The following is a 113,003-nucleotide window of genomic DNA, read 5'->3' as shown; positions in this document are numbered from 1 at the left end:
CTGGTTGGCGTGCAGGTCGACCTTCATCTGCTTGGTGATGAAGAAGGAGAAGCTCAGGATCGAGCCGAGCGAGCGTTCGACGTTGTAGAGCGCAGCGCCGACCGAACCGCGCGGCAGTCGCGTCAAATCGGGCACCGCGCCGACCGGCTCCAGCGCGCCGAGCACGTAGGTGCTGGCCTTGGAATAGAAGGCGTTGGCGTAGAGGAAATCGGGGCCGCTGAACAGGTAGAACATGGTGGGCCGGGGTGCGGCCAGATTGACGTCGGCCCAGCTGCGGATCTTCGAGAGCTGCCGCTGCTCGAGCTGAGCGAACGCGCCGTCGAAGAATTTGGCGTGACGCTGCCAGGCCGGTTCCCTGGTGAGCGGCACCAGCGGCGAGTCCGCCGAAGGTTGCATGCCCGCAAGGAAGCGCGCCGTGTCGTCGAAAGAGACGTCTGCGGCACGCGCTGACGAGACGGCCGCGGCCAGGAGGGCGAAGGCAACGGCCGCAATTCTCAGGGGGCGGAACATGTCTATTCGCGATGTGGCGATGCGGCAGCGGCGACGGGCCGCCTGCGGAAAACAGCGTAAATCAAAAGGCCGGAGAGCATGACGAGCATTCCCGACAGCGACTGAACCGGCCGCTCCGTCAGAAGGTAGTACATCATGAACGCGGTCACGAGCAGGAAAACGAGCGGCGTGAACGGGTATCCCCAGGTGCGATAGGGCCGCGGCAGATCGGGATCGGTGATCCGCAGCTTGATGACGCCGGCGACCGTGAAGAACGAGCAGAACAGCAGCGCGAACTGGATGAAGTCGAGCACCGCCTCGAAGCTGCGCGTGAACAGCAGAAGATTGGCAACGGCCAGTTGGAACAGGATGGCATAGGCCGGCGCGCCGCTTTCCGACCGCTTGGAGAAGACGCGCAAGACGGGAATGTCCTCCCCCATCGTCATCATCACCCGCGGGCCGATCCACATCATCGCACTGATCGAAGAGATCAGGCCGAAGCAAATCATGGCGCCGACGATCCGGCCGCCGAGACTACCGAAGATGGCGGTGCCGGCGACACTGGCGACGTCGAGCTGGCCGGCGAGCGCGCTGACCCGCGTCGAATGGAGAAATACCGCGTTCAGCGCGACGTACAGCACGAGCACGATCAGCGTGCCCGCGAGCAGCGCGCGCGGCAGGCTCCGTTGCGGCGTCTTCATCTCGCCGATGATGTAGGTCGCGGCATTCCAGCCCGAGAACGAATACATCACGAAGACGAGCCCGATCGCGAAGGGCGCGCTGACGATGTGGGCGATATCGCCCGGCTGCGGCGCGAAGGTGATCGGCTGCGGCACGGCGATGACGAAGCCGGCGACCAGGAAGGCGACGATCAGCACGACCTTGAGGACGGTCGAGATCAGCTGGAATGTGGATGAGTGCCTGACGCCGGTCAGTTGCACGAGCGAAACCAGCCACACGACGCCGATGGCGAGCGGAATCGCCGGCAGATCGGGCACGACCGATTTGGCATATTCCCCGAACGCCATCGCGGCGAGCGCGACCGGCGCCGCGAAGCCGACCGTGGCCGACACCCAGCCGGCGAGGAAGCCGAAGGCCGGGTGATAGGCGCGGCCGAGGAAATTGTACTCGCCGCTCGAGCGCGGAAACATCGCGCCCAACTCACTGTACGCGAACACACCGCACAGCGCGACGATGCCGCCAACCGTCCAGAGCAGCAGGATCGAGAAACCGGACGGGATATCCTTGACCTGGAAGCCCAGGCTGGTGAAGACGCCGACCCCGATCATGTCGGCCACGACGATGGCGGTGGCGACCGGCACGGAGACCCCGCCCCTCCCGGTCAGCCGGTCCGTCCAGGGCGGGGTACCCGCATCTGATGCCGTCATCGGGGTCCTTAACCTCAGGCGCTTCGCCTCGTGGCCCATCGTGCACTTTGGCCCAGTCAATTCAAGCAGGGTTAACAAGGGTTAAATGAGGCAACGGAAGTAGGTACCAGACCACCGCCCGCACGTCTGTTTGGACGATATCCTGGATTTGCCCGGAATTGCCCGTTCCCCTTCCCCACAATCAGGACACGATTGCATGGTCCTTTTGAGCGTTCCGGATGTGGGGAAGTTTCTCCGGACGCTTAACGTCGCCTAAACGCCCGTCGGCTCAATTATCTCAAGATTGTCGATGGACGTGTGACTTGGGACGCAAGACTTGGGACCTAAGACTTGGGTCGTGACTTTGGGGTCATGGGTGGATGGCCGGGGCCGCTCCTAAACTGAGAGCTGATGATCATGCCGATCGGATGCCGTCCGGTCGGCATGATCGTGCGCGCCGGGCCGGTTTGATCTCAGTCTTGGTGCCGTTGTCGCTGACGCTGGTTCAATGCGGCAAAGCGCCGGATCCGGCGGCGCTGGCGGCGAACTCCCAGGCGAATGTGCAGTTGGTCGCCAAGACCAATTCGCAGACGTCGAACTCGCGCGTGGCAAGCGGCGACACGTTCGAGGATCGCTTTCCGGCCCCGCAGTTTAGGGAGCGCTTTCCCTCGGCGAGTGAAAGCTTCTTGCAACGACAGATGTCGGACTTCTCGCCCAAGAGCGCCGTCCAGCGACAAATACCGGAGCAGGCGCCGCCCTACAAGGTAGCCTCTCTCGAGCCGCAAGTCCCGTACAAGCGCCCCGCCCGCGAGGATCTGACGACACTCGTCAGCATGAAGTCGTCGGCCTTTCCCTATTTCGGCAACAACCCCGCCTCCGACGCGCCCTTCCTCAACATTTCCAAGGGCGACCGCCGCGGCCACCGCAGCTATTCAGGGCGCGTCTACTGGCAGGACGAGACCTACAGCGACAGCCGCGTGCTGGTGCACGTGCCCGAGCATTTCGACCTGCGCAAGCCGGGCGTGATCGTGGTGTTCTTCCACGGCAATGGCGCGACGCTCGAGCGCGACGTCCGCGACCGGCAGATGGTGCCGAAACAGGTCACCGATTCCGGCGCCAATGCGATTCTGCTTGCGCCGCAGATGGCGGTCGACGCCGCCGATTCCAGCGCCGGAAAATTCTGGCAGCCTGGGGGCTTCAAGCGCTTTATGGAAGAATCGGCGACTCATCTGGCCCGGCTCACCGGCGATCCCAACAGCGCGCGCGCCTTCGCCAACATGCCGATCGTGATCGTCGGCTATAGCGGCGGCTTCCTGCCGACGGCCTGGAGCCTCGAGGTCGGCGGCATCAGCGACCGCGTGCGCGGCGTGGTGCTGCTCGATGCCGTCTATGGCGAGATGGACAAGTTCGCGTCCTGGATCGAGAACCACCGTTCCGGCTTCTTCGTCAGCGCCTACACCCGCTACACGGCGCGGCGCGACCGCGAGCTGATGAGCATGATCCGCCAGAAGGGCATCGACGTCGCCGAGGACATGGACGGGCCGCTACGACCCGGCAGCGTGGTGTTCGTGGAGACCGGCGAGGGGATCACCCATCGCGACTATGTCACGCGCGCCTGGACGCGCGATCCGCTCAAGGACGTGTTGGTGAAGATGGCGGCAACGCCGTCGCTCGCGCTCACGCGCGTCGCCGCCACAAATTAGCCGGGCAAGTATCAGGTCTTGGGCAGCTTCGGAATGCTCTCGGCAAAGCCGTTGAAGCAGGCCAGCCGCTCGTCCTCTTCTTTGATGAAGCGGCAGTCGGCGTAGCCCTTGGCCTTGGCCGGCTTCGGCTTCGGCGCCGGCGGGATCACCGCGTCGTAGCAGTTGAGGCGATCCTTGGTGCCGTCGTCGATCTCGAGGCAGGCCTGGAGGCGGACGGCCACCGACTGCGGCTTGCCCTTCGCGGCCGCGGCGGGCTTGGCCGCTGCCTCCGTGGTTCCCGCTTTGGTCCCCGCTTTGGTCCCCTTGGGCTTGACCTGCACCAGCGGCTTGTCCCCCACCATCGGCGGCTTGTCGGTTTGCGCGAAAGCGGCGGCCGTATATAGCACCGCGACAACCGCCAAAATCATCCTCATCTCAGTCAACTCTCATTGGTCCCACCGTAGGAGTTCTAGCGCTCTCTTGCGCGGTTTGCCAAGCCTCCGCTGTCTCCGCAGGCTCGCGAGGCGATCGCCTACCCTCTATTTGCTCGGCACCATCTCCGTCTCGTCGGGGGCGAGACTGCCGGCCTCTATGTCGGCCAACTCAATGCGATCACGACCGAACCGTTTGGCGCGATAGAGCGCCTTGTCCGCAGCGACAATAAGGTCTTCCGGGCTCGCACCGAGGGCCGGAACGAGACAGGCAATCCCGATGCTCAGCCCTACGCCGCTGTCGCGCCTTTCGCCCTCGAGTAGCCAATCCGCGCGCAGCCGCTCGGCAAGATCTGCGGCGTCGGAAAGTGTTGTGTCGGGCAGCAGGAGCGCAAATTCGTCCCCGCCAAGGCGGGCGCCGAGATCGGAAGGCCGCTTGGCCTGTTTGGCGATGGCTACTGCGATCTTCCGGAGCAAGGTATCCCCGGCCGGGTGTCCATGCCTGTCATTGTACTGCTTGAAATTGTCGAGATCGATCATTAGCAACGCAGCGGGAGCGCGCTTGCGCATGACGCGCCGCCACTCGCTGGCGAGCGTCCGGTTGAAATGTCGCCGGTTAGCCAGCCCTGTGAGCCCATCGGTGGCGGCGAGCACTGTCAGCTTCTTCTCCGCCAGGGTTCGCCTGATCAATTCGCGACGCAACAACGCCGTCAGCACGATCGTCAGCGCGCACAGGACCCCGACTAGCGCACCTGTGGCGAGCGCCTGCTTCCACCAGGGGGCGAAGATATCCTCGACCGATTGGCCAATCACGATGACCAGTGGCAAAGCGCCGACCTGGGAATAGACGAACAGCCGCTTGACGCCGTCAGATATCGCCGTTGATTGATAATGGCCGCTTGGCGCGCGTGGAAAGTGGTTGAACAAGGCAGCACGGCTCAGATCGCTGCCGATGAAATCCTCTTTATAGGGCCAGCGCATCAGCACAGTCCCGTCGATGCGGGCAAGGGTCACCGTGCCCTGCGCACCGAGCGCGACGGATTTGAACAGCTCCTTGAAATAATCCTGCAGGAGGGCGCCGACCACGATGCCGCCGAAGGAGCCGTCCTCATGTGTAATCCGCCGGCTCACCGCAATCATCGGCCGGTTGTTGGTGCGGGACACGAATGGGCGGCTAACGAACGATCCCAACAACGGACGATCCCTGTGGACCTGGAAGAAATCGCGGTCAGAAATGTTGAGGTGCGGCGGGTTGATGCGCTTGGAATCCATCATCACGCGGCCGGTCTCGTCGGTCACGAGAATGGATGTCACGCCGCGGGCCGTAAGAGAATTGTCGAACAGCACGCGCCGCTGCATCATCGGCTCGAGGCCTGCAAGCCCCGGAAGCCGCACGCCTTCGACCACAGCTTCGAGCGACAGGTTTAGGAGCTCAATATTGCGTTCGATGTCACTGCTGAGCGAATTGACAACGCTGGTTGCAACTTCGACGGCGCGGGCCTCGGTTGCGCGGCGCGCCTGCCACAAGACCCAGCCGCACAACGCGGAAAAACCCAGCGCCAGCAACAGCACCGGGACGGTGAGCCGATGATGCGAGCCTGCCGCGGTCGCGGAAACCCGTGCGCGCGCCTGGCCGGGCCCACGCCTCCAGAACAGCTCCCGCAGCCGGATCGTCACCGTCGCAGCCATGCGATCACACCTCCGACCTGATTATTTAGGGTCGTTGGATTCAACGAGATTAAGCAACGACACGATTGTCTTGGTGCTGGTTCAAAATCGGTGAGCGGATCGAATCAAATTTGATGCATGCCGGCTTGTTCGGACTGAAACTATGCTGTAGCCGCCGATTGCGGCCGGGTCAGGACCACGAGAACAAGCGCCGCGACGACGAAGCCCACCGCGACGAAGCCGAGCGCGTGCAGGAGCTCGCGGGCGAACAGCAGCCCGCCGACCGCGGAGCCGACCGCTTGGCCGATATAGAGAACGGACGTGTTGAGCGCGACGGTGGCCGATGCCAGCGGCGGCGCAGCCGCGACCAGCCGCACCTGCTGCATCGAATTGGTCGAGGCAAAGCCGAGGCCCCAGATCGCGACCGCGCCCGCCATCACGACGAGCGAGCCTGCACCGAGGGCCCAGCCGCTCATCCCGGCAAGCAGCAGGCAGATGAACAGCAACGAGGTGCGATAGGGTCCCGAGGTGTCGACGATGCGGGTCGCGACGACGACGCCGAGGAAGCCGCAGATCCCGTACAGCGCGAAGACCGAGCCGATCGCATCGGGACCGGCGCCGGTGAGCTTGTTGAGCAGCGGCCCCATATAGGTGAAAACGACGAACTGCCCCGACATTTGCAGCATCGTGATCGCAAGCAGCAGCAGGATCGTCCTGCTTCGGCCGACGGCAGCCCATGTCTTCAAATCGACCGGTGCGCCCTGCAGGCCCGCCGGCAGACGCAGCAGCAACAGCAGCAAGCTGACGCAGCCGAGCGCGCCGACCCCGCCGTAGGCCGCGCGCCAGCCGTAGCGGCTGGCGATGAAGGTGATCAGCGGCAGGCCGAGGGCGGCTGCGAGCGACCAGCCGAGGAAGATGTACGCAATAGTGCTGCCGCGCCGTTCCGCCGGCACGATCAGCGCAGCGGTACCGGCGGCCTGCGGCGTGTAGAGCGCGCCGACTGCGAGCATCGCGAGGCGAATGATCAGCAGGCTGGTGTAATCGGGCGCAAACGCGGAGGCGAGATTGCCGAGTGCGAGCACCGCCAGCGTGGTGGCGAGCAGGGTCCGCCGTTCGATGCGGCTGGTCAGCCACGCCGTCAGCGGCGAGCCCACGCACAGCGTCACCGCGCCGAAGGTGATCAGGAGCCCGGCCGCGTGGATGCTGATCCCAAGCCCCGCCGACAATTCCGGCAGCATGCCCGCCGGCGCCAAGACCGAGCAGCCGGTCACGAGATTGCCGAGCATCAGGGCAGTTGGCGCGAAACGGCCGGCGGCTGGGGCGCTTTTCATGCAAACGCATGTAGCGGCGGTTTGCGACGGGTTAAAGGGTACAACGTCAAATAGTTGCGGGCTCCGCCACGGGTTTTGCGCGCCGCTTTCTTTGAAATGCCGGATTGCGCAGGCCGAATCGCCTGATATATCGCTCGTTCCCGCTTACCTGCGCTCGTTCGCAGGAGTGAGCCCCAGGAGAAAAGCAATGTCCGACCAGCCCAAATCCGAGTCCGGCTTCCAGTACAGCCTCTCCAATTTGAAGCCTGTGACCCCCGCTGCCAAAGTCACCCTCACCTTCCCCGACGGCGCCAAGCGCCAGTTCGACAAGGGCATCACTGGCTTCGATATCGCCAAGGGCATCTCGCCGTCGCTGGCCAAGCGCACGGTCGCAATGGCGCTCGACGGTGTGCTCACCGATCTCAACGATCCCATCGAGGCCGATGCGAAGCTCAGGCTGATCTCGCGCGACGAGCCGGAGGCGCTCGAGCTGATCCGCCACGACTGCGCGCACGTGCTGGCGGAAGCCGTACAGACGCTGTGGCCGGGAACTCAGGTCACGATCGGCCCCGTGATCGAGAACGGCTTCTATTACGACTTCTTCCGCAACGAGCCGTTCACGCCGGAGGACTTTGCCGCGATCGAGAAGAAGATGCGCGAGATCATCGCGCGCGACAAGCCCTTCACCAAGGAAGTCTGGGACCGCGAAAAGACCAAGCAGGTGTTCCGCGACAAGGGCGAGGCCTTCAAGGTCGAGCTGGTCGACGCCATTCCCGGCAACGAGCCGATCAAGATCTACTACCAGGGCGACTGGTTCGACCTGTGCCGCGGCCCCCATATGACCTCGACCGGCAAGGTAGGCAACGCCTTCAAGCTGATGAAGGTGGCCGGCGCCTATTGGCGCGGCGATTCCAACAACCCGATGCTGACCCGCATCTACGGCACCGCGTTCGCCAAGCAGGAGGACCTCGACGCCTACCTCAAGCAGATCGAGGAAGCCGAGAAGCGCGACCATCGCAAGCTCGGGCGCGAGCTCGACCTCTTCCACTTCCAGGAGGAAGGTCCGGGCGTCGTGTTCTGGCACCCGAAGGGCTGGACCATCTTCCAGCAGCTGATCGCCTATATGCGCCGGCGCCTCTCCGGCGACTACAACGAGGTCAACGCGCCGCAGATCCTGGACAAGGTCTTGTGGGAGACCTCGGGCCATTGGGGCTGGTACCGCGAGAACATGTTCGCGGCGCAATCGGCCGGCGACGAGGCCGAGGACAAGCGCTGGTTTGCGCTGAAGCCGATGAACTGCCCGGGCCACGTGCAGATCTTCAAGCACGGCCTGAAGAGCTACCGCGACCTGCCGCTCCGCCTCGCCGAGTTCGGCGTGGTGCATCGCTACGAGCCCTCAGGCGCCATGCACGGGCTGATGCGCGTGCGCGGCTTCACCCAGGACGACGCGCACATCTTCTGCACCGAGGACCAACTCGCCGAGGAGTGCCTGAAGATCAACGATCTCATCCTGTCGACCTATGCCGATTTCGGCTTCACCGGCGACCTCACGGTGAAGCTCTCGACCCGGCCGGAGAAACGCGTCGGCACCGATGCGATGTGGGATCACGCCGAACGCGTGATGGCGACGGTGCTGCGCGAGATCCAGTCGCAGAACAATCACATCAAGACCGAGATCAATCCGGGCGAAGGCGCCTTCTACGGACCGAAGTTCGAGTACGTTCTGCGCGATGCCATCGGTCGCGACTGGCAGTGCGGCACCACGCAGGTCGACTTCAACCTGCCGGAGCGGTTCGGCGCATTCTACATCGACCATGACGGCGGCAAGAAACCGCCGGTGATGGTGCACCGCGCGATCTGCGGCTCGATGGAGCGCTATATCGGCATCCTGATCGAGCACTACGCGGGCAACTTCCCGCTCTGGCTTTCGCCGGTGCAGGCGGTGGTCACCACCATTACCTCGGAAGGCGACGACTACGCCAAGGTGGTGCTGGAGCAGGCGCGGCGCGCCGGGCTGCGGGCGGAGATCGACCTGCGCAACGAAAAGATCAACTACAAGGTCCGCGAGCACTCGCTGGCCAAGATCCCCGCCCTGCTCGTGGTCGGCAAGAAAGAGGCCGAGACGCATTCGGTCTCGGTCCGCCGGCTCGGCAGCGACGGCCAAAAGGTGATGACGACCACTGATGCGATCGCCGCCCTGGTCGACGAGGCCACCCCGCCGGATATCCGGCGGATGCGCGGGTTGGTCTGATCCCTGAAATCGATCTAAATTCGCTTCCGGTTGCGGGCGTGCATGCTTATCTCGGCATGGCACGCCCGCTGACCATTTGAAGAGGACATCGCAGTGCCCGACGCCATCGAACTCCTGAAGACCCGCCGCTCGGTCAAGCCGCGCGAGATGACGGGGCCCGGCCCGTCGGCGGCCGAGCTCGAGACGATCCTCACCATCGGGGCGCGGGTGCCCGATCACGGCAAGCTCGCGCCGTGGCGCTTCATCATCTTCGAGGGCGAGGCCCGGGCACGGGCCGGCGAAGTGATCGCGCGGGTCTTCGCCAGGAAGAATCCGGGCGCGCCGGCGGCCGATGTCGAGGCCGAGCGCAGGCGCCTGATGGATGCGCCGCTGGTGATCGGCATCGTCAGCTTCACCAAGCCGCATCCGAAGGTGCCGGCGTTCGAGCAGGAATTGTCGGCGGGCGCCAGTGCCATGAACATCGTCACGGCCGCGACCGCGCTCGGCTACGGCGCCTGCTGGCTGACCGGCTGGTTCGCGTTCGACCGCGACGTGCTCGACGGCCTCGGTCTCAAGCCGGATGAGAAGCTCGCCGGCTTCATTCACGTGGGCAAGCCGACCAAGCCGAGCGAGGACCGTCCGCGACCGTCGCTTTCAGACATCGTGACGCGATTTTAAATCGATGTTGTGTTGACGCCTCGCGCGTCTTGCGGCTTTGATCCCACCGCGGAAGGAAGGTGCGGATGAGACGCCGTGAATTTCTGGTCGGGGCCGCGATGCTCGCCGGCACGATGGCGCGAAGCCGGGCCGCGGACGTCCCCGCCCCCTCGCCCGAGGGGCTCGACCGCATCACGGCGTTCTTCGACAACGAGGTGGCAAGCGGCCGCCTGCCGGGCGCGGTGATCCTCGTTCAGCAGCACGGCAATCCGGTCTATCTGCAGTGCTTCGGCGTGCGCGACACCAGGACGGGCCTTGCGATGACGCCCGACACGATCTTCGCCATCCACTCCATGACCAAGCCGATCACGTGCCTTGGCGCGATGATGCTGATCGACGAGGGCAAGCTTGCGCTGACCGACCCCGTGTCGAAATACGTCCCGCTGTTCGCCGGGACCAAGGTGGGCCGCGGTGTGACCCTGCCCAACGGCACGGTCGAGCTCGACCTCGACCCACCGGACCGCCCCGTCAACATCGAGGATCTGCTGCGGCATACTTCGGGCATCAGCTACGATTACATCGGCAGCGAATGGGTCGAGCACGCCTACAGGGCCGCCAACATATTCAAGGGCCACTTCAACAACAGGCAATTCGCCGATCGAATCGCCGAACTGCCGCTGGCGCGTCAGCCTGGAACGCTGTGGCGCTACGGCCATTCCACCGACGTGCTCGGCAGCGTCATCGAGATCGTATCTAGCCAGACGCTGTACGACTTCCTGAAAGCACGCATCTTCGATCCGCTCGGCATGAACAGCACCAAATTCGTGCTCGCGACCGAGGACGAGCTGGCGCGGATGGCGCGGCCGCTGCCGAACGACTTCATCCTGCTCGCCGGCGAGCGCGACCGCCTGGACCACCCGGAATGGCAGTCCGGCGGCGGCGGCCTGCTCTCGACCATCACCGACTATCAGCGCTTCGCGCAGATGCTGCTCAACGGCGGCGAGTTCGAGGGCAGACGCTATCTCAGCCCCGCCGCGTTCAAGGCCATGACGACCGATCACATCGGGCCGGGCTCCGGCGTCGGACGCGACTATTTCTATTTCCCGGGCGACGGCTTCGGCTATGGCTACGGCCTTGCGGTGCGCACCGACCCCGGCAATGCGAAACCGCCGCCGCCGGGCTCGCTCGGCGAGTTGAAATGGGACTCAGGGAGCGGCACCTATTTCGGCGTCGATCCCAAGCTCGACATGGTCTACCTCATGATGCAGCAGACCCAGAACGAGCGCGGCCGCATCACGCCCGCGTTCAAGGCGCTGGTCTACGATTGCTATCCGCCCGAACTACGCCGCCCGTGAGGTGCGCTGGCCGAAATCGGCGAGGAGCTTTCCGATCTCGGCCGCGGGCCGCGCGGCGCTGAACAGAAATCCCTGCACCTCGTTGCAGCCTTCGGCGCGCAGCCAGTCGAGCTGATCCTCGGTCTCCACGCCCTCGGCGGTCGTGGTGATGTTGAGGCTGCGCCCCAAACCCGAGATCGCGCGCACGATCGCACCGCAGTCGGGCCGCTGCGCCAGATCCTTGACGAAGGAGCGGTCGATCTTGATCTTGTCGAAAGGAAAGCTGCGGAGATAGCTCAGGCTCGAATAGCCGGTGCCGAAATCGTCCATGGAAATGCCGACGCCGAGCTCGCGCAATTGGTGCAGGGTGGCGACATTGGCATCGGTCTCGGCCAGGAAGATCGACTCGGTGATCTCGAGCTCGAGCCGCTTCGGCGACAGGCCGGACTGCGCCAGGGCCGAGATCACGACCTGGACCAGGTTGCGGCTGCGGAATTGCGCCGGCGACAGGTTGACGGCGACCTTGACGTCGAGGGGCCATTTCACCGCCTCGGTGCAGGCTTCGCGCAGCACCCATTCGCCGAGCTGGGTGATCAGGCCGATGTCTTCGGCGACGGGTATGAACTCCGCGGGCGAGATCATGCCCTTGTCCGGATGACGCCAGCGCAGCAGCGACTCGAAGCCGGAGATGCGGTCGGAGGCGATCGACACCAGCGGCTGATAATGCAGCTCGAACTCGCCGTTGGCGAACGCCCGGCGCAGATCCAGCTCCATGTCGCGGCGCCTCTGCGCCTGGAGGTCCATCTCGCGTTCGAAGAAGTGGTGCACGCCGCCGCCGTCGGCCTTGGCCCGGTACAGCGCCATGTCGACATTGCGCATCAACTCTTCCGGCGTCGTGCCGTCGCCCGGCGACAGCGCGATGCCGATGCTGGCGCCGATCACCATCTCCTGTCCGTCGACGTCGTATGGCGCCTTCAGCATGTCGATCAGCAGGGACGCGCAGGCGCTGGCCTCGTTCGGCGAGACGTCGGCAGCCAGGATGACGGCGAACTCGTCGCCGCCGAGCCGCGCGGCGAGATTGCTGCCGCGGACCGCTTTGGTCAGGCGCTCGGCGACCTGCTTCAACAGGCGATCGCCCACCGGATGACCGAAGGAATCGTTGATGTTCTTGAACAGGTCGAGATCGATGTAGAGCACGCCGACCCTTTTTCCCGCGGCCTGGTCCAGCGCCTGCTTCAGCCGCTCCTGGAAGTATTCGCGGTTCGGCAGGTCGGTGAGCCCGTCATGATGCGCCATATAGGCGATGCGCGCTTCGGCCTTGCGCCGTTCTGTGATGTCGACCACCGCCACCAGATAGCCGTCGCGCTCGTCGAAGGGGACGCGACGGCCGAAGGTGAGCACCTCGATCTCGCTGCCGTCGGCGCGCAAGTGTCGCCAGTTGCGCGAGGAATGGTAGGCATCGCCGAGGCGCTCCAGCGACGCGGCGTGGCTGTCCCACTCGTCCTCCGGCCAGATCTCGTGCAGCTTCATGCGCAGGAAGGTCGCACGGCTGTAGCCGTAGTGCTGGACCGCGGCGTCGTTGACGCTGAGGAACGCCTTGGTCTCCGCGTCGAACACCCACATCGGCATTGGGTTGTTGTCGAACAGGAGGCGGAACGAAGCATCGCGCCGCTTCAAGACAGTGACGTCGGAGATGGTCATCGAGACCACGTCGGCGAAGGCGGTGGCGCTGAGCCTGAGGTAGCGCCCCGCGCTCTCGATCTCGAGCTGCTCGCCGCGGCCGCCCGACACGGCCTTGAGCAGGAATTCCATCACCTCGGGCAAGGCCAGCAGGGTGCTGCCCTCGCTGATCCGCCGCCACAACAGGCTTCCGCCCGCAACCTTCAGCAGCTCGCCCGCGCTCTTGTTGTGGTGTACGATCTGAAGGTCGAACGGCTTGCCGGCGGCATCGCGCAGCGTCGCCAAGGAGACCACCGCGTCGTCGGTTGCGGAAAAGATGGCGTCGAGGAGATTGTATTGCGCGCCGCGCTCGTTGACATAGGCGCCGATCAGCGTCGCGCCCCAGCGCGAGGAGGTCGGCAGCGCCAGCACGTCGTAGGTTCTGACCATGCCGTCGCGCACGCAATGCGCGCTCGCCTGGTGCGGCCGTCCGGTGGCAAGCGCGCTCGCCGCCGCTTCCGACAGCGCTGTGGCGCAGTCCGGCGAGAGTTCGGCGACCGGAATGTCCCAGCGCTCCTCGCCGAGCCATTTCTGCACGTAACGTCCGCTGCGCGACAGCTCGAGCACGCCGTCGTTCTTGAGCAGCGCGATGTGGTCGGCGAGCCGCCCGAGGCTGCCGAGCATCACGTCCTCGTAGCGCGGCAGCCGCTCGCCCGGCTTCAACGCCGCACGCCATTTGCGCTGAAGCACCGGGATGTCGTCGAACATTTCGGCGGCCGATTTTCCCGGCATCTTCTTCGCGGCAGTCATTGTAGTCCCCAACGCACTTTCCCGCCGCATCCAATGCAGGCGCGCTTAACGACGTGTAAAAAGCGCGCAGGCGCGGGTTCCATTCAGTGATTATGACAGTTTTAAGTCAGGTGTTGGTTAGTGGGCGTTAGAGACTGTGACAGTTGCGCGAAGGTGCTCTCGTGTCCCGGACGCGATGCAACGCGGAAGCGTTGCGGCGCAGAGCCGGGACCCAGGAGGCGACGTGCTCGCTGCTGCATGGGCCCCGGCTCTGCAGCGCACCGCCAAACCGGACGATGCTTCGCATCGCCGGGGAGGCGAAACCCATCATGCTTCCCCGCAGACGAAAGGTGATGGGTTTCGCTGCACTCTATCCATCCTACAATCCTGCAGACACGCTTTCGCATCCTCGCGGCGCATCTCGCCCGAGCTCTGCCTTTTGGCTTCGCCCTCTGGGAAAAGGGCGCAGGGAAGACCGGGTGCCGGCCGGGCACCCACGGTCCACTGTGCGAAAGGTGGCGACGAAGAATTTGCACAGCGGCATACAGGTGAAGCCAAACATCCGGCCTTCCCTGCGCAGTGGCTTTACGGCTTATGTCGTGCTCTCCCCGGGGAGCGATGCACTATTGCCCCCGTCGCCTTGCGGATGGCTGACGCGTACCGCCCGGTTGGGCCGCCACATCACCGCAAGACTTGGCGCACAGACCCCGGGCGCCAGGACCACACGATTTTGCCGTACGCCGATGGCACCGGTCGTATGCGCGAGGTCTTTGCTCACGGTTGCCCGCCCTGCAAACCCTTTCGCGCCAACGCCATCAGCGTCCACCGCCGCCCGGCCCGCGTTCGTGACGATCGCGATACGCCCCTCTTCCTTGGGCCGGGTTGCCGCAACACATACGATATTTCCGAATTTCGGTAAAGTGGAATATTTTCGCGGCATGTCTTGACCGACCGCCTGGGTGTTTTGCCTGTCAGGCAACGCAAGGTCTTGTGGCCGTGCGCCCCACTAATCCTCGCTGGAGGCCGCCGAGCGGTTGCGCAAATAGGCCTGGGACAGCAGGAAGAACAACGCGCGCTCGCCTTGATATTTGGCGGACGGACGCGTGCGCTCGAAACCGTCGGCAAATATCTTGCCGGACTGGTCGCATACCTGCCACCGCCAGCCGAACCGCTTGCGCCTGGTGAGGATCACTTCGAACATGCGACGAGCCTGGTCCCCTGCTCCCTGCCGGTCCTTGCAAGGCATGCGCCTGCTCCGGCCTTCCCCGTTAGACGGGCGCCAGACATATAGCGCAGCAGGATGGAAAGAGAATAAAATTGATTATCAAAAATACATATCGTCCACGGTCGTGAGCGAGACGCGCCGCTGCTGGAATGAGCCGATGCCGCCGGTGTTTCCTAGCCCCTGCATGCGGTTGATGAAGCTACCAGTATCCAAGATTGGAACACAGAGAAGCGGCGGAAGGTTACTTGGCAGAAACCCGCTGAAGGTAACGGTAATAGAAGACGCACATCCGTGCGCGCGATGAGAATCGTCGTGCCGGAGCCTCTCGCCGAGGGCCTTAGCGCGCGATGACTTCGACTTCGCCGTCGACGCCGTTGACGACGTTGAATCCACGCTCGTAGACCTTGCCCTCGTTCTTGGCGATGGCGCGGTACTCGCCTTCGGACAGCACGACGCGCGGGAACGCGCCGATCGATTCCTTGATGACGTCGCCGCCCGGGGTCAGCACCGACCATGCGGTGTTGGCGAGCGCCTCGCCGCCCCTGTCGCTGACCAGCTTGAGCGTGATGACGGCGGCGCGGTGGGTGATGGTGACATCGGTGAGCTTGCCGGCCTGGACGCGGATGTCCGAGCGCACCACCGAATTGGCATCGCCGTAGTTGGAGACGATGTAATAGGTGCCCTCCGGGATCAGCACGACGTCGCCGGCGGCGACGTTCGGCACCAGGGATGCGCGCTCGCCCGCCTCGAACTGGCTGCCCTTGTAGATCGCGAACGAGATCTGGTTCTGCGGAATGCGGCTGGTGCCGACGCGGCCCTCGATGCGCAGGCCGCCGGCCGGAAGCACGAAGGATTCGCGATTGGTCTCGGACTTCAGGCTGACGGTGCGCACCGCGCTGACGAGGCCGAAGGCGACGTGGACGACATAATTGCCGGGCGGCAGCACGATGTTCGGCGTCCCGCTGCGATCCTCGCGGATCAGCTTGAAGGTGCCGTTCTCGTCGGGCCGGTCGGCAAACACGCGCCAGACCAGGCCGCTGGTGATCGGCGCCGAGTCCTTGCCGTATTTCGCCGTCAGCGACAGCACGCCCTGTCCGGGCACGGCCGCATTCAGCGGGGCGGCCGGTGGCACGGTCGAGACCGCGGGCGGCGGCGTGCTCGGGGTCGCCGGCTGCATCAGCGTCGGCGGCAGGCTTGGGGGTCCCGCGCCCGGCCCGGAGGGCGGCGCCAGGCTGACGGCGCTACCTGGGTCGGGCACCGAGGCCGGCGGCACCGGCGGCGGGCGATCCGAGAAAAGCTGCGCCTGGGCGGCGTTTCGGCCGGAAACCAGGAGACAGGCGCCAAGGATCAGCGCCGGCAGCAGCCTGCCGCTGCGCCGCCATCCGCTGATGCCGTCACCCCCGCGTGTCATGCTGTTTGCTTTTCACCGAAAACGCGGCAAATTCAAGCCTCTGAAACCCCACGAAATACGGCCCTGAGACTTCGGTGGAACCGGCTTGACGCCCCGTGATTAGTACGGAAGCAACCGCTCCTCGCTATATTCCTGCCCTGTGCCCTTTCCAAAGCGGCATAAACCAATGCTTCGCGCCCGATATGGCGGAGGGCAAGAGTGGTGCCTAGTCTGACGATGCGGGCTGGCCCGGCGTAGGAGAGTTTCGGTGCTGGACAGATTGAAAGGCCGGGGCGCGAACGGCTCGAACGGCGAGAAGGTCGGCCTTGGAAGCATCCGCCGGCCGGTGATCGGCCTTGCCCTCGGCGGCGGCGCGGCGCGCGGCTTTGCCCATATCGGGATCCTGAGGACCCTGATTGCCAATGGCATCGTGCCGGACGTCGTGGTCGGCACCTCGATCGGCGCCGTGGTCGGCGGCGTTTATGCGGCCGGCCGGCTCGACACGCTGGAAGACTGGGGGCGCAGCCTGCAGGGCATGCGCAATATCCTCGGCTATCTCGACATCCGCCTCAACGGCTCCGGCCTGATCGGCGGCGAGAAGCTCGCAACCCGGCTCGAGAAGGCGATCGGCCAGACCCTGATCGAAGATCTGCCCGTCAAGTTCGCCGCGGTTGCGACCGAGGTCCGCACCGGCCACGAGATCTGGCTGACGCGCGGCCGCATGGTCGACGCGATGCGGGCGTCCTACGCCCTGCCCGGCATCTTCTCACCGGTCCTGATCGGTGACCGCTGGCTGGTCGACGGCACGCTGGTCAATCCTGTGCCGGTCTCGGCCGCCCGCGCGCTCGGCGCCGAAATCGTCATCGCCGCAAATCTTTCCAGCGACATCTTCACCCATTCCACGACGATCCATGCGCACGGCGCAGTGCCAGCCCCAGTCGTGCCGGGGGCCGAGGAGCCGGCGGCCAAACGGCGCTTCCCGCGCCTGTTCTCGCCCGAGAAGACGATGAAGCGCGAGTTCTTCGGCGGCAACGGCCGGCCCGGCATCTCCTCGGTGATGGTGGATGCCTTCAACATCATGCAGGACCGCATCACCCGCGCCCGTCTCGCCGGCGATCCGCCCGACATGCTGATCACGCCGCGGGTCGGCCAGTTCGGCTGGTTCGACTTCCACCGCTCCGAAGACCTGATCGCACATGGCACGCGTGCCGCCGAGCGCGCACTGGAGTCCATCCAGGAGGCGATCCACGTGCTGGCGCCGGCGCCAGCGGGCACCGCCCCGAAAGCGGACGAGCAGGCCTGATCAGGCGGTCTTGATGTAGTCGCGCAGGGCTTCCTGCTCGGTCTCATATTCGCGGACACGCCATTTGACGATGTCGCCGATCGAGATCAGGCCGACCACCTTGCCGTTCTCGATCACGGGCAGGTGGCGGAACTTGCCCGTGGTCATCACCTCCATCAACTCGGCGACGGTGTCGGTCTCCTTGCAGGTCACGACCTTGCGGGTCATCACCTCCGAGACCGGCGCCTCCAGCACGCCGGCGCCGCACTCGCCGAGCACGCGCACAATGTCGCGCTCCGACAGGATGCCCTCGACCCGGCTCTGGTCCATCACCAGCACCGCGCCGATCTTCTTCTCAGCCAGCAGCTTGATCGCGTCCGCCAGCTTGGCGTCGGGCTCGACGCTCACGATCTGGTGGCCCTTGGTGTTCAGAATGGAACGTACCGTCATTGTCGCCTCCCTGAATCGGAGCCGTCCGCCTTTGGCGGTCCGGACTTGTTCGCGAGTCTTCAACTAACAGTTACAGCGCCGGTTCACGCTCGTGCGCTTTGCGAAGCATCGTCGCTAAAGACGTGTCGCTTCGGAACATTCTTCGCGGGAATGATGGATGAATTCGGGCCGCGTCGCAAGCGCCGCTTCAAATGCGGTCTGAAACGTCCCGTGATGACGCGCCCGCAGCATCGCTTCGCACGCGCGGCACGGGATCGAACAGCGCGAACAACAACAGGCCGGCGAAGAAGCCGCCGATATGCGCCTGCCAGGCCACGCTCGTGGTTTCCGCATCGACCCCGATCGCGCCCACGCCGAAGATGATGTTGACGCCGAACCACACCGCGAGGAAGCCGACCACCCGCCCGTCGCGCAGCGCGCGCGACAACGGCAGCGCCGGAACTTTCGCGGCGGTATCGGCATCCGATCGGCTGAACGACAGGAAGCTGCCGCGGACGAAGGCGAAGCGGATTGCGGCGGCCATCGCGCCCGACACCGAGGCCGAGGCGCCGATCATCGGCGCCACCGCATGCTCATGGGTGACGAGATGGGCGAGCGCGCCGGCCGCCGCCGTCACCGCCAGGAAGACGAAGAACCTGACCGTGCCGAAACGCCGCGCCAGCGCGCTGCCGAACGGCAGCAGCCACAGCACGTTGAAGCCGAGATGGGTGAGATTGGCGTGCAGCAGCGAATAGGTGACGAAGGTCCAGACCTTCGCCCCCGCCCCGCCCGGGATCTGCAGATTGAGCAGCGAGGAATCGTAGCGCTTCGGGATGAAGCCGAAGACGTCGATCGTCCAGTTCTCGAGCTCCGGCGGCAACAGCACCCGCAGATGGATCACCGCCAGCAGCAGGATATAGGCGGTCAGCGCCGGCGGCAGCGTCAGGATCGGCTCGCGCGGAGCCTCCACGACGGCCGGCACGTCCGGCGACGAATCTTGCGGGGAATCCAAGGTAGCTTCGCTTTCAGGCGACATCGGGGCGACAGGCTTGGAGATAGTCGCCTTTGCCGTCCCTGCGCAAGTGCACAAAAGGAAAAGGCAGGGCCCTGGGAAAGCCCTGCCTGTCCGTGTCGGCCTTCCGGTGGCCGGAGAGATAAGGCGTATCCCCACCCCTTCCCGCGGCCCGTGACCAAACTGTTTGACGCCCTGTACAGGCCCCGCCGAGAACCTGGAGAAAAGCGGCGAGGCTTGCGACCGTGATCACCATAGCAGGCGCGCGGCCGACACGAAGCGCATAGTTAATTTAACGTTAACGACGCAAAGGTAGGTCCAAGAGGCCTGAAAACGCGGCCGCGGCATGGACGCTGCAAATCCCCTCCTGCACAACAACAGAAGGGATCGCGGGTGCACTGAAGCGGGACAGGTCTGTCCCTTCGCGGTTGCACCCCGGGCGAGCGTTCAGTCATGAAACATCCGTCGAGCCGCGCGTTCTTCGCGTATTGGGACAAGAAGCGCGGCACCGCGCGGGCCCCTGACCGGGCCGACATCGACCCGGCCGCGGTCCGCGGCCTGCTCGGCGACATCTTCGTGCTGTCCTGCGAGCCGAACCGCGGCTTCCCGTTCCGCGTCGCCGGCACGCGCGTCTGCGCGCTCGCAGGAACAGACCTCAAGGACCGCAGCTTTGCGGCGCTGTTCACGCCAGCCAGCCGCAGCGAGATCGAGGAGATCACCACGATCGTCGCCGACGAGACCCTGGGCGCGATCGCCGGCATCACCGCCGCGCGCGAGGACGGCAGCAAGGCGCATCTCGAGCTGCTGCTGCTGCCCTTCAACGCCCGGCCGCATACGCCGGTGAGCGTCACCGGCGTGCTCGCGCCGTTCGACGACGAATGCGGCACGCTTTCCGCCTTCACCCTCACCTCCTGGCGCTATCTGCACCAGCCGGAGAAACTCCTGCCGCGCGCCATCCGCAAATTGCAGATCGCTCGCGGCCTGATGGTGTATGAGGGGCTGCGATAGAAGTCGCGTGTCCCTGCTCGGCCGCGCAAGGATACGCACCGACATGGGCAAGCCACATTGGCGTCCCGCACGCACCTCGGACCTCGCTGCGATCAGCGCGATTGCAGCACGCATCCATCCTGATCTTCCCGAATGCCCCGAAGTGTTCATGGAGAAGATGCAGCTCTATCCTGCCGGCTGCCGCGTGCTCGTTGCGGACGATGCGATCGCCGGTTACGGGCTGGCACATCCCTGGAGGCAGCATCGGATCCCACCGCTCGACCGCTTCCTCGAACGGCTGCCGGGCATTGCAGACTGCCTTTACGTGCACGACGTGGCCGTGCTGCCGGACCGGCGCGGAGGCGCTGCACGCGATTATATCGCAGCGGTCGCGGAGCTGGCGCGCGCAACCGGCGTCGCCACGCTTGCTCTGGTGTCGGTCTACACCACGCGGCCGATGTGGGAACGTCTCGGCTTTCGTCCGGTCGCCGCAGATGCGGAGCTGCGCGCGAAGCTGGCATCCTACGGGTCAGGCGCGACCTATATGCTGCGCCACGTCGCCGCGGCATAGGGCCGTCCCGCTGCCGGCTCACGCGGGCGTGAACTGCCGCCTCGAACCGGGTCCGATCAGCCTCCGTCGAAGATGTGTGCGAGCCCCTCCGGTCTCGCCGAACCGAGGCTGGAGAATGTCCATGAAGCTCACAATGTCGAAACTTGCTTTGATTGCGTGCGTTGGCACGGCCGCGTTCACCGCGACCAGCGCCAATGCGACACAGTACCGGCCCCTCTGTGACACCGCCTTCTTCGAAGGCTGCAGCGTCCTGGTCGAGACGCCCGCAAGCAGAGGCCGCCCCAATCGTGATATCTCGCCGACCTACATGAAGCAGATCGATCCCCGCTACACTTCGTCGATGCGCGATGCCGGCGGCGGCGGTGGTGGCGGCGGTGGCGGTGGCGGCGGCCGCTGAGCCCACCTCCCTCGACAGATGACGCCGCCGGTCCCAATCCGGCGGCATCATTGCCGTCCGTCCGAACCGCGGCGCTCAGCCGCGATGTTTTTTCTTTGCCTTCTTTCCCGATGCGCCCTTCCGGCCATGGCGTGACCGACGGCTGCTACAAGGTGATGAGCTGGAGGATCGATCGGATTGTTTCGCTGGACGCCGTCAGGCTGCTTCACGCCGCCGCGGCGCGGAACGACTGCCTGCCCCCGGACTTCCCGTTTCGTGGACCCAGGCCTCCTTGGCAAACCACTCGTGCGTTGCCGCACACATTCCGCAATAGGTGCGAGAGAAGAACACTGCACTGCACCGAAATCTTTCGCGGTCCATCTCGATGCCGGTCGAAATGGCATGGCCCGTTTCCGGGCACTTAATCATCACCATACCCATCTGATTTCCTCCAGCTCGGTCCCTTCACGGAAAGGCGTCGCCACCATCGGCCGGACGGCGTCTCTTCTGGCGAAGACGCTCGTCCAGCCGATTCACGCGGCCGATAGCCTCGATTCAGGCTGCCCTGTGCAGAACTCGGTTGAAGCTCTTCTTGATCGGCTCGGCCGTCTCGGTCGCAACCTTCTGGGCAAGGTCCCAAAGCTCCCGGTTTTGGCCGGAAGCCATTTCAAAGGTCCTACGGCTGTGGGTGGTGGAGAGGTTCACGACATCCGCAAACGACCTCGCATCCGCGAGCTGGGACAGGAATTCCAGGGTGGAGCTGGTATTGATCTTCGATATTTCGATGACCTTGGTGCCGTAGTCGGCGGCATGCGTGGCGTTGGTCGCACAGGCTTCGCGGAGAGCGTTGGTGATCTCCTCGGAAGCCGCCTTCATCTGCTCGAGATTTGCCTTGGCCCGCGCGGCGCCCTGCTCGGCGAGACCGCCGAAGATCCCCGGGATATTGAAAAACGGCACGTCGAACTTGAGCCTTGCACCACCATTTCCACCCGTGGGAGCGGCATTCGTCTCGGCTTTCACATTGGCATCATTCATCGTCATTCCCATCCTTTCACGCGAAACCAGATGTTGGATTGAAGACTTTCAGAAGCTCCCGGGTGCGGGCCGCACCGGGAAACCAGTGCCCCTACTCTCAAAATGGAGGGATGCTGCTGATGAGCTGCTGTCGCCCCCTGCCGATGCCAACTATGGCCAACCAGGATCGGACCTTCAGTTCGCTTTCAGACTCTCGACTTGAATAAATTCGATTCAAGCGACGACTCGCCGCAGGCGCAGCTATTGCATCTTTGAAGTTGCCGAAAAGGTTTCTGCCACCTTGAGAAGGCGCGGGCTCGCAACGCGCCCGGTGACACCATTTACTGATTGATTGCAAGTGGATGCAGCACTCCCTTGCGCACCGCGCGAGCCTTCGGCGGCATCAGTCTAGCGGGGCCGGAAAGCGGCAGATCAGCCCCGACGCTTCTTCTTCGCACTCTTTCCGGGCGCGCCCTTAACCGGCCACGGCGTGACCGACGGCTCGGCGTGGCCGGGCCTGTTCTTGTGCTTCCTCTTTCCGAAGGAAGGAGCATCGCCGAATTTCGGCGCGCGGGAGCGCTCCTTCGGAGCGTCGTGCCGGTGCGGCGCGTCCGCCATCGGCTCGATCCGGATGCTGTCTTCCTTGTCCGGACGGTTGATCCTGGCCGCGAAGGAATCCGCGACCCGTTTCGAGATCTCGAACTCGGTGGTGGTATCCATGATCTTGATGGTGCCGATGTCGCGCTTGTCGATGCCGCCGCGGCGGCAGATCATCGGCAGCAGCCAGCGCGCTTCCGCGTTCTTGCGGCGCCCGATGGCGGCGCGGAACCAGACACTGCCCTCCGCCATGGCGTGCTTCGACGCTTTCCCAGCCTTCGACCGCGGCTTGACGCGGTCCTCGCCGTCTTCGGACCGATCACGCCTGCGTTCGGGCTTGCCGCTTCGCTCGCCGGGATCGATGATGTCCTCGGGCGACGGCAGCCGCGCGCGATAAAGCCGCGCCAGCGCAGCGGCGATGTCCTCGGGCGAGCGCTCGGCCAACAGCGCCTGCGCCAGGGCCAGATCGTCCGGACTGGTCTCCTCCGTGAACAGCACGTCCTTCATACGGGCGTGATCGAGCTTGCGGACCTCATCCGCCTGCGGCGCCGTGCCCCAGGCCGCGTCGATCCCAGAGAGATTGAGCAACAGCTCGGCGCGCCGCCGCCGCGCCGGCGGCACCAACAGGACGCTGGTCCCCTTCCGGCCCGCGCGTCCGGTGCGGCCCGAGCGATGCTGCATGACTTCCGCGTCATTGGGCAAATCGGCATGGATGACGAGGTCGAGGCTCGGCAGGTCGATGCCGCGGGCGGCAACGTCGGTCGCAACGCAGACGCGGGCGCGCCCGTCGCGCAGCGACTGCAGCGCCAGGGTGCGTTCGTTCTGCGTCAATTCGCCCGACAGCGCGACCACAGAGAAGCCGCGCTCCAGCAGCGCGGCCTGCAAATGCCTGACCGCATCGCGCGTGCTGCAAAACACCAGCGCGCTCGGCGCCTCGTAAAAGCGCAGCACGTTGACGACGGCATGCTCGACGTCGGCGGGCGCGATGCGGATCGCGCGGTATTCGATATCGGCGTGGCCGCCCTCGTCGCCGGCGACCTCGATCCGGAAGGCGTCGCGCTGATATTGCCGCGCCAGCGCGACGATGCCGCGCGGAAACGTCGCCGAGAACAACAGCGTGCGGCGCGTCTGCGGCGTGGTTTCGAGGATGAACTCCATGTCCTCGCGAAAGCCGAGATTGAGCATCTCGTCGGCCTCGTCGAGCACGAGAGCGGCGAGCTCGGAAATGTCGAGGCGGCCGCGCCGCAGATGATCACAGAGACGCCCGGGCGTGCCGACGACGATGTGCGCGCCGGCGGCGAGCTCGCGCTGCTCGCGCCGCGGATCCATGCCGCCGACACAGGACACGACACGCCCGCCGGCATGCCCATAGAGCCAGGCGAGCTCGCGCTGAACCTGAAGCGCGAGCTCGCGGGTCGGCGCCACGATCAAGGCGAGCGGCGCGGCCGCAGTTGCGAACTGCTCGGCGTCATCGAGGATGTTCTTGGCGATGGCCAATCCGTAGGCGACGGTCTTGCCGGAACCGGTCTGGGCCGAGACCAGAAGATCGCGGCTGGTGGCTTCATGAGCGAGCACCGCGAGCTGGACGGGTGTCAGTGAATCATAGTTCCGCTCGGCCAAAGCGCGGGCGAGCGGCGGGGTCAGGGCCGGAAAAGACACGGGATGGAGAACCTTGGTTGAATTCAGGCGCGCAAACGGTGAACCGGGGCGCCTAAAGCTGCGTGCGCGGCAAACGGCCCGGCCGCACGCTGTTTTGATCTGGGCGCTCTTTACGCCATGCGCCCGGAAATCACCATAGCTGTGATGCATGGCTTGGTGGCGAGCCGCGCCTGAAGGTTGCGGCGGATTTTTGCGGCCGGCTCGATTAACCTTGGCGCGGCGGGATCGGCCGATAGCCGAGCCACGCTCACGTCTGAGCATATGGGGAATAGCAATGCGATTGGCGGTCATTTCCGATATCCACGGCAATCTACGCCGCGCTGGAGGCGGTGCTGGCGGATATCAAGACGCGGGGCGTCGATCGGACAATCAACCTCGGCGATTGCGTCACCAGCCCGTTGTGGCCGCGGGAAACGTTCGAATTGCTCCAATCGCTGGCGTTGCCGACTATTCGTGGAAATCACGATCGCTGGATCGAGGAGTTTCCGGACGACAAGCTCTCGCCGGCAGGTCTGTTTGCGCGCAACGCCTTGACTGCGGAGCAGCGTCGTGCACTTCACAACCTGCCCGCGCAGCTGCGACTGGACGACGGCATCCTGGCCTGCCATGGCACGCCCGAGAGCGATACGGCGTGCCTGCTGGAGGAAGCGCTCGACGACGGCCGCTTCGTGCCGGCACGCCGCGACGTGCTGGAGGCGCGCCTTGCGAGCGAGCCGGCGGCGCGCGTGGTGCTGTGTGGCCATAGCCACCGCCAGGCCGTCGTTCACGGGCCGCGCGAGTGTCTGGTCCTCAATCCCGGGAGCGTCGGATGCCCGGTCTTCGCGGACATTCCCTTTGCGGCGAAACTGGAACACCGCTCGCCTCACGCTCGCTACGCGATCCTCACAAAGGGAAAAAGGGGCTGGCAGGTCGAACTCCTGGCGCTCGAATACGACTGGGAGGCCGCCTCGGCGCGCGCGCTCGCCAACAACCGTCCGGACTGGGCGCAGGCCATGTTGTCCGGATACGTCAAATAGCCGGCTGCAGCGAGGTCTCCAAAATGGCTCGGAAGGACAAGCTCGCAGATTGGGCAACGCACCTGGCTGCCTGGTCCCTGGCTGCCTAGTCCCTGGAGGCCGCCAGTTTGCTGAAGCTGCCGACCAGCCTGGCTTTTGCGCGCACAACCGTCTCCTTGGCCGCGCGGGCCAGGGCCCGGATGGCGCGCCAGGCTTCGGTCCCCTGCAGCCACGCTTTCGCGGCGGCGTATTTTCCGTACGCCCACGCAAAGGCGGGGATTCGCATCAGCTTGTCGCGCGTGAGATGAAACAGGCGCTCGACCAGCACCAGCTTGAGCAATTCGCCGACGATGAAGGTCACAGCACCGCTCAGGACCTGACCGGTTGCCGCCAGGTAGGCTGCGACCGGCTTGATCGGCTCCAGAATAATGACGGGCACGGAGAACAGGGCGAGAGACGTATACGGCGGCAGCGATTTGATCCAGGCGCGCAATCGCCTGAATTCGAAATGCCGCCCGATCCAGCGCGCAATCGGTGCTGCCACGGACATGAACACTGCATCTACCAGGAAGTAGATCGCAGCCAGGATGTAACTCACCGGTTTCAGGATTCGTTTCACGGCACCTCTCCCGGGAAATGAAAGCCGGAACTTGGGCCTAAGTTTCACCTCGACGTGAATAGTTCTGGGATATTGGATGGAACTCTTTGGGCATCTGGTCCCACTCAGATCTCCGCGTACACCTCCAGCAAATTCCCGTCGGGATCGCGGAAGAACAGCGTGCGATGGCCGAAGGGCTGGTTCGTCGGTGGCGACAGCAGCGCCACGCCCTGCCGCACGAGTTCATCGGCGCATTGATCGACCTCGGCGGCCGAGACCTTGAACGCCAGCTGCAGCGCGGCGCTGCCCGGCGGCGTCGGTGCATCGCCGGCGGTGCGGCTCGGCCTTGCCAGCGCCAGCGTGTTGCCGCCGATGCCGTACTCGATCCAGTTCGGCGACAGCTCGCGCGAGAGCGGAAAGGCGAGGATATCTTCGTAGAAGCGCCGCATCGCGGCCATGTCGCGCACGAAGATGACGGTGTAGTCGATCGCGCGGATGGCGAGGAAGGGCGATTGTCGACGAACCGGCTGCGGTGCCATCAGCTTTCCCTGCCCTCCTCCGCCACGCGGTCGGCAAGGAAGGTGCCGTTTGGCTGGTGGAAGACGATCTGTCCGATGCTCTCGCCCTCCCCGCGAAATTCGACTGCAAATCCCGCCAGCTCGACGATGCGAAACCGGCGGCCCTGCTGCGGCTCGAGGCGATAGGCCGGCTGAAAATCCGGCTTCAGGATCAACCTGCCTTCACTGTCCAACGTCACGCGGTGAGTGATGGCGCCGCTCTGGAAATGCCCGACACAGCGTGCGCGGAATGCAGGATCAAGGCAGTCGCCGGCGGCTTGGCGCTGGAAGACGATGTCCTTCACCGTCGGCTCCAGCGGCACCGACAGATGCACGATGTTGCCCTCGCGGTCCGTCTGGAAGGTGATGGGAAGATTGTCCGGATGAAGCTGGTCGACGATTTCAGGCGTGACGAACGTCTCAAAGTGCCAGTGCGACAATTGCGCGCCCATGCCACGCCATGCCCAGTGCAGCGCGCCATCCCGCTCGCGGATCGAGATTACGCCGTACGCGGGATGGGCGTAGTCGCCGGCATAGGCGCCCAGCTCGTGCGCCGGCTTGGTGCCCTTGTGGCGTGAACTCTCGCGGGCGGTCTTGTTGGCTGGAATTTGAGCGATGAAGTCGTCGCGCATCTTGCGGAAGCGGGCGAGCCAGTCGACCGGCTCCCGGCCGCGCAGCCGGTCGACGATGTAATAGGTCAGGATCGATGTGACCTCGTTTGGACTGCGGTTCGTCAGCACGGCCACACCGAAGCCGGCGTCCGGCGCCAGCGTCATCAGCGAGCCCCAGCCAGTCCAACCGCCGCTGTGCGAGACGATGCGCTCGCCCTGATAGGTGTTAGTCTGAAAGCCAAGGGCGTAGTGCCCATGGCCGAACTCGGAGAATTCCGACTTGGCGACGAGCGCCAGTGGCGCGTGCAGCTGCTCGATCAGCGCTTCCGGCAGCAGCCGCTCGCCAGCGAACACCCCTTTGCCGAGATGCAGCCGCATCCAGTTGGCCAGATCAGCCACCGACGTGTTGATGGCGCCGGCCGCCGTGGTGCGGATCGGCAGCCGTAACGCCGGCAACCGCGTATCGACGTCGATCATGTAAGGCCGCGCCGGCTCAGGCCCGGCTTCGAGCTCGTCCAGCGAAAAACTCACAGTCATGCCGAGCCGATCCGTGAGGTGGCTGCGGAGGAAGGCTTCAAAGCTCTGCCCGCTCAGCCTCTCAATCAGGAGACCGGCAACGTTGTAACAGAGGTTGTTGTATTGCCAGGCGGCTCGAATGTCGCGGCTCAATTCGAGGTGCCGCATCAGCGGCAGCATCTCGGCCGGCGACAGGTCCCCCGGCACATGAACCCAATCATGGCGCGGCAGCCCGGATTGGTGGCTGAGCAGATCGCGGATGGTGACGCGTTCGGTGGCGACCGGATCGGAGAGACGAAACTCCGGCAGATAGTCGCGGACCGGCTTGCTCCAATCGAGCACGCCATCATTGTGCAACAGGGCGATCGTGGTGGCGGTGAACGACTTGGTGATCGAGCAGATGACGAAGTGCGTTTGCGGCGTCACCGGCAGATCGGCCTCGACGTCGCGCTGGCCATAGGCGCGCGTGAGCACGACCTTGCCATCCTGCACGATGGCGAGCGCGACGCCCGGGACCTTCCAGACCGCCATCGCTTCCGCGGCGAGCCGATCAATATCGGGAATGAGGGACGCGAGCGGAGTATCAGGGATCTCGGATGAACTGTTCATGATCAACGCGCGACCTTCAACGTGCGCAAGCTAGCGGCATCAACGTGGAATGGAAAGTCAGTGCGCCGGCTTTCGTAGAGAATTGAAGCTGATGTGGCGAGATCGCCACGGATAGAAGAGATCGCGCTACTCCAGCAGCTCCGGCCACGGCACGATGGTCGACTTCACCGTCTTCATCGCCATCGCATCCTGCACCGCTTGGGCGACGCCCGCTTCCGTGAAGGGGTAGATCGTCTGCATTTTCAGCCACAGATATTTGTCGCGCGTGCGGTAGAGCATGTCGACGCCGAGCGGAAGATCATTCCCGGTGAAGCCCCAAGATCCCAGCACGTTGAGATCCTTGGTGCAGATGCGGTGCCAGGAGGTGTCGATCGAACCGGCGTCGGTGAACTGGCCCATCTCGACATAGGTGCCGCCGTCGCGCAACATCTCGATGCCTTCGGGGCCGGCGGTCGGATGTCCCGAGCAGTCCATCACGAGATCGGCGCCGAAGCCGCCGACGATGTCGCGCACGCGATCGATGCGATCCTGCGGCGATTTGAGCTCCTCGATGTCCACAGTCGCCTCCGCACCGAACTCGCGCGCCAGCTTTAGCCGCGGCTCCTCCGGCGCGCCAACGCAGATCACGCGCCCTGCACCCATCTCCCTGGCGGCCGCGACCGCCAAAATTCCGATCGGGCCCGAGCCCTGGATCACCACGGTGTCGCCCCAGCTGAAGCCGCCGGCGCGCGTCGCGCGGTTGAAGGCCCGGATGCAGGAGGTCAGGGGCTCCGACAGCGCACCCAGGCGCAACGGCATGTCGTCCGGCAGCTTGTAGATTTTGGTGCCCGGCAGCATCTCGAGATCGACATAGACATATTCGGCCCAGCCGCCCCACAAATGCGGCGCCTTGTCGAAACCGAGATAGCGGCCGTAATAGACCGGCGTCAGGCACTTGTTGGCCGTTTGCGGATAGTGGATGCAGTAGTAGCAGCGGCCGCAGGGCATCAGCGGCGGGATCATTACTTTCGAACCGACTTGAAGCGGCTTGCTCATAAAATCCTCGGAAAATTCATCGCCGCATTCGACGATGATTCCGCCGAGTTCGTGTCCCAGCGTGAACGGCCAAGGCAGCGGCTTCGGCCAGTGTCCTTTCAGGATGTGCAGGTCGGTGCCGCAGACCCCACAGGCGCCGACCTTGATCAGTGCGGCCTTCCGGCCGACCTTCGGCCACGGCACGGTGCGGATGACGGGCTCCGAGCCGGGACCAGCGTGGGTGCAGACGCGGATTTGCTCCATGGTGTGTCCTCGCTTGCCCGTCTGTTATGATTGGTGGTGCGGGCTGGTCGAAAGCGTATGTGAGACGCGCGGCCGTGCCAAGGTGCAAGTCTCGTAGCCCGCATGAGCGAAGCGACATGCGAGAGACGCGTCCCGGATCTCGCTTCGCTCATGCGGGCTACAGCGCAGCATTGCATGGCTGCCGTTCAAGCACGTCCAATTGTCTTGAGCGCCGACTGCCGAACGTGTAAGGCGCCAAGAGTCTCACCTCAGGTCCTCCCGTGAATCCCCTCCCCCAAAATCCCATGGCCGCATCCGGATCGTTTGCGGCGATGAGGTCCGTGCCCTACCGCCTCCAGTTCGCCTCTTACGTGCTGGCGATGATGGCCGACAACATCGAGCATGTGATCAGCTATTGGGTGGTGTTCCAGAAATTCCATTCGCCGACGCTGGGCGGGTTTGCCGTGCTGTCGCACTGGCTGCCGTTCCTGCTGTTCTCCGTCGCGGTCGGTGGCCTGGCCGACCGGTTCGATCCGCGCCGCATCATCCAGTGCGGCATGCTGCTGTTCATCGCCGCCTCCGCCGGTTGGGGCTTCTTCTTCCTGACCGATACGATCCAGATGTGGCACGCGATGCTGCTCTTGGTGATCCACGGCTGCGCCGGCGTGCTCTGGCAGACGCCGAACCAGCTCTTGCTCTACGACCTGGTCGGCCCGGCCGACCTGCCGAGCGCGGTGCGACTGAATGCGATGGCGCGCTATCTCGGCATCCTGGTCGGACCTGCGGTGGGCGGGATCATCATGCTGACGCTCGGGCCCTCGCACGGCATCATCTTCAACACGCTGTTCTATCTGCCGATGCTGCTCTGGCTGTTCTGGGCCCCGGTCAGGGACAAGAGCGTGGCGGTACGGCGCTTCGCGGTGCGCGGCCTTGCCGACATCGTGCTCACCATCCGCGCGATCGGCACCCAGCCGGTGCTGTCGGCGATGACGTGGATTGCCGGCCTCACCTCGTTCATGATCGGCAACGCCTATCACGCCCAGATGCCGGGCTTTGCCGGCGATCTCGGCCATGGCGATCCCGGCGTCTCCTACAGCGTGCTGCTCGCGGCGGACGCCGCCGGCGCGGTGCTCGCCGCCATCGCGCTGGAATCCTGGGGACGGCTGAAGGGCACGCCGCGCACCGCGATCCTGCTCGCGATGCTCTGGAGCATAGCGCTGCTCGGCTTCGCGCTCGTGCCGGTCTATCCGGTCGCGATCGCGCTATTGTTCTTCGCAGGCTTCTTCGAACTGTCGTTCAACACCATGGCGCAGGCTCTGGTGCAGCTGAACGCGCCGCACGACATCCGCGGCCGCGTCGTCGGCCTCTACAACATGGCCGGGCTCGGCATGCGGGCCTTCAGCGGCGTCACGGTCGGGGTATCAGGCGCGGCGATCGGCATCCACTGGTCGCTCGGGCTCTCGGCCGCCATGCTGCTGGCGCTGCTCTGCCTGCTTTATGGGCGCGGCGCGCGGAAGCCGAGCCCCGCCTAGAGGTGTGGCTTTTCGAGCGCATCCTATCTGTCCGCAACCGGCGCGCCCGATCCTAACGCGGCATTAACCCTATACACCTTAGGGTCGTGCCGGACTCCGCCCGGGCGGGGGGTCGGGTGTTGGAAATGGCGTTGGCGAACAAAAAATTTCTTCCGGCCGCCGAGGAGCGCAGGCGCTTCCAGCGGGTGAAGGTGCACCTGCTCGGCCGCTACATGCTGCCGGACCGCCGGGAATTCCCCTGCCAGGTGATCAACATGTCGCCGGGCGGCCTCGCCTTGCTCGCCCCCGGGATCGGCAATGTCGGCGACCGCGTGGTCGCCTATCTCGACCATATCGGCCGTGTCGAGGGCAAGATCACCCGGATCATCGACAACGGCTTCGCCATGACCATCGGCGCGACGCCGCGCAAGCGCGACAAGCTCGCCGCACAGCTGACCTGGCTCGCCAACCGCGACATCCTCAATCTGCCGGAGGATCGCCGCCACGACCGTATCGTGCCGCGCAACCCGATCGCGGTGCTGACGCTCGAGGACGGCACCAAGATGACCTGCCGCATCATCGACCTCTCGCTGTCGGGCGCGGCGATCGCTGCCGAGAACCGCCCGCCGCTGAAATCGATTGTTCTGCTCGGCCGGGTCCAGGGCCGCGTGGTCCGAAACCTCGAAGACGGCTTCGCGCTGGAGTTCACGCACGAGCAGCCGGCAGAGACACTCGAAGAGAGCGTTACCGCGCGGTAAAGCGCAACTGCGCCAAAACCACTGATGTCCAGCCCTTAAAGGCGGCCTCCGCAACGCGGACGCCGCCTTTTTCATGCGTCATCGCAGGCGCCGCGCACGTTAATGCGGAGGCTGCGGGCGCGTGGAAATGCCGGTTGCGCCAGCGTTTCCGCGTTAATCAATAAAACTTGAATCAATTGATGTCATCTCCAATTTTACGCAAATTCTATTCAAGTATAGATCGAATTCGCCGCGCGTTTTACTTGCATTCGTCTCGACTTGACTTAGTCGACTTAGCGGCAACTCAAAAGCTCCGTGCGAAATGTGGCCCCAACAAGAAACGGGGGCCGCAATGTTTGATTTCAGGGGACAGGGGAAGGGATTGGCGCTTGCCGCCATGCTCTTCGGGATCAGCGCGGCAGCGCAGGCCGGCGAAGGCCGTCTGCTCTACGCGAGTCTCGGCGACACCACGCGTGCGCCGATCGGCTGGGTCGAGTTCTGCGCGGACAATGCTGCTCAGTGCCAGGGCGCGCCGCTGCAGCCGCGTGACATCGTGATGTCGCAGGCCGCATGGCGCGACCTCATCAAGGTCAATCGCTGGGTCAACGAGACCGTCAAGCCTCTGACCGACCAGGAGCACTGGGGCGTGATCGAGAAGTGGTCGCTGCCGTCAGACGGTTACGGCGACTGTGAAGACTACGTGCTGTTGAAGCGCAAGATGCTGATGGATGCCGGCTGGCCGCGCCAGGCCCTGCTCATCACCGTAGTGCGCGACAAGAAGGGCGAAGGCCACGCGGTGCTGACGGTGAAGACCGACAAGGGCGAGTTCATTCTCGACAATCAGAACGAGAATGTCCTCGCCTGGACGGAGACCGGCTACCGCTTCGTCAAGCGCCAGTCGCAGAGCGATCCCAACGTCTGGGTCTCGCTGGGCGATACCAAGCCGGCGGTCTCCACCGCCAGCGCGAAAGATCAGTAGGAACGAGACAACAGGTTACGCGACCCGGTCACATCCCCACCCCTCCCCGTCCCAGACCGGTTCGCGCGCGGCCAGCCATCCCCCAATGGCTGGCCGCAACTTTTGGGGCGACGCGATCAGCCCTGCTCGCCCTGGCGCGACCAGGGCACGCGCGCGGCGGTGAAATCCCGCCAGCTATCCTGCAACGTCGGCTGCGCGCCGATCGATGCCCGCGCCTGCCAGCCGGCGATCGCGGCCGCCGCAATGGTGCTGTCGCGATCGTCAGCGCCGAGCCCGTCGAGCAACGAGGCCGTCACCGCCATGTCGTTGAAGACGCCGAGCTCCTCCTGCAAGCCAGCGAGCCGGCGCGCGAATTTGCGCGCGGACTTGCGATCCTCGTACAGCGGCAGCAGGAACTCGCTGAGATAGCGCAGCCGCTTGGTGGCGAGCCGGACGCGGTGCAGCTCGTCGACCGTCAGCGACTTGAAGCGGCGGCCGCGCTTGAGCACCTTCGCGTACTGCTCGGCCAGGACGCGCCGGGCGAAATCGACGGCGGGCTCGGCGAGCCGGCCGAGATCTTGGGGCGCGACGCCGTTGCGCCAGCCGCGCGTCTCGATCCAACCGCCGAGGCCGATCAGGAAGCGCGCGGCGGACAGGCTTTGCGCCAGCCATTTGGCTTCCGAGCGCAGCGCATCGAGGTGGCTGAGCGCGCCGACCGATCGCATCAGATCGAGCGCAGATCGCAGCCGGCGCAGTGAGACGCGCAGCTGATGCACGCCTTCCGGGTTGCGGCCGTCCTCGGCCGCCGGCAGCGATTGCAGCAGGTGAAGGAAGCAGGCGCGCAGGATGGTCGCGAAGGCTTCGTCGAGCGTCACGGAAGGATCGAGGCGAAGCTTACGCGGCCGGCGCGCCGACGGCGGCTGGTCCGCGGCAAGGTCGAAGCCGCGTGCGGACTTGCTGCGGATGGACGGCTTCACCGTTCCGTGCTCCGCAAGGCGCAGCGCGATCTCGTAGATCGCGCTCGGGCTGCCGCTCTTCAGCTCCAGCTCGATCTCGCTGACAGGAACAGATCGGTCGCCGGCGGTCAGCTCGCCCTGGTCGAAGGCGACCTCGACCGTGCCGGACGGCAGGTCGATGATGCGCGTGTGCCGATGCACATCGGCCGTGAACAATGCTTCGAGCGGCTGTGCGTCGAGATGGCCCCGAAGCTTCTCCGGAACGAACGGCATCGCCAAAGCGAGATCGGGCGCAAGCGACGGCACACTTGCTTCCCATTCGCCGCGACGCAACGGATCGTCGGCAACCTCGGTCTTCACGGTCTGCACGAAGCGCGAGCCGCTCTGGCGGACGCGTAAGCTCAGGCCGGCGCGACGCAGCGCGCGCTCGGGCGTGTCGTAGTAGACGGACTTGAGATGTTTGCGCGTGCCCTTGTTGCGCGCGTTCGCCGTGATGACGGGCGCTGCGCTGAAATGCGCCATGCGATCGGCATCGACGAGAAGCTTCAGCTCGATTTCGCCGGCGGGATGAGCGTTGCTGCCCGGCTCAGCAGGTTGCAGATCGGGCTTCGTCTCCGGCGTCCGATCGCTCACGGCGTCCCTGATCCCCGGCTCCGCTTCTGGCCCTGCGGGTTCGATCTGCCTCAGGAAGCCGGCGACGACGTGCGCTCTTTTGTTCTCCTTCGCAGGGTGATTCCCATCCGGCGCGCCCGGAGTCTTGCGGGCCGGCGTTGAATCTGACTTGAGCATGCAGAGTATCGTGACAGTTTGATGACAGAGCACGAGCATATAGCCGATAGAGAGCGCGAGGAATAGTCAGGTTACGTTGCAACGCATCATCGCCCACATCCGACATCCCAAGCGCAAATATCCACGACGACTGTCACAATTGGGCTCGGCGTGACGAATTAAGTTGGCGCCGCGTACGGTTAGTGATCGTATTGAGAGGAAATCTCGCAGTTCTCGAAATCGAGATGAAACGCATCAATGAGCTTGGTTCATGCTAGCCGAGAAGTTCTTTCTGGTTCTGGAGACACTTAGAAGTCACCTGCCCGCTGGCAGGCCCGCGATTGTGACAAGCCCTCCGCCGGATGTGTCGAATCCCTCTGATTCGCGACGCAAAAAACCGGTTCCCGGCGGTCAGGAGTAGAAATATCGTTCGAGCTGCGGCACCAGGGAGCTCAATGCGCTCACGGACACAGCACATGTCTGAGCCACGGCTTAGCCGTGGGCGGGGACCATAAGGGCCGCCCGCAACTCACTCCGCGGCTTCGAGATTCGCGGGCTTATCGACCTCGCCCAACGGCGACACTGCCGGACCGTTGAGCGCGGTGCCGTCGGGCGCGAACTGCGAGCCGTGACACGGACAATCCCAGCACTGCTCCAGCGCATTCCAGTGCACGACACAGCCGAGATGGGTGCAGCTTGCCGAGTGAAGATGCAAATGCCCGTTCCGGTCGCGGCACGCCGCGATCTTCTTCAGGCCGCTGCGGACGAGGCGCCCCTCGCCGGGCCGCAGACGTTCGACGCTCGCGATCTCGCTCGCCGCAAGATATTCCGCGAAATTCTTCAGCGGCGTGATGTTCTCGCTGATGAACTCGCTGATGTTCTTGTAAATCTTCCGTGCCGGGGCGTAGACATCTTCCCACGGGCTCGCACCAATCGTGATCAGATCCGTCACCAACAAGCCGGCGACCAGCCCGTTCGTGATCCCCTGCCCTGAATCGCCGCTGACGATGAAGAGGTGCTCTTCGCCAGGGCTGCGACCGATGAAGCCGACGAAATCGATCGGCTCCATTACCTGCCCGGACCACCGATGAGTGACCTCGCGCAGGTCCGGTAGTCGCTCGCGCGCCCAGCGTTCGAGCGCATCAAGACGTTGTGCCCCGTCGTTCGCTTCGCCCGACTTATGGTCTTCGCCGCCGATGATCACGATGTCCTCATCGGCAGAGAACGGCTGGAGTCGGACATAGTGATAGGGATCGAGCGTATCCCAATAGAGCGCATCCTCCAGCGCGCCGGCCGCAATCTTCGCGGCGAGTGCATAGGTGCGGTAAGGCGCCTGCTTGGTGTGGATCGCGACCTGCACATTGACGGGCGAGTTCGTCGCGACCACCACGTCGGCGGCGTGGACCTCGTAGCCTGAGGCGGTCGTCACGACCATGTCGCCTTGGCGCTGGCGGACGCTCTCGACACACGTGTCGGCGTAGAGCTTCGCTCCCTGGCGCTCCAGTGCGCTCGCCAAACCAGCGAGATATTTGGTCGGGTGCAGGCGTGCCTGGCGTGGAAAACGCAGCGAACGCACCTGGCCTTTGGCATGGAACGGCGTCGGCTCCACACAATTGTCGACGGGAATCCCCAGCTTGCGACAGCATACCAATTCCTCATCCAGCTCGGACGCCGGCGTTTCGGGTGCCAGCACCCAATAGCCGTCCACGCGTTGAAAATCGCAATCGATGTGCTCGATACGCTGGATGGTCTCGGCGCGATCGATCGCTGTCGCGACGCTCTGATAGTAATGCCGCGCGCAGTCGTGGCCGCGTACTCGCACCAATGCGTCGTAACCGTCGTCGAGCGCCGTCGCCAGGTGCGCCGTGGTACGCGCCGTCATCCCGCTGCCGATGCCACCGCGGTCGAGCACCACGACCGAACGTCCGTGGCTGGCAAGTTCATACGCGACCGATAACCCGGCAATTCCAGAACCGACAACGACGACGTCTGTGCCCACGGTCCCGGACAGCGCTGGCGCGTCGGCAACCTGAACATCCATCCAGGGCGACCGGGTGTTCTCATCGCGTACGTTCATGGCAGTTCTCCTCGGAAGTACAAACGATGCGGCAGGATCAGGGTTCCTGTCCGACGGGTGGCGAGCGGAAAGGTATTGAAGCTCACGTCATCGATTAGGAACCTTCATCGTGCTCGCGCTTGAACCGGCATGAAAAGTCCATCACCGGGGATGCGCAGGGCGCTGCGCCAGGCTCGATTGTACGGGCACCTGCTCGTCCGAAATGACAGGCTGTATCACCCGGGAGGCAATCATCCGATTTGCTCCATACAGCTTGCGCGAGAGATGGTCAGGTCAGGATGGATGACCAAGCAGGACGGCGAATACGAGATCACGCCGGAGGGGCAGCTTGCCGCCGAGAGCGAACTCGGTCACTGAGGAGCCAATGCGGCACCGTCCCCGCAAAGAGCTGCCATGCCATTATTCCGTCCCGAGGAAGGTCGCCGGCGCCGCCTCCGCACTGGCCGTTGCGCTCGCCGCCAAGCTTGCTGCGGCAGGCCCGTCTTCGTCGTCAGGAGACAGCTATTTCACACAGTAAAATGTTGTTTCCATTTGCCTCCACTCGTGTGACATCTCTGCCCGGCGACCGCAGGGCGCCCAAGACGCAGAGCGAAACCGGAGGGGCAAGTGAGGACATTCGTCGGAATATTGGGGGCTGCAATTGCATGCCTTGTGGTGGCGACCGCTGAAGGGTCCGCGGCAGAAGCCTGGCCCACCAGAGCCATCAAGATCGTCGTCTCGACGCCCGCCGGCGGCATCACCGATGCATTCGCCCGCGCCTATGGCGATTACATCTCTCAGAAGCTCGGACAGCCTGTCGTTGTCGAAAACAAGACGGGAGCGAGCGGCGCGCTGGCAGCCCAATCGGTCAAGGATTCGCCGGCGGACGGCCATACGCTGATGTACACGATCTCGTCCACATTGCTCGGAAACCGGCTGCTGCTGAAATCGCTCGCCTACGATCCGGACAAGGATTTCACGATCGTCGCAGTGACGCCATCGGGTCATCTGCCGCTGGTCGTCCATTCCGCCACCGGCGCAAAGTCCATCGAAGATTTCGTCGCATATGCGCGCCACAACAAGGTCACGGCAGGCTCGTATGGCATCGGTTCGTTCGCGCACATCGCGATCGCCGAGCTCAACCGCCAATATGGCCTCGACATCTCCATCGTGCACTATCGCGGCGAAGCGCCAATGTGGCAGGACCTGGCGGCCGGCGTCATCCAGGCCGCGACCGGCAGCTATCAGGCCGCGCTTCCAGTCCTCGACACCGGCGTCGGCCGCGCGATCGCCGTCCCGTCACTGGTTCGCATGAAGAAACTGCCGGACACCAAGACGTTCGCCGAGCAGGGGGTCACCGGAAAGGTCTTCCAGCTGACGAGCTTCACGGCCCTGGTGGCGCCCGCTGCGACGCCGCCCGACCGGATCGAACTGCTCGCCAAGCTCATGGTCGAAGGCGGCAAGACCGAGCGTGTCCAGAAGCTGCTCGAGGCCTTCGGCGTCGACTCGCCGGCAATGGATCGCGCATCCTCGGTCGCCCTCTACGAAAACGAAGGGCCGGTCTGGCTGGAGTCGATCAGGAATCTCGGCTTGGAGCCACAATGACATCCGGACTCGCCGATCCCGCTGGCGACGCGGTTCTCACGCCCCCAACACGTCCGCCAGCCGCAGCTCGTCGGCGCCAAGCTCCTTCAGGAACAGCTCCGCCTCGATCTCGTTCAGGTGCGAGAGCATCAAGGCGCTCGCGCGCGCCTTGTCGCGCTTGCCGATCGCGGCGACGATTCCCGCGTGATGATCGGTGCCGCACGCGGGCGTGTCGTGGCGGCGGTAGAGCAGGATGATGAGCGAGGAGCGCGCGATCAGCTCCTTGAGGAAGCCGAGATAGATGCTGTGGCCGCTCATCTCGGCGACGAGGCGATGAAACTCGCCGGAGAGCCGCACCTGGGCGCGCGCATCGCCGCGCAATTCCGCTTCGCGCTCCTCATCGAGATGCCGGCCGAGGCGATCGAGCCAGGCCGGCGAGACCGCATCGATCGCATGGTCGACGATGCTGGGCTCGATCAGGCGGCGCGCCTCGAACACCTCGCGGGCGTCGGCCGGGGTCGGGCGCGCGACGAAGGCGCCGCGATTCTTCTCGATGCTGACGATGCCCTCATGCGCGAGCTGCTGCAGCGCGGTGCGCACCAGCGTCCGGCTCGCGCCGTAGATGTCGCCGATCTCGTCCTCGCCGAGCTTCGTGCCAGGCAGCAGGCGATGCTCGAGGATCGCGGCGGTCACACCCTCCCGGATGCGGCTGACGCGATCGCTCGCATCGGGCGCATCGGGTTTCTGGCGGGGCTTGGCGGCCATGATTGTGAGGGCTCGATCGACGAACGTTCGGCCTGCAATGTTAGTCGACGAGCTGTATCCAATCACAGGCGAAACTTTATACAATTTCCGCCCGTTTTGTGTGCAGCCGGCTGCACAGGCGGCGGGCGGACAAATTCGGCCGGAATCGATCTAACGATCTGACTCCGCTGCACAGTTTTGGAAATTCGCAACGTCGCGGGCTGTTGGCACGGACCTTGCGGAGAGAGGCGGGACGCATCGCCCCTCCTCGGACACGCCATGGCCATTCCTGCCGCTCTCGAACTGGTCGCCGTCACCAAACGCTACGACGCCACGCTGGCCGTCGACAACGTCAACCTGAAGATCCCGGCGGGCACCTATTGCTGCCTGCTCGGCCCCTCCGGCTGCGGCAAGACCTCGACGCTGCGCATGATCGCAGGCCACGAGGCGGTGAGCGAAGGCGACATCCTTCTCGGCGCGCAGAATGTCACCGACCTCGAGCCCGCCAAGCGCGGCACCGCGATGATGTTCCAGTCCTACGCGCTGTTTCCGCATCTCTCCGTGCTCGACAACGTCGCCTTCGCCTTGAAGATGCGCGGCATCGACAAGGCGACGCGGCACAAGCGGGCCGGCGAATTGCTCGAGCTGGTGGCGATGAGCCAATATGCAGGCCGTCTTCCGGCGCAGCTCTCCGGCGGCCAGCAGCAGCGCGTCGCGCTCGCCCGCGCGCTGATTACCGAGCCGCAGATCCTCCTGCTCGACGAGCCGCTTTCGGCGCTCGATCCGTTCCTGCGCGTCAAGATGCGCGGCGAGCTGAAGCGGCTGCAGCGCGAGCTCGGCATCAGCTTCATCCAGGTCACCCACGGCCAGGAAGAGGCGATGGCCCTTGCCGACCACATCGTGGTGATGAATCACGGCAAGATCGAGCAGCAGGGCACGGCGCGCGACATCTTCCATCATCCCCGCACCGAATTCGTGGCCCGATTCATCGGCGGCCACAACGTGCTCAGCGACGCCGGCAATCTCATAGCCGTCCGCGCCGATCAGCTCGGCATCGTGCCGTTCGCCGACGGCGCTTTCGGGGCGCCGGCACTGCTGACCCAGACCGAGTATCAGGGCTCCTACATCGCCGTCTCGCTCACGCTCGATGACGGCACCGCCCTGTTCTCCCACGTTCCCGAGGCCACCTTCGACGTGCATCCGTTCCGTCCGGGCGATCGCGTGCTGGCGACCTGGGATCCCGCCAAGGCGCAACGCCTGCAATAGCACCCTTCACCACGGAAAATGCGCAACACAGAGGAGTGAGCGAAATGACCGAGACGACCAGGAAGACCGGCGTCAGCCGCCGCACGCTATTGAAGGGCACCGCGGGTCTCGCCGGCCTCGCCGCCGGCTCCGGCGCGATCACCGGCTTTCCCTACGTGAAGTCGGCCGACGCGAAGGTGCTGCGCTATCTCGGCACGGCGGTGAACGAGGGCGACGACATCTCCAAGCAGTGCCTGAAGGACACCGGCATCAAGATCGAATACATCACCGCGACCACCGACGACGTCACCAAGCGCGTGATGACCCAGCCGAATTCCTTCGACGTGTTGGATACCGAATATTTCTCGCTGAAGAAGCTGGTCCCGTCGGGCAACATCCTTGCGCTCGATGCCAAGAAGATCAAGGAGTTCGACAACATCACGCCCGTCTTCACCAAGGGCGAGACGCCCGGCGGCAAGAAGATCGGCGGCCAGGGCACCGCGCCCTGGAAGGTGCTCTATCTCGAAGGCAGGGATTCCAAGAAGTTCGCGACGTCGGCGACGGAGTTCGTCACGCTGATCCCGACCGTCTACAACGCCGACACGCTCGGCATCCGCCCCGACCTGATCAAGCGCCCGATCAGCACCTGGGCCGAACTGCTCAACCCCGAGTTCAAGGGCAAGGCCTCGATCCTCAACATCCCCTCGATCGGCATCATGGATGCGGCGATGGTCGTGGAAGCCTCCGGCAAGTACAAATATGCCGACAAGGGCAACATGACCAAGGAAGAGATCGATCTCACCATGAAGGTGATGACCGAGGCCAAGAAGGCCGGTCAGTTCCGCGCCTTCTGGAAGGACTTCAACGAGAGCGTCAACCTGATGGCGTCCGGCGAGACCGTGATCCAGTCGATGTGGTCGCCGGCGGTGACGAAGGTCCGTTCGATGGGCATCCCCTGCACCTTCCAGCCGCTCAAGGAAGGCTACCGCTCTTGGGCTTCGGGCTTCTGCGTGTCCAAGGGCGTCTCGGGTCAAAAGCTCGAATGGGCCTATGAGTTCGTGAACTGGTTCCTGTCGGGCTTTGCCGGCGCCTATCTCAATCGCCAGGGCTATTACTCCGCCGTGCTCTCCACCGCGAAGGCGCACATGGAGCCCTACGAATGGGCGTACTGGATGGAGGGCAAGCCGGCCGAGAAGGACATCAAGGCGCCCGACGGCTCGCTGCTGGAAAAGGCCGGCGCGGTGCGTGACGGCGGCTCCTACGAGGATCGCATGGGCGGCGTCGCGTGCTGGAACGCCGTGATGGACGAGAACGACTACATGGTCCGCAAGTGGAACGAGTTCATCGCGGCGTAGCAGACATGTCAGAAGAAGTCCTGCAACAGGCAACCCCGGGCTTGCTCCCGGGGGCGGGCACAGCGCGCGCCGCAAAGCCGACGCGCCTGTCGCCGTCCTTCATCTCCTGGCTCCAGGCCGGGCCGATGATGCTGGTGTTTCTCGCCTTCTTCCTCATTCCGCTCGTCTTCGTCGTCATCGTCTCGTTCTGGGACTACAATGAATACCAGCTGCTGCCGGCTTTGTCCGGCCGCGGCTACACCGACACGTTCGAGGGCTGCATCGCACAGCTTCCCGACCTCTGCACGATCGGGAAGACCTATGTGATGACGCTGAAGCTCTGCTTCATGGTCTGGGCCATCACCCTCTTCATCGGCTTCTGGGTCGCCTATTTCCTCGCCTTTCACGTCAAGTCCAAGACCTGGCAGATGGGCCTGTCGCTGCTCTGCACGATCCCGTTCTGGACCTCCAACGTAATCCGCATGATTGCCTGGATCCCGCTGCTCGGCCGCAACGGCCTCGTCAATTCCGGTCTGATCAAGACCGGCCTGATCAACCATCCGCTGGAATGGCTGCTGTTCTCCGAATTCTCGGTGGTGCTGGCGCTGGTGCACCTCTTCACCTTCTTCATGGTGGTGCCGATCTTCAATTCGATGGTGCGCATCGACAAGTCGCTGATCGAGGCCGCCTATGATGCTGGCGCCAGCGGCTTCCAGACCCTCGTCAACGTCATCATTCCGCTGGCCAAGCCCGGCATCGTGATCGGCTCGATCTTCGTCATCACCATCGTGATGGGCGACTTCATCACCATCGGCGTGATGGGCGGCCAGCAGATCGCCGCGGCCGGCAAGATCATCGAGACGCGGGTCAACGCGCTGCAGTTCCCCGCCGCCGCGGCCAACGCCGTGATCCTGCTCGCGATCACTTTCCTGATCATCACCATGATGTCGCGCATCGTCGACATCAAGAAGGAGCTCTAGAGCATGAAGGAAGGACGCCCGCGCTCGTTCTACGTGCTCGCGATCTTCTTCGCGGCCTATGTGCTGTTTCTCTACGGGCCGATGATCGCGATCTACGTGCTGTCGTTCCAGGGGCCGCAGGGCGGCCTCACTTTCCCGATGAACGGCGTGTCGACCTTTTGGATCGCAAAGCTGTTCCAAGGCACCGGCATCGTGGATCTCGGCGCGGCCTTCCGCCGCTCGCTGCTGCTCGGAATCATCGTGATGATCGTCACCGTCGTGCTGTCGGTCGCCGCCGGCATGGCGTTCCGAAGAAAATTCAAGGCGCAGAGCATCCTGTTCTACTCGGCGATCGCCAGCCTCATCGTGCCCTCGATCATCACCTCGCTCGGCATCTCGCTCGAGTTCCGCATCATCGACGACCTGATCAAGGCGCATTGGAACGAGAATTTCGAGACCTCGATGGGCCTGCTCACGTCCGGGCTCGGCGCGCACCTGACCTGGACGCTGCCGTTCGGGCTGCTCATCATGTTCGCGATCTTCAACCGCTTCGATCCGCGCCTCGAGGAAGCCGCGCGCGATCTCGGCGCCACGCCATGGCAGACGTTCCGTCACGTCGTGCTGCCGATCATCCTGCCCTCGGTGATCGGCATCGGCCTGTTCGGCTTCACGCTGTCCTGGGACGAGCTCGCACGCTCCAGCCAGGCGATCGGCGCGGTGAACACGTTGCCGCTGGATCTTCAAGGCCTCACCACCACCGTGACCAACCCCGACATCTACGCGCTCGGCACCGTGATCTCGGCGGTCTCGTTTACGGTCATCACGCTTGCACTCGGCACCATCCACGTGCTCAACAAGCGGCAGGCGGCCAAGGGCTCGGACGCCGGCAAGGGACCCGTCTGAAATAAGGACTCGTCTGTTCCGATGCGACTTCACGTCGTCAATCCCAACACAACGGCATCGATGACGGCTAAGATCGCCGCTGCCGCGCGCAGCGTTGCCCTTGCCGACACCGTGATCGATGCGCGTCAGCCGGCAATGGGCCCGGTCTCGATCGAGGGGTTCTACGACGAAGCTTTCGCCGTCCCCGGCATGCTCGGCTGCATCCGCGAGGCCGATCGCGACGGCGCGGACGCGCACATCATCGCCTGTTTCGACGACACCGGCTTGGATGCCGCGCGTGCCGCCGCCAAAGCACCGGTGATCGGTATCGGCGAGGCCGGCTTCCACCTCGCGAGCCTGATCGCCGCGCGCTTTGCCGTGATAACCACGCTCGGCGTCTCCATCGTGCCGATCGAGCACAATCTGCGGAAGTACGGCCTCGCCGAACGCTGCGCCCGCGTCCGTGCCGCCGAGGTCCCGGTGCTGGCGCTGGAAGAGCGCAACATCGATGCGCTCGGCAAGATCTCGGCGGAGATCACCGCCGCGATCCGTGACGACCGCACTGAAGCGATCGTGCTTGGCTGCGCCGGTATGGCCGATCTCGCAGGCGAGCTCGCCGCCGCGCACGGCCTGCCCGTGGTCGACGGCGTCGTGGCCGCGGTGACGCTTGGGGAATCACTGGTGCGGCTGGGACTGACGACCTCCCGTCTCGGGCCCTACGCCGCACCGCGCACGAAGAGCTACTCCGGGCCGTTCTCGCAATTTCAGCCTTGAGCTCGGTTCGACCGGCAAGCCCAGACTCGACCAATGAAGCGCACGTTTTCCTATCGCAATTAGATTGATACTATTTTTGGTAGAGTATATTTTCGTTGACCTAATTGGCAAACATCATTTGCGCCACTAGGGCGTGCGAGAAATCATGATCGCAGATCACGAATTTGGTGGGCAGCATACTGAACTAAAATTGTCGATTGTTGAGGGGTATTTAAAGGCCTTTACCACAGCGCTCCGTCCCCACTTCAAGAACCTTTGGTACATTGATGCGTTTGCCGGAAGCGGGACTCGGACGGTTCGAACTGAACGACAGGGCGCCACACTGATCGAAAAGCCAGTCGAAGAAGTCATCGAGCGAAGGCGCGGATCAGCTCAAATCGCGCTGGACGTAAGGCCCGAGTTTGATTTCGTGGTCTTCATCGAAAAGAATCCCAACTATGTTTCTGCGCTTGAAGATCTGCGTGCAAAAAATCTTCAACGCAAGATCGTTGTCGCAGAGGAAGACGCAAATTCAGCTCTGAAACAGCTTGTTGCCAATAACAGCTGGGACGACAAAAGAGCCGTTGTCTTCCTTGACCCATATGGAATGGAGGTCGGGTGGACCACTCTTCAGGCGCTCGCCGCAACGAAGGCAATCGACGTCTGGTTTTTATTTCCGTTGGCGGGATTGTTCCGACAGGCCACGAGGAAGCTAACCGACATTGACGAGCACAAGCGCGCCGCGCTGACGCGAATGTTTGGCTCAGAATCTTGGGAAGAAGAGCTTTATCCTGAAGTCGGCGACCCCGACATGTTCGGAATGTTGCCGGAGCGGCGAAGAAACCTAAATCCGGCTGGTCTGGAGCGCTACGTGCGAAGTCGGCTTAGCGAAATCTTCGGCGCAGTATTGAAACCCCTCGCGCTACCAATCGATCGCGGGCCGCAGATGTTTTCATTGTTCCTATGCATTTCCAACCCAGCGCCAGAAGCCATCGGTCTCGCCACGCGGATCGGAGATCACCTGTTAAATCCTAAGCGGCATCTCATCGTACGTCCGGCCACGAAGTAGTCTGCCCGATGCTTTCTTATTTCTACCGCCCCATTGCTTGAAGAAGAACGCCGTGCCGTGACGGCGGCAAGCAATCTCGATTTCGTCCACCCACTTGGGGTCCATCGACCGGGCGCGGGGACCGCTCTCACCGCCAACGATTGCCCAATGAATACCGGAGAGATCGGCGGTTGCTACAGATCCGAGCAGCGGTTCGAACGAAATGAACCGAACCACTGCGCGCACTCGGCGTAGATCGTCGATGCGATCAAAGTAATCTGCGTTCTCAACGCTGGTACCAAGCCAAACATTCTTGAGCGTTGGCAAAGCGTGTGTGATCTCGGCCATCCGATCGGGGCGCTTGGTCAAGATCTGATAGGTGTGCTGCGGTGTCGCCTGCATCGTCATCCACACTTCCGAGACAAAACTATCGGGCACATTCGCGTGGAATAGATCGGACATAGAGTTCACAAAAATTTGGCGCGGTTTGCGCCAGACCTTCGGTGCTTCGAGTGCTCGGCGATCAAGGAACAGCTTGCCGGTCCAAACAGACCGTCCTCCGCTCTTTCGCGTTAGGCCGCGGTATTTTTTGGCCCCCATTGCCTCAAGACGCGCGGCCATGCGCATGGCGTAACAGTTGGTGCATCCAGGCGAGAGCACAGTGCAGCCCGCGACCGGATTCCAGGTTGCGTCGGTCCACTCGATCGAGGTTTCGGCCATCGTGCATCCTCCGAGCGCTTAGACCTGACAGAGCGCAGTAAATTATCCCTAAGGGTCTGTGATTGCACTAACTGCCAGCGAGCTCGCCGCCGCGCACGGCCTGCCCGTGGTCGACGGCGTCGTGGCCGCGGTGACGCTGGCGGAATCACTGGTGCGGCTGGGCCTGACGACGTCCCGCCTCGGCCCCCATGCGGCCCCGCGCACGAAGAGCTATTCCGGGCCGTTTTCGCAATTTCAGCCCTGATCCCTGCCGCTGCCGCACCGTTTGGACCCGGCAAGGCTCGCTGATTCCTGGTTTTTTCCGCACTCAGCCTCTTTTTGGTCCCATTCCTTGCCGAAACGTAAGGCTTTCGGGACGCCCCGGTGGCCTCTCTGGGTTGCCGGTCTTCGCCACTCACCAAGTTTCAATTTGGGTTTTGTCAGCGATGATCGATCTCGCCCAGGACACGCCGTCCAACTCCCTTTTTCGCCTTGGCGCCCAGCCGATCGCGCTGACCGCTGCAGCCCTCCTGCTGCTGATCGCGGGCGTCACGTCGATCGCGATCTGGCGGGCCTATACCGGCGCCGCCCCCGAGAGCGACCGGGTGGTGGCATCACGGCAGCTTCAGGCCCGCACCGCCCAGGCCTCCGAGCAGCTGGTCGAGAAGACCAAGGGGCTGGAAGCAACCCAGCAGGAATCGATCGACCAGCTCCAGGTGGTGCAGGACCAGCTTCAGACCATGAAGCGGCTGATGGCGGCGCAACAGGCCGACACCAAGCGCCTGTCCGAGCAGGTCACGGCCTTGAACGAAGCCATCGACGGCCTGCGGCAGTCCTTTGCCAGTGCACGGGCGACCGAGGTCGAGACGCCAGCGGTTACCCGCAGGAAACCGGCGCGGCACCGTGTCCACGCCAGCGCACGCAAGCGCTCGCGCGGCTGAGCCTATCACGGGGGCGGGAACTTTATTTTCGCCACTTGTGAACTGGATCACATTCGCCGGTATGATTCCGCGCGATGCTGGCCATTACCGGATGGCGTGAGCCGATTTCAATATCCGGGGCTGGCAAGGTCGTTGACGGTATATTGCGTCAACGGCCTTGTTTTTTTTCACAGGTATTCCGCCTCACGCGGAGGCCTCGCCCCGGACTTCGTGACAGCGACGCGATCTCACTTCAGCGCTAGCATTCAGCAGCCGCGGCAGATGCTCTTGAGCTTCTTGTCGAGTTGCCGGTTCTCGGCGTTGACGGTGGCATCAGTATCCGCGCCGGTACCGGTGGTGACGCCGGACCCTGGACCGGATGATTGCGCGGTCCCCAGGCTGTTGGTGCCGGGTGGCGGTGCTGGCGCATTGGGGATACCTCCGGTCGATCCCACCGAGCCTCCGGTCGATCCCATCGAGGTTCCGCTCGATCCAGCAGAACCGCCGGCCGTTTGCGCGAAGGACGCGGCCGGCATCGCCGCGAGTGCGAGGATCATGATCGCGGTCTTGATCGAAGCGCACGACCTGGCCATCGGAAATTCTCCTTTGCCGGTCAACGATCGCGACGAAGACCTGTTCCGGAACAAGTGCCCTCACGTCAGCTTGAAAGCGCCAGACGGCCTTGCCCCTCCGCTACGCGGCAGCGCCCATCTCTGTCCCGAGATCCTCGACCATGGTCACGAAGATATGCGAATCCTCTCCGGCGCCGCCGATTTGAAGGCGCCGCCACGAGACCTTGCGCCGGCCGCGGATCGGGTTGTTGACCGTATCGATCATCGGCTCGAGCTGCTGCTGCTGGGCGAGCAGCTGCTGATCGCGTTTTTCGATCAGATCGGCGGTCTCCTTCGAAAACAATTCGCGCGCGGTCTTGCCGACGATTTCGGCGCGCGACATGCCGATCTGCTTTTCGGCAGCCTTGTTGATGAACAGATAGCGCAGGTTGCGCGCATCCTTCGCGATAATGCCTTCGGCCACGTTCTCGACGACGATGGCGAGCAAACGCTCCATGCGCTCGTGCATGCGCTCGCGCTGGCGTTGTTCGGTAATGTCCTCCTGCACCGACACCCAGCCGCCGCCGTCCATCGGACGCTCGTAGATCTTGATGACGCGACCGTCGTTCAAGGCAATCTCGTAGGCCGTCGGCTGGCGCTTGGCGATCCGGTCGAGAACCGCCGCGACATATTTCGCGACGTCGCCGCTGAACAATCCGCTCTTGACCCTGTGATCGAGGATCTCCTGCAAGCTCGATCCGCCCTGGATCGTCTCGGGCAGACCGTACATCTTCCGGTAATTGGCGTTCATCGCCACCACGTTGGCCTTGCCGTCGAGCATGATCAGGCCCTGCGGCATGCTGTTGATCGCCGCCGATAGTTGCCACTTCTTGGCCTGGTACTTGTCGTTGAACTTGTCGCGCTCGGTCATCGCCGCGTCGCGCGCCTGCGCGGTGCCGAGCTCGAGCTCCTCGAGCTGGAAGATGCGTGCCACCGCGTCACGGAAGTTCTGCACCGCGCGCGCAAGGCGCCCGATCTCGTCGTGACGGCGCAGATGCGGCACCTCGCTCTTGACGTCGACCTGCGCGATCCGGTCGGTCGCCTGCGTGATATCGGCGAGCGCGCCGACCACCGAGTTCCGCATGACCACGACGTTCAACGCCGCGAGGATCAGGGCCGCGAGCCCCAGCGCGAACAGATAGGCGGCGGCGTAGCGGTTCTCGTTGGCGAGCGCGTCCGCCTCGCTGGCGCGCTCACGGTAGATACGTTCGAGCGCTTCAAGATCGCCGTTGAGCTTGTTGCGCAGGGAGCGATTGGCGTCGTTGTCGCCCCATTCGCGGGCCGCGGCCGGGCTGATCTCCAGGCCACGCCGCACCAGCTCCTGGCGGAAGTCGATGAACTGCATGATGCGCTGGCGGAAGGTCGCGAACAGTTCGGCGTCATTGGTGCCGACGTGCTTCTCCATGCTCTTCGCGGCCTCGGCGAGCTCGCGATTGCGCCGCACCAGCCCGTCCGCGAACTGCTTCGCCGCGTTGCGATCGGCGGACATGTAGATGCCGCGCGATTCCATCACGACGGCATAGATCAGCGCATTGATGCGCCCGACGCCGATCGCCGCCTCGGCGGAGGAGGCATGCAGGTGGCGATACGTCGTCTGCAAGCGAACCGACTGGACCGACATCACCAGCAGGAAAGTGGTGACGATCGCGAGGAAGGCGGCAATGCTGTAGACCTTCTCCGCAACGCTCAGCGTGTCGGCGCCGCGTATGAAACGGACCAATTTCTTCAAGAACTTGGTTCCGGCATCGAAACCCGATTCCAGCGCCGCAGCTGCCATGGCGCCGCTCCTCCTGGTTGAAAGCGCTCGACGATTAGCGTGATCGCGCTAGCAGAGGATTAAAGCGCTAAGCTGTATTTTTACGGTATGGGCCGTGGCCCGGCTGGGGAGAACCGCAGCCGGTCGGGCAGGGTCAGCCGATCCGCTTCAAGCCCTGCTTGAAGCGCGGACCGTTGGCTACGTAGAACCTCGCCGCGCTCCCCATCTTCTGCACCTGGCCGTCGTCGAGCGTGCGGATCACGCGGGCCGGCGAGCCGATGATCAGCGAGCGCTCGGGGAACTCCTTGCCCTCAGTGATGACGGAGCCGGCGCCGACGATGCTGTTGCGGCCGATCTTCGCGCCGTTCATCACGATCGCGCCCATGCCGATCAGCGCACCCTCCTCGATGGTGCAGCCGTGCAGGATGACGTTGTGGCCGACCGTGCAGTTCCTGCCGATGACAAGCGGAAAGCCGAGATCGGTGTGGCAGGTCGAGCCGTCCTGCACGTTGGCGCCCTCGCCGATCTCGATCCACTCATTGTCGCCGCGCAGCACCGCGCCGAACCAGACGCTCGCGCCCGGCATCAAGCGCACCCGGCCGATCACGGTCGCGGTCTCGGCGATGAAATAATTGCCGTCGGCGGGAAGGTCGGGCGCCTGCCCGTCGAGCTCGTAGATGGCCATTGGCTGTCTCCTGTCGCGTTGACGACTGGCATAGCCAAACGGCAGCCGCGACGCAAAGGGCCGGCCGCGCCCAAGGCGCTTCGGATCAGCCCAGAACGCCGGCGGCGCGCAGCGTCATCAGGAAGAAGGTGCCGCTCATCATGCTCCAGAACCCGGCGATGAGGGTCGCCATCATGACGAACTCGACACGGCGGCTTTCCACCCGCATGCCGCGCAGCGTGTTGCGCATGATGATGAAGGGCGCGGCGAACACCAGGAAGGGAACCGCCGCGAAGGTTTTCGGGGCCACGCCGTCCTGCAGCAGGCCGAAGCCGGCGGGCCGCTGCGCCAGCGCCTGGTATCCGTTCACGAGCGCGCCCGCGAGCGCGAAACCGATGCAGATCGAGAAGAAGGTGTTGAGAGCTTCAGGTGTCATCGGAAGTGCTCCGCCCTTACGCAACGCGCGTGCCTTCCTGTGACAAAGAGTGCGCCTTAACGCTACATTATCCTTAAGGAAAGGTTAACGCGGCCGGCCGTCCCGCGCGGGGGCCATCCCGATCCAAGCAGCCGGGAACGCTGCGCGAAGCCGCGGTCGCATGGCATATTCGCCGCTGATTCGTCGGCCATCGGCCGACCTCCGGTCGACCTCGCGCAATTCATGACTTTGTTCTCGGCAGCTCCCCTCAGGTCCCCCCGCACGCACACCCGGGCGCATGTCGTCCCGATCGTGCTCGGCGGCGCGGCTGCGATCGCTGCGGTCGCGCTCGTCGCCTATCTGCTGTGGCCGACCTGGGGCAGCCGTGGCGTGAACGCCCCGGACAAGCTGCCGGTGAGCGTCGGCGGCACGTTGTTCAACCTGCCGGTCGCCGCGATCCGGATGAAGATCCAGCGGCACTCGGGCCCGCAGGAACGCATCGATCTCGACTTCCTCTATCCCTCGCTGGAGCCACCCGGCGCGCCCAAGCACGTCACCTCCGACACGGCGGAAGCGGCGCTGCAATCGATCGACCGCATCTTCCTGTCGATCGCAGCCCATCACGATGCGCTCTCGCCCGAGCAGCGCACGACCACGATCTATCCGCGCTATCTCGACCAGGCCGCGGCGATCCCTGCGGACGGCCTGGCGATGCGGACGTTCCGCGCCGACACGCCCTACGGCAGCGAGGACCTCTATTCGGCTGCGAGCCCCGCGCTGACCGCCCGCTGCACGCGCGATGCCGCCACCCCGGGCATGTGCCTCGCCGAGCGCCGCGTCGGCGGCGCCGACCTCACCTTCCGCTTTCCGCGGGCTTGGCTGTCGCAATGGCGCGAGGTGGCGGAGGCGATGGAGAGGCTGACCGCGCAGCTGCGCGGGCCGCGGGGCTGAGCGGGGCCGGCTGGCCTCGACGGGGGCTGCCAAAACAAAAACCACGAAAACAACCCCATGCACAGTAGACATGTGCTTGGCATAATTCGTATTTTCAGAATCACATCAGTGTTGGAGATCGATTGAGAAGCGAGATCCAACACAAGCCTTCGTATTTTTCGAATCCGACTTGAGGCGTCGGGCAAAACTCAGATAGAATGGCACGATGGAAAATCGCCGTTGCTCGTCATTGCGAGCGCAGCGAAGCAATCCAGAATCCCTCCGCAGATAGATCTCTGGATTGCTTCGCTGCGCTCGCAATGACGGCGGGATGTTTTCGCTGCGTGCCCCGGACGCAGCGCAGCGTCTCTTCGACGGTGCGCTGCTGAGCCGGGGCCTATTTTGCGGAGGTGTGCTGCGTGGCTTCTGGGTCCCGGCTCTGCACTGCAACGCCCTGAGTGCGTTTACGCGCGTCTTCGACGCGCTATGGGGCGTTGCAGTGTGTCCGGGACACGAAACGCAGCACATATCGAAAATGTCGCTGCGCTCGCAAGGACGAGGCGAAACTACTCCTGATCGACCAGATCGTCTTCCAGGATCGCCATCTGGAACTGGAACGAACGATCGTCGTCCTCGTCGTCGACGAACAGCACGCCGATGAATTCCTCGCCGATATAGACTTCGGCGGAATCGTCCTTCTTCGGCCGCGGCACGACGCGGATCTTGGGATTGCCGAATACGCGCTTCAGATACGCATCCAGCTTTCTGACTTCTTTGACGTCCACGGCAAGTCTCCGATCGAAAATGGTCGGCGGGTTTTAGGACGAGTTACGGTGAACCGCCAGCACGAATTGTCAAAGAATTTGGGGACGAAAAGGGCCGGAAAATCCAGCCCTTCGCAGCTTCAAGAGCCCGCTCAGATGCCCATTGCGTTGATCATCTGGTCCATGGTGCGCGACGGCTCGGCGCAGCCGGCCTCGCCGACGATCTTGGCCGGCACGCCCGCGACGGTGACGTTGTGCGGCACCGGCTTGACCACGACCGAGCCCGCGGCGATGCGCGCGCAATGACCGATCTCGATATTGCCGAGGATTTTTGCGCCGGCCCCGATCAGGACGCCGTGACGAATCTTCGGGTGACGGTCCTCGTTCTCCTTGCCGGTGCCGCCGAGCGTGACGCCGTGCAGGATCGAGACATCGTCCTCGATCACAGCCGTCTCGCCGCAGACGAAACCGGTGGCGTGGTCGAGGAAGATGCCGCGGCCGATGCGCGCGGCGGGATTGATGTCGGTCTGGAACACCGCCGACGACCGGCTCTGAAGGTAATAGGCGAAATCCTTGCGGCCCTTCAGATAGAGCCAGTGCGCGAGGCGATGAGTCTGGATGGCATGGAAGCCCTTGAAGTAGAGCAAGGGATCGATGAAGCGCGAGGTTGCGGGATCGCGGTCGTAGACGGCGACGAGGTCGGCGCGGAAGGCGTTGCCGATATCAGGGTCGTCGCGCAGCGCCTCCATATAGGCCTGGCGCACGAGATCGCCGGACAGCGCGGAATGATCGAGCCGGTCGGCGACGCGGTGAACCACCGAATCTTCCAGCCGGCCGTGATGCAGCACCGCCGAATAGATGAAGGTCGCAAGCTCGGGCTCGCGGCGGACGATGTCCTCCGCTTCGCTGCGGATCCGGTCCCAGATCGGATCGAGCGATGCGAGCTTTCCTCCCGGATTGACCTGATGCACTGCCATGGGATTTGCTCTCTCGAATGGGCGTCTTTTGCGGGCTGTATAGCACAATCTAGGCGACAAAGTCCTGACGGGCTTGCCCAGGAGTGAACAGCACCCTGCCCGATTGGCCACGCCAAGGCTTTGAAACACAACGGTTTCTTCTAGCGCCCCAAACGGCAAGGTCGTCTCAAGGTGGTCAGAGTTCCGCCAAAATCAAGCCGCGCGGCTTCAAACTATTGGTGAATTCTCTTTGAGCCGTTATTGCGGTCATTGGTTCAAAGCGAGGACGGAGCGGATTTGAGCATCACCACCGATCAATTGCGCGCGCGCGCCGCAGGGTCGCTTTGGCTGCGGCTGGCGGCGGTGGCCCTGCCCCTCCTGATGATCGCGCCGGCGCTCTGGAACGGCTATCCGCTGTTGCAATGGGATACCGGCGGCTATCTGGCGCGCTGGTACGAGGGCTATCTCGTCCCCAGCCGCTCCACGGTGTTTGGCCTCTACCTGCATTATGGCGAGGGTTTTGGCTTCTGGATCAACCTTGCGGTCCAGTCGCTGGCAACGCTATGGCTGCTGCAGCTCACGCTTCGCGTGCTGGGATTGATGCAGACGTTCCGCTTCGTCGCGATCAGCCTCTCCCTGATGCTGTCGACCGCGCTGCCCTGGCTTGCGAGCATGCTGCTCACCGACATCTTTGCCGGGCTCTCCGTGCTGGCGCTGTTCCTGCTGGTGGTCGGCGCAAGCCGCACCTCGACGCTCGAGAAGATCTCGCTGTTCGTCTTCACCGCCTTTGCCGCGGCGACCCACAGCGCCACGCTCGGCGTGCTGCTGGGGCTGTGCGCCGCCGGCTGGATGGTGCGGCCGTTCCTGGGCGGGCGGCTGCCGCTCGCCGGGTTGACGCAGGCAAGCCTCACCATCGTCGCGGGCGGTCTGATGCTGGTGTCGGCGAACTACGCGCTGTCCGGCAAGCTGGCCTGGACGCCCGGCGGTTACGGCGTCGCCTTCGGCCGCATGATGCAGGACGGCATCGTTGCGCAATATCTCAACGACCGTTGCCCGCGCGAACGTTACAAGCTCTGCCCCTATCGCAACGCGCTGCCGGCGAGCGCCGACGAATTCCTGTGGGGCAAGAGCATGTTCAACACGCTCGGCCGCTTCGATGGCATGAACGAGGAAATGGGCACCATCGTCGTGCAGTCGCTGAAGGACTATCCGGCCTGGCAGGCCGGCGCGGCGCTGCGGGCGATGGGGCAGCAATTGCTGCACGTGGCGACGGGCGAAGGCACCAACGGCTGGATCCCGCACACCCGCGGCATCATCGAGCGCTACATCCCCGCGCAGGCCGCGCCGATGCGCGCTGCGCGGCAGCAGAACTGGGGCGTCAATTTCGATGACGTGAACTGGCTGCACGTCCCGGTCGCGCTGGCCTCGATGCTGGCGCTGGTCGCGCTGCTCGCCCATGCACTCGCCAGCCGCCGGCTGGACGACCTGACGCTGCTGGCTGTGACAGTGACGCTGGCCCTCCTCGGCAACGCCTTCATCTGCGGCGTGATCTCAGGGCCCCACGACCGCTACGGCGCGCGGATGGTGTGGGTTGCGACGTTCGTGGTGCTGACGGCCGCGGCGCGGCGTTGGGGCGAGGACGACAAAGCGCGATGAGATGGGGATGAAGCGTCATCGCGTTTTGGTTTTGTCCGAGCAGCGATCGCCTTCATCGAAAAGGAACACCCACAGCCGACTTTGGTATTCAAATGCCGATCCGCGTCGGCAAAGAACCGGAGTCCGATAACCGCTCCCATTCGGACTCCGGTCGCTCCCACGCGGCCCGCTTGCACGTCTGCTCGTGAACCCAAAGCAGAAGTTTGCCACCTGCTGTGCGGACTCACTAGCCTTCGGCTATCCCTGCACCACACTCATCGAGGATTTTTGGTGCGTTTCTTTGCTCTGCTCCTGCTTGTGAGACATTTCCCGAGCTCCGGTCATTGAGCCGCCATTGAAGCAGTGATTTCAACTGGAAACGCTCAGTCACGTGAACACAACTTCCACCTTGCCGAACTTGCCAAAGTCAGCCATCGCGGACTGATCTCTGGTGGGAGCGTGAAGACCGGTTGTTGTGCCTGTCATAACGAATTGTCCTCGACCGATAGAGACACCCTGCGCGCTCAAAACGTTCACAAGCCATTCTAGCGCGTTAAGTGGATTGCCGATAACCGATGCCCCCGTGCCAGCCTGACGCAATTTCCCGCCGATCCGAAGCTCCACGCGGTGGGAGGAAAGGTCATGCCCCTTCCAACTGGTGAAGGGTGAACCTAGTATTGCGCCGCCGTTAGCGCAAAAGTCCGCCACGAGCTGAGGTATGTCATCGATCGTGAGCCGGGGAAAACGTGGGCTGACAATTTCAAACGCTGGAAAAAGGACGTCAACCGAATCCAGCACTTCTTGCAGAGCGTAAGGGGTGCTGCGCGCCGCGAGGTCGCGGCCGAACCGGAAAGCAAATTCACTTTCGAGCAAAAGATGTTGGAAGTCCGCAGCCGGCAGACGAGCAGGACTACTGAACACGCTCTTCTTGAAGACTGGGCCGTAGACGCATTCGGTGATGCCGAATAGCTTCTGTATCTCGTAGGATGTTGCTCCCACCTTCCATCCCGCGATCTCATCTCCCCAAGCCTCGATAGCCGCTCTTTGGACCCGATAAGCCTCTTCCATCGTTATTGGTCTGTGCCGTGGGTCCAAAGCCTCCAGCTTACTTAGCGAACGTCTCGCTTCGACGACCTGACGTGCGCAGACCTCCGAAGACTGCATGAAACTTCCTCCTGCGGCGCATCTTGGCGGATTGTGGTTGGCTTCACAGCCAACAATATTGCACGGCTTGCTGCGGCGCGTTAGCCCGGTTTTGGCCCGTTCGAGACCTGCCGGCCCGATCTGACCGCGTCCGCTTATCCGGCTAGATCGGAAGTCATCGCCTCATGGGCAAACCGACGCGAATAACCCCAAAGCCGACCATCCAGCCTTCTCTCAAAGTTGAGCATCCATCGGCCCGCCCAATTGATGCGTCAACCCCATGCAACTACAAGGCGCATCGGCGATGTCCGGGCGGACGTAAACTGGCTGGCAATGGGCCAAATCGGCACTCGTGACCCAACGCGGACGCGCGTAACACCCGTGGGCCGTCATCAACATGGAGGGGTAATCCTGCTACTTTGAGGTCGCGTCCCGGGCTTAACTGAGGAGAGCAAGCTTTGAGGCGGCGTGAGTTCATAGGCGCTTTGGCAAGCACTCTGGCGGCGCGGCCGCTTACCGCCCAGGCGCAAAGGACCAGATCGGTATGGCGGCTCGGCCACCTGACCGTCGATCCACGAGAACTTGCCCCATTTCTGCAAGGTCTGCACGATCTCGGCTATGCCGAAGGGCAAAATATCATTATCGAAACCCGAAGCGCGGGCGACAAGAGCGATCGGCTTGGTGATCTCGCCGCCGAACTGGTGCAGCTGAATGTCGACGTTATCTATGCCGATGGATCACAGGCAACTCGCGCGGCGCTGAGCAAGACGACGACGATTCCAATCGTGATGATTAGCTCCAATCCTGTCGGCCTCGGTTTCGTCAGAAGCCTCGCGAAACCCGGCGGCAATGTCACTGGGCTAAGTCTGCTTGGGCCGGAGGTGAGTGGTAAACGACTGGGAATGCTCAAACAGATGATTCCGGGGATAAGCAGAGTTGCGGTGCTTTGGAATCCTGACGATCCAGGTGCACTGTTTTCGCTGCGAGACACCCAAGCTGCGGCCGCCGAGCTTTCGCTTAACCTGCAAATCCTACAAGCCCGCAACGTCAGCGCGATCGAGGACGCGCTGGAAGCCGCCGCGAACGAGAAAGCTGAAGCAGTCGTTATTCTCCCAGCTCCCATCTTTGCCGGGATCACCGGGCAAATCGCTGGGCTGGCTATTCAGAAACGCTTGCCGACCCTTTACTTTTTCAAAGGCCCGGTCAAAGCCGGCCTGCTGATGTCATATGGTGCGGACATCCCGGCGACCGCTCGGCGCGCCGCCTATTTTGTCGACCGGATCCTGAAGGGCGCAAGTCCAGCCGATCTGCCGGTCGAGCAGCCGACCAAATTCGAGCTGGCGATCAATCTCAGGACGGCCAAGGCGCTCGACCTGACGATCCCGCCAACGCTGCTCGCCGCCGCCGACGATCTGATCGAATGAGCGGCCCAACTTGCTCATGATCATTGGGCACTAACCTAATCGCCTCAGGCAACATCGCCTCAGCCGCGACGTGACAGGAAGTCGAGCACGCCGGTCTTGTAGACCTTGTCGCCGACCGCACGCATGTGGTCGCGATTGGGAATATCGAGCACTTCCGCGCCGGGGATGATGGCACCGAGCGCGCTGGCGCTTCCCGCGACGTCGTCGGTCGAGCCGACCGCGATCAGCACCGGCACGTCGATGCGCGCGGCTTCCTCCCGGGTCATGAGATCGCGCGTGCCGCGCAGGCACGCGGCGAGCGCGCGGCGGTCGGAGCGGGTCTGGTCGGCGAAGGCGCGGAAGGTACGGCCGACGGGATCGGTGACGTCATCCAGCGCGGGCGCTTCCAACGCTATCGCGACGTTCTCGCCGGGGCCGGTGCCCTCGATCAGGCCGCCGATGCCGATGCCGCCGAGGATCGCCGAGCGCAGCCGCTGCGGCTCGTTGAGGGCGAGCCAGGCCGTCATCCGTCCGCCCATCGAATAGCCCATGATGTCGGCCTGCGGGATGGCGAGATGATCCATCAGCGCGAGCACGTCGCCGGCCATCACGGGAATCGAATATTGCGCGGGCTCGTAGAGCTTTGCGCTCTCGCCATGGCCGCGATTGTCGAGCGCGATCACGCGGCGGCCGTTCTTGCGCAGCTCCGACACCCAGGTCGGATAGACCCAGTTCACGTTCTTGCTGGAGGCAAAGCCGTGCACCAGGATGATCGGATCGCCCTCGCCTTCGTCGAGATAGGCAATTTCAACGGCGCCGTTGTGAAAGCTCGGCATCAGCAGTTCCGTGATGGTGTTGAGGGGAATGACGCGATCTTAGAGCACGATCGCAAAAGTGTGCAGCGGTTTTCCGGCAACATCATGCTCAAACAATAGCCCGAAGCGGCTCGCGCTTCAGGCCGTCGCGGCCGTGCTTGCCACAGCGGCGTCGGCCGCGATCTGCGCGCGGCGAAGCCGCCGCGCCCGCCGGCGATCGCACCAGGCTTGGGTCAGGCGCTCGGTCGTCGCCTTAATCGAGGAGAGCAGGCCGAACAGCGTCACGAGCGCGCCGAACAGCCACATCGCCAGGTCGAACGCGCCGCCGACGAGCAACAGCGCGCCACGGCCGAGCAGCTTGATGATCGCGCGCGTCTTGCCGCCCTGCGCTTCCGCAAGCCGCGCCGCGCGCGCGACGTCCTTCGGGCCCTCGGCGATGCGCAACGTATCCATCGCGCCGCGCGTGCCGGTCTTTCCGGCGACGCGCGTGACGTCCTTGCCGAGCCGGACCAGCGCACCGGCCTTCTCGGCCCGGAACGCGGCTTTGATCGCGCTCACGGTCTGGCCGGGACGCAGCACTGAGCCCGATGCCACCGCGTTGCGGAGCATCGGCGTGTCGACGACCTCGCGCGCGGAGCGGCCCGCCCATGCGGCGAGCCCCTCGCCGAGCCGTCCGAGCTTGCGCGCATCCTTCACCAGCGACAGTCCGGCGCGCACCGGCGCGGCACCGCCGACGGAGACGTAGGTTGCCGCCGTCACCGCAAGGCCGGCCGCCGCAAGGGAGAGCACGAGGCGGTCGGTGTCCTCGCCCATGGCAAGATGCTTGCCCTCGCGCACCACGTCCCTGATGTCGCCGAACACGAAGAGATCGCCGGCCACGGTTCCGGAGAGGCTGGCGACGTCGTCCGCGTTGCCGGTGACGAGACCGGTGGCGAAGCGCGTGGCGAAATGCGCGGTGGAATTCTCCGCTTTGACGGCGTCGCCGACGCGGCTCAAGAGGTCGTCGGGAAGCGCGATGTTGCGCTCGCGCGCCAGGTTAACGAAACTGTCGGCGAGATCGGCATCGCCGGCCGCGAGCGCGGCCTCGATATTGTCCTGAACCAGGCGGTCGTTGTGCCGGAGCAGTGCATCGAGCTTGAGCTCGGAGAGTGCGGCCGGATCATCCTGGGCGGCCAGGATCGCGCCGGCCTCGCGGGCATGCGGCGCCACCTGCGCGAGCACGAAGCCGCACACGGCCGTTCCCGCCAACGCCGTACTGATTCGCAGCCACTTCATGTGGAAAAGCCCGGATGCCCTTGGTTCGCTCGCGCGGAACGATACGCCTTTCGTCCCGATTTCACGCAACCACAGAGATAGTATGCCAAAATTGCGACACAACGTCCCCGACGAAAGAAGGGCTTCTCTCAGGCCGCAAGATTGTGTCGAATTTGCATGAGCAAATGAGCATGGGGCACTTGCGAAGCTTTTCGGTTCCGCTGGACTAGCAATCATCTGGACCCGCCAGTATGGTCCGCGGCGCCTTAAAGATGCCGCGTCAGTTCTTGATTGTGTCTGCCTCCATCGCCACTCCAGGATGAACTACGATGTCCGACCATGTCGTCCCGCACTTCCATAACGATGCCGGTGTTCCCGTCATCGAGATCGGCTCGCAAGAGTTCATGTGCGTTGGCGCCAACCCTCCGTTCGACCATCCGCACGTCTTCCTCGACCTCGGCAACGACAACGAGATCATCTGCCCCTATTGCTCGACGCTGTTCCGCTTCGCGGCCGACCTGAAGCCGGGCGAAGCCCGCCCGCCGGAATGCGTGCTGAAGGACAAGGTGGCCTGACCTCCGTCAGGCAGAGGTGGCGCTCCCCCGAACGATCGTCATTGCCGGTGCCGGCATCGGTGGACTGACGGCCGCGCTCGCGCTCGCCGCCCGCGGCTTCCGCATCGTCGTATTGGAAAAGGCCGAACGCCTCGAGGAAGTCGGCGCCGGCCTGCAGCTCTCCCCCAACGCCAGCCGGGTGCTGGTCGAGCTCGGCCTCACCGAACGCCTCAAGCTGCGCGCTGTCACCCCGGAAGCACTCTCGATCATGAGCGCGCGGGCCGGCGGGGAACTGCTGCGCATGCCGCTCGGTGAAGCCGCATCCGCGCGGGCCGGGGCGCCCTATTGGGTCGTGCACCGTGCCGACCTGCAATCGGCCCTCGCCGGCGCCGTCGCCGACGATCCCGACATCGACCTGAAGCTGGGCGCGACCTTCGAGGACGTCGCGCCTCACGCCAAGGGCCTGACGGTGGTCCATCGCAGCGGCACGATCCGCCGCAGCGATCTCGCCAGCGCGCTGATCGGCGCCGACGGCATCTGGTCGACGGTGCGCCAGCATCTGTTTCCCGAGGTGCAGCCGCGCTTTTCCGGCCTGATCGCCTGGCGCGGCACGCTCGATGCCACGCAATTGCCGAAGGACTACACCGCGCGCCGGGTGCAGCTCTGGATGGGACCGAATGCCCATCTGGTCGCCTATCCGATCGCAGGCGGACGCCAGACCAACGTGGTCGCGGTACTGCCGGGCACCTGGAACCGGCCGGGCTGGAGCACGCCCGGCGATGCCCGCGAGGTGATGGACGCCTTTGCCGGCCCACGCTGGCCGCCGGCGGCGCGGATGCTGCTCGCGGCGGTCGACAGCTGGCGCAAATGGGCGCTGTTCGGCGTGCCCGAAGGATGCCCCTGGAGCAAGGGTTCGGTGGCGCTGCTCGGCGATGCCGTGCACGCCATGCTACCGTTCGCAGCGCAAGGCGCCGGCATGGCGATCGAGGATGCCGCCGTGCTCGCCCGGCATTTGAGTCTCGAGGCCGCCGAGAGCAGCAACGAGGTTGCCGCCGCGCTGACGCAGTACGGCCGCGCCCGCCAAGCGCGGGTGCGGCGGGTGCAGCGGACCGCGCGGCAGCAGGGCCGCATCTATCACTTCAACGGACCGCTCGCGCTGGCACGCGATCTTGCGATCCGTGCGCTCGGCCCGGAGCGCATGCTGGCGCGACAGGACTGGATCTACAACTGGCGGCCCTGATGCGAAGCGCCGCCGGCAGGATGCCTCAGCGGGCGGCTTTGCCGGATTTCGCTGCGGATTTGGCGCTGGCCGCGGGTGATGCCGGCGGCGGCGGCGCCTCAGGCGGCGTCTCCCGGCACCTGTTGCGGCGCCAGGCGTCCTCGGCCAATTGGGCCTGCCCGCGCACGGCGACATAGTCGTTGCGATAAGCGAGCTCGGACACGACGGCGCCGCCGGCCCCGGTCTGCGCCTTGTCCATCAATCTCTGCAAATCGGCGGTGCGATTGGCAAGGTTCTTGCGCTCGGCCTCCAACTGCTTGCAGTCGTACAATTCGTATTTGGCGGGATCGGCGAAGGCCGGTGCGATCGTCTCGCTCACGCTGGCGCAGCCGGACAGCGCGAGGCCAGCCGCAAGCAGCGCGAACAGCGCGCCAACGCCGCGCAGCGAAGAGGAAAACGAAGCAGCCATGCCGGATGAATAGCCCCCGTGGATTGAGAATGCCTAAAGCGCGATGCGATTAAGATGAATCGTGATCGCGCTTTAGTTTATTGTTTGAGCATGATCTTTTCGGAAAACCGCGACACACTTTTCCGGATCATGCTCTAAAGCAGCAACAGATGTCCGGATTGAGGCTTTGCCTTGTGCCCCCGGCTCGCTTAAGGAAGAACCGTCCCTCCGGCGGCGAATGCGCCAATTCCACACCGCCGGAACGGACTTAAGTGTTTGATCTCGTTGGATCAAGCGGGCATGGCGGAATTGGTAGACGCAAGGGACTTAAAATCCCTCGGTGCGCAAGCGCTGTGCCGGTTCGACCCCGGCTGCCCGCACCATCTTTTCCGGCGCTGAGCGACTGGAGCATGGAGGTGCTGGTCAGGCGCGCAGCGAAAGATCGGGCCCAAGCACCTGGCGATCCGGGGCCGCGTGCGCCTTTCAGCGATAGATGCTCCAATCAATTGAGTGTTGGCGGCGGCGAGAGCCGTGGCTGGTAAGAAAATCCGTTGCGGATTCCCCACACCGGTTGGAGTCCGAGTCGCCCGCACCACTTCCTTGCCAATATGACAAAGAGCTACTGCCGCTTCGCATTGATGTCCAATGCTCGTGCGAGTCGGCCTGATCTGTGCTATGGTTTACGTATGACAACCAAGAAATCATCCTCCCAGAAGAGCAAGGCCTCCGGTTTTGTGATCGGCAGCGCACGCTTCAGGAAGATCAGCTCCGTGGAGGGCATCGTCTATTCGGCGAAGATGAAGGGCAGCTCTGCAATCACGGCGAGCAAGGCACGCACGCCCGAAGAGCGTCGGGAGGCCATCATCAAGGCCTACCGCAAGACCTAGCCTGATGTACGACGCCGTCGCTGACGATTACTGCTATCCCGGCACGACAGTTTTAAAGAACAAGCTCGATCTCAGAGACCCTGAGGAGCTTCATTCCTTTGAAGCGGAAGTAAGCGATGTCCGAGCCGATGAGGAACTTCCGGCCGGCAACCTCGATTTCACGCATTTCAAGGCAGTGCACGAACACCTTTTCCAGGATGTGTACGACTGGGCTGGCAGGATTCGGACCGTTCGCATGTCAAAAGGCGGAAACCCGTTCTGCTTTCCCGAGAACATCGAAAACCAGGCGAAGCTATTGTTCGCACAGCTGAAGAAGGACAAATTTCTGGCCGGCCTTGAGCCGGAGGCATTTGCAGAAAAGGGCGGCCCATTTCTTATCCGAACTCAACGTCATCCACGCATTCCGCGAAGGCAACGGTCGCACACAGCTGTCGTTCTTCCTGCTGCTGGCGGACCGAGCTGGGCATCCAATTGATCTTGAGGACCTTGATCCCTACGCCTTTCTCAATGCAATGATCGCTGCTTTCGATGGCGACGAAGCGCCTCTTGCGGGCGTGATTCAGGGCCTTGTCGAGAACAAAACCGGCTAACTTTTACATCAAGCTCGAAAGGGAATGTTGTCTTGGTTGTCGGACGTAAACGCCGTCTGCTGACGGCGAAACTGTAACTCGTGGCCCCGCAATCTCTCGGTGCGCAAGCGCTGCGCCGGTTCGACCCCGGCTGCCCGCACCAGATCGCATGAATCATCCCTGCTCGAGTCGCTCCGGCTCGGCGCGGAAATCGAGCAGCACGATCCAGAAGCAGACCAGCGCGCTGACGAGGAGGATGAAGGTGCCCTCGATCGGCGCGCCCAGAAGCGAGATCAGCGCCGGAAAGGCGAGGCCGATGCCGAGACTGGCGGCGAGCGCCAGGGGCGGAAGATCGACGATGAGGATCGCGGCATAGAGCGCGAGCTCGAAGAAGGCATATTCCTTCAGACGCGGCGAGCTGAGATAGAGCGCAAACATGGCAAGCACCGTGATGCGCATGGCCGTGCAGGGGTGATCCATCAGCCAGCGATCGAGCTCCGTCAGGAGCGATGCCCCTCCCCGCACCGGTCCGTTCGCGGCCAGCCGCAGGACGGACAGCGCGAACGGCACGAGCACGAGCGCGAGTGCCGCAAGCGCATAGGCCGCCAGCATCGCTGGCTTGCCGTTACCGAAGCCGGCCTGAACCATGAGGTTGCGCGCCAGCAGCAACAGCGACGGATTGGTCTCCACGAGACCGACGGCATGCTGGCCGGGAATCTGTCCCGCGATCGCGAGCAGCCAGCTCGCGAACAGATCCGGATACAGCAGCCGCGACAGCGCGAGCGGCAACGCGAAGGCGAACGCTGCCGCCGCGATCAAGGCCAGCTTGCGGCCGCGCGGCAGCGGCAGGAAATAGAGCGCCGCCAGCACCGGGACGAACACCAGCTTGAACGAGGTCACGAGGCCGAGCAGCGCAGCGCCGGCGAGGCGCAAGGAAAAGCGCGAATCTCGTTCGGACGCGAGCGGACGTAGCAGGAGCTTCAGCGCGATCGCGGTCAGCACACCGCTCAGCAGCGCAAAATTCCCCGACGCCACCACGAATTCGAAACCGACGAACGCGCCGAGCGCGCAGAGCACCTTCAAGCCAGCATCGCGCGCGCTCGCAGGCGTTCGGCCAAGGCCGGGCAGAAGCAACCCGCAGAGCACGGCGAGGACGAGAAAGATGCTTCTGTAATGATCGAGCAGAACGCCGCCCGCGCAGAGGGGACGGAAAAAATCCAGCGTCACCGGCAGATAGGGATAGGAATAATTGGTGCCCTTCAGGTTCTTGACGAAGTAGGGATCGAGCCCGTCGGCATGCGCATCGACCGCCGCGCAGTTGACCCGGACGTCCCAGCCATATGGCAGGTCGAGCGAGGCATCGTTGGCGAGATTGCCGAGCACCAGCAGCGCCGTCAGCGCGACCACGCCGGCAAGCCAGACGTTGCGCCTGCCAGCCTTGGCCGGAGGCGCCGACCATCGTGCAGCACCGGACATGTCGGACACGGGCGATACTCTGCTTGGCCTGGATTCTCCCAGCGCCGTTGCGGCAGCTGGTCCGGCCACAATGGACAGGACGTGTTGCCGATTCATCTCCCCGGCGTGCTGTGCCCGATCTTATGGTGAATCCCCGGTTGCCGGCCCCCTCCGGTGGCGCAGTTTCGGAAAGCGCTTCGACATGCGCGGCGATGCGGTCGAGGATGACCATCAGGCCGGCGACGGGCCCTCACCCGTTTTTGACCGCTCCCGCCCCGCCTGCCAGCCATCCCGAAACATGGGTTGTGCGACGCAGCATCGAGGCTAGATAAGTCGCTCGATTGCAGGGGTAAGCTTCTTGTCCGACGTCAATGCCGACTCTTGGGTGTCCTCGGGACACCGCCCGATGGGTTTTCCGGAATTCGTCATCGTGATCGCGTCCATCATGGCGCTGAATCCGCTCGCGATGGACATTATGCTGCCGGCGCTGCCCAATATCGGCGCCGCCTTCAAGATTCCGGTCGAGAACCATCTGCAGCTGGTGTTATCGACCTTCCTGATCGGCTTCGGCGCCGGCCAGTTCGTGATGGGGCCACTGTCGGACCGTTTCGGGCGCCGGCCGGTGCTGCTCGGCGGCATGGCGGTCTATGCGGTGGCGAGCGTTCTGGCGGTCGCCGCACCCTCGTTCGAGACGCTGCTGCTGGCGCGTGCGCTCCAGGGGCTCGGCACCGCGGCAACGCGCGTGATCGCGACCTCGATCGTGCGCGACTGCTATTTCGGCCGCCGCATGGCGAGCGTGATGTCGCTGGCCATGATGGTGTTCATCGCGGTGCCCGTGGTCGCCCCCTCGTTCGGACAAGCGGTGCTGCTGGTGACGGCGTGGCGCGGCATCTTCGTCGTGCTGATGCTGTACGGCCTGCTCGCCCTCGCATGGTGCGTGCTGCGCCTGCCCGAAACGCTTCCGCAGTCCGAGCGCCGATCGCTGGCGCCCGCCGACGTGCTCTCGGCTTTCCTGCAGACCGTGACCCATCGCCAGACCATCGGCTATGCGACGGCGGCCGGCAGCGTCATCGGCGCGCTGTTCGCCTATGTCTTCTGCGCCCAGCAGGTCTTCACCGGCATCTATCATCTCGGCCATTACTTCCCGCTCGCTTTCGCCGCGATCGCCGCCGGCACCGCCATTGCCGGCTTCCTCAATGCGCGGCTGGTCGGGCGGCTCGGCATGCGCGTGATCTCGCACGGCGCGCTCACGCTCTACACGGCCGTGGCCGGCGTGATGCTGCTGACGGAAAGCCTCGGCGTGCTGCCGCTCGCCTTGTTCATGGTGCTCTCCGCGCTGATGATGTTCTCGTTCGGCATGATGGTCGCCAACTTCACCGCGCTCGCAATGGAGCCGCAGGGACACATCGCCGGCACCGCCTCCTCGCTCTACGGCTCGATTACCACGCTGATCGGGATCGTGGTCGGCATGGCGATCGGGCAGAGCTTCGACGGCACGCTGCTGCCGTTCTCGATCGGCTTCTTCCTGTCCACCCTCGCCGCGCTCGCGATCGTGCTGGTGGTCGAGAAGGGACGGCTGTTCAAGCCGCAGCATCGTCCCATCTGAGGAACCAGTAGGCAGCCTCGATGTTGTCCTGCAGCAATTCCAGAGGATGCTGCAATGGAACGGGAACATCGCGAAGACCACGCCGAGGCCGAGCTTCAAAATCCGGAACCGTCCGTACCGCGCGCCGAGCAGGTCCCGTTCACAGCGCCTCTCGCGAGCGAGGGGCTCGAGCAGGTGCGCGACAGCCATTGCTGAGCACCAAAGCGCGATGCGATTAGGATGAATCGCCATCGCGCTTTGGCTTATTGTTTGAGCATGATCTTATCGGAAAACCGCTACGCACTTTTCCGGATCATGCTCTGTCTATTCGGTTCCTCGCCGGCTGGCGCTGAAATCGTCCGCCGCGCTTGTCGCCGGTCTTGCTTGCGGCAGGGCCATCAGCACGATCACCTCGCGAGACACGCCAGGCCGGCCCCATAGCGAGGCCTGCACGGTGAACTCGCGCCTGACGAAATGTCCGCCACGGGCGGACACCCCATCCAGCCAGCGACTGCAGTACTCCTGCCCGCGGAAACAGAGTGCGGCCCAGCCGCGGTCCAGCGTCGTCCTGCGCGGCAGGCCCCAGGTGCATTGATGCGCGAACGGCCGCGCGTAATGGGGATGGTCGGGGCTGTAGAACGCCGTCGCAAAGGCGAGCGCATCGTCGCCGCTGACCGCGCTCAGCGGCTCGCCGGTCACCTCGCGCCAGTGCCGCGTCAATTCGTTGGCCGCCTGTACGTAAAAATTGCGACCCTCTTCATAGCCGTGATTGTTGCGGTAGATGGCATGGATCGGCGCCGCCACCAGGACGGCGGCGAGTGCAGCGCCTGCCACGATCATCGTGACGTTCACCGTGTGGAAGCGCTCGATCGGATAGCTCGTGCCGCAGACCACGAGAACGGCGAACAGGAACAAGCCCTGCAACGCCCACAGCGACGGCAGATCGGTGCCCATCACAAGCGACGTCAGCACCGGCAGCACGATCGTGCCGATCGCAACGTAGAACAGAAGCCGCAGGCCCGGGCTCATGGCCGCGAAGTCGGCCGGAAACCGCCGCAGGCGCGATCCAGCGATGAGCAGCCAGATCACGGCAGATATGCTCATCGCCGCGGCCAGCCCGAGCAGAAAGTGTCTCACCTCGTCGACCGAGGTTGAAAGGTTGCCGTTGGCGTACGCCAGCGCGTAGGTGAAGGTCGACGCGCCCGTGGTCGCGAGCCAATGGATGTGGGGCGACAGCGCCGCGAGCCCCACGACCACCGATATCCATGGCGACGCGGAGCTGAGATAAGCGCGCCGCGCCGGGTGCGCCAGCGCGGCCAAGGCGAAGCTCGCGACGAGGAAGATCGAGTAATATTTGCCGACCATTGCCAGCGCGCTCGTGCATCCCGCCGCGATCGCCCAGGGCCAGGCGCGCGTCTCGAATGCGCGCAGGAAGCACCAGGTCGCCAGCGGCCAGGTCGCCAGCAGCACCGAATTGGCATTGAAGCGCTGGGCGTGAAATTGATAGGCCGGCGTCAGCATCAGGAGCAGGAGCACGAGGACGCGCTTGTGCCCGGCCACGAATTGCCGCGCGATACGGTCGACGAAGACCAATGCAAGCCCGGCATTGGCCATCGCCATCAATTGCAGCGACCAGTCGCTGAGCGGGAAAACGGAGGTCCAAGCGGCGGCAATCCAGCCGCTCAAGGGCGGATGCTTGTGATAGCCCCAGGCGAAATGCCGGCCCAAGGTCCAGGCCTCGAGCGTATCGGGGTGCAGACCGCCGCCCGCATAGGCGATCGCCAGATAGATCGTCCAGATCACGACGAAGCAGGCGATGAGAAGCGGCACGGCCCAGCCCGCCTCGACACCGTCGAGCCAGCGCAGGAAAGGCCGACGCCAACGCGCCGATGCGCGATCGGACCGTTCGGCCATCGCCTGGAGTGCAAAATCGATCGGCACGGGAAATCGGATTTGAGAACGGAAAAAAGATGCGCGCGGACGACACATCTATTTCAGGATTGAAACAAATAGCAACAATTGCAGATTGGAAGGGTTAAAGCACCGCGTTCGCCGAAAGGACAGAGGCGCCGCTGATCAGCGGCGCCTCCCTTGTTGTCCGAGGTCGCGAAGGATGTCTCTGGCTATTCCGACTTGTCGACGTTCCAGAACAGCGGCGTCGCCGGACCGTCGAGCACGCCAGTCAGCGATTTGCGCCAGCCGCTCGGCAGGAGGTACTGCCCGAGCGGGATGTAGATCACCTGCTCATAGGCTTCCTTCTGAATATCTGCGGCGATCTTCTTCTGCTCGTCGAGCGTGGAGGCGCGCACGAACGCGTCCTTGAGCTGCTCGATCTTGGGATCCTCGGCCCAGCCGAACCAGCCGCCCTTCTTGCCCTGACCGCCGATCGAGAGGTTGGCGATCGGGTTGGACACGTCGGGCGCGACCCAGTTGGTGAAGAACATGTTCCAGCCGCCCTCCTTCGGCGGCTTCTGGCTGGCGCGGCGGCTCACCACGGTCTGCCAGTCGGTCGCCTGCAGGTCGACCTTGAAGCCGGCCTCACGCAGCAGCTGGGCCGCGACGATCGGCTGCGCCTTCAGCGTCGTGACATCGCCGGGGGCCATGATCACGATCGGCGTGCCGTCATAGCCGGACTCGGCGAGCGCCTTCTTGGCTTCCGCCATGCCGTTGCCCTTCACCAGAGTATCGGCGCCGACCTCGGTCGCGAAGGGCGTATCGCAAATGAAGAACGCGCCGCAGATCTTCTGATACTTCGCGTTGCCGACCAGCGCATCGAGCACGTCCTTCTGGTTCATCGCCAGCAAGGCGGCACGCCGCACTTTCACGTTGTCGAAGGGCGGATGGAGGAAGTTCATCCGGCCGAGGGTCTGGTAGCCGAACTTGTTCAGGACCTCGATCTTGAGCTCCTTGTTCGCTTCCAGCACCGGCAGCATGTCGTAGGGAAGGTTTTCCATGAAGTCGATGTCGCCCGACTGCAGCGCGTTCACCGCGGTCTGCGAGTCCGGCATGGTGATCCACTCGACGCGGTCGACCTTCGCCACCTTGCCGCCCGAGGTCCAGCTCGCCGGCTCCTTGCGCGGAACGTAATCGGTGTTCTTGACGTAGACCGCCTTCACGCCGGGCTGGAATTCGCCCTGCACGAACTTGAAGGGGCCCGAGCCGATCTGCTCGGGAATCTGCTTGTCCGCCGGCGTCTCCGCAAGGCGCTTCGGCATCATGAAGGCCACGCGCGAGGACGGCTTGCCGATGGAATCGAGGACGAGGCCGTAGGGCTCCTTCAGCTTCAGCGTGATGGTCTTGGCGTCGGTCGCCTCGATGCTGGCGGTGAAGTCCATCAGCTTCTGGCCCATGCCGTCGACTGCGGCCCAGCGCTTCAGCGAAGCGACGCAATCTTCCGCCGTCACGGGCGCGCCGTCATGCCACTTCAGGCCGTCGCGCAGCGTGAAGGTGTAGGTGAGCTTGTCGTCGGAGATCTTCCAGTCCGCCATCTGCGGCTGGATCTTGAAGTTCGAATCCGGAGCCACCAGCGTGTCGTAGACCATGTAACCGTGGTCGCGCGTGATGTAGGCGGTGGTGAAGATCGGGTCGATGATGCGCAAGTCCGAATGCATCACCGCCGTGAGGGTCTTGCCGGCGGCAAGCACCGGCCCGGCCATCGCCGTGGACAGCGCGACGACCGACAGCGCAAGTTTGGAGGCGAACGCGCGTGGCCCCCGGCGCAAGAAGTTGAACATGGATAGTTTCTCCTGACGTGAAACTGTTCAAAGGCAGATTATTGGTTGAGCATCCGGTTCGTTCCTTGGGCGAACTAACCTCATGCAATGCCTTTATCTTTTCGAGACTTGCAGACAGTGCCGAGCGCGTCAATCCGGTTTCGGTGCAGGCCCTTGCGGCGCATGCACGGGCTCCACTGCGATCGATTTGGCTCTACAACACCTCCACTTGTCCTGCCCGCGCCGATGCAATGCGCGTTCCATCTTTCCAAGCTCGAGAGACATTGAGATGAATCCTGCCAATCTCCCCTTTGATTCCGAGGCAATGCTCGAGGGCCTGCGCGGCTGGGTCGAATGCGAAAGCCCGACCTGGGACGCGGCCGCCGTGGACCGCATGCTCGATATCGCGGCGCGCGATATGGCCATCATGGGTGCGACGATCGAACGCATCGCCGGCCGCCAGGGGTTCGGCGGCGTGATCCGCGCGCGCTTTCCGCATCCCAAGCACGGCGAGCCGGGCATCCTGATCGCCGGACACATGGACACCGTCCACCCAGTCGGCACCATCGAGAAGCTGAAATGGCGGCGCGAGGGCAACAAGTGCTACGGCCCCGGCATCTACGACATGAAGGGCGGCAATTATCTCTCGCTGGAAGCGATCCGGCAGCTGGCGCGCGCATCCTTCACCACGCCGCTGCCGATCACCGTGCTGTTCACGCCGGACGAGGAAGTGGGCACGCCCTCGACGCGCGACATCATCGAGGCGGAGGCCGCGCGCAACAAATACGTGCTGGTGCCGGAGCCCGGCCGCGCCGACAATGGCGTCACCACCGGACGTTACGCCATCGCGCGCTTCAACCTCGAAGCGACGGGACGGCCGAGCCACGCCGGCGCCACGCTGTCGGCGGGACGCTCGGCAATCCGCGAGATGGCACGGCAAATTCTCGCGATCGACGCCATGACAACCGAGGACTGCACCTTCTCGGTCGGCGTCGTCCACGGCGGACAATGGGTCAATTGCGTCGCCACCACGGCGACTGGCGAAGCGCTGTCGATGGCCAAGCGCCAGGCCGACCTGGATCGCGGTGTCGAACGGATGCTGGCGCTGTCGGGCACCAGCAACGATGTCACCTTCAAGGTCACGCGCGGCGTGACGCGGCCGGTCTGGGAGCCGGATGCCGGCACCATGGCGCTGTATGAGAAGGCGCGCGGCATCGCCAAATCTCTTGGCATGGAATTACCGCATGCAAGCTCCGGCGGCGGCTCCGACGGCAACTTCACCGGCGCGATGGGAATCCCGACGCTCGACGGCCTCGGCGTGCGCGGCGGCAACGTCCACACGCTGGAGGAGTATATCGAAGTCGAAAGTCTCGTTGAGCGTGGTCGGCTGATGGCGGGGCTGCTGGCGACGCTGGAGTGACGGCAGGAACACCGCCGTCATGGCCGGGCTTGACCCGGCCATCCACGCCTTGCCGACGAGCTGGAGCGAAGAAAGGCGTGGATGCCCGGGTCAAGCCCGGGCATGACGACCATGTTGGGGACAAGGCCCTCATGGCACGGGAATTGCTGAAATGTTAGGCTGGTGGCAGAACTGACCTCTCGCGGCTGCCGCCGATTTGACTCTAATCAGACGGATCCATCTTGCTCGGATATCTCCTTCGCCGAATTCTCGCCGCCGTGCCCGTGATGGGCGTGGTCGCGCTGTTCGTGTTCCTCCTGCTCCGCCTCACTCCCGGCGATCCCGCCGCGATCCTCGCCGGCGACAACGCGACCCCGGAACGGCTGGAGCGCATCCGCGAATCGCTCGGTCTCAACGAGCCGCTGGTCGTGCAGTTCATCACCTGGGTGAACAAGCTGCTGCACGGCGACCTCGGAACGTCGCTGATCTCCAACCTGCCGGTGATCAAGATGATCGGCCAGCGCGTCGAGCCCTCGATCTCGATCGCGCTGTGCACCATCGTCCTCGCCGTCATCGTCGCAGTTCCCTTGGGCGTGATCGCGGCGTGGAAGCACGGCACCTGGATCGACCGTTTCGTGATGGGTCTGTCCGTGCTCGGCTTCTCGATGCCGGTATTCGTGGTCGGCTATCTCCTCATCCAGGTCTTCGCGATCGAACTGCGCTGGGTGCCGGTCCAGGGCTTCCGGAGCATCTTCAACGGCTTCGGTCCGTTCTTCGAGCGCATGATCCTGCCGACCTGCGCGCTCTCCTTCATCTACATCGCACTGATCGCGCGCATGACGCGTGCGGCGATGCTCGACGTGCTCGGCGAAGACTACGTGCGAACGGCGCGCGCAAAGGGCATCAACGAGGTTGCGGTGATGATGCGCCATGCGTTGCGCAACGCTGCCGTGCCCGTGATCACCGTGATCGGCACCGGCTTTGCGCTCTTGATCTCCGGCGTCGTCGTCACCGAGAGCGTGTTCAACATCCCCGGCATCGGGCGTCTCACGGTCGATGCGGTGCTGGCGCGCGATTATCCGGTGATCCAGGCGATGATCCTGCTGACCTCGCTGATCTACGTCGTCGTCAATCTTCTCATCGACGTCGCCTACACCCTGCTCGATCCCCGGATCCGGTACTGAGGCAAGGACAAGAACAAAATGTCGGTCGATACCCTTCCCCAGTCCTCCATTCCGATCACGTCGCCGCTGCGGCCGCGATTCGGATTCCTCACCTCGACGCCGATCATCGCCACTGCGACGTGCCTGCTCGCCCTGATCGTGCTGATCTCGATCCTGGCGCCGCTGATCGCGCCGCACGATCCGGTCCAGCTCGCGCCGTCGCAGCGGTTGAAGCCGTCCTCGGCGCAATTCCTGCTCGGCACCGACGCCTACGGGCGCGACCTACTGTCGCGCGTGATCTATGGCGGCCGCGTCTCGCTCTTGATCGGCATCGGCTCGGCGATCCTGTCGATCGCCATCGGCCTTGCGATCGGCCTCGTCTCCGGCTTCTTCAAGCTGGTCGATTCCGTGATGATGCGCGTCATGGACGGCCTGATGGCAATGCCGAGCATCCTGCTCGCGATCGCCGTGGTGTCGCTCTCCGGCGCCAGCCTCTGGACCGTGCTGGTCGCCATCACGATCCCCGAGATTCCGCGCGTGGCACGCCTGGTCCGCTCGGTCGTGCTGTCGGCCCGCGAGGAGCCTTACGTCGAGGCCGCGATCTCGGTCGGCTCGAGCCTGCCGAAGATCATGTGGCGCCATCTGATGCCGAACACGATCGCACCGCTGATCGTCCAGGGCACCTATATCTGCGCCTCCGCGATCCTCACCGAGGCCATCCTCTCCTTCCTCGGCGCCGGCATCTCGCCGGAGACGCCGACCTGGGGCAACATCATGGCCGAGGGCCGCCAGTACTTCCAGATCAAGCCATCGCTGATCTTCTGGCCGGGCCTGTTGCTCTCCATCGCCATCCTCAGCATCAACCTGATCGGCGACGCCGCCCGCGACGCCCTCGATCCGCGCATGAAGCAGCGGGAGGGCAAGTGATGCGTGTAGCACTGTCATTCCGGGGCGCGCCCCTTGGCGCGAGCCCGGAATCCATTTCACACCGACATTGCAGCCCGATGGATTCTCGGGTGCGCAATTGCGCACCGGAGTTCGCGCTCCGCGCGCCCCGGAATGACGGCGGAGAGAATTGACGTGACCAACACCATCCTCGACATCAACAACCTCGTCGTCTCCATCGGCAAGAAGCCGAAGGGCGCCAACATTATCGACGGCATCTCGATCCAGGTGCGCGAGCGCGAGACGCTGTGCCTCGTCGGCGAGAGCGGCTCCGGCAAGTCGGTGACCTCGCTCACTACGATGGGGCTGTTGCCCAAGGGCACCCTGGTGCCGACCGGCGGCAGCATCAAGCTGGTCGGCGAGGAGCTGCTCACCGCCACCGACCGCCGCCTGCGCCAGCTGCGCGCGACCAAGATGGCCATGATCTTCCAGGAGCCGATGACCGCGCTCAATCCGGTAGTGCCGGTCGGCCGCCAGATCGACGAGGTGCTGCGCGCCCACACCAGCCTCGACGCGAAGGCGCGCAAGAAGCGCATCCTCGACATGATGGAGCAGGTGCGCCTGCCCCAGGTCGAGCGCATCTTCGCCTCCTACCCCCACCGCCTCTCCGGCGGCCAGCGCCAGCGCATCATGATCGCGATGGCGCTGGTGCTGGAACCGAAGCTGCTCATTGCCGACGAGCCGACCACCGCGCTCGACGTCACCACGCAGAAGCAGATCCTGACCCTGATCCGCGACCTCCAGCGCGATCACGGCACCGCCGTGCTGTTCATCACGCATGACATGGGCGTGGTCGCGGAGATTGCCGATCGCGTCGCGGTAATGCGGCAAGGCCGCCTGGTCGAGACCGGTCCGCTCGAGACCGTGCTGCGCAATCCGACCATGGAATACACCCGCAACCTGCTCTCCTCGGTGCCGAGCCTGGTGCCGCGGGCGCCGCGCGAGGAAACCCGCGAGCCAGTGGTGCTGGAGGCCAACGAGCTCAGCAAGGTCTACAAGGAGCGCGCTTTCTTCGGCAAAGGCCGCGAGGTCGTCGCAGCCGACAAGGTCACGCTGACGCTGCGCAAGGGCCGCACGCTCGGCATCGTCGGCGAAAGCGGCTCCGGCAAGTCGACGGTGGCGCGCTGCATCGTGCGCCTGATCGATCCGACCTCGGGCGGCGTGCGCCTCGCCGGACGCGAGATCGCCGACATCTCGCGCCGCCTGCTGCAGCCGCACCGGCAGAAGATCCAGATCGTGTTCCAGGATCCCTACCGCTCGCTCAATCCGCGCGTCACCGTCGGCGAGAGCATCGCCGAAGGCCCGGTCAATTACGGCGTGGCGCATGGCGACGCGATGAAGCGGGCGCGCGAGCTGCTCGAGCTGGTCGGCCTGCCCGCCGATGCGGTGTCGCGCTATCCGCACCAATTCTCCGGCGGCCAACGCCAGCGCATCGCGATCGCCCGGGCGCTCGCGCTCGATCCGGACGTGCTGGTCGCGGACGAAGCGGTCTCCGCCCTCGACGTCTCGGTGCAGGCGCAGGTGCTGGAGCTGCTCGACGAAATCCAGAAGCGGCTCGGCATCGCCATCCTGTTCATCACCCACGACTTGCGCGTCGCAGCCCAGATCTGCGACCAGGTCGTGGTGATGCAGCACGGCCGCGTCGTCGAACAGGGACCCGCCGCCGAAGTGCTGACGCATCCGAAGGAGGCCTATACCAAGGCGCTGCTCGACGCGGCACCTGGCCGCAACTGGGACTTTGCGAACTTCCGGGCGGTGGCGCAAGGCGTGGGGGCCACGGCGTAACTCTCTCCGTTGTCATTCCGGGGCATCGCAAAGCGATGAGCCCGGAATCCATCGAACGACAGACTATGGAGCACAATGGATTCCGGGTTCGCGCCCAAGCGGGCGCGCCCCGGAATGACGGCGAGAGAGACAGCGCGCTCTCGCCCACCGCATTCGCAGCATTCCCAAAACGTCTTGACCCCATGCACGGCACGATGGCCTCTCACCTTGCTCTCTCCTCAGAGCCAAGGCTAACGTCGCGCACTTTCCAACGCTGGACCTGAATTGATGACACGCATCGCCGTCGGCGGCTTCCTGCACGAGACCAACACCTTCGCTCCGACCAAGGCGACCTTCGCCGACTTCCAGCACGGCGGCGGCTGGCCGGCGATGACGCAAGGCGCCGACGTGCTCAAAGTGATGCGGCGCATCAATGTCGGGCTTGCCGGCTTCGTCGACGCCGCCGAAGCCCAGGGCTGGGAACTCATTCCGACGATTGCTGCCGCTGCGAGCCCCTCCGCGCACGTCACCGAGGACGCCTTCGAGCGCATCGTGAAGGTCATGGTCGACGGCATCGCAGCCGCCGGGCCGATCGACGCCGTCTATCTCGACCTGCACGGCGCCATGGTGACCGAGCATCTCGACGACGGCGAAGGCGAGATCTTGGCGCGCGTGCGCCGCGTCATCGGCAAGGATGTTCCGCTGGTCACCAGCCTCGATCTCCATGCCAACGTCACGCCCGAGATGATGGCGCATGCCGACGCGCTGATCGCCTATCGCACCTATCCCCATGTCGACATGGCCGAGACCGGCCGCGCCTGCGCGCGCCACCTCGCGCTGCTGCTGCAGACGAAACAGCGCTTCGCAAAGGCCTTCCGGCAATTGCCGTTCCTGATCCCGATCAGTTGGCAATGCACCAACGACCAGCCGACCAAAGGCATCTACCAACAGCTCGCCGCCCTGGAGAGCGATGCCGTTCCCACCCTCTCCTTCGCACCCGGCTTTCCCGCCGCCGATTTCCGCGACTGCGGCCCGAGCGTGTTCGCCTACGGCAGGACGCAGGACGACGCCGACCGCGCAGCGGACGCGCTTCTGAAGCTGGTCGAAAGTCACGAGGATGATTTCGACGGCAAGATCTGGTCGCCCGACGATGGCGTGCGCCACGCCATGGAGCTTGCCAGGAGCGCCAGCAAGCCGATCATCATCGCCGATACCCAGGACAATCCCGGCGCCGGCGGCGATTCCGACACAACGGGCATGCTGCGCGCGCTGGTGCGCAACAAGGCGAGTGCCGCAACCGGCGCCATCTACGATCCGGAATCCGCCAGGGCCGCGCACGCCGCCGGCGTCGGCGCCACCGTGACGCTGTCGCTCGGCGGCAAGTCCGGTATCCCCGGCGACGAGCCCTATCGCGAGACTTTCGTGGTCGAGCAGCTTTCCGACGGCCGCTTCATCGCGCCCGGTCCCTATTACGGCGGCCGCGAGATGGAGATGGGCCCGTCCGCAGCCTTGCGCATCGGCGATGTCCGCGTCGTCGTCTCCTCGCACAAGGCCCAGCTCGCCGACCAGGCGATGTACCGCTATGTCGGCATCGAGCCGACCGAACAGAAGATTTTGGTCAACAAGAGCTCGGTGCATTTCCGCGCCGATTTCGAGCCGATCGCCGAGAAGCTGATGATCTGCGCCGCCCCCGGCGCGATGCCGGCCGACACGGCGTCGCTACCCTGGACGCGTCTGCGGCCGGGCATCCGCATCAAGCCGAACGGCCCCGTTTTCACGCCTCCCTCACGCTGACTGGAGAACACATGCCCACGATCGACCGCATCGACGGCTACGCCGACGAGCTCACCGCCATCAGGCGCGACCTCCACGCCCATCCCGAGATCGGCTTCGAGGAAGTGCGCACCTCCGGCATCGTCGCCGACAAGCTGAAGAGCTGGGGCATCGAGGTGCATCGCGGCCTCGGCGGCACCGGCGTGATCGGCGTCATCAAGGGCAAGGGCTCGGGCAGCAAGCGCATTGGCCTGCGCGCCGACATGGACGCGCTGCCGATGGAGGAGAACACCAATCTGAAATGGAGCTCGAAGATCCCCGGCCGCTTCCACGGCTGCGGCCATGATGGCCACACCACCATGCTGCTCGGCACTGCGCGCTATCTCGCCGAGACCCGGAATTTCGACGGCACCGTGCACCTGATCTTCCAGCCGGCCGAGGAAGGCCTCGGCGGCGCCCGCGCCATGATCAAGGACGGATTGTTCGAGAAATTTCCCTGCGACGAGCTCTACGGCCTCCACAACGCGCCCGACCTCAACCATGGCGAGATCGCGATCCTGCCGGGACCTGCCATGGCCAGCGCCGACTTCTTCGATCTGCGCATCACCGGCTATGGCGCGCATGGCGCGATGCCCGAACGCTCCAAGGATGCGGTCGTCATCGCAACGACGCTGGCGCAGGCGATCCAGACCATCGTCAGCCGCAACGTCGACCCGCTGCAGGCCGCGGTGATCTCGATCACCCAGATCCATGCCGGCTCCGCCTACAACGTCATTCCGGGCGATGCGCATCTGTGCGGCACCATCCGCACCTTCTCGAACGAAGTCCGCGCCCTGATCGCCGAACGCATTCGTACCATCTGCGCCGGCATCGCGGCCGCGTATCAGTGCACGATCGAGGCGGACATCCGCGACACGTTCGGTGTCCTGGTCAACCAGGTCGAGCAATCCAAGGTGGTCGAGGAGGTCGCGCGCACCATCGTCGATCCCGCCAACGTGATCACCCGCACCCAGCCGAAGATGGGCAGCGAGGATTTCGCCGACATGCTGCAGACCATCCCCGGCGCCTATTTCTGGGTCGGCCATGACGGCTCGGTGCCCGTGCACAATCCCGGCTTCGTGCTCGACGACAAGATCCTGCCGATCGGCGCCAGCATGTTTGCCCGCATCGTCGAAACGCGCATGCCGGTGGGCTAGCATGCATAAAAAGAGCGTCGAGGAAGCGGTCACCTCGCTGCACGATCTGTCCGCGGTCGACCTGATCGCGGGCTATCGCGCCAAGCAATTCTCGCCGAGCGAGGTGCTGGAGGACGTGCTCGCGCACGTCGCGGCGTGGGAACCGCATCTGAAGGCGCTCTATGCATTCGATCCCGACGGCGCGCGCGAGGCCGCGAAGGCCTCGACCGCGCGCTGGACCGGCGGCGAGCCGTCGGGCGCGCTCGACGGCGTGCCCGTGACGGTGAAGGACAACATCGCGACCAAGGGCGTGCCGGTGCCGCTGGGCGCGGCCTGCGTCAAGCTCGTGCCGGCCGAGAAGGACGCGCCGCCCGCCGCGCGGCTGCGTGAGGCAGGTGCAGTCATCTTCGCCAAGACCACCATGCCCGATTACGGCATGCTGTCCTCCGGGCTCTCCTCGTTCCATGCGCTCGCGCGCAACCCGTGGGACCTGGCCAAGAACCCGGGCGGCTCCAGCGCGGGTGCAGGGGCCGCTGCCGCGGCCGGCTATGGCCCCTTGCATCTCGGCACCGATATCGGCGGCTCGGTTCGTCTGCCGGCCGGCTGGTGTGGCCTCGTCGGCCTGAAGCCGAGTTTTGGCCGCGTGCCCATCGACCCTACCTATGTCGGCCGCGTGGCAGGCCCGATGACCCGCACGGTCGACGATTGCGCGCTGATGATGAGCGCGATCGCAAAGCCCGACCGGCGCGACGGCATGAGCCTGCCGGCCGAGCCGCTGAACTGGAGGGGGCTGGAGAAATCCCCGCGAAAGCTGCGCATCGGGCTGATGCTCGATGCCGGCTGCGGCCTGGCGCTGGAGACACCGGTGCGCGAGGTCGCGGTGAAGGCTGCCAAGGCGTTCGAATCCGCGGGCGCAGTCGTGACGGAAATCGACGGCATTCTCACCCGCGAAATGCTCGACGGCCTCGACAATTTCTGGCGCGCTCGGATGTGGGACGATCTGTCCAGGCTGACGCCGGCCGAGCAGGCCAAGGTGCTGCCCTACATCTTCAAGTGGGGCGAGTCCGGGGCGAAGCTCTCGGGCGTCGATGTCATCCGCGGCTTCAACCAGACCATGGCGATCCGCGCGGCCGCGGCGAAGCTGTTTTGCGAGCTCGACTTTGTGATCTCGCCGACCGCGCCGAACGTGAACTTTCCGGCGGAATGGGCCTCGCCGACCAACGATCCCATGAGGCCGTTCGAGCACATCGCCTATACCGTGCCGTGGAATATGTCGGAGAACCCGGCGATCTCCCTCAACGGCGGCTTCGACGCCAAGGGTTTTCCCATCGGCGTGCAGATCGTCGGCCGCCGCTTCGACGACATCGGCGTGCTCGGCATGGCCAAGGCGTTTGAAGGCCTGCGCGGCCCGCAGCGGCCCTGGCCGAAACCACCGGCGAAGTAGCAACGCTCTCGTCATCCGGGGCAGAGCGCCCTTTAGGCGCAAGCCTGGATGATTTGGGACAGGCAGCATTCGGAGCCTCTTGCTTACCCTCCCCTGGAGGGGGAGGGTCGGCTCACATGGAGCGCAGCGAAAATGTGAGACGGGGTGGGGTGACGGTCTCTCCACATCCGACACTGCCCGAGGGGAGAGATCACCCCACCCCGCTCGCGCTTCGCGCGATCGACCCTCCCCCTCCAGGGGAGGGTAAGGAAAACTCAAGCCTGCCCATCTGTGCAGCGAAAAACAAAGGAAGGAAACCACCATGGCGTATGAGACGATCAAGTACGAGATCGCCGATCAGATCCTCACCATCACGCTGAACCGGCCCGACAAGCTCAACGCCTTCAACGCGCAGATGCAAGCCGAACTGATCGACGCGTTCGACGCCGCCGACAAGGACGACAATGTCCGCGCTATCATCGTCACCGGCGCCGGCCGCGGCTTTTGCGCGGGCGCCGACCTCTCCTCCGGCGCCGACACGTTCGACCGCGACGCGCGGCGCGGGCCGGTGAAGCGCCTCCCCGACGGCAAGGTCGACTACAGCGACCCGCAGGTGCGCGACGGCGGCGGCCAGGTGACCTTGCGCATCTTCAAGTGCCTCAAGCCCGTGATCGCCGCGGTGAACGGCCCGGCGGTCGGCATCGGCGTCACCATGCAGCTCGCGATGGACATCCGCATCGCCTCGGAGGCCGCGCGCTTCGGCTTCGTGTTCTCCCAGCGCGGCATCGTGCCCGAGGCGGCCTCGAGCTGGTTCCTGCCGCGCATCGTCGGCATCTCGCAGGCGCTGGAATGGTGCTATTCGGGCCGCGTCTTCCCGGCCCAGGAAGCGCTCGCCGGCCGTCTCGTCAGCAAGGTGGTCCCGCCGGACGATCTGCTGCCGACCGCACGTGCGCTGGCGAAAGAGTTTTGCGCCAAGACGGCGCCGGTGTCGGTGGCGCTGATCCGCCAGATGATGTGGCGCATGATGGGCGCCGACGATCCCATGGAAGCCCACAAGGTCGACAGCCGCGGCATCTATGCCCGCGGCCGCTCCGACGACGTCAAGGAAGGCGTGGTGGCGTTCCTGGAGAAGCGTCCGGCGCAGTTCAAGAACAAGGTCTCGACGGACATGCCGGACTATTTCCCGTGGTGGACGGAGCGGGAGTATAAATAGCCTATGGTCATTCCGGGGCTCGCGTAGCGAGAACTATGGTGCGCGCTTGCGCACCTGAGAATCTCGAGATTCCGGGTTCGATGCTCCGCATCGCCCCGGAATGACGGCGGTAGAAACTAATCCATCACCAGTGCCACGCGTCCGATCGCCTTGCGATCGATCAGCAGCCGCATCGCCTTGGCGTAATCCTCCAGCGGTAGGCGGTGCGAGACGTTGGGGCGCAGCTTGCCCTCCTCCGCCCATTGCACGAGCGCTTTCAGGCGGACCTCGCCGAGCGCAGGATTCCTGCGCACCGCTTCGCCGGCGCGCACGCCGAGCACGCTGGCGCCCTTGATCAGCAGGAGATTGGTCCTGGCCGAGCCGATGCCGCCGGTGAAGCCGATCACCAAAAGCCGCGCGCCCCAGGCTATGCAGCGCATCGAATCTTCGAAGACCTGGCCACCGACGGGGTCGAACACGACGTCGGCGCCGCGGCCGTCAGTGATGCGCTTGACGGCATCGCGAAACGGCTCGCGGTCGTAGCGGATGAGATGATCGGCGCCACGCGATTTCGCGATCGCCAGCTTCTCGTCGCTGGAGGCGGTCGCGATCACGGTCGCACCCAGCATCTTGCCGATCTCGACCGCGGCAAGGCCGACGCCGCCGCCGGCGCCGTGGACCAGCAGCACCTCGCCCGGTTCGACCCGGCCGCGATCGATTAAGGCGTGATAGGCGGTGCCGTGGCCGGCGAGATAGGTCGCGGCCTCCGCATAGTCGAACGTGGACGGTTTTGGGGTGAGCTGCGACGGCATCACCACCGCTTCATCGGTGAAGGCACCAAAGCGCATCTTGACGATGACCTTGTCGCCAACCGCAACGCCCGTTGCCTCCGGCCCGACCTCGGTGACGTCGCCGGCAGCTTCCACACCCGGCGTGAACGGCAGCTCCGGCTTGAGCTGGTATTCGCCGGCGGCCATCAGCACGTCGGGAAAGTTCAGCCCGGCGGCGCGGATCGCGACGCGGACCTCGCCCGGCTTCAGCGCGCGGGGCGGAAACTCTTCCAGACGCAAACGTTCGGGCGCGCCGAGTTCGCGGCAGACGACGGCGCGCACCATCAGGCTGCGCTCGCCTTGCTGCGCAAGAGCGCTTCGCGGATCAGCGGCAGGCGGTCATTGCCGAAATACATGTCGGTCTTGTTCACGAAGATCGTCGGCGAACCGAAGCCGCCGCGCGCGATGACCTCCTCGGTATTGGCCTTGAGCTGGTCCTTGATGCCCTGTTCGGCAATGCCGGCGAAGAACTTCTGCTCGTCGATGCCGACTTTCCTGCAGATCTCCGCGAGCACCGCATCCTGCGAGATATCCTTGTCCTCGCCCCAATAGGTCTCGAACACTGATCTCGCAAACGGCACCATGTCCTGACCGAGCCAGACGCAGCCGCGCATCGCCTTGACGCTGTTCACCGGAAACACCGTCGGCGGCATCTTGATGGCAAGGCCCGCCGAGCGCGCCCAGTCGGCGAGGTCCTTCTTCATGTAGCGCGCCTTCAGCGGCACCGGCTTCTCGCGCTGGGCGTAGACGCTCGGATTGACCGTATTGAAGATGCCGCCGACCAGGATCGGACGCCAGGTGATGTCGGCGCCGAGCTCTTTCGCCAGCGGCTGGATGTTGTGGAAGGCGAGATAAGTCCACGGGCTGGAACAGTCGAAGAAGAATTCGATCATGGGGTTTCCATCCGCCGGGGTTATGGCGACTTTCGTTGTTCTGTACCTCGACGTTAAGTCATGGCAGGAAGGGGGGCAACAACCAGCCGGGAGGGCCGCCATGCTGTTTCCAACCACGATCGCCGGCTCCTTGCCGAAGCCGGAATGGCTCGCCGAGCCCAACATGCTCTGGGCGCCCTGGAAGTCCGGAGGCGACGAGCTTGCCCGCGCCAAGCGCGATGCGACGCTGATCTGGCTGAAGATCCAGGAGGACGCCGGCATCGACATCGTTACCGAGGGCGAGCAGGCGCGGCAGCATTTCGTGCACGGCTTCCTGGAGAAGATCGAGGGCATCGATTTCGCCCACAAGGTCGAGATGGGAATCCGGAAAGACCGCTACAAGGCAATGGTGCCGCAGGTGGTCGCCCCACTCCGGCTGAAGGGCCGCGTCCACGACTTCGAGGCGCGCGTCGCGCGCACGCACACCAAGAAGCAGCTGAAATTCACGCTGCCCGGCCCGATGACCATCATCGACACCATTGCCGACCGCTATTATGGCGATCGGGTGAAGATGGCCTTTGCCTTTGCCGAGCTCTTGAACGAGGAAGCCAAGGCCTTGCAGGCCGACGGCGTCGATCTCGTGCAGTTCGACGAGCCCGCCTTCAACGTCTACATGGACGAGGTGAACGATTGGGGCATCAAGGCGCTCGAGCGCGCCGCGCAGGGCCTCAGCTGCGCCACCGCCGTGCACATCTGCTACGGCTACGGCATCAAGGCCAACACCGACTGGAAGGAGACGCTCGGCAGCCAATGGCGGCAATACGAGCAGATCTTCCCGGCCATCGACGCGAGCCCGATCCAGCAGGTCGCGATCGAGTGCCGCAATTCCAAGGTGCCGCTCGACCTGCTCGCGCTGCTCAAGAACAAGATCGTGCAGGCCGGAGTCATCGACGTCGCCAGCGACACGGTCGAGACCGCCGAGGACGTCGTGAAGGTGATCGAGGCGGTGTCGCAATTCGTGCCGAAGAGCAACATCATCGCCACCACCAATTGCGGCATGGCGCCGATGCGGCGCGAGATCGCCGAAGCCAAGCTGATGGCGCTCGGCGCGGGGGCGGCGCTGGCGCGCGAGAGACTGGGGTGATCACGAGGCGTCGGTACTTCAGCCCGACGCCGTCGGATGCAGCACGGGCCGATAGCCGGCCATGATGGCGCGCAGCGTGGAAGGTGGCGTCAGCAACATCGCCTGATCGACCAGGCGTGCATGCGACGCGTAGCCCGCCGGCGACCACAGCAGCGCCTGTCCCTGCATCACCAGAAAGCTGTCTTCGCCCTGCTGCACCATCGCGCCGTCGGGCAGGTCCGCCAGCGGCATCGGGAGCGGGTGCAATTGCTTGCGGCCGCGATCGAGGCGCTGCCGATGCAAAACGGCATCCATCGCCTTCGCGCTGACTTCGCTCACACCATTGCCCTTCTCCCACGCCGCGCGAAATCGTTTGGCGTCCTCGCGCCGGCAAAAGAAGCAGGGCCGGTGTCCTGCCGCGAAGGCCGTCGCCTCGTCGAGGAAGAACAGCTCGGTCCAGCTCCGCCGCGCCATCACCGGCCGCCGCCAGCCGCGGAATTCGCACAGGCATGTGATCCAGGCCGGCGTCGACCAGCGCTTCTTCAACAGCGTCTTCGTCGCGGGATCGTGGATGATGCCGCGATTGCCGGTGAACAGGCCGCGATGCGGCGTGGCGATGATCTCGCCGGTGGGGGTGACGCGGTTTTGGAGAGGGCGAGTGGCGAATGGCGAATGGCGAGTGGGGACGGTGCTACTCGCCATTCGCTGCTCGCCATTCGCTCTGGTCACGCCGCGCCGTCGCGCAGTGGCGGGTGGTAGGACAGCGCGGTGTCCCAGGGGAAGAAGATCCAGGTGTCCTGCGACACCTCGGTAATGAAAGTGTCGACCAGCGGACGTCCCATCGGCTTGGCGTAGACGGTGGCGAAATGTGCATCAGGCAGCATCTTGCGCACCATCCTGCCGGTCTTGCCGGTGTCGACGAGATCGTCGACGATCAACAGGCCCTTGCCGGTGCCGCCGCCGAGCTTCATGGTCGCGTCCGAAATGCCCTTGAGGACCTGGAGCTCGCCCTGCTTGGTGTGGTCATAGCTGGCGATGCAGACCGTATCGATCACGCGCACCCCCAACTCGCGCGCCACGATCGCGGCCGGCACCAGGCCGCCGCGGGTGATCGCGATCACCGCATGGAACGGGCCGACCTCGTTGAGCCGCCAGGTCAGCGCCCGGCAATCCCGGTGGAACTGGTCCCAGGACACCGGGAACGCCTTGCCGGCCTTCTCCTGCGCATTCAGTTCCGGTGCTTCACCAGCCATCGCCTTTCTCCTGCAATCTCGTCCGGCAATTCCCTGCTAGCGGTTGACGTTCAATCCCGCCAGCATTTCCTTCACCGCGCCCATTGCCGCCGCGAGCTTCTCCGGATCGCGCGAGCGCACCACCAGGTTGGTGTTGGGCTTCTGCTCCTCGTCCATGAAGGGATAGCTGCCGATGATGGTGTCGGGATGGGCAGCTGCGATCGCCCTTAAGGGGCCGCCGATGTCGCCCTCGCGCGCATTGGCGCGAACCGACTCGGACAGCATGCGTACGCCCGACTTCAGCTTGGGGGCGACGATGTCCATCATCGCCTGCATGATCGAGGGCACGCCGGCCATCACGATGACATTGCCGATCTTGAAGCCGGGCGCGAGGATGGTCGCGCTCTGAATCAGCTCGGCACCGTCGGGGATGCGAGCCATGCGCAGGCGAGCCTCGTTGAGGTCTTGCTCGCTCCAGCGCTCGCGGAAGCGGGCGACCACCTCCGGGTGGTGGTCGATGCCGACGCCGAACGCCTTGGCGACGCTATCGGCGGTGATGTCGTCATGGGTCGGCCCGATGCCGCCCGTGGTGAAGACGTACGTGTAGCGATGCCGCAATGCATCCAACGCGGCGATGATGTCGGGCTCGTCGTCGGAGACGATGCGGACCTCCTTCAGGTCGATGCCGATATTGGTCAGGTATTCGGCGATGAAGCCGATATTCTTGTCTTTGGTCCGGCCGGACAGGATTTCGTCTCCAATGACCAGAATGCCCGCCGTGACGATCTCGCTCATGCCTTAAGTCCCTCACCAGTGACGCCGACTTTGCCGAGGTAACGCGTTGAAGTCACGCGGTTTTGCTTCTGAAATAAGCAGTCTTCAGCCATTTTTTCAGGCACGCTGCCGGCCATCCCCGGCAAATGCCCGCTCTCCACGCTTATCGCGCTGGCCCGGCCCTTGCTACCACATGAAAGTCATGCACTGTTGACGCATGGCCACAGGACGTTGCGGTCTCATCAAGGCCGACGCGACCTGGCTCATGGCGCAACGCCTTGGGGGACAAGTCGGGATCTATGGCAGTCGCGTTTGATGAAATGAACATTCCTGGCGGGGATCTCCGCCCCGCCTACCAGGAGCTGGCACGCTGGCTCAAGGAGACGCCTCCCGAGGCGCTCGAATATCGCCGCCAGGAAGCCGAGCTCCTGTTCCGCCGGATCGGCATCACCTTCGCGGTCTATGGCGATTCCGAGTCCACCGAGCGCCTGATCCCCTTCGATGTGATTCCGCGGATCATGTCCGCCAAGGAATGGGCGGTGCTGGAGAAGGGCCTGAAGCAGCGCGTGCGCGCGCTCAACATGTTCCTGCGCGACATCTATCACGGCCGCGACATTCTCCGCGCCGAAATCGTGCCCGACGATCTGATCTTCCAGAACCCGGTGTTCCGTCCCGAGATGAACGGGCAGCAGGTGCCGCACGACGTCTACGTGCACATCGCCGGGATCGACATCGTCCGGGTCGACGCCGAGGACTTCATCGTCCTGGAGGACAACGCCCGCACGCCTTCGGGCGTGTCCTACATGCTGGAAAACCGCGAGATCATGATGCGGCTGTTTCCGGATTTGTTCGCCCGCCACAAGGTGGCGCCGGTCGAGCGCTATCCCGACGAGCTGCTCGCAGCACTGCGCTCGGTCGCGCCGCAAAGCGCATCGAGCGAGCCGACCGTGGCCCTGCTCACGCCCGGCGTCTACAACTCCGCCTATTACGAGCACTCCTTCCTCGCCGACAAGCTCGGCATCGAGCTGGTCGAGGGCCGCGACCTCGTGGTCAAGAACAACGAAGTGTTCATGCGGACGACGGAGGGATTGAAGCGGGTCGACGTGATCTATCGCCGCGTCGACGACGATTTCCTCGACCCGCTCACCTTCCGTCCCGATTCGGTGCTCGGCGTGCCCGGACTGATGTCGGCCTATGCGGCCGGCAACATCACGCTCGCCAACGCCGTCGGCACCGGCATCGCCGACGACAAGGCGATCTACTCCTACATGCCGGACATCGTGAGATTCTATCTCGGCGAGGAGCCGATCCTGAAGAACGTGCCGACCTGGCGCTGCCGCGAGCCGAAGGACCTCGCTTATGTGCTGGACAATTTGAGCGAGCTCGTCGTCAAGGAAGTGCACGGCTCCGGCGGCTACGGCATGCTGATCGGCCCCGCCGCGACCAAGGCGACAATCGAAGCGTTCCGCGACAAGCTCAAGCGCGAGCCGGAAGGTTTCATCGCCCAGCCGACGCTTGCGCTCTCGACCTGCCCGACCTGCACGGCGTCGGGCCTCGCTCCACGTCACGTCGATCTTCGCCCCTTCGTGCTCACGGGCAGCAAGAGCACGACCATCGTGCCCGGCGGGCTCACACGCGTCGCGCTCAAGGAAGGCTCGCTGGTGGTGAACTCGAGCCAGGGCGGCGGCACCAAGGACACCTGGATTCTGGACGAGTAGAGAGATGCTGTCGCGAACCGCCGAAAACCTCTACTGGCTCGCCCGCTACGTCGAGCGGGCCGAATATCTCGCGCGCACCATCGATGCGACGCTGCGCGTCACCGCGCTTCCCGCCGCCTATATCGGCAAGACCAATGAATGGGATTCGGCGCTGCTCACCGCCGGCGTGGCCGCGAGCTTCTATCAGGCCTATGAGGAAGCCAACGAGCACAACGTCGTCGAGTATCTCTCGTTCTCCCAGAACAACCCGTCCTCGATCCGAAACTGCATCGAAGCGGCGCGGCTGAACTCGCGCTCGGTGCGCACCGCGCTCACCAGCGAGATGTGGGACACCATCAACTCGGCCTGGATCGAGCTTCAGGCGGTGTGGAGCAAGGGCACCTCGACGCGCGAGGACCTCGCAAAATTCCTGCGCTTCGTGCAGGAGACCTCGCTACGCTTCGACGGCTCGGCCTATCGGACCATGCTGCGCAACGACGCCTATTGGTTCTCGCGCATGGGTGTGCACCTCGAGCGCGCCGACAACACCGCGCGCATCCTCGACGTAAAGTACCACGTGCTGCTGCCCGAGGAGGAGCATGTCGGCGGGCCGCTCGATTTCTATCAGTGGAGCTCGATCCTGCGATCGGTCTCGGCGCTGACGGCCTATCACTGGGTCTATCGCGAGACGCTGAAGCCCTGGCTGATCGCGGACCTCCTGATCCTCAACGACACGCTGCCGCGCTCGCTCGCCAGCTGCTATGGCAACCTCGTCCGCAACCTCGACCAGATCGGCGTCGCCTATGGCCGCCAGGGCCCGGCCCAGCGCCACGCCCGCGGCATCCGCAACCGGCTGGAACACAGCAACATGAACGACATTTTCCAGCATGGCGTGCATGAATTCATTCAGGAATTCATCGCGGACAATTCCAGGCTGGGCGAAATCATCACGAAGCAGTATTTGATCTGATCTTCAGTCATTCCGGGGTGCCCGAAGGGCGAACCCGGAATCTCGAGATTCCGGGTTCGATGCTGGCGCATCGCCCCGGAATGACGGAGCACATAATTCACCATGCGCCTGCGAATCCAGCACACCACGACCTACCGCTACGAGCCGCCGGCCACCAGCGTGATCCAGATCCTGCGCATGACGCCGGGTAGCCATGACGGGCAGTACGTCGCCGAATGGCAGATCGACGTCTCCACCGACACCAAGCTCGACATGCATGAGGACGCGTTCGGCAACGTCACCCACGTGCTGTCCTGCGGGCCTGTCGGCGACATCCAGATCACGGCCGAAGGGCTGATCGAGACCCACGACACCGGCGGCGTGCTGCGCGGCACCGATGAGCGTTTTCCCCCCGGCATGTTCCTGCGCTCCACCGACCTCACCTCGGTTAATCCGGCGATGGCGGCGGTCGCGCGCCAGCTGCGCAGCGAGGCCGAGAGCGACACGCTGGGCTTCCTGCACACGCTGATGACTGAGGTTGCCGATCACATGACGTTCGACGAGGACCCCACCAACAGCGGCACGTCCGCAGCGGAGGCGTTCACGCTCAAGCGCGGGGTCTGCCAGGACTACGCGCACATCTTCATCGCCTGCGCCCGCGCCGGCGGCGTGCCGGCGCGCTTCGTCTCCGGGCATTTCCTGCGTGCGGACGACACCGTGCACCAGGAGGCCGGCCATGCCTGGGCGGAGGCCTACGTGTCCGATCTCGGCTGGGTCGGCTTCGATCCTGCCAACAGCATCTGCGCCACCGACGCTCATGTCCGCCTCGCGATCGGGCTCGACTATCTCGGCGCGGCCCCGGTGCGCGGCACGCGCTACGGCGGCGGCACGGAAACGCTGACGGTGGCGGTGAAGGTCGAACAGGCCGGCCGCGGCGGGCAGTCGCAATCGCAGTCCCAGCGGCAGGGCTAGACTGTCATTCCGGGGCGATGCGAAGCATCGAACCCGGAATCCATCGAGCCGCAGAGTTCGTGGATGAATGGATTCCGGGCTCGCGACTTCGTCGCGCCCCGGAATGACGGACCCAATCGGGGGTTGGAGTGGCCCCTGAAATTGGCTAGTAATTCCGCGCAAACGCGTTCGGGGACTGGAAATGACCTATTGCTGCGGAATCCTGGTTCGGGACGGTCTGGTGATGATCGCCGATACCCGCACCAATGCCGGCCTCGACAACGTCTCGACCTTCCGCAAGCTGCACATCTTCTCCAAGCCCGGCGAGCGCATCATGGCGATCGCCAGTGCCGGCAACCTCGCCATCAGCCAATCGGTGCTCTCGACGCTGACCGAGGGCCTTGAAGACCCCAACACGGGCGAGATCGAGACGCTGATGAACGCGCCGACCATGTTCCAGGCCGCCCAGCGCATCGGCCGGGCGATCCGGGCGGTGCATGCCACCGAAGGGCCGGCGCTGAAATCCGAGGACGTCTCCTTCGACGTCTCCTTCCTGTTCGGCGGCCAGATCAAGGGCGCGCGGATGCGCCTGTTCATGGTCTACACCGCCGGCAATTTCATCGAGTGCACCACCGACACGCCCTACCTGCAGATCGGCGAGCACAAATACGGCAAGCCGGTGCTCGACCGCGCCATGCATTACGACGTCGAGCTCTACGAGGCGCTGAAGACCGGCCTGATCTCGATGGATTCGACGATGCGCTCGAACCTCGGCGTCGGCCTGCCGATCGACGTGCTGGTGGTGCGCAACGATGCCTGCGAAGCCGATCTCAATCATCGCATCGAAGCGGGCGAGCCTTATTTCCACGACCTTCGCTCACGCTGGTCGGCGGCCTTGCGCGCGGCTCATCAGAACATTCCGCGTCCGCCCTACAAGAACGACAAAGAACCCAAAACCTGACAGCAGAAGAGAAAAGGCAGGAAACGATGAGTGACGCGAAAAAAATCGCATTGGTGACGGGCGCCGGCACCGGCGTCGGGCGCGCGGCGTCGCTGGCGCTGATGAACACCGGCTTCACCGTGGTGCTCGCAGGCCGCCGGCTCGACATGCTCGAGGAGACGGCAAAGCTCGGTCCCGCCGGGAAAAGCCTCTGCGTCACCGCCGACATGACCAAGCCCGACTCCATCGCCGCACTGTTCGACAAGGTGAAGGCGACCTATGGCCGTCTCGACGTGCTCTTCAACAATGCCGGCATGGGCGCGCCGGCCGTCAACTTCGAGGATCTCAGCCTCGAGCAATGGCAGGCGGTGGTGAACACCAACCTCACCGGCCCGTTCCTGTGCACCCAGCACGCCTTCCGCATCATGAAGGACCAGACCCCGCGCGGCGGCCGCATCATCAACAACGGCTCGATCTCGGCGCATGCGCCGCGGCCGTTTTCGGCGGCCTATACCTCGACCAAGCACGCCATCACCGGCCTCACCAAGGCGAGCAATCTCGACGGCCGCATGTACGACATCGCCGTCGGCCAGGTCGACATCGGCAATGCCGCGACCCCGATGACCGACCGCATGGTCAACGGCCCCGGCGTGCTGCAGCCCGACGGCACCACCAAGCACGAGCCGCGCATGGACGCCAAGGCCGTCGGCGACGCGGTGGCCTACATGGCCAGCCTGCCGCTCGATGCCAACGTGCTGACCATGACGGTGATGGCGACCAAGATGCCGTTCGTCGGGCGGGGCTAGTCGCCGCTCTCGTGCCCCGGACGCAACGCGGCATGCAATGACGCGCTGCTGAGCCGGGGCCCATGCCTCCGCGATCTCGATCCTGGCCTTCTGGGTCCCGGCTCTGCGCCGCAACGCTGACGCGTTGCGGCTTGTCCGGGACACGAGGCCAAAAGCGCCTCCATGTCCGCCCGGCATTGCCTTTGCAGCGCAGGCGCGGCCATAATCATCGAGGGGTTTGGGGACACCATGCTGCGCCTGCAATCGGCACTCGGCATTTTCGCATTGCTGTTGATCGCCTTCGCGCTGGCGGAAAATCGCCGCGCCGTGTCGCTGCGCCAGGCGGCGATCGGCCTTGCCGCGACCTTGGTCACCGCCCTCGTGCTGCTGAAGCTGCCGGTCGTCGCCCATGGTTTCGGGGCCATCAACGACGCGGTCGGCGCGATCTCGGCGGCCTCGCGGGCCGGCTCCGCCTTCGTGTTCGGCTATGTCGGCGGCGGATCCCTGCCCTTCGACCTGAAGGTGCCGGGCGCGGACTTCATCCTGGCGTTCCAGGCGCTGCCGATCGTGCTGGTCATGAGCGTGTTGACGACGCTGCTGTTCTATTGGCGCGTGCTGCCACCGATCGTCCGCGGCATGGCCTGGCTGCTGGAGCGCACGCTCGGCGTCGGCGGCGCCGTCGGGCTCTCGACCGCCGCCAACATCTTTCTCGGCATGGTCGAGGCGCCGCTGTTCGTGCGGCCGTATCTGGCACAGATGACGCGCAGCGAGTTGTTCCTGGTCATGACCGGAGGCATGGCCGGCATCGCCGGCACGGTGCTGGTGCTCTATGCGACGCTGCTGGCGCCGCTCATTCCGGACGCCGCCGCGCATTTCGTCATCGCCTCCGTGCTCGGCGCGCCGGCGGCGATCCTGGTCAGCCTGATCATGGTGCCTGAAACCTCCGACAAGCGTACCGGCGGCGCGCTGGAGGACCCGCAAATGGAGGTCGCCAGCACGATGGACGCGATCGTCAAAGGCACCAGCGCGGGCATCGAGCTGCTGATCAACATCGTCGCGATGCTGCTGGTGCTGGTGGCGCTGGTCTATCTCGTCAACGCAATCCTCGGCCTGCTCCCGCACGCCGGCGGCGCTGCGATCTCGCTGCAGCGGCTGCTCGGCCTCGTCATGGCGCCGGTGTGCTGGCTGATGGGATTGCCGTGGGATCAGGCGATCACCGCCGGCAGCCTGATGGGTACCAAGACCGTGCTCAACGAATTGATCGCCTATGTCGACTTCTCGAAGCTGCCGCCCGATACGCTCGAGCCGCGCTCGCGCCTGATCATGCTCTATGCGATGTGCGGCTTCGCCAATTTCGCCAGCCTCGGCATCATGATCGGCGGCCTAGGGGTGATGGCGCCGGAACGGCGCGAGGAGATCAATGCGCTGGGGCTGAAGTCGATCGTGTCGGGGACGCTGACGACCTGTCTGATGGGCGCGGTGGTGGGGGTGCTGGCATAGGCTCAACCGCACAATTTCGACTTCTGCAGGATGCGACGCACCTCGGGCATCTTGGCACGGCACGGCTCGGCCGCCATGGCCTTTGCCTCGCTGGTTCGCCCCTGCGCCCACAGCAACACCGCCATCAAGCCCTGTGCCCCGGAACGCACCGGTCCGCCCGCCACGTCGGAAGCAGCGAGCGACATGGCGGTTCGCGCTTCCGTCTCGGCAGCCCTGAGGTTCGCTTGTTCCAGGAAGAAGACCGCACGGTACACGTGAGCCCGCGCGTCTTTCGGGTAGCGAGTGACGAGATCGAGTGACCGGCTGACCATCTCGTCAGCCTTCACCGGCACTTCCGACGCGCGGATATAGTGCGCGGCATCGGCCATGTAGGCCGAGTAGTGGGCGGCGGCGAAGCCGGCGCAGATCAGAGATCCAATGGATCCTGCGAGCAAAGTCATGCTCGCGCTCCGGGGCAGGCTGTCATAGGACCAGAAGGCGAGCCACGGCGTGACGGCAAGCGCGGCGCCGGCGACCGCACCGCCTGCATGGGCGTAATAGTTGACGTTGCCGGACGCGCCAAAGGCAAGCGGCAGCAGTGCGGGAACACCAAAGAACAGCGACGTCTTCAGCCTCGATATGGTTTGATCGGCGTCGGCTTCGGGATCGAAGCTCGCGACGAACAGCGCAGCGATCAGTCCGGTGATGGCGCCGGACGCGCCGACGCCGACCGTGCCGGGACCGTTGCCGAGCAGCGAGCCGGCCTCACCGGCCAATGCACTGGCAACGAAGATCAGCGCGAACCAGCCGCGGCCGATCAGCGACTCCAGCCTGACGCCGACGATGAACAGCGCCACGCAATTGCTGACGAGGTGCCACCCGCTGCCATGCAGAAGCGGCGCAAGGCCGATCCGCCACCACTCCCCCCTTCCGACCACGAGATCGTAGCCGGACGCACCCTGAGCAATCAGCGAGCGGACATCGAGGTCGCCGTCCCGCGCAATGTCGATGGCCAGGCTGCGTTGCAGAACGAAGATCAGGAGCAGACCGAAGATCAGGCCGATGGTGAGGAAAGGAATATCGGCCAGCAGCTTGTTGTCGGCAAAGAGCGTCTCCTCGCCGGAAGAGGGCTTCTCTATGGCGATCGGCGCGGCGGCGGGTTGAAACGATGCTCTTGGAGCTGGCGCTACGGTGCCGCGTCGGCCAAAAGTGTTGGTCGCCATGAAGCATCTCCCGCGTTGTCACAGCCTTGAGTTGACGCGAGAGGCATTTTCGACTGGTTAGCACCAGGCTTGCGGGGCGGCTGAAATCGTTGCAATTGCTGACCGCCCGGTTTCGCGGATCGATAGCATTTTAGCGATCAAGAATCGCGCTTACGCCTTCAACTCCACCGTCTTGAACTCCGCCGGCAGGATCACCTCCAGCAGCTCCACGTCGTCCGAATAGTCCAGGATCATGTGCCTGATCTTCGGCGGCTGGGTCCAGGCGCTGCCTTGCTTCATCAAGGTCTCGCCCTGCCCTTCCATATAGGTCTTCACCCAGCCCTTGAGCACGTAGACCATCTGGAATTCGACGTCGTGATAGTGCAGCTTTGACACCTCGGCCGGGTTGCAGGGGCCTTGCAAGCGGATCACATGCGCCTGCGCGAGGCCATGGGTCGCCTCGGCGATGCCGAGGTCGCGATACTTCGCGTAGGCGCGCAAGCCGTCGGCCTTGAAGTCTTCCTCGCGGTGATGGCTGACCGCGATGCGCTGCTTCGGACGTGCGGGCTTCTTCGGCGCCGCGATACGCGCCTTCGCCTTCACTGCCTTGCGCGCAAAGGATCGCGCCGCTGCCTTGGCGCCGCTCCGCTTCTTCACCGCGGTCTTCAATGCGGGCCTCGATGCCTTTGGCTTGGCCATTGTCTGCCTCCCTGTTCCGAGCCGCGCCCGTCGCACGGGTGTGGCCCGAACGCCAGCTTACCCAGTCCCCGGCGAGGCAGCAATTGCAGAGCTGGTCGTGTTGAGTAACGCCGCATCCGCGCTCTCACCCTCCCTGGCCCTCCGCTGGAGGGGGAGGGTCGATCGCGCGCAGCGCGAGCGGGGTGGGGTGACGGTCTCTCCGCCTCGAACAGTGCCGGTGTGGAGAGATCACCCCACCCCGTCACGCGATCACCGCATCGGTCGTAGCTTGCCCCAAACTGTCTGCGGTTCGGCATCTGTTTGCAGAGACCGTGGTCGACCTGCCGTGCTTCGTGACGCTGCCGGCGCCATCCTCACCGCACTTGGCCTGCCGGACTGGGGCGCCGACAGCGAGGAGGCCTATGTCGAGATCGCGGCCAGCCGTGCGGCCGAGATCGGCGAGCTCGACAAGTTGCGCCGCGAATTGCCTGGGCGCATCGATGCCACGGCCGCGGGCAACCCGGTCGCATATGCGCAAGCGGTGGACGAGGCCTATCGCGCGATGTGGACACGCTATTGCAACGGCGGCGTCTGATCTCTGCTCAATGCAGCCGGAACACGCCGTCGACGGCGCGGAGCTCGGCCGGCTTGATCAGCTTGGAATGCGCCACAGTGACCGAATGCAGGGGGCCATCGAGCTTCTCCTGCCAGAACGCCAGGAAATCGGTGAGCGCCGGAAATTTCGGAAACATGTCGTAGTTCTGCCAGACATAGGTCTGGAGCAGCGACGGATGATCCGGCATCCGATAGAGAATTTGTGCCGTCGTCAGCCCGTAGCCCAGCATCTGTTTCCGGAAATCTTCGGAAACGCCCCCAACGCGCAGTCCCATGCCAAACCTCCTTTGCAGGAGCGCATGCAGGGGGTGGCTTGATCCGCGCCCCGGGAGCCACCCGGAAACGATGCGCTCACATGAGAGAAATGTGACGCAAACTGACAACTCATCTCAAGCCCAAAAGTTTAACAAGCTGTTGAAATTCAATGCGTTAGCAGCAGATGCGTCCCCGTGCTAATACGGCCTCCCAAGATGCCGGGAAGAGGCCTCCGAGGCCCGGTTAACAATGGCAAGGAGTTTCTGGCAGTCAGCGCTGCCGGCTGCTAAATTTTCTGCTACAAACACTTGCCCCCGCAAAATTCCTGTCCTATTTCTGCGTCGCTCGCGCTAGCACTCGCGGGCAACGACTGCTAACAATCCCAAAACCTCAACCCGAGCAATTGCTTAGGAGGACTGCATGAAATTCCGTCCGCTTCACGACCGCGTCGTGGTCAAGCGCATCGACGCAGAAGAGAAGACCGCTGGCGGCATCATCATTCCCGACACTGCCAAGGAAAAGCCCTCCCAGGGCGAAGTCGTCGCCGTTGGCCCCGGTGGCCGCGACGAAGCTGGCAAGCTGATCCCGATCGACCTGAAGGTCGGCGACCGCGTGCTGTTCGGCAAGTGGTCCGGCACCGAGGTCAAGATCGACGGCCAGGACCTGCTGATCATGAAGGAGAGCGACGTGATGGGCGTTCTCGAAGTCAGCGAATCCAAGAAGAAGGCGGCTTAAGAGCCCCTCTCCTCCCTCCAGTCAAACCCTCAAGGAAAACTCCAGATGGCAGCCAAAGAAGTCAAATTCTCGGTTGAAGCGCGCGACAAGATGCTGCGCGGTGTCGACATTCTCGCCAACGCGGTGAAGGTCACGCTCGGTCCGAAGGGCCGCAACGTCGTGCTCGACAAGTCGTTCGGCGCTCCCCGCATCACCAAGGACGGCGTCACCGTCGCCAAGGAGATCGAGCTCGACGACAAGTTCGAAAACATGGGCGCGCAGATGGTGCGCGAAGTCGCCTCCAAGTCCGCTGACGCGGCCGGCGACGGCACCACCACCGCCACCGTGCTCGCGGCCGCGATCGTGAAGGAAGGCGCCAAGTCGGTCGCTGCCGGCATGAACCCGATGGACCTGAAGCGCGGCATCGACCTCGCGGTCGAAGCCGTCGTGGCCGACCTCGAGAAGAACTCGAAGAAGGTCACCTCGAACGACGAGATCGCCCAGGTGGGTACCATCTCGGCCAACGGCGATGCCGAGATCGGCAAGTTCCTCTCCGACGCCATGAAGAAGGTCGGCAACGAGGGTGTCATCACCGTCGAGGAAGCCAAGTCGCTCGAGACCGAGCTCGACGTCGTCGAGGGCATGCAGTTCGACCGCGGCTACATCTCGCCCTACTTCGTCACCAACGCCGACAAGATGCGCGTTGAGATGGACGACGCCTACATCCTCATCAACGAGAAGAAGCTCTCCTCGCTGAACGAGCTGCTGCCGCTGCTCGAGGCCGTGGTGCAGACCGGCAAGCCGCTGGTCATCGTCGCCGAGGACGTCGAAGGTGAAGCCCTCGCCACCCTCGTCGTGAACCGCCTGCGTGGCGGCCTGAAGGTCGCGGCCGTCAAGGCTCCGGGCTTCGGCGATCGCCGCAAGGCCATGCTGCAGGACATCGCGATCCTGACCGGCGGCCAGGCGATCTCGGAAGACCTCGGCATCAAGCTCGAGAACGTCACGCTCAACATGCTCGGTCGCGCCAAGAAGGTGATGATCGACAAGGAGAACACCACGATCGTCAACGGCGCCGGCAAGAAGGCCGACATCGAGGCGCGCGTGGCCCAGATCAAGGCGCAGATCGAGGAGACCACCTCGGACTACGACCGTGAGAAGCTCCAGGAGCGTCTCGCCAAGCTCGCGGGCGGCGTCGCGGTGATCCGCGTCGGCGGCGCGACCGAGGTCGAGGTGAAGGAGCGCAAGGATCGCGTTGATGACGCGATGCATGCGACCCGCGCAGCCGTCGAGGAAGGCATCGTTCCGGGCGGCGGCGTCGCCCTGCTCCGTGCCTCCGAACAGCTCAAGGGCCTGCGCACCAAGAACGACGACCAGAAGACCGGCGTCGAGATCGTGCGCAAGGCGCTGTCGGCGCCCGCTCGCCAGATCGCGATCAACGCCGGTGAAGACGGCTCGGTGATCGTCGGCAAGATCCTGGAGAACAAGGCCTACAATTACGGCTTCGACTCCCAGACCGGCGAATATGCCGACCTCGTCAAGAAGGGCATCATCGACCCGACCAAGGTGGTCCGCACCGCGATCCAGAACGCAGCCTCGGTTGCCGCGCTCCTGATCACCACCGAAGCCATGGTCGCCGAGCTGCCCAAGAAGGGCGGCGCCGGCCCCGCGATGCCCCCGGGCGGCGGCATGGGCGGCATGGACTTCTGATCCAGCCGTTCAGGCACGATACGAATGCGAAACCCCGGCAGCGATGCCGGGGTTTTTGTTTTTGAATGAGGCACGCAAAAGTTGTAATTTTGGTCATTCCGGGGCGCGACGAAGTCGCGAGCCCGGAATCCATTTCACCGCGCACTCATGGCCTATTACGTCTACCTCCTCGCCAGCAAGAAGTACGGCACGCTCTATATCGGCGTGACGAACGATATCGTCCGCCGCATCTACGAACATAAGAGCAAAATCGCCGCCGGATTCAGCAAGCGGTATTCGGTCGACAGGCTTATATGGTTCGAGATTTACGACGATCCCGTCACGGCCATCGCGCGCGAGAAGGAATTGAAGAAGTGGCGGAGAGAATGGAAAATCCGGCTCATTGAGGAGAAGAATCCTCAATGGATCGACTTGTATCCGCAAATCGCGAGCTGAACACGCGGATCAATGGATTCCGGGCTCGGCGCTCCGCGCCGCCCCGGAATGACAGTCTAGGCCTCACTCCACCTTCCCGATCCGCTCGAAGCGCGGCTCGCCGTCCTCGTCGAGCGACCAGAAGATCCGCGTCACCTTGCCGATGAAATTCTCCATCGGCACGAAGCCGAACGCCGGCATGCGGCTGTCGGTGGAATTGTCGCGGTTGTCGCCGAGCACGAAGAAGTGGCCCGGCGGCACCGTGAAGACGTTGGTGTTGTCGAGAGTGCCGTTATCGACGCAGTCGTAGGTGACATAGGACGCGCCGTTCGGCAGCGTCTCGCGCCAGCGCTTGACGGCCGCGCTGCCGTCGAAACTGCAGGCGTCGCCGGCACGTGTCGTCTCCAGGGCGACGCGGGTCACCGGGCGGTCGTTGAGGATGAGTTGGCCGCGCCGCATCTGGATGCGGTCTCCGGGCAGGCCGACGACGCGCTTGACGTAGTCGACCGAACCATCCTTCGCGGTCCGGAACACGACGATGTCGCCGTATTCGGGATCGGCTGCGAGGATGCGGCCCGAGATCAAGGACGACGCGAAGGGGAAGGAATAGCGGCCATAGCCGTAGGCGTATTTCGCGGCAAAGACGTAGTCGCCGACCACCAGTGTCGGCGCCATCGAGCGGGACGGGATGTTGAACGGCTGATACAGGACGAAGCGAAACAGGATCACCGGCGACCACAGCACCGGGATCATGAGGATCAGGATAACGATCGCCTTCCAGTCGCTGGATCGCGCCGCGGGGCGAGTCGATTCCTGAAGAACGGTCATGCGCCTTCCCTGATTCAAGACGTTGCGGCTCCAGAATGACGCAACCTGCGAGCGCGCTCAATCCCCGCCGAGCTCGAATTGGTCGCACCTCGCGTCGACCGCGTTCAATGCGGACGGCGGCAACGCCGATGTGAAGGGCCGCCCGTGGGCGGCCCTTCGGTTCATGCGCTCTCGGGCGCCTTCAGGCGCACGAGCCGGGTCAGGAGGGCATCGAGGCCCTGGCCGTCGCCGGCATGGAGGTCGATGCGGCCGACCTTCTCGACCAGCCGCTCCAGCGACTCCAGCTCCTTGAGCCGCAGCAGCAGGGGGTTCTCCTCCATCAGGCGAGCAGTGTTCAGGAGCGAACGCGTCGCCGCGGTCTCCTCCTGCCGGCGGATCAGGTTCGCCTTCGCGACCCGCTCCGCCTCCACCACCTTGTTCACCAGCTCCCGGATCTCGCCGGGCAGGATCACGTCCTTGACGCCGAGCTCGGTCACCTCGACACCGGACTCTACGACCCGTGCCCGCACGTAGTCGCGCAGCTCAGCATCGAGCGCCGCCTTCGCCGACAGCACCTCGTCCAGCGTCCGGCTCGCGACCGCCTCGCGGATCGCGAACTGCACCAGGCGGTACAGCCACGCATCCACGTCGGGCACGGTCGCGACCGTGCGCTCGGGATCGACGACCTTACGGAACGCGGTCAACGTCACCCGCAGCGCGATGCGATCCTTGGTCAGCATCTCCTGCGCGGTGATCTCGATCGCCTGGGGCCGCAGGTCGAGGCGCTTCACCTCGATCTTGCGGCCGACGGTCCAGAAGGCGTGCCGGCCGGGCGCGAGCCGCTCCACGAGCCGGCCCTCGACGTAGAGCAGACCCGCCTCGTGGTTCTCGACCACCGTCTCCGACGTCACCGCCGAGCGGTTGCGCTCGATCATGGCCAGATGCCGCGTGCTGACCTTGGGATCAGCGGACACGTCGATGCGCTCGACATCGATGCGCGTCGCGACCTTCCAGTAGACGCGCACCTGCCAGGGCGTCATCAGATGCACGGGCCGGCCGTCGAGGCTGACGATGGCGATCTCGTCCGCTCCGGTCTCGACCGCCTCGAACAGCTCGGCGGCCAGATCGGGCCGCGCGGCCTTCAGCACCGCGTAGCGCTCCGCAGGAAATTCGCTGCGGACCACGTCGAACACCTCGGCCTTCAGCTCGTGCAGGGGATCGAACAGACGATGCTTGCCGGGCACGAGCACGCGCACGAGCTGCCCGTTGCGCGTGAGCAACGCACGCTCGCCATCCTTCACCGTCACGTTCAGCATCAGCAAATGCCAGCCCTTGTTCAAAGTCATGGCACGCCTCCTTTATTTTGCGCCCGGCGGATGCCGGGCAGCAGGTTTCGTTTGCAAAGGATGTGAGGACGCGGACGACGCTTCCTGAAAGATCGGCGGGCCAGGGCTTGAGCTTGCCTGACGACGGGCGCACGCGCGCGATCGCGCGAGACGTGCCGCGCGGTCATGCGGAGCCACCCGGCATCAGCGCAAGCGGTATCTACCCGCGGCGCAAAGCCGGTCTCACAGTGTCTAGGTTCGGACGGAAAGCCTTGCGGCAAAACGGCCGGACTGCGACTGAAGCGCGCGTCCGGTCCTCGTCAGAGGTATCAGCTTTTCAGGCTGAAACGGAGCGCTTGGAGCGGGATTCGAACCCGCGACCCGATGATTTCAACATCACCTGCTCTACCCAACTGAGCTATCCTTCGTGGGGCAAGAGACCGGAATCGAACCGATGCCTTCGGGTGTTCAGCCCGACGCTCTCCATGAGCTACGTCCTGCGCTTCTCCTTCATTCGGCGGAACACGAAATCGCAGAGCGATCCGCGCCAGTCGGGATCTCAGCGAGCCCGAACCCATGGCCTAGCGAAGGACGGCGCTAATAGACCAGGCACGTTCGGGTTGCAAGGGGGTGGCTGAAGTTTTTTCGTCGCAGCTTGCGCGGCGTGGCGCGATGATCGCGGCGATATGCGGCATCAATTGCGCGAGATGTCCTGGAAGCACGCCCTCACCCAGTCGATCGTCACGCGTGTCGCCGGATCGCGCTTGAGGTGGTTCTGCACCAGCAGCCAGACGTCGCGGCGCTTCGGCAGCAGGGTGGCGCGCAGGCTGCGGTCGGCGAGCAGGGGAGCGCAGCTGTGCTCGGGCAGCACGCCGATGGCCTGATGCGACTGGATCATGGTGCGGATGATGCGGACATTGTCGGTGATGCAGCGCACGTTCGTCAGCCGCTTCGCACGCAAGAACTGCGCTTCCGGAATCGCATCGAGCTCGTCCGGATAGACGCACGCAACGGGCTCGCCGCCGCCGCGGTCCGCGGGCTCGAAGAAGTACAGCCTGACGTCGCCGAGTTTGGAGATGGTGAAGTCGCCCTTCTCCGGCTTGCGCAGGCGGATGGCGAGATCGGCCTGCCAGCGCGAGAACTTGACGTTGCCGCTCGCGGTGAGGAATTGCAGCGTCAGCCCAGGATGATCGCGCAGGAAGCTGCTCGCATGCGGCGCCAGCAGCTCTTCGGCGACCGCATTGGTCGAGGCGATCCGCAGCCGCCCGACCGGGCCGGCCTGGCTCTCCTTGATGCGGTCGATCGCCGCCGCATGCGCGGCCATCGCGCCGACATGCGCGAGCACCGCCTCGCACTGGCGCGTCGGCCGCCGCATGCCGTCCACCGCATCGAACAGCGGCACGCCGAGATCGCGCTGGATGCGCGCCAGCCTGCGGCCGACGGTGGTCTCGTCGATGCGCAGCCGCGCGCTGGCGCCGGCATAGGTGCCCTCGTCCCTGACCGCGGCGATGATGCGCAGATCGTCCCAGTTCATCGGAGCAAGCTTAGCAGTCACTGCCGCCGCCTGCAAATCTGCAGCCATCAGCTGCAATAGTCCTGCACAATGGCAGGCTGCTGCTACGCTAGTGTCGAAGCATCCGACATTCACGAAAGCCTGACAGCATGACCGCTCCAAAGACGCTGCTCGAACTCGCCGGCGCCGATCTCAATCCGCCCAAGCTCAACGAGACCTGCCTCGTTCTGATCGACATCCAGAACGAATATTGCGCCGGCCCGCTCACCCTGCCCGATGCGCAAGCGGCGATCGCCGCGGCTGCGCGCCTGCTCGCGCGCGCACGGGACAGCGGAGCTGCGATCTTCCACGTCGCGCACAAGGGCCGCGCCGGCGGCCTGTTCGACCGCGAGGCGGCACGCGGTGCGATCGTCGAGCGCCTGACGCCGCTCGCGACCGAACCCGTGATCGAGAAGGCGTTGCCGAATGCCTTCGCCGGCACCGACCTGCAGGCCCGGCTGGCCGCGACCGGACGCAAGAACATCGTGCTCGCGGGGTTCATGACGCATATGTGCGTGTCTTCGACCGCGCGCGCCGCGCTTGATCTCGGCCTGCGCACGACGATCGCGGCCGACGCCTGCGCCACGCGCGATCTTCCCGACGGGCGCGGCGGCGCGCTGCCGGCGAGAATGATCCACGAGGTCGCGCTGGCCGAATTGTCGGATCGCTTCGCGATCATCGCGCCGAGCGATGCACTGACCTGAGGAGACGTTGCGATGCTGCAGCTCTATTTCTTTCCGATGGCCTGCTCGCTCTCGAGCCGCATCGCGCTGCTGGAGGCCGGGATCGAGGCGCAGTATCACCTCGCCCATATCTGGACCAAGCGGCTCGTGGACGACGGCAGCGACTTCCGCGACGTGTCGCCGAAGGGCGCGGTGCCGGTCCTGGTGCTGGAGAACGGCGAGCGGCTGACGGAGAGCGCAGCGGTGCTGCAATACATCGCCGATGTGAAGCCGGAGGCACGCCTTGCGCCCCGGCCCGGCGAGTTCGATCGCTATCGCCTGCAGGAATGGCTGAGCTTCGTCGGCGCCGAGATCCACAAGGCGTTCCTGTTTCCAACCTTCTGGTACAAGGACGAGGGCTCGCTGGCCAAGCCGCGCGCGAGGATCATGCAGACCTTGTCGGTGCCGGCAGCGCATCTGGCGGGCCGCGAATTCCTCGTCGGCGACGCCTTCACCGTGGCAGATGCCCATCTCACCTGGACCTTGCTGCTGCTTCGTCCCGCGGGGATCGACATCGCGCGCTGGCCGTCCTTGGCCGCCTATCTGGAACGCATGCTGGCGCGGCCCGCGGTGAAAGCGGCGATCGCGACCGAGATGGCGCTGCGCAAGACCCTGGCTGCAAGCGCGGCGTGACGGGATGCCGCGGCGGCGCAATCCGGAGGCCGGGCAGGCAGAGCATTGATGTCGGCGCGGCATGCGCTAATCTCGGGGATATTTTTCGATATTTCCTGGGAGGGCATTCATGCCTGCTTCTTCCGGAATGTGCCTATTGCGGTCTTGCGCCGCTCTCCTCGCCTACTGGCTGTGCCTTGCTCCGGCATCGGCGGAAACGCGGGTCGCGCTGGTGATCGGCAACGGCGCCTACGCATCGACGGCGAAGCTTCCCAACCCGTCGCATGATGCCGAGGACGTCGCTGCCTCGCTGAGGCGCAGCGGCTTCGAGGTGCTCCAGGGCATCGATTTGCGCCAGGCCGACATGCAGGACCTGACCATCCGCTTTGCGCGCGCGGCGAGCCGGGCGGATGTTGCCATGTTCTACTACAGCGGCCATGCGCTGCAGTACAACGGCGTGAATTACCTGATGCCCGTCGATGCCGTGCTCACGGATGAAGCGGATCTCAAGCGCTTCGTGCGGGTCGACGACATCGTGAACGATTTGCAGCAGGCCAAGAACCTGCGCATCCTCGTGCTGGATTCCTGCCGCGACAATCCGCTGGCCGAAACTCTCAAGCGCTCCGCCGCCTCGACGCGCGCCGCCTCGATCGGACGAGGGCTGTCGAAGGTCGATGCTCCCCGGGGCACGATTGTGGCGTTCTCGACGCAAGCGGGTCAGGTCGCCGCCGACGGCAGTGGCCGCAACAGCCCCTATACGACGGCGTTCCTCAAGCACATCGAGCAGCCGCAGGAGATCGGCGAGGTCTTCCGCGACATCAGCAGCGACGTCTACGAGAGCAGCGGCAAGACCCAGCTACCGGAGCTTTCGCTGTCGATCATCGGGAAGTTCTACCTGAACGGACCGGTATCGGTCACGGTGACGGCCCCGCAAGCCGCACCCCGGCCCGATCCTTGCGCATCCGCGGAAGCACATTGGAGGGCCGCCGATGGGATCGGCACCACCGGCGCCTATGAGGATCACCTCGCGCGCTTTCCGAATTGCAGCTTCGCAAATCTGGCCAGGGCGCGGATCGACAGCCTGAAGCAGAAGGTGGCACTTGCGCCGGCGGGCGGCGAGGACAAGACGTTCGATGGCAAGTGGGACGTCACCGTGAACTGCGCGAGCTCAGGCAAGGCGTTAGGCTACACCCGAGCGCTGTCGGCCACGGTCGCGAACGGCGTATTTCATGCAGAGGACCGCGACCCCCGTACGAACAGCACGCTCGAAATCGACGGTCAGATATCGGCTGATGGGAAGAGCACGCTCAGTGCACGCGGCCTCACCGGTCCGAGCGCCTACACCATCAACAATATCGCCCCCGGCTCACCATACGCGTACACGATCGACGCGCAATTCGAGCGCAGTCGCGGCAGCGGCAAACGCAACGAACTGCGTCCGTGCAGCTTCACCTTCGTCAAGCGCTAGCCAGCCATAACCACACGGGCGGCCACGCTGCGCCTCACTCCACCCGCGCCAGCACCGCGAGCTTGCGGATGCCCTTGTTGCGGTAGGCGTCGAGGAATGCGTAATAATCCTTGAACGACACGCAGCCGTTGGAATCGCCGTTCGGCCCGAGCATGAAGGTGTGCGCGAGCAGGCCGTCGCGGCCGTAGATCGCGCTCTCGCCGCCGATCGGCGTCAGGCGCAGCGCCGGCACGCCGTGGAACAGCGCCTCGCGCGGCTTCAGCGTGTAGATGTGCGGCGGCGTCACGCCGCGCATGCGGATTTTCGAGGAGCGCGGATCGTCGAGATTGGAGCCGAGGCCGGAATGCGCCTCGAGCTTGGTGCCGTCGGGCAGATACACCGTCTTGGCGGTAATGTCGTAGACCGCCGTGTCGCGCTCATAGGGCGGCGCGCCGCCGAGCATCGGGTTCTGCTCCTTCGGCGCGATGGACGCGGTCACGCTGGCATCGGCCGAGGCATAGGCGAGCAGCCCGCCGGAGGGCTCACGCTTGCCCCAGAGCTTTTCAACCATCGACTGGCGCGGAGCGGTGATCGACATCACCGCGGCCTTGGCGCGATCGGCGAAGGATTTCGGTTTCGCTTCAGGCGCCGGCACGATCTCGGCAGGATCAGCCGAGGCGAGTTGCAGCTGGGCAGCCGGCGCGCGCTTGGTCTTGTCTGTGGTGTTATCGGCGCTCTTGGCTGCCGGCTTCAGCGCTTCCGCGACCTTCGCGATCACGCCCTGCTTCGGAGCGTCCTTGGCCACCGCAACAACCTGCGTTGCGGGTGCGGCGCTTGCGGCATTCGACGGCACGCCTTGTGTTGCGGCCGCGGCAAAGCGCTCGTTGAACATCTCGCGCGAGATCGGAGCTGCGACCTGGAGACGGTCGGGCAGCAGCGCGAAGGTTTCCTTGATGGCCTCGCCGGCCTCGCGCAGCGCCACCCTGGGCGCGCGCTTGATCACCGGCTCGTCATAGCCGACGCTGCCGACGGTCGGATAGACGCTCGCGCCGAAGATGTTGCTGTGGATGGTCCAGCCGGCGCCCATCACGACGCAGCCGATCGCCGCGGCGCCAAGCCAATTGGTCGTCATTTTCCGGGAAGATTTCCGCGAATTGTTCTTGGAGAAATTCTTGGACTTCCGTGCCGCGTTACTCTGCGCAGCGATACTCGTACTCATTCGCCTTGCGTCCAGGACGGTGTCACTCAGTCCCCCTTCGAAGTGCCGCTGGTCACGATCCGGGAACAGCATCTCGCAGAGGGTCGGAGCGTCATTAAGGCGACTTTTAGTTAAATGCGGATTAAGTTCGGGCGGATCTGGGGCAACACGTTAACGTTGTCCCGTTTTGAGAAAAAAGCCCGCAGAATTACGGACTTAGTTGGGTTTGTTAACTATAATTCTCGGCCGGTTCAGCACGCTTTGCGGATGTCTGCGGCCACATCCATGACGCACCCAAGAACGTCATTTTCGTGGTCCTCAACTGCCCCTGAACGTAACGCGCCAGCGTTGCGCGAGGCTGGTGGACGACCCGTCCGATTGGCCTCGTCGACCGGCCGCGGGGCAACGGCACGTGCATTACGCGCCGAGCGACATCACGCGGCACGGCGCCGTGATTGAAAGTTGATCGCGTCGGTTCTGGACATCGCCGCCGCGAGAAAATAGCTCCCACCTCGGCACTTTTCAGCAGCCTCTGCACGTGATACGGTACCGTATCATCCCGCCTTGAACTGTGCCGAGCACGCAAACGGAGGCTGGCATGAGAGGGATCGCGCGGTTTTTCGCCCTGGCGGGGTCGTTTCTGTTGATCGGACCTGCGACTGCGCAGCCTGCCGCGAATGCGGGGTGCGCGGCATCGCCGTCGGCGGCCGGGACGCAGACCTGGAGCTGCGACAACGGCATCACCATCGTTGCGGAAAACGGCGCCAGATTTGAACTTAAGGACGCCAACCGCGACGGACATATAGACTCCGTGGAGTTGAGCAGCAAAGCGCTGCTGATCGAGGTGCCCAAGAAACCGCGCGGCAATCCCTTCAAGGTGCTGACGCCGCAGGCGATTGCCGCAGTGCGCGGCACGAAATGGGCAGTCGATGTCGCTGAAACCAAGACTTCCGTGTTCGTCGCCGACGGCCGGGTCGGCGTGACCCGCAGGGCTCGTGGACACGGCGTCGTGCTCGGACCCGGCGAAGGCGTCGACGTCGAGGCAACCGGCCCGTTGACGGTCAAGACATGGGGCCAGCCGCGCGTCGACGCGCTCATGGCCAGACTCGGGCAATAAGGCTGGGTCGAGACGGCTCGACCCGCGAGATTTGAATACAGTAGATTGCAAGACGACCGCATGCGCAGCCGACGCGTTCAGATCCTGGTGGCACTCGTCCTCACCGCGCTGTGGGGCGCGGGCATCTATGCCACGCACGCCGACGGCCATCTGCGCTTTCTGGACCGCCTCGAAGCCACGTTGACGGATTGGCGGACCCAGGCCCGCGGCGTGCAGCGTCCGCCGGATCTCGTCACCATCGTCGCGATCGACGACACCGTCGTGAAGCGCGGCGGCACCTATCCCCTTCCGCGCGCCGATCTCGCCCGCGTCGTCGATGCCATCGTGCAGTTCAAGCCGAAGGTCGTGGCGATCGACCTGCTGCTGGTCGACCGTAGCGCCGCGATCGGCGATGCGACGCTGGCCAACACGCTGGCCACCGGTCCCATGGTGCTTGCCGCCGCGGCGATCTTCCCCTCCGCCAGCGAAACCGTGGCCCCCAGCAGCGAAGGTCCCCTGGCCGTACTGCCGGAGGCCGAGCGCTTCCTGCAGCCATTGCCGGCATTCGCCGATCACGCCGAGGTCGGCATCGTCAACGTCGCGACAGGACAATCAGGCTCGCCGCTCGCGGTGCCGATGCTGTTCCGGACCCGCGACAAGGTCGAGCTGTCGTTTCCGTTGCGCGTCGCCGCCCGCGCGCTCGACGAGCCGTTGACCGTCGCGCCGGATCACCTCAGACTCGGCGGTCACGTGGTGCCGACCGACAGCAATCTGACATTGCCGATCACCTATTACGGCCCGCGCCGCACGATCCGTACCGTCAGCGCACAGAGCATTTTCGAAGGCACGCTCGATCGCGCGGCCATCGAGAACCGGATCGTCGTGATCGGCGCCTCCGTCGCCGGCGGCGGCGACTTCTATCCGACGCCGTTCGATTCCCTGATGCCCGGCGTCGAGGTGGTCTCGACCGCGATCACGCATCTCCTCGCCGGCGACGTCATCTTGCGTGACCACAGGGTCCGCATTGCCGACGCGCTCACGGCGATCCTGCTGCCGGTACTGCTGGTGGGCCTGCTCGCCTGGCGGCGCATCGCGCTCGGCACCATGGCGGCGGCCGCGGTGATGATCGCCTGGGCCGGGCTCAATTTGTTCGCGTTCACGCACGGCGTCTGGCTGAACGCCGCGACCGCGCTCGCCGCCGCCGTGCCGCCGGTTGCGGTCTTTGCCGGCGTGCAGCTGTGGGCCGGAGGCCGCCGCACGCAATATTTAGCCGCCCGGAGCAGGTCGCTCGCGCAATTTCAGGCTCCGGCGCTGCAAGATTGGCTGGCGCGAGATCCGAACTTCCTGTCGAATCCGGTGCGGCAGGATGCAGCCGTGGTGTTCGTCGATCTCTCCGGTTTCACCGGTCTGAGCGAGCGGATCGATCCGGACGAGCTCACGGATCTTCTGAAGGCGTTTCATGCGCTGATCGACCGGACCGCGATCGATTGCGGCGGCATGATCACCGGCTTTCTCGGCGACGGCGCCATGATCCTGTTCGGGCTGCCGCGCGCGATGCCCGACGATGCGGCGCGCGCGCTGAAATGCGCGGTCGATCTGCACCGCGGCCTCGAACGGTGGATCGCATCGCTGCCGCCAGCGACCGCAGCTCAGCTCGGCTTCAAGATCGGCGCGCATTGCGGCCCCATCGTCGCCTCGCGGCTCGGCGAAAGCCATCAGCACATCACGGCGACTGGCGACACCGTCAACGTCGCAAGCCGGCTGATGGAGATTGCCGCGCAGAACGATGCGCGGCTCGCGCTGAGCGACACGCTGCTGGATGCGGCCGACTTCCAGGGCGCGCCCGACGGCGTTCTGTCCGGTCCCCTGCTCGCCCAGGTCCGCGGCCGCTCCGGCGTCGTGACCGTCTGGTTCTGGCGCGATCGGGATGGGCCGGGCCAGGATGCCGACAAGGCCGAGATGATCGATTAAGGCGCTACCGCGCTTCCGGTGGCGGCGAGTGGTCCAGCACCTCGCCCTTGGCGCCTTCCAGCAGGTCGATGCCGTAGGTCTCGACCACGAGCGGCCCGCGCTTGCGCTGCAATTGTGCGATCTGCGTCACCTGCGCAAAGAAAGTGTTGAGGGCGGGATGGCCGTCGGCGCGCAGCTCGTCGACATAGAGCAGCTTGCCGGCGAGCAGCTTGGGATCGGGCTCAGCCATGTTGACCCAGCGGATGCGCTGGCTTTGCTGCGCGACGCAGGTGCCGCGCGGCAGATAGAATGCGAGCCAGCTCGTGGTGCCGTAATCCTGCGCGAGCACACAGGTGGCGCCACTGCGCGCGCGCACCGCTTCGATTCCCGCAGCGAGCTCGCGCCAGCCGACGCCGACGCTGCGCACGGTGGCATCGCGGCGATAGCCGGACAACCAGCCGGTATTGGCCTGCACGATCAAGGCTGCAAACATCACGATGCCCACGGGCGCGGCCCAACGCAGGCAGAATTCGACGAGGCGCCGCTGACGCGGCTTCCATTGCGCGAGATTGGCAGCGGCGGCCGCAGCAATGACGAAGGGCGGATACACCGGCGCGAACCAGTTGGCCTCGACGCGCGCATGCAGCGAATGCCAGACGAAATAGGCGACGATGGTCCAGAACATCGTCTCGATCAGCACGCGCGAGGCCAGCGCGCCGGCGCGCTGCCAGGTCAGCGCGTGCAGCCCCATCGCGCCGAGGATGAAGACCAAGGGCGTTGCGAACGCAATCTGGGTCGGGATCAGCTCGGCGATGAAGACGGGGCGGAAGTCCTCGATCCTGGCGCGGCCGAGCTGCTTTGCGAACGAGACCCATTGATGGTCCGCATTCCAGAGGATCACCGGCGAGAACAGCGCCAGCGCAACGAGGCCGCCGAGATAGGGCCAGGGCGAGAGAAACCAGCGCCGGAGTTTTGGCACCGAGGCGAGCCAGATCAGGATCGCCGGCCCGAAGAACATCGCGGTGTATTTTGACAGCAGCGCCGCGCCGACCGCCATCCCGACCGCGAGCCACCAGGCGCCCCGTCCCGTCTCCAGCACCTTGGCGAGGAAGAACAGCACGAAGCTGGAGGCGACCAGCAGCGGCGCATCGGGCGTCACGATCAGCGTGCCGACCGAAGCCAGCAGCGTCACGTTGAGCAGGATGGCGCTCGTCGCGGCCACGCGCACGCCGCCGAACAGGATCGCTGCGGAGCGATAGATCGCGTAGCTCATCGGCAGTGCGAGCAGGACCGAGACGAGGCGGACGCCGAGCTCGGTGTCACCCGCGATCATGGTGCCGGCGCGGATCACATAGGCGACCATGGGCGGGTGGTCGTAATAGCCCCCGGCGAGGCTCTTCGACCACATCCAGTAATAGGCTTCGTCGAAGGTAATAGGGGTGAACGCGGCTGCGACGAGCCGCAAGCCCACCAGCGCGAGAATCAGCAGCGCGGTATTGCGGACGATCCGCGCGTCAGCCCCGCCCATGTCCCACTATTTCTTGCGCCAGACGAACAGTCCGGACATGGCGTAGTTCCACACCACGCCCATCAGCGCGCCCGCCAGGCCGGCCAGCCACCAGATCGGCTCCTGGTCGTAGACCGAGAAAGCGACGCCGACATTGGCGAGCAGGCCGACGCTGCACACGAGGTAGAAGGCGATCAGGCCGCGCAGCAGCGCAAAGCCCTTCAGCCGCTGGTCGCGATAGGTGAGGAAGTTGTTGAGGATGAAATTGCTGGTCATGGCGACGATGGCGCCGGCGGCCTGCGCCTCCGGGAACGGCGCGTTGAACAGGCGAAGCGCGATGAAAAGCGTCGCCAGGTGCACCACGAGGCCGAAGCCGCCGACCATCGCGAACAGGATGAAGCGCAGCGAGACGATGTCGTTGGTCAGCTTGGCGAAGACGAGTCCGAGGAAGTCGAGCGCGACCATGGAATCGAGCTTGCTCTCGCCGTGCTGGCGGGCGCCAAATGTGTAGGGAATCTCGACCGCCCGTAAGCTGCCGTGCGCCGTCGCGACGATGTCGAGCAGGATCTTGAAGCCGTGCACGGAGAGCTTCGGCGCGAGCTGTTCGAAGCGGTCGCGGCGGATCATGAAGAAGCCGCTCATGGGATCGGCAATCTCGACCCGCAGCATCTTCTTGGCGACCTCGGTCGCGAGCGCGCTGGCGCCGGCGCGCTGTTTGTTGAAGCCTTCGCTCTTGTAGCCCTCGATGTAGCGGCTGCCGACGACGAGGTCGGCCTGATCGCTCGCGAGCAAGAGCAGCATCTTGGGCAGCTGCGTCTCGTCGTGCTGGAGGTCGGCATCGATCACCGCCACATAGGGCGCGCTGGAGGCAAGGATGCCCTCGATGCAGGCGCCCGACAGACCGCGGCGGCCGATGCGGCGGACGCAGCGCACGCGGCTGTCGCGCTGCGCCAGTTCGCGCACGACGTCCCAGGTGCCGTCGGGCGAATTGTCGTCGACGAACACGACTTCCCAGGCGACGTTGGCGAGCGTCGCCTCCAGGCGCCGGTACAGCACGGTGACGTTGTCGCGCTCGTTGAAAGTCGGGACGATGATCGACAGTTCCGGCCCCTCTTGAGCCCAGGTGTCGATGCCCGGTCTGATCGCTTCGTTCATGACGGCAGCGTATATCCGCCGCATCCTGCGCTGCCAAGCCGGGGTTCTGGGGAAGGGCCGAAAAGGGGGCCTAAAATGCCAACGACCCCGGAACGGCGGGCCGCGCGTACATCCGGCGCAAGCCTTAAGCTATTCCAAGGTCGTCCCAGCGACGGAGTTCTTTACGCTCAACGTCGCCGTTGGAAGCTAGATGGGGACGGCAAAGGCGTTCCGCAAGGGGGCGGAAACCCGATTTTTCAAGCGCTATTGGTTGGGCACTTCCCGGATGATCGGCCCGCGTGGGGCGGGCGCGGCGGGGGCTGCCGGTGCCGCCGTCGGGGCGGGCTCGACCTTCGCCGGCTTGGGCGGTTTGCCGTACTGGCCGATCGGCCCGAACACGACAGCAACCGCAAGCACGACCGCCGCGACGATCGCCCCCAGAATGCCACCCACCGACTCAGACGACATGCAAGTTCCTGCTCCCGATGTGGCGAGTGATACCATGGATGGGCGCGCGGCCGGAAGTCCCTGGGGCGAATTGCGAATGGCGAGTAGCGAATGGGGAGATTGTCTGCCCACCCTATTCGCCACTGGCCATTCGCCACTCGCTACTTCTGAGGCGGCCGGTGTTTGCTACTCCCACCAGCAGCATCCGCATCTTGTTCTCCTTCTTCGCGGGCCCGTCGCGAGCTTAGACCGGACCGGCCAACTGGCCAATCACATCTGGTTTGATTAGGATGAGATCCCTCCCCGTCGATGCGAGATCCTCCCGTGGCCAAAGCAAAAACTGCGTCCAAAAAATCCGGCAAAATCTTCATCGGAATTGGCGGCTGGACCTTCGAGCCTTGGCGCGGCGTGTTCTATCCGGAGAAGCTGGCGCAGGCGAAGGAGCTGTCCTATGCCGCCTCGAAGCTGACCTCGATCGAAATCAACGGCACCTATTACGGCTCGCAGAAGCCGGAGAGCTTTCGCAAATGGGCGAGCGAAGTGCCCGATGGCTTCGTGTTCTCGGTGAAGGGCCCGCGCTTTGCGACCAACCGCCGCGTGCTCGCGGAGGCCGGTGATTCCATCAAGCGGTTCTACGATTCCGGCGTGCTGGAACTCGGCGATCACCTCGGGCCGGTGCTGTGGCAGTTTGCGCCGACGAAGAAGTTCGACGGCGCCGATTTCGGCAAGTTCCTGGAGCTGTTGCCGCGCAAGCTCGAGGGGCGCGCTCTGCGCCACGTCGTTGAAGTGCGCCACGACAGCTTCTGCACGCCCGACTTCGTGGCGCTGATCCGCGAATTCGAGACGCCGGTGGTGTTCGCAGAGCACGGCAAATATCCCGCCATCGCGGATGTCGCCGGCGATTTCGTCTACGCGCGGCTGCAGAAGGGCAATGACGAGATCAAGACCTGCTATCCGCCGAAGCAGCTCGATGCATGGGCCAAGCGCTTCCAGGACTGGGCATCGGGCGGTGAACCCGACGATCTCCCGAAGGTCGACAAGGCCAAGCCGAAGAAGGAGCCGCGCGACGTGTTCGCCTATGTGATCCACGAGGGCAAGGTGCGCGCACCGCACGGCGCCATGGAACTGATTGCGCGGGTGAGTTGAGGGTCACATGGCAAAGGCGAAGAAGCTCTTCACCATCGGCTACGAGCAGACGCCGCCCAAGGCCGTGCTGGACGAGCTGGAACAGGCCGGCGTCAAGCTCGTGGTCGACGTGCGCGCGGTGACGTCGTCGCGCCGGCCGGGCTTTTCCAAGAAGCAATTGTCGGCGGGCCTCGACGAGCGCGGCATCGGCTATGTCCATCTCGCCGCGCTCGGCACCCCGAAGGAAGGCCGCCTCGCGGCCCGCAGCGGCCAGTACGACGTGCTGGAGAAGATCTATTCGAAGCACCTGAAGACACCGCAGGCGAAAGAAGAGATGGACGAGCTCTCGGCGCTGGTGAAGAAGGCCGGCCCGGTGTGCCTGCTCTGCTACGAGCGCGACCACACCCACTGCCACCGCCAGATGATCGCGGAGATCATCGAGGAGCGCGATGGGGTTGCGGTGAAGAATTTGGCGGGGCGACAGGCCTGAGCGGCTTTCTCCGTCATGGCCGGGCTTGTTGTGCGGACCGGGGACATGGGTAACACCGTTCGGAGACATGGGTAACACATCGACGGCATGGAAGGGCTTGGGAGGGCCGACATGCCGTGGCGCGAGGTGTCACTCATGGACCAGAGGAAAGAGTTCGTTCGATTGTTCCGACAGGCGGACGTGAACCGGCGGGAGTTGTGCCGTCGCTTCGGAATAAGTCCGAAGACCGCGTACAAATGGCTGGCTAGGGCGACCACGGCAGAGGCCGCCGAGGAGGATTGGGCTCAGAACCAGTCGCGGCGGCCGCAT

Annotated in this window: 104 protein-coding genes, 3 tRNA genes and 1 pseudogene (1 of these 108 running past the window's edge); 58 read left to right on the top strand and 50 right to left on the bottom strand. The window is 64.6% G+C overall.

Translation table 11 applies throughout. From position 1 onward, the window contains the following. Both HZZ13_RS30950 and HZZ13_RS30945 read right to left on the bottom strand, forming a co-directional pair. Positions 1-510, bottom strand: the 5' end (the start) of a protein-coding gene (locus HZZ13_RS30950; RefSeq protein ID WP_197963273.1) for a hypothetical protein. Its footprint begins 705 nt before the window's first position; only the first 510 of its 1,215 coding nucleotides appear in the window; it begins with the start codon at positions 508-510; its stop codon lies beyond the left edge, outside the window. A 2-nt stretch (positions 511-512) separates the two neighbouring features. Beyond that, positions 513-1,877, bottom strand: a complete 1,365-nt coding sequence (locus HZZ13_RS30945; protein ID WP_197963272.1) for an APC family permease — start codon at positions 1,875-1,877, stop codon at positions 513-515. Between the two features lie 359 nt (positions 1,878-2,236). On the opposite strand from HZZ13_RS30945, the gene HZZ13_RS30940 reads away from it, so the two are divergent. Beyond that, positions 2,237-3,559, top strand: a complete 1,323-nt coding sequence (locus tag HZZ13_RS30940; RefSeq protein WP_197963271.1) for an alpha/beta hydrolase — start codon at positions 2,237-2,239, stop codon at positions 3,557-3,559. Positions 3,560-3,570: 11 nt separating this feature from the next. Here the strand turns inward: HZZ13_RS30940 and HZZ13_RS30935 are convergent, their stop codons facing one another. From HZZ13_RS30935 to HZZ13_RS30925, 3 genes are all read right to left on the bottom strand, one after another. Further along, entirely contained in the window at positions 3,571-3,972 is a 402-nt protein-coding gene (locus HZZ13_RS30935) for a hypothetical protein (protein ID WP_197963270.1), read from the bottom strand. Between the two features lie 105 nt (positions 3,973-4,077). After that, entirely contained in the window at positions 4,078-5,658 is a 1,581-nt protein-coding gene (locus HZZ13_RS30930; protein ID WP_197963269.1) for a GGDEF domain-containing protein, read from the bottom strand. Between the two features lie 140 nt (positions 5,659-5,798). Then, on the bottom strand, positions 5,799-6,968 hold the full coding sequence (locus HZZ13_RS30925; protein WP_197963268.1) for an MFS transporter: 1,170 nt from the start codon (positions 6,966-6,968) through the stop codon (positions 5,799-5,801). Positions 6,969-7,155: 187 nt separating this feature from the next. Between HZZ13_RS30925 and thrS the strand changes: the two genes are divergently transcribed. From thrS to HZZ13_RS30910, 3 genes are all read left to right on the top strand, one after another. Further along, complete coding sequence (thrS, locus tag HZZ13_RS30920) at positions 7,156-9,198, top strand: threonine--tRNA ligase (protein WP_197963267.1); 2,043 nt, start codon at positions 7,156-7,158, stop codon at positions 9,196-9,198. A 93-nt stretch (positions 9,199-9,291) separates the two neighbouring features. After that, complete coding sequence (locus HZZ13_RS30915; RefSeq protein ID WP_197963266.1) at positions 9,292-9,855, top strand: nitroreductase family protein; 564 nt, start codon at positions 9,292-9,294, stop codon at positions 9,853-9,855. 65 nt (positions 9,856-9,920) lie between these two features. Next, a complete protein-coding gene (locus HZZ13_RS30910; RefSeq protein WP_197963265.1) occupies positions 9,921-11,189 on the top strand; it encodes a serine hydrolase domain-containing protein in 1,269 nt (422 codons plus the stop codon). Here the strand turns inward: HZZ13_RS30910 and HZZ13_RS30905 are convergent. From HZZ13_RS30905 to HZZ13_RS30895, 3 genes are all read right to left on the bottom strand, one after another. Next, positions 11,175-13,637 carry a putative bifunctional diguanylate cyclase/phosphodiesterase gene (locus HZZ13_RS30905; RefSeq protein WP_197963264.1) on the bottom strand — a complete coding sequence of 821 codons (2,463 nt, stop codon included), beginning with the start codon at positions 13,635-13,637 and terminating at the stop codon, positions 11,175-11,177. The genes HZZ13_RS30910 and HZZ13_RS30905 overlap by 15 nt on opposite strands. 985 nt (positions 13,638-14,622) lie before the next feature. Further along, a complete protein-coding gene (locus HZZ13_RS30900) occupies positions 14,623-14,817 on the bottom strand; it encodes a hypothetical protein (protein ID WP_025037121.1) in 195 nt (64 codons plus the stop codon). Positions 14,818-15,178: 361 nt separating this feature from the next. Next, positions 15,179-16,252, bottom strand: coding sequence for an RgsD C-terminal domain-containing protein (locus HZZ13_RS30895; protein ID WP_197963263.1), 1,074 nt, complete (start codon positions 16,250-16,252; stop codon positions 15,179-15,181). A gap of 247 nt (positions 16,253-16,499) precedes the next feature. Here HZZ13_RS30895 and HZZ13_RS30890 point away from each other — a divergent pair, with 247 nt between their 5' ends. Then, positions 16,500-17,534 (top strand): patatin-like phospholipase family protein, encoded by a 1,035-nt coding sequence (locus tag HZZ13_RS30890; RefSeq protein WP_197963262.1) that lies wholly within the window; start codon positions 16,500-16,502, stop codon positions 17,532-17,534. Here HZZ13_RS30890 and HZZ13_RS30885 read toward each other — a convergent pair whose 3' ends face one another. After that, on the bottom strand, positions 17,535-17,963 hold the full coding sequence (locus tag HZZ13_RS30885; RefSeq protein WP_197963261.1) for a CBS domain-containing protein: 429 nt from the start codon (positions 17,961-17,963) through the stop codon (positions 17,535-17,537). Between the two features lie 187 nt (positions 17,964-18,150). After that, positions 18,151-18,978 carry a rhomboid family intramembrane serine protease gene (locus HZZ13_RS30880; protein WP_197963260.1) on the bottom strand — a complete coding sequence of 276 codons (828 nt, stop codon included), beginning with the start codon at positions 18,976-18,978 and terminating at the stop codon, positions 18,151-18,153. Positions 18,979-19,407: 429 nt separating this feature from the next. Between HZZ13_RS30880 and HZZ13_RS30875 the strand changes: the two genes are divergently transcribed. From HZZ13_RS30875 to HZZ13_RS30865, 3 genes are all read left to right on the top strand, one after another. Then, positions 19,408-19,962 carry a PAS domain-containing protein gene (locus tag HZZ13_RS30875; RefSeq protein ID WP_197963259.1) on the top strand — a complete coding sequence of 185 codons (555 nt, stop codon included), beginning with the start codon at positions 19,408-19,410 and terminating at the stop codon, positions 19,960-19,962. Positions 19,963-20,005: 43 nt separating this feature from the next. After that, a complete protein-coding gene (locus HZZ13_RS30870) occupies positions 20,006-20,512 on the top strand; it encodes a GNAT family N-acetyltransferase (protein ID WP_197963258.1) in 507 nt (168 codons plus the stop codon). 121 nt (positions 20,513-20,633) lie between these two features. Continuing rightward, the gene (locus HZZ13_RS30865; RefSeq protein ID WP_197963257.1) at positions 20,634-20,909 is read left to right on the top strand and encodes a hypothetical protein; all 276 of its coding nucleotides are present in this window, start codon (positions 20,634-20,636) and stop codon (positions 20,907-20,909) included. Between the two features lie 534 nt (positions 20,910-21,443). On the opposite strand, the gene HZZ13_RS30860 is transcribed toward HZZ13_RS30865, so the two are convergent. Both HZZ13_RS30860 and HZZ13_RS30855 read right to left on the bottom strand, forming a co-directional pair. Beyond that, positions 21,444-21,929 (bottom strand): phasin, encoded by a 486-nt coding sequence (locus HZZ13_RS30860; protein ID WP_246504618.1) that lies wholly within the window; start codon positions 21,927-21,929, stop codon positions 21,444-21,446. Between the two features lie 405 nt (positions 21,930-22,334). After that, positions 22,335-24,158 (bottom strand): DEAD/DEAH box helicase, encoded by a 1,824-nt coding sequence (locus HZZ13_RS30855; protein WP_197963255.1) that lies wholly within the window; start codon positions 24,156-24,158, stop codon positions 22,335-22,337. A gap of 274 nt (positions 24,159-24,432) precedes the next feature. Here HZZ13_RS30855 and HZZ13_RS30850 point away from each other — a divergent pair. Further along, positions 24,433-25,174, top strand: a pseudogene (locus tag HZZ13_RS30850) (metallophosphoesterase family protein). Positions 25,175-25,259: 85 nt separating this feature from the next. On the opposite strand, the gene HZZ13_RS30845 reads toward HZZ13_RS30850, so the two are convergent. From HZZ13_RS30845 to HZZ13_RS30830, 4 genes are all read right to left on the bottom strand, one after another. After that, the gene (locus HZZ13_RS30845) at positions 25,260-25,772 is read right to left on the bottom strand and encodes a hypothetical protein (protein WP_197963254.1); all 513 of its coding nucleotides are present in this window, start codon (positions 25,770-25,772) and stop codon (positions 25,260-25,262) included. Positions 25,773-25,876: 104 nt separating this feature from the next. Next, positions 25,877-26,290 carry a VOC family protein gene (locus HZZ13_RS30840; protein ID WP_197963253.1) on the bottom strand — a complete coding sequence of 138 codons (414 nt, stop codon included), beginning with the start codon at positions 26,288-26,290 and terminating at the stop codon, positions 25,877-25,879. Further along, the gene (locus HZZ13_RS30835) at positions 26,290-28,044 is read right to left on the bottom strand and encodes a serine hydrolase (RefSeq protein WP_197963252.1); all 1,755 of its coding nucleotides are present in this window, start codon (positions 28,042-28,044) and stop codon (positions 26,290-26,292) included. Before HZZ13_RS30835 ends, HZZ13_RS30840 begins: the two co-directional genes overlap by 1 nt. A 126-nt stretch (positions 28,045-28,170) precedes the next feature. Then, positions 28,171-29,322, bottom strand: a complete 1,152-nt coding sequence (locus HZZ13_RS30830) for a zinc-binding dehydrogenase (protein WP_197963251.1) — start codon at positions 29,320-29,322, stop codon at positions 28,171-28,173. A 284-nt stretch (positions 29,323-29,606) separates the two neighbouring features. Here HZZ13_RS30830 and HZZ13_RS30825 point away from each other — a divergent pair, with 284 nt between their 5' ends. The 3 genes from HZZ13_RS30825 (at position 29,607) to HZZ13_RS30815 (ending at position 32,528) form a co-directional block, all read left to right on the top strand. Continuing rightward, positions 29,607-30,833 carry an MFS transporter gene (locus tag HZZ13_RS30825; protein ID WP_197963250.1) on the top strand — a complete coding sequence of 409 codons (1,227 nt, stop codon included), beginning with the start codon at positions 29,607-29,609 and terminating at the stop codon, positions 30,831-30,833. 125 nt (positions 30,834-30,958) lie between these two features. Next, positions 30,959-31,570: a PilZ domain-containing protein gene (locus tag HZZ13_RS30820; RefSeq protein WP_197963249.1), complete on the top strand. Its 612-nt coding sequence runs from the start codon at positions 30,959-30,961 to the stop codon at positions 31,568-31,570. 331 nt (positions 31,571-31,901) lie between these two features. Next, on the top strand, positions 31,902-32,528 hold the full coding sequence (locus HZZ13_RS30815) for a transglutaminase-like cysteine peptidase (RefSeq protein WP_197963248.1): 627 nt from the start codon (positions 31,902-31,904) through the stop codon (positions 32,526-32,528). A gap of 116 nt (positions 32,529-32,644) precedes the next feature. Here the strand turns inward: HZZ13_RS30815 and HZZ13_RS30810 are convergent, their stop codons facing one another. Both HZZ13_RS30810 and HZZ13_RS30805 read right to left on the bottom strand, forming a co-directional pair. Next, entirely contained in the window at positions 32,645-34,252 is a 1,608-nt protein-coding gene (locus tag HZZ13_RS30810; RefSeq protein WP_197963247.1) for a CYTH and CHAD domain-containing protein, read from the bottom strand. A gap of 508 nt (positions 34,253-34,760) precedes the next feature. Continuing rightward, positions 34,761-36,308 (bottom strand): FAD-dependent oxidoreductase, encoded by a 1,548-nt coding sequence (locus HZZ13_RS30805; RefSeq protein ID WP_197963246.1) that lies wholly within the window; start codon positions 36,306-36,308, stop codon positions 34,761-34,763. Between the two features lie 606 nt (positions 36,309-36,914). Between HZZ13_RS30805 and HZZ13_RS30795 the strand changes: the two genes are divergently transcribed. Continuing rightward, a complete protein-coding gene (locus HZZ13_RS30795; protein WP_311972767.1) occupies positions 36,915-37,892 on the top strand; it encodes a Bug family tripartite tricarboxylate transporter substrate binding protein in 978 nt (325 codons plus the stop codon). Positions 37,893-37,928: 36 nt separating this feature from the next. Here the strand turns inward: HZZ13_RS30795 and HZZ13_RS30790 are convergent, their stop codons facing one another. Continuing rightward, complete coding sequence (locus HZZ13_RS30790) at positions 37,929-38,636, bottom strand: GntR family transcriptional regulator (RefSeq protein ID WP_197963244.1); 708 nt, start codon at positions 38,634-38,636, stop codon at positions 37,929-37,931. 258 nt (positions 38,637-38,894) lie between these two features. On the opposite strand from HZZ13_RS30790, the gene HZZ13_RS30785 reads away from it, so the two are divergent. The 6 genes from HZZ13_RS30785 (at position 38,895) to tcmP (ending at position 44,857) form a co-directional block, all read left to right on the top strand. Then, complete coding sequence (locus tag HZZ13_RS30785) at positions 38,895-39,881, top strand: ABC transporter ATP-binding protein (protein WP_197963243.1); 987 nt, start codon at positions 38,895-38,897, stop codon at positions 39,879-39,881. Between the two features lie 44 nt (positions 39,882-39,925). Further along, the gene (locus tag HZZ13_RS30780) at positions 39,926-41,215 is read left to right on the top strand and encodes an ABC transporter substrate-binding protein (protein WP_197963242.1); all 1,290 of its coding nucleotides are present in this window, start codon (positions 39,926-39,928) and stop codon (positions 41,213-41,215) included. Between the two features lie 5 nt (positions 41,216-41,220). Further along, complete coding sequence (locus tag HZZ13_RS30775; protein ID WP_197963241.1) at positions 41,221-42,174, top strand: ABC transporter permease; 954 nt, start codon at positions 41,221-41,223, stop codon at positions 42,172-42,174. A 3-nt stretch (positions 42,175-42,177) separates the two neighbouring features. Further along, a complete protein-coding gene (locus tag HZZ13_RS30770; protein ID WP_197963240.1) occupies positions 42,178-43,056 on the top strand; it encodes an ABC transporter permease in 879 nt (292 codons plus the stop codon). Positions 43,057-43,077: 21 nt separating this feature from the next. After that, on the top strand, positions 43,078-43,809 hold the full coding sequence (locus tag HZZ13_RS30765) for an aspartate/glutamate racemase family protein (RefSeq protein WP_197963239.1): 732 nt from the start codon (positions 43,078-43,080) through the stop codon (positions 43,807-43,809). A 145-nt stretch (positions 43,810-43,954) separates the two neighbouring features. Beyond that, positions 43,955-44,857, top strand: a complete 903-nt coding sequence (tcmP, locus tag HZZ13_RS30760; protein WP_197963238.1) for a three-Cys-motif partner protein TcmP — start codon at positions 43,955-43,957, stop codon at positions 44,855-44,857. On the opposite strand, the gene HZZ13_RS30755 is transcribed toward tcmP, so the two are convergent. After that, a complete protein-coding gene (locus HZZ13_RS30755) occupies positions 44,813-45,556 on the bottom strand; it encodes a DUF5131 family protein (RefSeq protein ID WP_197963237.1) in 744 nt (247 codons plus the stop codon). The genes tcmP and HZZ13_RS30755 overlap by 45 nt on opposite strands. A 58-nt stretch (positions 45,557-45,614) precedes the next feature. On the opposite strand from HZZ13_RS30755, the gene HZZ13_RS30750 reads away from it, so the two are divergent. Both HZZ13_RS30750 and HZZ13_RS30745 read left to right on the top strand, forming a co-directional pair. After that, positions 45,615-45,800, top strand: a complete 186-nt coding sequence (locus HZZ13_RS30750) for a hydantoin racemase (protein ID WP_246504616.1) — start codon at positions 45,615-45,617, stop codon at positions 45,798-45,800. 181 nt (positions 45,801-45,981) lie between these two features. Beyond that, positions 45,982-46,476 carry a hypothetical protein gene (locus HZZ13_RS30745; protein ID WP_197963236.1) on the top strand — a complete coding sequence of 165 codons (495 nt, stop codon included), beginning with the start codon at positions 45,982-45,984 and terminating at the stop codon, positions 46,474-46,476. A 245-nt stretch (positions 46,477-46,721) separates the two neighbouring features. Here the strand turns inward: HZZ13_RS30745 and HZZ13_RS30740 are convergent, their stop codons facing one another. The 4 genes from HZZ13_RS30740 to HZZ13_RS30725 all read right to left on the bottom strand — a co-directional run bounded on the left by HZZ13_RS30740 (position 46,722) and on the right by HZZ13_RS30725 (position 49,922). Then, complete coding sequence (locus HZZ13_RS30740; protein WP_197963235.1) at positions 46,722-47,048, bottom strand: hypothetical protein; 327 nt, start codon at positions 47,046-47,048, stop codon at positions 46,722-46,724. A 100-nt stretch (positions 47,049-47,148) separates the two neighbouring features. Further along, positions 47,149-48,843, bottom strand: a complete 1,695-nt coding sequence (locus HZZ13_RS30735) for a PAS-domain containing protein (protein ID WP_197963234.1) — start codon at positions 48,841-48,843, stop codon at positions 47,149-47,151. Between the two features lie 133 nt (positions 48,844-48,976). Then, positions 48,977-49,507 carry a gamma carbonic anhydrase family protein gene (locus tag HZZ13_RS30730; RefSeq protein WP_197963233.1) on the bottom strand — a complete coding sequence of 177 codons (531 nt, stop codon included), beginning with the start codon at positions 49,505-49,507 and terminating at the stop codon, positions 48,977-48,979. An 85-nt stretch (positions 49,508-49,592) separates the two neighbouring features. Next, entirely contained in the window at positions 49,593-49,922 is a 330-nt protein-coding gene (locus HZZ13_RS30725) for a DUF6949 family protein (RefSeq protein WP_197963232.1), read from the bottom strand. A gap of 222 nt (positions 49,923-50,144) precedes the next feature. On the opposite strand from HZZ13_RS30725, the gene HZZ13_RS30720 reads away from it, so the two are divergent. Then, positions 50,145-50,852 (top strand): hypothetical protein, encoded by a 708-nt coding sequence (locus HZZ13_RS30720; protein WP_197963231.1) that lies wholly within the window; start codon positions 50,145-50,147, stop codon positions 50,850-50,852. Positions 50,853-51,397: 545 nt separating this feature from the next. On the opposite strand, the gene HZZ13_RS30715 is transcribed toward HZZ13_RS30720, so the two are convergent. Both HZZ13_RS30715 and cysE read right to left on the bottom strand, forming a co-directional pair. Then, positions 51,398-51,616 (bottom strand): DUF3126 family protein, encoded by a 219-nt coding sequence (locus HZZ13_RS30715; protein WP_007602550.1) that lies wholly within the window; start codon positions 51,614-51,616, stop codon positions 51,398-51,400. 131 nt (positions 51,617-51,747) lie between these two features. Further along, on the bottom strand, positions 51,748-52,572 hold the full coding sequence (gene cysE / locus HZZ13_RS30710; RefSeq protein ID WP_197963230.1) for a serine O-acetyltransferase: 825 nt from the start codon (positions 52,570-52,572) through the stop codon (positions 51,748-51,750). Between the two features lie 276 nt (positions 52,573-52,848). Between cysE and HZZ13_RS30705 the strand changes: the two genes are divergently transcribed. Continuing rightward, entirely contained in the window at positions 52,849-54,207 is a 1,359-nt protein-coding gene (locus tag HZZ13_RS30705) for a hypothetical protein (protein WP_197963229.1), read from the top strand. Between the two features lie 366 nt (positions 54,208-54,573). Here the strand turns inward: HZZ13_RS30705 and HZZ13_RS30700 are convergent, their stop codons facing one another. Continuing rightward, complete coding sequence (locus HZZ13_RS30700) at positions 54,574-55,254, bottom strand: 2-keto-4-pentenoate hydratase (RefSeq protein WP_197963228.1); 681 nt, start codon at positions 55,252-55,254, stop codon at positions 54,574-54,576. A 533-nt stretch (positions 55,255-55,787) separates the two neighbouring features. On the opposite strand from HZZ13_RS30700, the gene HZZ13_RS30695 reads away from it, so the two are divergent. Then, positions 55,788-56,753 carry an ABC transporter substrate-binding protein gene (locus HZZ13_RS30695; RefSeq protein ID WP_197963227.1) on the top strand — a complete coding sequence of 322 codons (966 nt, stop codon included), beginning with the start codon at positions 55,788-55,790 and terminating at the stop codon, positions 56,751-56,753. A 59-nt stretch (positions 56,754-56,812) separates the two neighbouring features. Here HZZ13_RS30695 and HZZ13_RS30690 read toward each other — a convergent pair whose 3' ends face one another. Beyond that, the gene (locus HZZ13_RS30690; protein WP_197963226.1) at positions 56,813-57,568 is read right to left on the bottom strand and encodes an alpha/beta fold hydrolase; all 756 of its coding nucleotides are present in this window, start codon (positions 57,566-57,568) and stop codon (positions 56,813-56,815) included. Between the two features lie 117 nt (positions 57,569-57,685). After that, complete coding sequence (locus HZZ13_RS30685) at positions 57,686-58,822, bottom strand: hypothetical protein (protein ID WP_197963225.1); 1,137 nt, start codon at positions 58,820-58,822, stop codon at positions 57,686-57,688. 308 nt (positions 58,823-59,130) lie between these two features. Here HZZ13_RS30685 and HZZ13_RS30680 point away from each other — a divergent pair, with 308 nt between their 5' ends. Together HZZ13_RS30680 and HZZ13_RS30675 are read left to right on the top strand one after the other, a co-directional pair. Next, the gene (locus HZZ13_RS30680; protein WP_197963224.1) at positions 59,131-59,376 is read left to right on the top strand and encodes a zinc-finger domain-containing protein; all 246 of its coding nucleotides are present in this window, start codon (positions 59,131-59,133) and stop codon (positions 59,374-59,376) included. Positions 59,377-59,392: 16 nt separating this feature from the next. After that, positions 59,393-60,595, top strand: coding sequence for an FAD-dependent monooxygenase (locus tag HZZ13_RS30675; RefSeq protein WP_197963223.1), 1,203 nt, complete (start codon positions 59,393-59,395; stop codon positions 60,593-60,595). A gap of 25 nt (positions 60,596-60,620) precedes the next feature. Here the strand turns inward: HZZ13_RS30675 and HZZ13_RS30670 are convergent, their stop codons facing one another. Next, entirely contained in the window at positions 60,621-61,043 is a 423-nt protein-coding gene (locus HZZ13_RS30670; protein WP_197963222.1) for a twin-arginine translocation pathway signal, read from the bottom strand. A gap of 273 nt (positions 61,044-61,316) precedes the next feature. On the opposite strand from HZZ13_RS30670, the gene HZZ13_RS30665 reads away from it, so the two are divergent. The 3 genes from HZZ13_RS30665 to HZZ13_RS37695 all read left to right on the top strand — a co-directional run bounded on the left by HZZ13_RS30665 (position 61,317) and on the right by HZZ13_RS37695 (position 62,499). Continuing rightward, positions 61,317-61,405, top strand: a tRNA-Leu gene (locus tag HZZ13_RS30665). 303 nt (positions 61,406-61,708) lie between these two features. Further along, positions 61,709-61,909 carry a hypothetical protein gene (locus HZZ13_RS30660; protein WP_197963221.1) on the top strand — a complete coding sequence of 67 codons (201 nt, stop codon included), beginning with the start codon at positions 61,709-61,711 and terminating at the stop codon, positions 61,907-61,909. A 335-nt stretch (positions 61,910-62,244) separates the two neighbouring features. Continuing rightward, positions 62,245-62,499 carry a Fic family protein gene (locus HZZ13_RS37695; protein ID WP_376707086.1) on the top strand — a complete coding sequence of 85 codons (255 nt, stop codon included), beginning with the start codon at positions 62,245-62,247 and terminating at the stop codon, positions 62,497-62,499. 153 nt (positions 62,500-62,652) lie between these two features. Here HZZ13_RS37695 and HZZ13_RS30650 read toward each other — a convergent pair whose 3' ends face one another. Further along, positions 62,653-63,954 carry a hypothetical protein gene (locus tag HZZ13_RS30650; protein WP_197963361.1) on the bottom strand — a complete coding sequence of 434 codons (1,302 nt, stop codon included), beginning with the start codon at positions 63,952-63,954 and terminating at the stop codon, positions 62,653-62,655. Between the two features lie 385 nt (positions 63,955-64,339). On the opposite strand from HZZ13_RS30650, the gene HZZ13_RS30645 reads away from it, so the two are divergent. Both HZZ13_RS30645 and HZZ13_RS30640 read left to right on the top strand, forming a co-directional pair. Beyond that, positions 64,340-65,539 carry a multidrug effflux MFS transporter gene (locus tag HZZ13_RS30645; RefSeq protein WP_246504614.1) on the top strand — a complete coding sequence of 400 codons (1,200 nt, stop codon included), beginning with the start codon at positions 64,340-64,342 and terminating at the stop codon, positions 65,537-65,539. Between the two features lie 54 nt (positions 65,540-65,593). Continuing rightward, positions 65,594-65,734, top strand: a complete 141-nt coding sequence (locus tag HZZ13_RS30640; RefSeq protein ID WP_197963219.1) for a hypothetical protein — start codon at positions 65,594-65,596, stop codon at positions 65,732-65,734. A gap of 108 nt (positions 65,735-65,842) precedes the next feature. Here HZZ13_RS30640 and HZZ13_RS30635 read toward each other — a convergent pair whose 3' ends face one another. Together HZZ13_RS30635 and HZZ13_RS30630 are read right to left on the bottom strand one after the other, a co-directional pair. Continuing rightward, complete coding sequence (locus tag HZZ13_RS30635; protein ID WP_376707088.1) at positions 65,843-67,432, bottom strand: glycosyltransferase family 39 protein; 1,590 nt, start codon at positions 67,430-67,432, stop codon at positions 65,843-65,845. A gap of 209 nt (positions 67,433-67,641) precedes the next feature. Next, entirely contained in the window at positions 67,642-69,252 is a 1,611-nt protein-coding gene (locus tag HZZ13_RS30630) for an ABC transporter substrate-binding protein (protein WP_197963217.1), read from the bottom strand. A gap of 268 nt (positions 69,253-69,520) precedes the next feature. Between HZZ13_RS30630 and HZZ13_RS30625 the strand changes: the two genes are divergently transcribed. The 8 genes from HZZ13_RS30625 to HZZ13_RS30590 all read left to right on the top strand — a co-directional run bounded on the left by HZZ13_RS30625 (position 69,521) and on the right by HZZ13_RS30590 (position 80,086). Next, complete coding sequence (locus tag HZZ13_RS30625) at positions 69,521-70,651, top strand: M20/M25/M40 family metallo-hydrolase (protein ID WP_197963216.1); 1,131 nt, start codon at positions 69,521-69,523, stop codon at positions 70,649-70,651. Positions 70,652-70,872: 221 nt separating this feature from the next. Then, a complete protein-coding gene (locus tag HZZ13_RS30620; RefSeq protein ID WP_197963215.1) occupies positions 70,873-71,814 on the top strand; it encodes an ABC transporter permease in 942 nt (313 codons plus the stop codon). A gap of 18 nt (positions 71,815-71,832) precedes the next feature. Then, entirely contained in the window at positions 71,833-72,720 is an 888-nt protein-coding gene (locus tag HZZ13_RS30615) for an ABC transporter permease (RefSeq protein ID WP_197963214.1), read from the top strand. A 153-nt stretch (positions 72,721-72,873) separates the two neighbouring features. Beyond that, the gene (locus HZZ13_RS30610) at positions 72,874-74,523 is read left to right on the top strand and encodes an ABC transporter ATP-binding protein (RefSeq protein ID WP_197963213.1); all 1,650 of its coding nucleotides are present in this window, start codon (positions 72,874-72,876) and stop codon (positions 74,521-74,523) included. Positions 74,524-74,790: 267 nt separating this feature from the next. Next, positions 74,791-76,296 carry a M81 family metallopeptidase gene (locus HZZ13_RS30605; protein ID WP_197963212.1) on the top strand — a complete coding sequence of 502 codons (1,506 nt, stop codon included), beginning with the start codon at positions 74,791-74,793 and terminating at the stop codon, positions 76,294-76,296. A gap of 11 nt (positions 76,297-76,307) precedes the next feature. Further along, on the top strand, positions 76,308-77,471 hold the full coding sequence (locus tag HZZ13_RS30600) for a M20 aminoacylase family protein (RefSeq protein WP_197963211.1): 1,164 nt from the start codon (positions 76,308-76,310) through the stop codon (positions 77,469-77,471). A gap of 1 nt (position 77,472) precedes the next feature. Continuing rightward, positions 77,473-78,894 (top strand): amidase, encoded by a 1,422-nt coding sequence (locus HZZ13_RS30595; RefSeq protein ID WP_197963210.1) that lies wholly within the window; start codon positions 77,473-77,475, stop codon positions 78,892-78,894. A gap of 301 nt (positions 78,895-79,195) precedes the next feature. Next, the gene (locus tag HZZ13_RS30590) at positions 79,196-80,086 is read left to right on the top strand and encodes a crotonase/enoyl-CoA hydratase family protein (protein WP_197963209.1); all 891 of its coding nucleotides are present in this window, start codon (positions 79,196-79,198) and stop codon (positions 80,084-80,086) included. Positions 80,087-80,202: 116 nt separating this feature from the next. Here the strand turns inward: HZZ13_RS30590 and HZZ13_RS30585 are convergent, their stop codons facing one another. Together HZZ13_RS30585 and HZZ13_RS30580 are read right to left on the bottom strand one after the other, a co-directional pair. Continuing rightward, positions 80,203-81,180 carry an NADPH:quinone oxidoreductase family protein gene (locus HZZ13_RS30585; RefSeq protein ID WP_197963208.1) on the bottom strand — a complete coding sequence of 326 codons (978 nt, stop codon included), beginning with the start codon at positions 81,178-81,180 and terminating at the stop codon, positions 80,203-80,205. Further along, the gene (locus HZZ13_RS30580; protein ID WP_197963207.1) at positions 81,180-81,788 is read right to left on the bottom strand and encodes a 2-hydroxychromene-2-carboxylate isomerase; all 609 of its coding nucleotides are present in this window, start codon (positions 81,786-81,788) and stop codon (positions 81,180-81,182) included. Before HZZ13_RS30580 ends, HZZ13_RS30585 begins: the two co-directional genes overlap by 1 nt. Before the next feature lie 100 nt (positions 81,789-81,888). Between HZZ13_RS30580 and HZZ13_RS30575 the strand changes: the two genes are divergently transcribed. After that, a complete protein-coding gene (locus HZZ13_RS30575; protein ID WP_197963206.1) occupies positions 81,889-82,911 on the top strand; it encodes a methionine synthase in 1,023 nt (340 codons plus the stop codon). An 18-nt stretch (positions 82,912-82,929) separates the two neighbouring features. On the opposite strand, the gene HZZ13_RS30570 is transcribed toward HZZ13_RS30575, so the two are convergent. Genes HZZ13_RS30570 through HZZ13_RS30560 form a run of 3 tightly spaced genes read right to left on the bottom strand, consistent with a single transcriptional unit; the run spans position 82,930 to position 84,917 of the window. Beyond that, on the bottom strand, positions 82,930-83,592 hold the full coding sequence (locus HZZ13_RS30570) for a hypothetical protein (RefSeq protein WP_197963205.1): 663 nt from the start codon (positions 83,590-83,592) through the stop codon (positions 82,930-82,932). A 23-nt stretch (positions 83,593-83,615) separates the two neighbouring features. Continuing rightward, on the bottom strand, positions 83,616-84,143 hold the full coding sequence (gpt, locus tag HZZ13_RS30565; RefSeq protein WP_197963204.1) for a xanthine phosphoribosyltransferase: 528 nt from the start codon (positions 84,141-84,143) through the stop codon (positions 83,616-83,618). A gap of 36 nt (positions 84,144-84,179) precedes the next feature. Beyond that, a complete protein-coding gene (locus tag HZZ13_RS30560) occupies positions 84,180-84,917 on the bottom strand; it encodes a competence/damage-inducible protein A (protein WP_197948043.1) in 738 nt (245 codons plus the stop codon). Positions 84,918-85,195: 278 nt separating this feature from the next. Between HZZ13_RS30560 and HZZ13_RS30555 the strand changes: the two genes are divergently transcribed. The 6 genes from HZZ13_RS30555 to HZZ13_RS30530 all read left to right on the top strand — a co-directional run bounded on the left by HZZ13_RS30555 (position 85,196) and on the right by HZZ13_RS30530 (position 91,718). Further along, positions 85,196-86,614, top strand: a complete 1,419-nt coding sequence (locus HZZ13_RS30555; protein WP_197963203.1) for a circularly permuted type 2 ATP-grasp protein — start codon at positions 85,196-85,198, stop codon at positions 86,612-86,614. 4 nt (positions 86,615-86,618) lie between these two features. Next, positions 86,619-87,563, top strand: coding sequence for an alpha-E domain-containing protein (locus HZZ13_RS30550; RefSeq protein ID WP_036015356.1), 945 nt, complete (start codon positions 86,619-86,621; stop codon positions 87,561-87,563). Positions 87,564-87,665: 102 nt separating this feature from the next. Further along, a complete protein-coding gene (locus HZZ13_RS30545; RefSeq protein ID WP_197963202.1) occupies positions 87,666-88,514 on the top strand; it encodes a transglutaminase family protein in 849 nt (282 codons plus the stop codon). A 181-nt stretch (positions 88,515-88,695) separates the two neighbouring features. Next, positions 88,696-89,454 (top strand): proteasome-type protease, encoded by a 759-nt coding sequence (locus tag HZZ13_RS30540; RefSeq protein WP_036015360.1) that lies wholly within the window; start codon positions 88,696-88,698, stop codon positions 89,452-89,454. A 26-nt stretch (positions 89,455-89,480) separates the two neighbouring features. Continuing rightward, entirely contained in the window at positions 89,481-90,239 is a 759-nt protein-coding gene (locus tag HZZ13_RS30535; protein WP_172783042.1) for an SDR family oxidoreductase, read from the top strand. Between the two features lie 228 nt (positions 90,240-90,467). Then, positions 90,468-91,718 carry a NupC/NupG family nucleoside CNT transporter gene (locus HZZ13_RS30530; RefSeq protein ID WP_197963201.1) on the top strand — a complete coding sequence of 417 codons (1,251 nt, stop codon included), beginning with the start codon at positions 90,468-90,470 and terminating at the stop codon, positions 91,716-91,718. Between the two features lie 2 nt (positions 91,719-91,720). Here HZZ13_RS30530 and HZZ13_RS30525 read toward each other — a convergent pair whose 3' ends face one another. After that, positions 91,721-92,920: a rhomboid family intramembrane serine protease gene (locus tag HZZ13_RS30525; RefSeq protein WP_246504613.1), complete on the bottom strand. Its 1,200-nt coding sequence runs from the start codon at positions 92,918-92,920 to the stop codon at positions 91,721-91,723. A 150-nt stretch (positions 92,921-93,070) separates the two neighbouring features. Next, a complete protein-coding gene (locus HZZ13_RS30520; RefSeq protein ID WP_197963200.1) occupies positions 93,071-93,598 on the bottom strand; it encodes a cupin domain-containing protein in 528 nt (175 codons plus the stop codon). A 325-nt stretch (positions 93,599-93,923) separates the two neighbouring features. Here HZZ13_RS30520 and HZZ13_RS30515 point away from each other — a divergent pair, with 325 nt between their 5' ends. Beyond that, the gene (locus HZZ13_RS30515) at positions 93,924-94,172 is read left to right on the top strand and encodes a hypothetical protein (protein ID WP_246504612.1); all 249 of its coding nucleotides are present in this window, start codon (positions 93,924-93,926) and stop codon (positions 94,170-94,172) included. A gap of 7 nt (positions 94,173-94,179) precedes the next feature. Here the strand turns inward: HZZ13_RS30515 and HZZ13_RS30510 are convergent, their stop codons facing one another. After that, entirely contained in the window at positions 94,180-94,467 is a 288-nt protein-coding gene (locus tag HZZ13_RS30510) for an usg protein (protein ID WP_027560138.1), read from the bottom strand. A 400-nt stretch (positions 94,468-94,867) separates the two neighbouring features. Here HZZ13_RS30510 and HZZ13_RS30505 point away from each other — a divergent pair, with 400 nt between their 5' ends. The 3 genes from HZZ13_RS30505 to HZZ13_RS30495 all read left to right on the top strand — a co-directional run bounded on the left by HZZ13_RS30505 (position 94,868) and on the right by HZZ13_RS30495 (position 97,303). Continuing rightward, the gene (locus tag HZZ13_RS30505) at positions 94,868-95,182 is read left to right on the top strand and encodes a co-chaperone GroES (protein ID WP_025037205.1); all 315 of its coding nucleotides are present in this window, start codon (positions 94,868-94,870) and stop codon (positions 95,180-95,182) included. A gap of 45 nt (positions 95,183-95,227) precedes the next feature. Continuing rightward, positions 95,228-96,868, top strand: coding sequence for a chaperonin GroEL (gene groL / locus HZZ13_RS30500; RefSeq protein ID WP_194467474.1), 1,641 nt, complete (start codon positions 95,228-95,230; stop codon positions 96,866-96,868). Positions 96,869-97,015: 147 nt separating this feature from the next. Continuing rightward, complete coding sequence (locus HZZ13_RS30495) at positions 97,016-97,303, top strand: GIY-YIG nuclease family protein (RefSeq protein ID WP_197963199.1); 288 nt, start codon at positions 97,016-97,018, stop codon at positions 97,301-97,303. A 63-nt stretch (positions 97,304-97,366) separates the two neighbouring features. Here the strand turns inward: HZZ13_RS30495 and lepB are convergent, their stop codons facing one another. From lepB to HZZ13_RS30470, 5 genes are all read right to left on the bottom strand, one after another. Next, entirely contained in the window at positions 97,367-98,110 is a 744-nt protein-coding gene (gene lepB, locus HZZ13_RS30490) for a signal peptidase I (RefSeq protein WP_197963198.1), read from the bottom strand. 161 nt (positions 98,111-98,271) lie between these two features. Continuing rightward, positions 98,272-99,435: a slipin family protein gene (locus HZZ13_RS30485; protein ID WP_197963197.1), complete on the bottom strand. Its 1,164-nt coding sequence runs from the start codon at positions 99,433-99,435 to the stop codon at positions 98,272-98,274. 335 nt (positions 99,436-99,770) lie between these two features. After that, a tRNA-Gln gene (locus tag HZZ13_RS30480) sits at positions 99,771-99,838 on the bottom strand. A gap of 4 nt (positions 99,839-99,842) precedes the next feature. Then, positions 99,843-99,915: transfer RNA gene (locus HZZ13_RS30475), tRNA-Phe, on the bottom strand. Positions 99,916-100,108: 193 nt separating this feature from the next. Beyond that, positions 100,109-100,948, bottom strand: coding sequence for a LysR family transcriptional regulator (locus tag HZZ13_RS30470; protein ID WP_197963359.1), 840 nt, complete (start codon positions 100,946-100,948; stop codon positions 100,109-100,111). 128 nt (positions 100,949-101,076) lie between these two features. Here HZZ13_RS30470 and HZZ13_RS30465 point away from each other — a divergent pair, with 128 nt between their 5' ends. The 3 genes from HZZ13_RS30465 to HZZ13_RS30455 all read left to right on the top strand — a co-directional run bounded on the left by HZZ13_RS30465 (position 101,077) and on the right by HZZ13_RS30455 (position 103,768). Further along, a complete protein-coding gene (locus tag HZZ13_RS30465; protein ID WP_197963196.1) occupies positions 101,077-101,670 on the top strand; it encodes a cysteine hydrolase family protein in 594 nt (197 codons plus the stop codon). Positions 101,671-101,682: 12 nt separating this feature from the next. Further along, entirely contained in the window at positions 101,683-102,321 is a 639-nt protein-coding gene (locus HZZ13_RS30460) for a glutathione binding-like protein (RefSeq protein WP_197963195.1), read from the top strand. A 109-nt stretch (positions 102,322-102,430) separates the two neighbouring features. Then, positions 102,431-103,768, top strand: a complete 1,338-nt coding sequence (locus HZZ13_RS30455) for a caspase family protein (RefSeq protein WP_197963194.1) — start codon at positions 102,431-102,433, stop codon at positions 103,766-103,768. Between the two features lie 34 nt (positions 103,769-103,802). On the opposite strand, the gene HZZ13_RS30450 is transcribed toward HZZ13_RS30455, so the two are convergent. Beyond that, positions 103,803-104,879, bottom strand: coding sequence for a DUF2778 domain-containing protein (locus HZZ13_RS30450; protein WP_197963193.1), 1,077 nt, complete (start codon positions 104,877-104,879; stop codon positions 103,803-103,805). Positions 104,880-105,543: 664 nt separating this feature from the next. Here HZZ13_RS30450 and HZZ13_RS30445 point away from each other — a divergent pair. Further along, complete coding sequence (locus HZZ13_RS30445; protein WP_197963192.1) at positions 105,544-106,062, top strand: FecR domain-containing protein; 519 nt, start codon at positions 105,544-105,546, stop codon at positions 106,060-106,062. A 60-nt stretch (positions 106,063-106,122) separates the two neighbouring features. Further along, the gene (locus HZZ13_RS30440) at positions 106,123-108,012 is read left to right on the top strand and encodes a CHASE2 domain-containing protein (RefSeq protein ID WP_197963191.1); all 1,890 of its coding nucleotides are present in this window, start codon (positions 106,123-106,125) and stop codon (positions 108,010-108,012) included. Positions 108,013-108,016: 4 nt separating this feature from the next. On the opposite strand, the gene HZZ13_RS30435 is transcribed toward HZZ13_RS30440, so the two are convergent. From HZZ13_RS30435 to HZZ13_RS30425, 3 genes are all read right to left on the bottom strand, one after another. Next, a complete protein-coding gene (locus HZZ13_RS30435) occupies positions 108,017-109,519 on the bottom strand; it encodes a glycosyltransferase family 39 protein (protein WP_197963190.1) in 1,503 nt (500 codons plus the stop codon). Between the two features lie 6 nt (positions 109,520-109,525). Next, the gene (locus HZZ13_RS30430) at positions 109,526-110,653 is read right to left on the bottom strand and encodes a glycosyltransferase family 2 protein (RefSeq protein WP_197963189.1); all 1,128 of its coding nucleotides are present in this window, start codon (positions 110,651-110,653) and stop codon (positions 109,526-109,528) included. 243 nt (positions 110,654-110,896) lie between these two features. Continuing rightward, positions 110,897-111,100 carry a hypothetical protein gene (locus HZZ13_RS30425; RefSeq protein ID WP_197963188.1) on the bottom strand — a complete coding sequence of 68 codons (204 nt, stop codon included), beginning with the start codon at positions 111,098-111,100 and terminating at the stop codon, positions 110,897-110,899. Between the two features lie 288 nt (positions 111,101-111,388). Between HZZ13_RS30425 and HZZ13_RS30420 the strand changes: the two genes are divergently transcribed. From HZZ13_RS30420 to HZZ13_RS30410, 3 genes are all read left to right on the top strand, one after another. After that, positions 111,389-112,225, top strand: coding sequence for a DUF72 domain-containing protein (locus HZZ13_RS30420; RefSeq protein ID WP_197963187.1), 837 nt, complete (start codon positions 111,389-111,391; stop codon positions 112,223-112,225). A gap of 7 nt (positions 112,226-112,232) precedes the next feature. Further along, entirely contained in the window at positions 112,233-112,694 is a 462-nt protein-coding gene (locus tag HZZ13_RS30415) for a DUF488 domain-containing protein (protein ID WP_197963186.1), read from the top strand. A 111-nt stretch (positions 112,695-112,805) separates the two neighbouring features. Continuing rightward, a partial coding sequence (locus HZZ13_RS30410; RefSeq protein ID WP_246504256.1) for a helix-turn-helix domain-containing protein occupies positions 112,806-113,003 on the top strand: 198 nt, incomplete at its 3' end.

Origin of the sequence: Bradyrhizobium agreste (assembly GCF_016031625.1) — a bacterium.
In the GTDB taxonomy this organism is placed as follows: Bacteria; Pseudomonadota; Alphaproteobacteria; order Rhizobiales; family Xanthobacteraceae; genus Bradyrhizobium; species Bradyrhizobium agreste.
The sequence above is the reverse complement of the archived record's forward strand: the minus strand, read 5'-3'. Positions and strand labels throughout refer to the sequence as shown.

Excerpts from the sequence above, each read along its gene's own strand:
- HZZ13_RS30445 (WP_197963192.1), top strand. The coding sequence starts at position 105,544 with ATGAGAGGGATCGCGCGGTTTTTCGCCCTGGCGGGGTCGTTTCTGTTG.
- HZZ13_RS30810 (WP_197963247.1), bottom strand. The coding sequence starts at position 34,252 with ATGCTCAAGTCAGATTCAACGCCGGCCCGCAAGACTCCGGGCGCGCCG.
- thrS (WP_197963267.1), top strand. The coding sequence starts at position 7,156 with ATGTCCGACCAGCCCAAATCCGAGTCCGGCTTCCAGTACAGCCTCTCC.
- HZZ13_RS30840 (WP_197963253.1), bottom strand. The coding sequence starts at position 26,290 with ATGGCACCGCAGCCGGTTCGTCGACAATCGCCCTTCCTCGCCATCCGC.
- HZZ13_RS30540 (WP_036015360.1), top strand. The coding sequence starts at position 88,696 with ATGACCTATTGCTGCGGAATCCTGGTTCGGGACGGTCTGGTGATGATC.
- HZZ13_RS30430 (WP_197963189.1), bottom strand. The coding sequence starts at position 110,653 with ATGAACGAAGCGATCAGACCGGGCATCGACACCTGGGCTCAAGAGGGG.
- HZZ13_RS30440 (WP_197963191.1), top strand. The coding sequence starts at position 106,123 with ATGCGCAGCCGACGCGTTCAGATCCTGGTGGCACTCGTCCTCACCGCG.
- HZZ13_RS30465 (WP_197963196.1), top strand. The coding sequence starts at position 101,077 with ATGACCGCTCCAAAGACGCTGCTCGAACTCGCCGGCGCCGATCTCAAT.
- tcmP (WP_197963238.1), top strand. The coding sequence starts at position 43,955 with ATGATCGCAGATCACGAATTTGGTGGGCAGCATACTGAACTAAAATTG.
- HZZ13_RS30435 (WP_197963190.1), bottom strand. The coding sequence starts at position 109,519 with ATGGGCGGGGCTGACGCGCGGATCGTCCGCAATACCGCGCTGCTGATT.
- groL (WP_194467474.1), top strand. The coding sequence starts at position 95,228 with ATGGCAGCCAAAGAAGTCAAATTCTCGGTTGAAGCGCGCGACAAGATG.
- HZZ13_RS30755 (WP_197963237.1), bottom strand. The coding sequence starts at position 45,556 with ATGGCCGAAACCTCGATCGAGTGGACCGACGCAACCTGGAATCCGGTC.
- HZZ13_RS30605 (WP_197963212.1), top strand. The coding sequence starts at position 74,791 with ATGACACGCATCGCCGTCGGCGGCTTCCTGCACGAGACCAACACCTTC.
- HZZ13_RS30700 (WP_197963228.1), bottom strand. The coding sequence starts at position 55,254 with ATGGAAGAGGCTTATCGGGTCCAAAGAGCGGCTATCGAGGCTTGGGGA.
- HZZ13_RS30685 (WP_197963225.1), bottom strand. The coding sequence starts at position 58,822 with ATGAAGTGGCTGCGAATCAGTACGGCGTTGGCGGGAACGGCCGTGTGC.
- HZZ13_RS30745 (WP_197963236.1), top strand. The coding sequence starts at position 45,982 with ATGATCGATCTCGCCCAGGACACGCCGTCCAACTCCCTTTTTCGCCTT.
- HZZ13_RS30470 (WP_197963359.1), bottom strand. The coding sequence starts at position 100,948 with ATGAACTGGGACGATCTGCGCATCATCGCCGCGGTCAGGGACGAGGGC.
- HZZ13_RS30725 (WP_197963232.1), bottom strand. The coding sequence starts at position 49,922 with ATGACACCTGAAGCTCTCAACACCTTCTTCTCGATCTGCATCGGTTTC.
- HZZ13_RS30895 (WP_197963263.1), bottom strand. The coding sequence starts at position 16,252 with ATGACACGCGGGGGTGACGGCATCAGCGGATGGCGGCGCAGCGGCAGG.
- HZZ13_RS30735 (WP_197963234.1), bottom strand. The coding sequence starts at position 48,843 with ATGGCAGCTGCGGCGCTGGAATCGGGTTTCGATGCCGGAACCAAGTTC.
- HZZ13_RS30520 (WP_197963200.1), bottom strand. The coding sequence starts at position 93,598 with ATGGCCAAGCCAAAGGCATCGAGGCCCGCATTGAAGACCGCGGTGAAG.
- HZZ13_RS30830 (WP_197963251.1), bottom strand. The coding sequence starts at position 29,322 with ATGGAGCAAATCCGCGTCTGCACCCACGCTGGTCCCGGCTCGGAGCCC.
- HZZ13_RS30815 (WP_197963248.1), top strand. The coding sequence starts at position 31,902 with ATGTTTGATTTCAGGGGACAGGGGAAGGGATTGGCGCTTGCCGCCATG.
- HZZ13_RS30645 (WP_246504614.1), top strand. The coding sequence starts at position 64,340 with ATGGGTTTTCCGGAATTCGTCATCGTGATCGCGTCCATCATGGCGCTG.
- HZZ13_RS30805 (WP_197963246.1), bottom strand. The coding sequence starts at position 36,308 with ATGAACGTACGCGATGAGAACACCCGGTCGCCCTGGATGGATGTTCAG.
- HZZ13_RS30575 (WP_197963206.1), top strand. The coding sequence starts at position 81,889 with ATGCTGTTTCCAACCACGATCGCCGGCTCCTTGCCGAAGCCGGAATGG.
- HZZ13_RS30780 (WP_197963242.1), top strand. The coding sequence starts at position 39,926 with ATGACCGAGACGACCAGGAAGACCGGCGTCAGCCGCCGCACGCTATTG.
- HZZ13_RS30720 (WP_197963231.1), top strand. The coding sequence starts at position 50,145 with ATGACTTTGTTCTCGGCAGCTCCCCTCAGGTCCCCCCGCACGCACACC.
- HZZ13_RS30940 (WP_197963271.1), top strand. The coding sequence starts at position 2,237 with ATGGCCGGGGCCGCTCCTAAACTGAGAGCTGATGATCATGCCGATCGG.
- HZZ13_RS30530 (WP_197963201.1), top strand. The coding sequence starts at position 90,468 with ATGCTGCGCCTGCAATCGGCACTCGGCATTTTCGCATTGCTGTTGATC.
- HZZ13_RS30905 (WP_197963264.1), bottom strand. The coding sequence starts at position 13,637 with ATGACTGCCGCGAAGAAGATGCCGGGAAAATCGGCCGCCGAAATGTTC.
- HZZ13_RS30875 (WP_197963259.1), top strand. The coding sequence starts at position 19,408 with ATGAAACATCCGTCGAGCCGCGCGTTCTTCGCGTATTGGGACAAGAAG.
- HZZ13_RS30495 (WP_197963199.1), top strand. The coding sequence starts at position 97,016 with ATGGCCTATTACGTCTACCTCCTCGCCAGCAAGAAGTACGGCACGCTC.
- HZZ13_RS30670 (WP_197963222.1), bottom strand. The coding sequence starts at position 61,043 with ATGGCTGCTTCGTTTTCCTCTTCGCTGCGCGGCGTTGGCGCGCTGTTC.
- HZZ13_RS30835 (WP_197963252.1), bottom strand. The coding sequence starts at position 28,044 with ATGAACAGTTCATCCGAGATCCCTGATACTCCGCTCGCGTCCCTCATT.
- HZZ13_RS30505 (WP_025037205.1), top strand. The coding sequence starts at position 94,868 with ATGAAATTCCGTCCGCTTCACGACCGCGTCGTGGTCAAGCGCATCGAC.
- HZZ13_RS30580 (WP_197963207.1), bottom strand. The coding sequence starts at position 81,788 with ATGATCGAATTCTTCTTCGACTGTTCCAGCCCGTGGACTTATCTCGCC.
- HZZ13_RS30880 (WP_197963260.1), bottom strand. The coding sequence starts at position 18,978 with ATGTCGCCTGAAAGCGAAGCTACCTTGGATTCCCCGCAAGATTCGTCG.
- HZZ13_RS30570 (WP_197963205.1), bottom strand. The coding sequence starts at position 83,592 with ATGGCGAGTAGCACCGTCCCCACTCGCCATTCGCCATTCGCCACTCGC.
- HZZ13_RS30485 (WP_197963197.1), bottom strand. The coding sequence starts at position 99,435 with ATGACTTTGAACAAGGGCTGGCATTTGCTGATGCTGAACGTGACGGTG.
- HZZ13_RS30935 (WP_197963270.1), bottom strand. The coding sequence starts at position 3,972 with ATGAGGATGATTTTGGCGGTTGTCGCGGTGCTATATACGGCCGCCGCT.
- HZZ13_RS30415 (WP_197963186.1), top strand. The coding sequence starts at position 112,233 with ATGGCAAAGGCGAAGAAGCTCTTCACCATCGGCTACGAGCAGACGCCG.
- gpt (WP_197963204.1), bottom strand. The coding sequence starts at position 84,143 with ATGGCTGGTGAAGCACCGGAACTGAATGCGCAGGAGAAGGCCGGCAAG.
- HZZ13_RS30770 (WP_197963240.1), top strand. The coding sequence starts at position 42,178 with ATGAAGGAAGGACGCCCGCGCTCGTTCTACGTGCTCGCGATCTTCTTC.
- HZZ13_RS30590 (WP_197963209.1), top strand. The coding sequence starts at position 79,196 with ATGGCGTATGAGACGATCAAGTACGAGATCGCCGATCAGATCCTCACC.
- HZZ13_RS30545 (WP_197963202.1), top strand. The coding sequence starts at position 87,666 with ATGCGCCTGCGAATCCAGCACACCACGACCTACCGCTACGAGCCGCCG.
- HZZ13_RS30690 (WP_197963226.1), bottom strand. The coding sequence starts at position 57,568 with ATGCCGAGCTTTCACAACGGCGCCGTTGAAATTGCCTATCTCGACGAA.
- HZZ13_RS30865 (WP_197963257.1), top strand. The coding sequence starts at position 20,634 with ATGAAGCTCACAATGTCGAAACTTGCTTTGATTGCGTGCGTTGGCACG.
- HZZ13_RS30560 (WP_197948043.1), bottom strand. The coding sequence starts at position 84,917 with ATGAGCGAGATCGTCACGGCGGGCATTCTGGTCATTGGAGACGAAATC.
- HZZ13_RS30820 (WP_197963249.1), top strand. The coding sequence starts at position 30,959 with ATGGCGTTGGCGAACAAAAAATTTCTTCCGGCCGCCGAGGAGCGCAGG.
- HZZ13_RS30625 (WP_197963216.1), top strand. The coding sequence starts at position 69,521 with ATGAATCCTGCCAATCTCCCCTTTGATTCCGAGGCAATGCTCGAGGGC.
- HZZ13_RS30450 (WP_197963193.1), bottom strand. The coding sequence starts at position 104,879 with ATGACGACCAATTGGCTTGGCGCCGCGGCGATCGGCTGCGTCGTGATG.
- HZZ13_RS30550 (WP_036015356.1), top strand. The coding sequence starts at position 86,619 with ATGCTGTCGCGAACCGCCGAAAACCTCTACTGGCTCGCCCGCTACGTC.
- HZZ13_RS30825 (WP_197963250.1), top strand. The coding sequence starts at position 29,607 with ATGGCCGCATCCGGATCGTTTGCGGCGATGAGGTCCGTGCCCTACCGC.
- HZZ13_RS30595 (WP_197963210.1), top strand. The coding sequence starts at position 77,473 with ATGCATAAAAAGAGCGTCGAGGAAGCGGTCACCTCGCTGCACGATCTG.
- HZZ13_RS30790 (WP_197963244.1), bottom strand. The coding sequence starts at position 38,636 with ATGGCCGCCAAGCCCCGCCAGAAACCCGATGCGCCCGATGCGAGCGAT.
- HZZ13_RS30860 (WP_246504618.1), bottom strand. The coding sequence starts at position 21,929 with ATGACGATGAATGATGCCAATGTGAAAGCCGAGACGAATGCCGCTCCC.
- HZZ13_RS30930 (WP_197963269.1), bottom strand. The coding sequence starts at position 5,658 with ATGGCTGCGACGGTGACGATCCGGCTGCGGGAGCTGTTCTGGAGGCGT.
- HZZ13_RS30885 (WP_197963261.1), bottom strand. The coding sequence starts at position 17,963 with ATGACGGTACGTTCCATTCTGAACACCAAGGGCCACCAGATCGTGAGC.
- HZZ13_RS30785 (WP_197963243.1), top strand. The coding sequence starts at position 38,895 with ATGGCCATTCCTGCCGCTCTCGAACTGGTCGCCGTCACCAAACGCTAC.
- lepB (WP_197963198.1), bottom strand. The coding sequence starts at position 98,110 with ATGACCGTTCTTCAGGAATCGACTCGCCCCGCGGCGCGATCCAGCGAC.
- HZZ13_RS30525 (WP_246504613.1), bottom strand. The coding sequence starts at position 92,920 with ATGGCGACCAACACTTTTGGCCGACGCGGCACCGTAGCGCCAGCTCCA.
- HZZ13_RS30640 (WP_197963219.1), top strand. The coding sequence starts at position 65,594 with ATGGAACGGGAACATCGCGAAGACCACGCCGAGGCCGAGCTTCAAAAT.
- HZZ13_RS30635 (WP_376707088.1), bottom strand. The coding sequence starts at position 67,432 with ATGGCCGAACGGTCCGATCGCGCATCGGCGCGTTGGCGTCGGCCTTTC.
- HZZ13_RS30910 (WP_197963265.1), top strand. The coding sequence starts at position 9,921 with ATGAGACGCCGTGAATTTCTGGTCGGGGCCGCGATGCTCGCCGGCACG.
- HZZ13_RS30425 (WP_197963188.1), bottom strand. The coding sequence starts at position 111,100 with ATGTCGTCTGAGTCGGTGGGTGGCATTCTGGGGGCGATCGTCGCGGCG.
- HZZ13_RS30660 (WP_197963221.1), top strand. The coding sequence starts at position 61,709 with ATGACAACCAAGAAATCATCCTCCCAGAAGAGCAAGGCCTCCGGTTTT.
- HZZ13_RS30555 (WP_197963203.1), top strand. The coding sequence starts at position 85,196 with ATGGCAGTCGCGTTTGATGAAATGAACATTCCTGGCGGGGATCTCCGC.
- HZZ13_RS30455 (WP_197963194.1), top strand. The coding sequence starts at position 102,431 with ATGCCTGCTTCTTCCGGAATGTGCCTATTGCGGTCTTGCGCCGCTCTC.
- HZZ13_RS30535 (WP_172783042.1), top strand. The coding sequence starts at position 89,481 with ATGAGTGACGCGAAAAAAATCGCATTGGTGACGGGCGCCGGCACCGGC.
- HZZ13_RS30585 (WP_197963208.1), bottom strand. The coding sequence starts at position 81,180 with ATGGTGCGCGCCGTCGTCTGCCGCGAACTCGGCGCGCCCGAACGTTTG.
- HZZ13_RS30510 (WP_027560138.1), bottom strand. The coding sequence starts at position 94,467 with ATGGGACTGCGCGTTGGGGGCGTTTCCGAAGATTTCCGGAAACAGATG.
- HZZ13_RS30420 (WP_197963187.1), top strand. The coding sequence starts at position 111,389 with ATGCGAGATCCTCCCGTGGCCAAAGCAAAAACTGCGTCCAAAAAATCC.
- HZZ13_RS30870 (WP_197963258.1), top strand. The coding sequence starts at position 20,006 with ATGGGCAAGCCACATTGGCGTCCCGCACGCACCTCGGACCTCGCTGCG.
- HZZ13_RS30680 (WP_197963224.1), top strand. The coding sequence starts at position 59,131 with ATGTCCGACCATGTCGTCCCGCACTTCCATAACGATGCCGGTGTTCCC.
- HZZ13_RS30650 (WP_197963361.1), bottom strand. The coding sequence starts at position 63,954 with ATGTCCGGTGCTGCACGATGGTCGGCGCCTCCGGCCAAGGCTGGCAGG.
- HZZ13_RS30460 (WP_197963195.1), top strand. The coding sequence starts at position 101,683 with ATGCTGCAGCTCTATTTCTTTCCGATGGCCTGCTCGCTCTCGAGCCGC.
- HZZ13_RS30615 (WP_197963214.1), top strand. The coding sequence starts at position 71,833 with ATGTCGGTCGATACCCTTCCCCAGTCCTCCATTCCGATCACGTCGCCG.
- HZZ13_RS30730 (WP_197963233.1), bottom strand. The coding sequence starts at position 49,507 with ATGGCCATCTACGAGCTCGACGGGCAGGCGCCCGACCTTCCCGCCGAC.
- HZZ13_RS30945 (WP_197963272.1), bottom strand. The coding sequence starts at position 1,877 with ATGACGGCATCAGATGCGGGTACCCCGCCCTGGACGGACCGGCTGACC.
- HZZ13_RS30900 (WP_025037121.1), bottom strand. The coding sequence starts at position 14,817 with ATGTTCGAAGTGATCCTCACCAGGCGCAAGCGGTTCGGCTGGCGGTGG.
- cysE (WP_197963230.1), bottom strand. The coding sequence starts at position 52,572 with ATGGCAGTGCATCAGGTCAATCCGGGAGGAAAGCTCGCATCGCTCGAT.
- HZZ13_RS30925 (WP_197963268.1), bottom strand. The coding sequence starts at position 6,968 with ATGAAAAGCGCCCCAGCCGCCGGCCGTTTCGCGCCAACTGCCCTGATG.
- HZZ13_RS30775 (WP_197963241.1), top strand. The coding sequence starts at position 41,221 with ATGTCAGAAGAAGTCCTGCAACAGGCAACCCCGGGCTTGCTCCCGGGG.
- HZZ13_RS30765 (WP_197963239.1), top strand. The coding sequence starts at position 43,078 with ATGCGACTTCACGTCGTCAATCCCAACACAACGGCATCGATGACGGCT.
- HZZ13_RS30740 (WP_197963235.1), bottom strand. The coding sequence starts at position 47,048 with ATGGCCAGGTCGTGCGCTTCGATCAAGACCGCGATCATGATCCTCGCA.
- HZZ13_RS30600 (WP_197963211.1), top strand. The coding sequence starts at position 76,308 with ATGCCCACGATCGACCGCATCGACGGCTACGCCGACGAGCTCACCGCC.
- HZZ13_RS30630 (WP_197963217.1), bottom strand. The coding sequence starts at position 69,252 with ATGTTCAACTTCTTGCGCCGGGGGCCACGCGCGTTCGCCTCCAAACTT.